The organism is Novosphingobium tardum, from assembly GCF_042652045.1.
Classification (GTDB): Bacteria; Pseudomonadota; Alphaproteobacteria; order Sphingomonadales; family Sphingomonadaceae; genus Novosphingobium; species Novosphingobium tardum.
Genome location: NZ_JBHSDR010000008.1, coordinates 170,232 through 285,574 on the forward strand (window position 1 = coordinate 170,232; position 115,343 = coordinate 285,574).

Below are 115,343 nucleotides of genomic sequence, written 5' to 3' on the forward strand. Positions count from 1 at the left end.
CGCCGATCTCTACGCCCAGCTCAGCGCATGTTTCACTGACGGCCAGATCATCGAGCTCGGCACGGTCGGCGGCGTGCTTGGCGGCATGAACAAGCTGTCGTTTGTCTTCAATCTGGTCGAACGCGAGCCTTACTGCCCATTTCACCGCGCCGCGTGATCGTGGGCGCTGAAGGCGCATTCTTTCTCTGACACATCCCTATCGTACGATGCAACGGAAGCCGATGTGGCTTGTGGAAGTGTCGATCATTTCCGGGTGTCGGGCTGCCGGCCGATAGCGGCGGCAGTAGTTTTCAGCACACAGGTGCGAGCCCCCCTTGATGACCTTGCGGCCGATCCTGATCTCCGGCTGGGAGGGATCGTAACTGCTGCGCATCGATCCGCCGCGCGGATTGTCGACGGTGCAGCAGGCTCCACGCCGGCTCTTCCTCTTTGCGACGGGTTCCGCATACCAGTCGGCAGTCCACTCCCAGGTGTTGCCGATCATGTCGTGAATTCCGTAGCCATTGGGGGGGAACGAGCGGACTGGAGACGTCCGCTCCCATCCATCCAGACATTGGTTCGCGAACGGGAAAAGACCCTGCCAGTAATTGGCCAGCATCGCGCCGGCCGGAGCCAGTTCGTTGCCCCAGGCATAATCCGCATCTTCCAAGCCGCCTCGGGCTGCGAATTCCCACTCCGCCTCGGTGGGCAAAGCCTTACCGGCCCATTGGGCATAGGCGGCTGCGTCGGCCCAGGCGATGTGGACCACCGGATGATCGTCAAGCCCGTCCAAATCACTGTCAGGGCCAAGGGGATGGCGCCAGTCCGCGCCGAATTCGAACCGCCACCAATGATGGACTTGGTCGAGCGGCACTGGCCCCGATGTCTTGTGAAAGACCAGCGATCCGGCATGCGCCATTGCGGGCGCCATTCCCGGATAGTCATCGGGATTGGGCGCAATCTCGGCAATCGTGACATGGCCTGTCGAGCGGGCAAATTCCGCGAATTGCGCATTCGTGACCGGAACCACGTCGATCATGAACGGGTCAACCTTGACCCTGCGCCTCGGTGTTTCTTCGGGATAAAAGCGATCGGACCCCATGAGGAACGTGCCGCCTGGCACGGCGATCATTTCCCCCCGCCCTACGCCGTGTGCGGTAACCGTGGGCCTCACAACGCCACGCGGCATTCTTCCACGCCCCGGGTCGAGGTGCGGAAGAAGAAAACGCCCCCTGCGTCGGTCTCCCGCGAACGTGCGGTTTGCGGAAGCCCGTCATGCGCACTCGTGATTGCCAGCACGTCGAGGTCCTGCCCTCCGAGCGCGACGCAAGTCGGCTGCGAAACCGGCACCGGAATATTATCGAGCAGCAAGCCATCCGGGGAATACGTCGCGACGCAGCCTCCGCCCCATAGTGCGACCCAGATGCGCCCCTCGGCATCGACCGTGGCTCCGTCGGGCACTCCGGGCGGCATTATCCTTGCGACCTCGCGTCGCCGCTCCAGCTGAGCGCCGTAGTCATAAGCATTGACCACGCCAACCGTGCTGTCAGCATGGTACATGGTCAAACCATCGGGCGACCAGCACAGCGAATTGGTTATTCCGATCCCATCGAGCAGCTCGGTCACCTCACCCGAGGACTCAAGCCGATAAAGCATGCCGGCAGTCGGACTGCCCGCAGCTCGCGCGTCCTCGACCATCGTTCCGGCGACAAATCTCCCCTTCCGGTCTACCCGCCCGTCGTTGAAGCGAACGCCGCGCGGCAACGCCGGCCTGCAGATCCAGTCGCATGACCCACTTTCCAAATCGTACCATGCAAAGCCGATTTCGAATGCCGCCAGGATGCGGGACGGGTCGCGCGTCAGCGCGAAGGAGCCAAGCCGAAGCGGAAGGGAGAACTGCTCAAGTCGCATCGAGGGCCAGTGGAGCCGAAAAAGCAGCCGCTCGTGAATGTCGGTCCAGACAAACGCTTCCGACAGGCTATCCCAGACGATCCCCTCACCAAGCCGATTGCTGACCGCAACGCGACCGGCAGGTTCCAGGCAGAATGACGCGGTAGCCACGGGTGACGTCAACCCCGCCGTTCAGATTACCGGCTGAGATTTCATATCGGAAGTTCCGATCAGGTTCAGCACATCAGAGATGAGATGGCGCATTGCCGCGCGCGCACGGTCAGGATCGCCCTCGCAGATCGCTTCCAACACTGCGGCGTGATCAGGAACGCTAGCGGTGCGACCTACGACACGGTTGGTGAACCGGATCGACGTGCGCAGCGCCGCCCCCACGACGTCGCGAAACTGAGCAAAGAACGCATTGTTTGAAGCTTCGAGGATCGCGACATGAAAGGCGATATCGCTTTCCAGAGGATCATCATCGCCTGCTTCGGCCGCCTTCATTCGGTCCAACCCTGCGCGGATCCTTGCCTTGTCCGGTTCGCCTGCGACCGTGGCGGCAAGCGCGGCGGCCTCCGGCTCGATCGCAATCCTGAGCTGATTAAATTCACGCAGGAGATCGATCGAGAACCTGCGATCGAGCAGCCAGCTCAGCACGTCGGGATCGAAAAGGTTCCACGAGCTTATCGGCTGCACGATCGTGCCTTGGCGTGGGCGGGCGCTCAACAACCCTTTCGCGGTGAGCATCTTGACCGCCTCACGGGTGACAGACCGGCTGACCCCTTGTTGCTTGGCCAGCTCTGCCTCTGTGGGAAAGGGCGTTTCATCATAGGCCCCGGTCACGATGGCACGACCCAGCGCGTCGAGCATTCCATATGTGAGATTGCGACCCAGTTGGTGCCGCGGCTCGCCAGCGCCGGTCATGAAAATGCTCTGAGATCCTCGATTACTTCGACGGTTATCCTGATGATCCTGCGAAAACAATCAACTCATTTATCTTAGAAATAGAATGCGTCGACCGTTCGGCGCGTCCCCACGAGCAGTGCGTCAGCCACCAACGCAAGCGGACGGACGTCCACATCGCTCCGCCTTGACTGGATCAACTGCGCGAACCGGACATAGAGTCGGTCATATTCCTGGCTGTCGCCGGACTCGACCTCTTTGCCGTCGATGCAAAGACGCGCGCCGCCCTGATCCATCCGCAACGCGCCTTCCGCCGTGACGACATCGATCGACCAATGCGGATCCCCTTTGTACAGAAAGTCGAATTCTGCAGCGATCCTTGCGTCTCCCTGATGGAGCATCGTCACCCGGGCGCGGATCGGCGCTTGACGGTTCTCGGGCGTTTCCAGTTCCGCTTCTAGCACGCTTACGTTGCCGGGCAGGATCGCAGTCAAGATTGACAGCGCGTTGATGCCGGGGTCGAAAACCCCCAACCCGCCGGGCGCAAAGATCCAATCCTGGCCTGGGTGCCAGACACGGACGTCCTCACACCAGGCTATCGCTCCCGATTGAATATGCTTGTCGGCTAGCCATGCCCGCGCAGCTTCCACTCCGGCGGCTTCGCGCGAGTGCCACGTAGCGAAAAGCGTGAGCGACTTCTCTTTTGCGAGATCTTCTAGCCCGCGCACTTCGCCGAGCGTTGCGCAGGGTGGCTTCTCGAGCATAATGTGCTTGCCCGCCAGCAACGCCTCGCGCGCCAGTTCGGCCCGGCCGACCGGCGGGGACGCAAGGGAGATCGCGGCTAGGATGGGCGTGGCATCAAGCATTTGCTTGAGCGAGGTAAAGCGCACGTCAGACAGACCAGCTGCATCGCGACTGGCCATCGCGATCAGATCGAATGCCTCGCCCCGGGCGATCGCCGGGAGATGTTGGTCACGGGCAATCTTGCCGACGCCGACCAAGCCCAACGCAATCGGCATGGTGGGTTCCTGCACACTCGCGCGCTCACCAGAAAGTGGCATACAGCACCACAAGGATCAGGATAACGGCGATGCCACCGGCATTGAACGCGGGCCTTGTCGCGAAGCTTACACCTGTGGCCTCGATCGTGTCCTTCTGGGCAGAAGGGGCAGTCACCAGCGAAGCGACGACCGCGAGGGCCAACGAGACGAGGAACACGATCCCCATCCTGTCGAGAAAGGGCACGGCCGGCAGCAGCGCCTTGAAGAGCCACGACAGCGCCACCGAGGTGACCGCCCCTGCGATCGCGCCCGCTTCGTTTGCCCGCTTCCAGAACAGGCCCAGCAGGAAGATCACGGTGATTCCGGGTGTAAAGAAGCCCGTGAATTCCTGGATGAACTGGAAAGCCTGTTCGCTTGAGCCGAGAAGCGGTCGGGCGGTCAGGATCGCAATGACTATCGCGCTGGTCGCGGCAAGCCGTCCCACCAAGACCAGGTGCCTTTCGTTCGAGCCATGCCCACCGACGCTATCTTCTGCGTCTGTCTTCAGCTTGCGCGCCTTCGCATAGACGTCGAGCGTGAAGATCGTGGCGATCGAATTGATCTTAGATGCCGTGGAAGCGATGATCGCGGCGATAAGCGCGGCGAAGACGAGGCCGAGCAAGCCTGGCGGAAGCAGTCTCATCATTGTCGGATAGGCTTCGTCGGGTTTGGCCAGGTCCGGCGCCAGGACGACCGCCGCGATCCCCGGCAGCACGATGATGATCGGCATGAGGAGCTTCAGGAACGCGGCGAACAATATCCCTCGCTGCGCTTCGTCGAGCGACTTCGCCGCGAGCGCGCGCTGGATGATGTACTGATTGAAGCCCCAGTAGCTCAGGTTCGCGATCCACATTCCCCCGATCAGTACCGAAAGTCCGGGCAGATCGGCATAGTGAGGATTGCCCGGCGAAAGGATCATGTGAAAATGATCCGGAGCAGCGGCGGTCAGGCGGCTCCAGCCCGCTGCGATGCCGGCGCCCTGACCCAGTTCGGACAGGGTCAGGCCGGCAATGATCAGCCCGCCCATGACGAGCAGGGTAACCTGGACGATATCGGTCAGCGCGACAGCCTTCAGCCCGCCGCGCAACTGATACAGGAGAGCGAATGCCCCAAGGATGACAAGGGCGAGATCCTGGTTGACCCCAGCCACTTTGGTTACCGCGATCGAGCCTAGCCAGATGATCGAGGTCAGATTCACGAACACGTAGAGCGCCAGCCAGAACACCGCCATCAACGTCCTGATCGAAGGGCCATAGCGGCGTTCGAGAAACTGCGGCATCGTGTAGATCTCGTTGCGCAGAAAGATCGGCAGAAAGAACTTGCCGACGATCAAAAGCGTCGCCGCTGCCATCCATTCGTACGAAGCTATCGCCAGGCCGATCGCGTAGCCCGAACCCGACATTCCCACGATCTGTTCGGCGGAAATGTTCGCAGCGATCAGCGATGCTCCGATCGCCCACCACGGCAGATTGCGCGAGGCGAGAAAATAGTCGGTCGTGTTTTTCGGACCGGCTCCCGGCTTGTCCCGGCTAACCCACTGCGCAAGGCCGAAAATGAAGATCGCGTAGGCTGCGATCACCGCGATATCAATGGGCTGAAGTGGCATCCCTGGACCTCCCCTGCCGATCATGAGCGCCGGCTATTCACCTCTTGAAGCATATTTATATTATTATTAGAAGTGAAAAAGGGTAAAAGCTCGTCGACAGTGATTCGACGCGCTGAACACTTGCACGGGGGGCCAGCCGAATGATCGTGGGCGATTGGGGAACGACACGCCTGCGACTTTTCCGGTCGACCGCGCCCGGCGCCGAAAAGCTCGTCGGTCCGGGCATCGGCCAACTTCGCGCCTCGCCGGCTCAGACGTTGACCGCCATGCTCGAACCATGGGCCGAAGAGGCTTCGAAGCGGGGAGTCCTGCTTTGCGGGATGGCCGGTTCTCGCAACGGGCTTGCCGACGTGGGTTACGCCGAATGTCCCGTCAGCTTCGACGAATGGAGCGCGCGGGTCGTGCCGGTCAGAGAATTCGCCTACCCGGTGCGCGTGGCCATCGGCCTCAAGACGTCCAATTTTGCCGACTTGCCCGACGTGATGCGCGGCGAAGAAACGCAGGTCTTCGGGGCGCTCGGTCTCGACCCGCGCCTTGCGAGTGGCGCGCATGTGATGGTCCTGCCGGGTACCCACAGCAAGTGGGTAACGACGCTCAACGGACACGTGGCGGGATTTCACACATTTCCGACCGGTGAGCTGTTCGCGCTGCTGCGCGACCATTCCACTCTCGTTCGAGCAGGCGCGGACCCGGGCGATGTCGACGCCGGTTTCGACGCCGGAGTGGCCCAAGGGCTGCGTTTTTCTCTCGCGGGCTTGTTCGCCGCCCGCGCGGCCCAGCTTGTCGATGGTCGCACGCACGGATGGGGCCTGGGGTTCCTTTCGGGATTGCTGATCGGCGGCGAACTTCGTGAGGCTCGGACGCTGATCGGGGATTCCGCAGCGACCCTCACAGTGATCGGCGACCCGTCCCTTTCCGCCCTGTACTCTCAGGCAGGCCGGCAGCTTGGTCTCGACATGACGTTGCTCGATGGCGACGCGTGCGTGATCGCGGGGCTCAACCGGCTTGCCAATATCTGCGAGGTTTCAGCCCGATGACGATCAGCGAACTCCTCGACGGGGGCGCGCCGCCGCTCGTCGCCATCCTGCGTGGCGTAACCCCGACAACGGTCGCATCGGTGGGCGAGGCGCTGGTAGAAGCCGGTATCAGGATCATCGAGGTCCCGCTGAATTCCCCCGACCCTTTTGCTTCGATCGCGCGATTGGTGAGCGCGGTGGGCGACAGGGCCGTGTGCGGTGCCGGAACCGTGCTGGACGTGGCGGGAGTCGAACGCGTCGCGGCGGCCGGTGGCCAGCTAATCGTCTCGCCCAACACCGACCCGGCGGTGATCGCCCGTGCGATGCAGATCGGCATTGAGGCAATGCCCGGTATCGTCACACCCACCGACGCTTTCAACGCGGTGGCAGCGGGGGCCAAACGCCTCAAGCTTTTCCCCGCCGCACCGCTGGGGACCGGCTATCTCAAGGCCCTACGCGACGTGCTTCCACTCGACACGCGCATCTGGGCAGTAGGAGGAACCGACGCAGCCTCGCTTCGCGAATGGCTCGATGCCGGTGCCGAGGGGATCGGTGTCGGCGGGGCGCTGTTTCGCCCGGGAATGGCAATCGGTGAAATTCGGAAAAACAGCGCTGCCCTGGTCGGTGCGTGGAAGCAAGTGAGTGCGATCGGGACCGCAGCGAACGAGGCGATGGCGCGATGAGCACGAACGACAAGACTTCCGAGCCCGGCGAACCGTCCGGATTGCGATCGCGCGCTTGGTTCGACAATCCATCCAATCCCGACATGACCGCGCTCTACCTTGAGCGGTACCTGAATTTCGGGCTAAGCCGCGATGAGCTGCAATCGGCTCGGCCCATCATCGGCATCGCCCAGACTGGCAGCGACCTCAGCCCGTGCAATCGCCACCATCTCGTTCTCGCTGAGCGCATCCGCGAGGGCATTCGGGAAGCTGGCGGAATAGCGATCGAATTTCCGGTCCATCCGATCCAGGAAACTGGAAAGAGGCCCACGGCGGGGCTGGATCGCAATCTTGCCTACCTCGGCCTTGTCGAGCTGCTCTACGGTTATCCGCTCGACGGAGTGGTTCTCACGATCGGCTGCGACAAGACCACCCCCGCCTTGCTGATGGCGGCAGCCACGGTCGACATTCCCGCGATCGCCCTGTCCGTCGGTCCCATGCTCAATGGCCGCCAAGGCAACCGGCGCGTTGGATCGGGTACCATCGTCTGGGAGGCCCGCCAGAAGCTGGCCGCGGGCGAGATCGATTACGAAGGGTTCGTCGACATGGTGGCCGCATCGGCGCCTTCGACCGGCTATTGCAACACGATGGGCACGGCCACGACGATGAATTCGTTGTGCGAGGTGCTGGGAATGCAGTTGCCCGGTTCCGCCGCCATTCCCGCGCCATACCGGCAAAGGCAGGAAATGGCCTACAGGACCGGAAAGCGTATCGTAGACATGGTCCGCGAGGACTTGAGGCCTTCAGCGATCCTCACGCGCGATGCATTCCTCAACGCAATCGTCGTGAACTCGGCAATAGGCGGATCGACTAACGCTCCGATCCACTTGGCCGCAATCGCCAGGCACGCAGGCGTCGAGCTCGATCTGGATGATTGGCAGCGCGTTGGCCATGATGTGCCCTTGCTGGTCAATCTCCAGCCTGCCGGAGAGTACCTTGGCGAGGACTACTATCATGCGGGCGGCGTGCCCGCGGTGGTCGGCCAGCTGATCGACGCGGGAATGATCCGGGAAGATGCCCTGACCGTCACCGGTCGGAGCATCGGCGCCAACTGTCGCGGTGCATCGACTGCCCTGCCCGAAGTTATCCGCCCTCTCAGCGAACCCTTGCGCGAGCAGGCAGGCTTCATCGTGCTGGGCGGAAATTTCTTCTCGAGCGCGATCATGAAGACCAGCGTCATTTCGGACGAATTCCGCTTGCGGTATCTGTCCGACCCCGAGGATCCGGACGCCTTCGAGGGACGAGCAATCGTGTTCGATGGAAGCGAAGACTATCATCGTCGGATAGACAACCCGGCGCTGGCGATCGAACCATCCGACATTCTCGTCATCCGCGGGTGCGGGCCCGTTGGCTTTCCCGGCGCCGCGGAAGTCGTCAACATGAGGCCGCCCGACTATCTGATCCGGGCAGGCGTCATGCAGATGGCCTGCCTGGGAGACGGCAGGCAGTCCGGAACGAGCGCGTCCCCGTCGATTCTCCATGTCAGCCCCGAGGCGGCCAGCGGCGGCGACATCGCGCTGATCGAAACTTACGACCGGTTGAGGGTCGACCTGCGAAAGCGACGCATCGACGCGCTTGTCGGCGAGGCCGAACTTGACCGCCGACGCGACGAGCTGACCGAACGCGGGGGATACCGGTACCCGGCTTCTCAAACGCCTTGGCAGGAACTTCAACGGCAACAGGTCGGCAGTCTCGCCACTGGCGCGGTGCTCGAAGGTGCCGACCGTTATCAGCGTATCGACAAAGCCTTCGGGATACCGCGCGACAGTCACTGAACTTCACCGGTTCTAGGGATCGGAGAGCCCCATCGACTAAGTTGACAGCCTGTCTAAATTGCGTCATATCTTATTTATCGTATCATTAAGATATGAGTCGGGTGGGGAGAGGATGATGCGGCAGGTTCTGGGGCAAACTACGTGCACTTGGGTTCTTGCGATCGCGTGCTGTACCGTTGCGAGCGGGACAGCTCGGGCGCAGCAGAACGAACTGCCGGCATCGGCTCCCGACGAGCAGAAGCCCGATGAAAAGATAATCATCGTATCGGGCGTCCGCCAAAGCATCGAAAGCGCCATCGACGACAAACGCCGCGCGACCGAAATCAAAGATTCGATCACCGCGGAAGACATTGGACAACTCGCCAACGACAACATTTCCGAAGCCCTTCAGCGCATCTCGGGTGTCCAGGTCAGTCGCAGCGATGACGGGGAAGGCCGCGGAGTTCAAATCCGCGGCCTTTCCGACAACAATGTCCAACTCAATGGCGAAACGATTTCGGGAACCGCCGCAGAGCGGGGGGTGAATTTTCAGGACCTGGGTGCCGAGCTATTCTCCGGCGTCGAAATTCTGAAATCGCCGACCGCGGATTCGATCGAAGGCTCGCTGGGCGGCACCATAAATCTGAAGACCAGAGCACCTCTGGACGGCAAGAAGGACTTCATCTTCAACGCCACCGCTACCCAGAAGCACACCGAGGTCGGAAGGCTCTGGAACCAGGACGCTTCCGTCCTGGCGATCAAGCAGTTTCGCGACACGCCGATTGGTGACATCGGCGTACTCGTCAATTTCGGGTACAAGGAAACCGCGAGCGTCGCCGAAGTGTACGGCGGCGGCGATTTCGAAGAAGCGCCCGCGATCTGGATCCGCAAGAGTGGTGCGGATATTCCCCAGAACAATGCCAACGCCACCAACGCGAATTTCAATTACTTCTTCCAAAATACGATTTCCGGGCAGGCCAACCTGTATCGCTACGATCTGGCCGAAGATCCGAATGGCGACGGCGTCAGCGATTCCAAGGACGTCTATTACATCCCGGGTCAGTTCGGCTTTTTCGAGCGGGTCCGCGACGACAAGAAGAAATCGTTCAACGGGTCGCTGGAATGGAAGCCGGCCGACAACCTCAAGCTTCGCTTCGATACGGTTCTGACCGACATCGAAGAAAACCTGACCGGGGCGAATTATTCGATCAACTTCAACGTTCCGCGCGCGGGACCGCTCATCGGTGGTCCGGGCAACGTCTATTCCAAGCTGGAAGACACGCCGACGCTCGGCTCTGTCTATATGCTGGAATCCGGGCGTCTCGCCTCGGCAACCAACCGTGTCGGCGCCGCTCCGTCCGTCAACACGGTCGATCGCAAATCACAGCAATATTCGCTGGAAGCTGACTGGGATATCGCCCCCTCGCTTAACTTCTACGTCAAGGGCTCGACCTCGCGCGGCAAGGCGAACACTGTTGTGCAGGCGCAGCTCAGCACGGGCATCGAGCAGCAGGGCGGCGCCAATACGACCTTCAATGCTCAGGACTTCTACAACTTCGTCGATTTCGACCAGTCGCAGGGCAAGATCCCGAACGTCACGTTCTATGAAGACCCATTCCCGTCGCCTGCCTACGGGGTCAATGGCGTGGTTGCTCCCGCCAATATCAAGGCTCTGAACCCGGGCGACATCAATTACGCGCGCCAACGCTACTTCCAGTATCAGCGCAACGCGTCGGACACCAAAAACAAAGACGACTCCGTGCGCTTCGACCTTACCTGGGAGCCCGGTGAGGGGTTCTTCAAGGCCTTCAAACTAGGCGGACGCTGGGCAGAGCGCAGCTTCCAGCGCGCAGTCTATCAGAACCCGAACCAGAACGCCGGCGTCTATACCGCCTTTGATGGCGTGCGCCCCCCCGCCCAGCTGGTCAACATCCAGCGCATTCCGGTGAGCCCCGGCTCGACCACCGACGCAGGCGCAGCCGCAACGGCCGCATTCCTGCAGCCATGCATTACTTCTGCCGGGCGCGAGGGCTTGCTGGCCCAGTTTGACAGTAACTTGCCGCGGGTCTGGGGATCGACTGCCGGTTGCGACCTGAAAGCAGTCGAATCGTACTTCAACATGATCGACATCCGGGCAGTGAACCCGGCAACTGGCGCCGGCTATTACGAGCAGGTCGCGCAGCGGTTTGACGTGAATGAGGAAACCCTGGCCGCATATCTGAGGGCCGACTTCAGCACCGCGCTTGGTAGCGTCGACTTCTTCGGCAACGTCGGCGTCCGCTACGTCAAGACCAAGACCACATCGGGCGGCTTCATCCCCAGCGCCACCGTCACGGGCGCTTACGACACGGTCAAGCTGCCGGGAAAATACGATGACTGGCTTCCTTCGGCCAACCTGAACTTCTCGCTGACCCGGAACCTGATCCTTCGCGCGGCCTACACCCGTTCGCTGGGCCGGCCCGGCCTGTCGCAAATCTCGCCGGGGCTTTCGATCATCCGCAGCGACGTCGACCCCAACTTCGATGGGTTCGGCACCGCCGGCAATCCCGATCTGGAGCCCGTGCACTCGGACAACTTCGATGCTTCCGTCGAATGGTACTACGCCAAGGGCAGTTTCCTGTCGGTCGCGGCGTTCATGAAGAACATCGATTCGACCATCTTTCTCGGTTCCAGCCAGGTCCCGCTTCAGATCGGCGACGAGGTCTTCGCGGTCCGCACATACGACAATTTTGGCGGAACCAAGATCAAGGGCATCGAGCTCGGCATGGCCCATGCGTTCACCTACCTGCCCGGGCTGCTGTCGCACTTCGGCGTGACGGCGAACTACACGATCATCGACGAGTCCAGCGATCTGGTCGATCAGGAAGGCGATCCGATCAGCCGCCGCGATCTGTCGACCAAGGCCGCGAACCTGGGCGCATACTATGACGACGGAACCTTCAGCGCCCGCCTGGCCTACAACTGGCGTAGCGACTTCACCCGCCGCGAGAACGTCACGCTTGGTTTCGCGCGGCCTGAGACTCTGCCGGAAATCGAAGCTGCGCGCGATCAGCTCGACCTCGCGCTGCGCTACAAGGTGAACAAGAACATCCGTTTCACCTTCAATGCCATCAATCTGACCAACACCGGGACGTACCGCTACATCAAGTATCCGCAACTGGTGAACTATCTCGCGTACGCCGGGCGCAAGTACAACTTCGGGGTATCGGTAAGCTTTTGAGCGGCTGACCGAGGCGTGATCATCCCTCCCTCGCCCCGCCAGCAAACACAGGAGCGCAAGTTGCGATACCCGGGTTCCTTAATGTTATTGGCGATGGTGGGATGCAATGCCGCGAGCGTGTCAGCGGAGCCCGGTCCGGTGACAGTGCCGCCAGGATACGAACTCGTGTGGTCGGACGAGTTCGACCGCGACGGTGCGCTGGACCCGGCGAAGTGGACGTTCGAACAAGGCTACGTCCGAAACGGCGAGATGCAGTGGTATCAATCCGAAAACGCCCAAGTGTCGGGAGGACGCCTGATCATCGAGGGGCGGCGCGAACACAAACCCAACCCCCTGTTCGGCTCGCCAGCGCTCAAGCCGCAGTTTCGCGCGCGCAGGACGATCAACTTCACCTCGGCAAGCGTATCCACCAAAGGGCGCCAGAGCTGGACCTACGGACACTTCGAGATCCGCGCAAAGATCAGAGCCGAACAGGGGCTGTGGCCCGCCTTGTGGTTCGTCGGCACCGAGGGCCGCTGGCCGGCAGGCGGCGAGATCGACCTGATGGAATATTACCAGGGTCGCATCCTGGCCAATTTCGGATGGGCCTCCAAAGTGCCGGGCAAACCGACATGGAACAGCGTGAAGGTCCCTGTGTCGGAGCTTGGCGACAATCCTGGCTGGGATGAAAGTTTTCACGTCTGGACGATGGATTGGGACGCAAAGCAAATCAGTCTGCACGTCGATGGACGGCTTATAAACCAACTCGACCTTTCCAAGGTGGACAGCGCTAACCCGACGGGCATCGCCAACCCGTTTCGCCGGCCGCAATACCTGATCATGAACCTGGCCCTTGGCGGCGAGAACGGCGGACCTCTGCAGGACACGCGGCTGCCCACGCGCTTCGAGATCGATTACGTCCGCGTCTATCAGCGCACAGGTGGTTTGCGATGAACCTGCCCTACAAAGCATCCCTGCGAATCGTCATGGCACTGTTGTCCACCAGCCTGTCCTCGGCGGCATGGGCTCAGGCGCAGTCCGCACCAAAGCCTCATGCAGAACTCCCCGAATGGGAAAACCCCGAAGTCAACGCGATCAACCGCCTGCCGATGCATACAAGCTTCTTCGCCTTCGAAAGCGAGGAGCTTGCGCGGCAGGACGATCCGGCAAAGTCCACTCGGTTTCTATCGCTTGACGGGGAATGGTCGTTCCTTTGGGCCAAGAATCCATCCGAGCGTGCCCGCGGCTTCGAGAAGCCGAAATTCGATGTGTCCTCGTGGCCGAAAATCGCGGTCCCCGGCAATTGGGAGCTGCAGGGCTTCGACATTCCGCATTACATAAATCAGGAATACATATTCCCGGCGAACCAGCCCTACCTTCCCGACGATTACAATCCTGTCGGATCTTACCGCCGCGACATCGAGATACCGAGCGACTGGGACGGAAAGACCCTGACCCTGCAATTCGGGGCGGTGCAATCGGCGTTCTATGTCTGGGTCAACGGCAAGCTGGCCGGCTACAGCGAGGACTCGCGCCTGCCCGCCGAATTCGACGTGACCCGGCTTGCGCGCCCTGGCCACAACACAGTGGCGGTCGAAGTCTATCGGTTTGCCGACGGCAGCTATCTCGAAAAGCAGGACATGTGGAACATGAGCGGGATGTTCGGCGATGTGTTCTTGGCAGCGCGCCCGCCTGCGCACATTGCCGACATCGTCGTCGGCCAGGGCCTCGGCGAGGACCTGACCACCGGCCAGTTGCGCGTAACAACCGCACTGTCACCGGCAGCGGAAAGATCGCACGCCGCGGTCGAACTGACGCTGAGTGACGGCGATACCGTGCTTTACCGCGAGACCCGGCCAGCGACACGCCGCGCCGCGACATTTGCCCGCGACCTGCCGAGCATCACGCCCTGGAGCGCCGAATCTCCGAAGCTCTACGCGCTCGAGGTCCGATTGGCAGACCGCAAGGGCGAGACGATCGAAGCGGTGCGCCGAAGGGTCGGGTTCCGCAACGTCGCGCTGCGCAACGGCCTGGTTACCGTCAATGGCAAGCCGATCACCATTCGCGGGGTCAATCGCCACGAGCACGACCCAGTGACCGGACACGTCATCAGCCGCGCGCTGATGGAGCAGGACGTTCGGATCATGAAGCAGCTCAACATCAATGCGCTGCGCATGTCCCACTACCCGAACGACCCCTACATGTACGAGCTCGCCGACCGTTACGGCCTCTACGTCATGGACGAGGCGAACATCGAGTCCCACGAATACATGAGGATGGGCGACGAGGCTAAGCCGCCCAAGGCACGCGCCGACTATCAGCTTGGATTCAAGCCCGAGTGGGAAAAGTCCCATCTCGAACGGGTCCAGCGCATGATCGAACGCGATCGCAATCACCCGTCGGTCATCTTCTGGTCGCTGGGCAACGAAGCCGGAATCGGTCCCAGCTTTGAAAAGGCAGCCGCACTGTCCCGGCAACTCGATCCTCAGCGCCTCGTCAGCTATGGCGGGTATGGCACGGTCGATGGCCCGGCAGTGCTTCCTTACGTCGACTTCTACTCGCCCATGTATGATCCGCCTGCGGAACTGCTGGAATATGCCGCATCGAACAACTCTCAGCCTGAAATCATGGCTGAGTACGAGCATGCCATGGGCAACAGCCTGGGCGGGTTTCGCGAATATTGGGACACCATCTACGCTCACCCGGACCGGCTTCAGGGCGGCTTCGTCTGGGACTTCGTCGACCAGACGCTTTACAAGAAACTGCCCGACGGGCGCACGATTCTGGCATATGGCGGCGACTTCGGCCCCAGCCCCCGGCCGGACTCCGACAACTTCCTCGCCAACGGGCTGCTCCAGCCCGACCGGACCTTCAATCCTCATGCCTGGGAGTTGAAGAAGGTCTATCAGCCGGTGGACTTCCGGCTCGACCGCCAGCGCGGGCTTGAGATCATCAACCGCCTCGATTTCCTGGATCTTTCGGGCTTTACCTTTCGCTGGCGGCGGGAGCAGGACGGCAACGCAGTAGCCAGCGGTCCGCTGCCCACTCCTGCCGCCCCGCCTCACGGCAGCGCAACCTTGGCCCTTCCCCCCGAGGCAACACATCGTGACGGCAACGGCGAAGCCATGTTGACCGTGGAAGCGATTGCGCGTCCGGGTTCCATTCCGCTGGTCGATGCCGGCGCGGTGGTAGCGTGGGAACAGTTTGCTCTGGGATCGGCACCGCCCAGCATCGCACCCGCATCGAAGGGAAGGCCCCAACTAACCGACGCCGCCACAAAGGTCGTGGTGGCAACGAGCAGCGGCGCGCAATTCACGTTCGACAGGACGACCGGCGAACTTGCTTCCTGGCGAAACAAGGGCCGCGAGATGCTGACCGCTGGCCTGGTCCCCAACCTCTGGCGTGCGCCGACCGACAACGATTCCGGAGCATCGTGGATGCTCAAGACGTCGGGAATCTGGAAGTCGGCGGTGGCGGGACGCAAGCTTTCCGTTTTCACCGCTGCCCGCAAGGGTGCGGACATCCAAATCCGCACCGTCTATCGCCTGGAGGGCGACGTCGCCGATTTTTCTCTCGATTATACGATCGCGAATGATGGCTCGGTCCAGGTCTCGGCCCGGTTCGACCCCCTCAAGCCCAAGCTGCCGATCATTCCGCGGGTTGGGACCAACATTCAGTTCGAGGGCGCATTCTCCAACCTCGAATGGTTTGGACGGGGGCCCCACGAAAATTACTGGGATCGCAAGAGTGGTGCAGCCATCGGACGGTATTCCGCACCAGTCGCAAGCCAGTACCACGACTATTCGCGGCCGCAGGAAACCGGCAACAAGTCAGACGTTCGCTGGTTTGCACTCCGCGATGCTCAGGGCAACGGCGTGCTGGTGACTGGGGATGCCCTGCTCAACTTTTCGGCTCTGCCGGTATTGCAGAGCGACCTCGATCACGATCGGCGGCGCGGTGCGCCGCATCGGCACGGCGGCGACGTGACATTCCGCAACCTTGTCAGCGTCAATATCGATCATCTCCAGATGGGCGTGGGCGGGATCAATAGCTGGGGTGCGTTGCCGTTGCCCCAGTACCGGATTCCAGCTGCAAACTATGCCTGGAGCTTCCGGCTCGCCCCCCTTGCGCCGGGCCAGGATGCGCAAGCCATCGCGCGCCATAACGCCTCTTCCAGCCCAGCCGCAGGAATTCACGAATGACCCCATCACGCTCGCTGCAGAATATGTCGCGCCGCCTTGGCATCATGACGGGTACGCTCGCCATGTGCCTGGGCGCGCCGCAGCCGTTGCTGGCGCGCGCCGATGCGGCTGCACGACCAAATGTCATCGTGATCGTTACTGATGACCAGGGTTATCGCGACGTTGGCTTCAATGGCAGCCCGGACATTCCCACTCCCAACATCGACCGGATCGCGCACGAAGGCGTGCGCTTCACCCGCGGATACGTCGCCTTTCCGGTCTGCGCGCCGAGCCGGGCGGGGCTTTTGACCGGCCGCTATCCTGCCCGGTTCGGGTTCGACCGCAATCCGAATGGCAATCCCGCCGATCCGAAAGGCGGAGTTCCGCGAAGTGAACTGATGCTTTCGGAATCGCTCAAGGCTGCGGGTTATGCCACCAAGGCGATCGGCAAATGGCATCTCGGAACCCATCCAACCCTTCGGCCGCGAGTAAGGGGATTTGACGAATTCTACGGCTTCATCGAGGGCGGCCACGGCTATCTGCCGGGTCAGACCAAGATGGACGACATCAGCCAGTCAAAGGTCATCTATGACTGGTACTACACGAAGCTCATCGACAACGGCGCCCGGGTCGATTTCAAGAAATACCTGACGGAAGAATTTTCTGATCGCGCGGTCGATTTCGTTGATCGAATGGCGACGGCGGACAAGCCGTTCTTCCTTTACCTGGCCTACAACGCACCGCACGCCCCGCTTCAGGCGACCGAGAAATATCTCAGCCGCTTCCCGCAGGTGAAGGACCCCAAGCGCCGCGCCTACATGGCGATGATCAGCGCTGTCGACGACGGCGTCGGCCAGGTACTGCAGGAACTCGATCGGCGCGGGATCGCGAAGGATACGGTGGTCTTCTTCCTGTCGGACAACGGCGGCGTGACCAACCACGATACGGGCGAACAGCCGGTGGCCGACAATGCACCGCTGCGCGGCGGCAAGAGCCAGCTCTTCGAAGGCGGTGTGCGCGTTCCCTTCGCCGTGCGCTGGCCCGCGAAGATTGCCGGCGGACGCGATTATGCCCGGCCGGTAAGCTCGCTCGACATTTTCGGCACGCTGGCGTCCGAAGTTGGCTTGCGGACTTTGCCAAAGCAGCCGCTCGATGGGGTCGATCTCGTTCCTTATCTCACCGGCAAGGTCACTGGCGATCCGCACCCCGCCCTGTTCTGGCGAAAGTACGACCAGCATCAGGGAGCAATGGTCGTGGGTGACATCAAGTATCTCGTCACGCCTGAAAGTGCCGCGGCGTTCAACCTTCGCACCGATATCGGCGAGACCAGAAATCTGGCCGAGCAAAACGCCGAGACCATGGCAAAGTTCGACCAGCTCTATTCCGCGTGGTCCCGACAGATGGCCCCCAAGCCAGCGTTCCCGCCTCTCGGCACCTGGCCGACCAAGGCAGCCGGGCGCGAAAAGGGCAAGGCGGCCCCGCAACAGGGCCCGGGCGGCGGTGACCGGTGAAAAACATGGCCCGACGACGCCGGCTGTTGGCGGCAACGCTCTCGCTGGCCGCCGCGCTGACGGACATTGCCCCCGCAAGCGCGGAAGGAACTTCGCCGCGCGGCGCCCCGCACCAATCTCGCGCGCCCAACATCGTCATCCTGTACGCCGACGACCTCGGCTATGGCGATCTTGGCGTCTACGGGGCGAAGCGGGTCGCGACACCGCACACCGACGCTCTCGCAAGGGCCGGGCTCCGCTTCACCAACGCCTATGCCCCGGCGGCAACCTGCACGCCATCGCGCTACGCACTTCTGACTGGCGAATACGGCTTTCGCAGCAACGCAGAGATACTGCCAGGGGATGCGCCCGCGCTGATACCTGCGGGCAAGACAACGATCGCCTCACTGCTGAAGCAGCGGGGCTACGCGACTGGCGTCGTCGGCAAGTGGCATCTCGGGCTCGGCGATGGAAAGGTCGACTGGAACAAGCGGGTCGCCCCAGGACCGCTCGAAATCGGCTTTGACTATTCGTTTCTGCTGCCTGCGACGTTGGACCGTGTGCCGACTGTTTACCTGGAGAACCATCAGGTACTGGGTGTCGACCCGGCCGATCCGATTGCGGTGAGCTATTCGGCACCGCTGGCGGGGCGCCCGGTTGGCCGCGACCACCCTGAGTTGCTCCGCTACAAGGCGGACGACCAGCATTCCGACAGCATTGTAAACGGGGTTTCGCGCATCGGCTACATGCAAGGTGGCAAGGCCGCAGAGTGGGTCGACGAGGATATCCACGCGGTGCTGACCGGAAAGGCACGCCGCTTCATCCGCGAGAATCGCAAGCGCCCTTTCCTGCTCTACTTCGCCATTCCCGATCCTCACGTTCCGCGACTGCCGGGCAAGGAATTCCAGGGCAAAACCTCGATGGGGCCGCGCGGCGATGCGATCGTCGAGATGGACTGGATTGTCGGCCAGGTCATGGACGAGCTGCGCGAGCAAGGGCTCGAACGCGATACGCTGGTCATCTTCTCGAGTGACAATGGCCCCGTCCTTAACGACGGGTATGAGGACGGTGCGGTCGAAAGGCTCGGCGATCATACTCCGGGCGGGGTTTTCCGGGGAGGCAAGTACAGCGCCTTCGAGGCCGGGACGCGCGTGCCTCTCATCGCCTACTGGCCGGGACACATCAGGCCAGGCACGAGCCCGGCCCTGTTCTCACAAATCGATTTGCTCGCCACATTTGCGAAGCTGGCCAAGGTCGCGCTGGCGCCAACCGACGCGATCGACAGCAAGGACATGTTGGGCGCGCTCACCGGAGCGGATCGGCGCGGACGCAGCTACCTGTTCACGGAGTCCGTTCCGAGCGTCGCGATCCGCGCAGGAAACTACAAGTATATCGCACCTGCGCGGCACCCGGCCACCGCCAGCTTCATTTCCGGCAAGGGAATTGAAAGCGGAGCGAGCCCCAAACCTCAGCTTTACGACCTGTCTCGCGATCCCGGTGAGCGGCTCAATCTGGCGGCTGCCAAACCGGCAATTGCGGCGCGGCTCGCCGCTGAATTGCAGGTGATCGAGAAACGCCGAACCGCCGAACGTGGGCGATCGGGAGCGTTACCGTGAGTGTGCCAGTGGAGACTGCGCCGCGCCGGACCCGCTCGCCCTTGTTCAAACGGGCCATCACACTTCTGGCAGCTACTAGCGTGCTGGCAGGCCCGGCGCTGGCTGCTCCTGCAAAGTCGACGCATACCCAGCCAAATATTGTCGTGATCCTGGCGGACGATGCCGGCTTTCACGACTTCGGGTTTCAGGGCAGCCGCGAATTCCGCACGCCTAATATCGATGCCTTGGCTCGTCAGGGAACCGTCTATTCCGCGGCATACGCGTCGACGCCCTTTTGCAGTCCGTCGCGGGCGGGCCTGCTGACCGGTCGGTACACCCAGCGGTTCGGATACGAATTCAACCTGACCCAAGCTCCGCCCAAGGGTGTAGACCCACAGTTCATGGGTCTGGACACGGGCGAAAAGACTGCGGCCGACCTGTTCCGCGCCGCGGGCTACACGACGTATGCGGTGGGCAAGTGGCATCTCGGGGAGCAGGCGCAGTTCGATCCCCGGCGGCGTGGATTCGATCACTTCTATGGCTTTGCCGGAGGCGGCAGCACGTACTTTCCAGAGAAGATCAGCCCCAAAATCATCCAGCGCGACGGCGTTGCCGAACGGCCGGCGCAGTATCTGACCGACCAGTTCGGGGACGAAGCCGTGCGCGACATCGAGCAGAGCCGAGATCGCCCATTCTTCCTTTATCTGGCTTTCAACGCCGTCCACGCTCCGATGAATGCCCGTCCGGAAGACGAGGCCCTCTTCGCAGCCATCACCGACCCGCAGCGCAGGCGACTGGCGGCGATGACCTGGGCGCTCGACCGGGCGGTCGGCAACGTGATTTCCGCCCTGAAGCGGACCGGTGTTGCCGACAATACGTTGATCGTCTTCACCAACGACAACGGAGGCGATTGCATCGATATCGGAGCCAGCAACGCGCCGCTGCGGGGCACGAAAGGCACTCTCCTCGAAGGTGGGGTCAGGGTGCCTATGATCCTTAAGCTCCCGCAAGGCGCCAGGCCGGACGCCAGAGTCGAGGCTCCCGTCTCGCTGCTCGACGTGCTGCCTACGGTGCTGGATGCCGCCGCCATTCCTGCACCACCCACGCTTGATGGACGTTCTCTGCTTTCGACGCCGGCGGCTTTTGACAAGCGCCCGCTGTTCTGGCGCTACGACAACATGGCGGCGATGCGCCTGGGCCGGTGGAAGCTGCTGCGCTATCCCGATCGCCCGCCCGAACTCTATGATATCGCAGCGGATATCGGCGAAACCCACAACCTTGCGGATGCCCACCCGGATCAAACCCGGTCGATGTTGAAACAGATCTTTGCCTGGGAAGGCACAGTCGAGCATCCGCGCTGGCACACAGGTTCCTTCTGGTCGCAGGAAGACGTCCGCCGCTACTCAGCCGATCACGTGAAGGCAGAAAACGACAAGGCCAAGGGGGCGCTGTTCGGAAAATGAGGGTCATGAGAAAGAAGCTTCTTACGGCCTGCGCGGCGTCAGTTGCCGGACTGACAATCGCGGCGCCGATCAGCAACGCTCAAACGCAAACGCTGACGCTCGACGCACCATTTTCCGACGGCGCCGTTATCCAGCGCGGGTTGCCGGTTACGCTTCACGGCCGAGCCGCACCGGACGCGAAAATCTCGATCATGTTCGTCGGTTCAACGCAGACCGTGCGCGCCGATGCGACGGGAGGCTGGCAAGCGACCTTTCCGGCGCAGCCAGCCGCCACTGATCTCTCGATCACTGCCCGTTCGGGCGAAGATTCGATGATCGTGAGAAACGTCGCGATCGGAGACGTGTTCCTTTGCTCGGGCCAATCGAACATGGAGTTTCCCATGTCGGAGGCGGCCCTGCGCCCGGAAGACCGGCAACGGCCTGTCGATGCGTCGCTTCACCTTCTGACCGTCGCGCAGGATCTGGCCCGCACGCCGCGCAAGACATTTGCGAAGCCCCCTGCCTGGCAAGATGCAAAGGAAGCACGCCCAGACTTCTCGGCGGTTTGCCTGCTCGCGGGACGGGAACTCGCGCTCAAGAGCAAGGTCGAGATCGGCCTGATCGACTCCTCGTGGGGCGCTACCGCGATTGAATCATGGTTGTCACCGGCAGGTCTTCGCGCGGCAGGCGCCCCACGCGACGAACTTGATATCGTCGATGCCTTTGAGCGCGACCCGGCAGCAGCCGAGACCCGCTACGGAGCGATGCTCGACGCGCGGTGGAAAAAGCCGGCGGAAAAAGGCGGAAGGATCGGCTATTCCAACATTTACAACGCGATGATATCTCCGCTGAAGAACTTTGGGCTGGCGGGCGCCATCTGGTATCAGGGTGAAGCGAATGCCGGTCGCGGTGATGCGACCGCCGTTTATCGGGCCAAGCTCGCCGCGCTGCTGCAGAGCTGGAGGTATCAATTCCGCCCCGATCTGCCCTTCATAATCATCCAGCTGGCGAACTTTGGCGCTTTGACGAACAAGCCGGGCGAAAGCCCGTGGGCACAGATCCGCGAGGCGCAGCGCCAAGCCGTGTCGAGCGATCCGCGCGCCGCCTTGGTGGTAACGGTGGATGTCGGGGAGCGGCTCTACATACACCCACCAATGAAGCTGCCGGTCGCGCAACGGGCGGCGCGGGCACTGGCGAACCTCGCTTGGGGTGAAGCGGCTGCAACCGGGCCGCGGATCGAGTCAGCGCGGTCAGATAGTCGCTGGGTAAAAATTGCGGCCGAAGGCGGCACAGGCAGCCTGATGGCTGCTTCCTGGGGTCGGCCCGGTCCTTTCATCGTGTGCGGCACAAAAGGCGCCGAGGAGACCTGCACGTTTGCCGATGCCGAGTTCACTGACGGCGGCATTCGCGTGGCGGTTCCCGATGGGACGACGCCGGACCGGGTCCGCTATTGCTACGCAAACGCGCCGATCTGCAACGTGTTCGACGAGGCCGGCATGCCCTTGGGCCCGTTCGATGTGCCGGTTAAATAGGGTGGACGGGCAGCGCCTTCATTCGCCGCCTCCGCCGTAAGCACCGATGTTGGGCGCACTGTCCTGGCGTAGCGCGTTCCCGAAGAAATCGGTCTGCGCGTCTGCACTGACCTTTGCAAAGACTCCCTTGCCCGCAGCCGGAAACGACGGCGCGGGAACGGGGGCACCGGCACCGATCGCCGCGCTGCTGCCTGCCAGACGATAACCGAGAGGCGCCGTCATGCCCGGCGTCAGGAACTGAGGATTGCCCTTGCGGTTGCCGGTGCCCATTGCGGCGAAGGCGGCGTTGACGGGGCCGAAAAACAGGTTGTTGCGCACGTCTAAAGGTCCGTCCCGAAGATCGAGCTTCATTTGCTCCCCGATCATGGCATCGTGCGAAACCGCGAAGATGTTGTTCCACACGCTTGCGTGAGACACCGTAAAAGACAGGTCCGGATACAAACCCGGCCGAACGAAGACCGTGTTGTTGTAGATGAACACGCCGGTCGAAGGCGTTCGCTTTGGCGACCAGGAGCTCAGCCAAAGGGTGTTACCGTCCTTTTCGCGCAAGCCATCGTTGACGCTGATATTGTAGCGCCAGATCACGTTCCGATTGTTCCCAAGGATTTCAACGAAACCGCCTTCGCTGTCTTCGGAATAATTGTATTGATAGAGCACGTTAAGGTTGCCGAAATCGACGTGCATCCCATACGAATCCTTGTACCCCCGAACGTGGCGCGACCGGTTCCGCTGGGCAACGATGTCGCGCGAATTGACCACCCAAGCGCCGCTGCCGCGTCCGACCATCCGATCCGGCCTGACGCTCGATCCGCAGAAGTTGAAATCGTTGTTCTCGATCAGCGCATTCCGCGCGCCTGCCAGCTGCACCGCAGACCCTCCCAGCTCGAAAAAGATGTTGTCTGCGATCACGATGTCGCGGTTGAAGCCGCTTTCGGGGTTTCGGCTGTGCGCATCCGAGTTGCCAGAACCCCGCGGCCCGGCGTTGCCGATCTGCACGCCAAAGCGCCCGGTGTGCGCGATCCGGTTGTCTACGATCCGCACGTCGCGGAAGAACGATGGTGCGGCAATCGTCTGGTTGGCGGTCGTGACGAACCGGATGCCGCTCACCGTCACCCGATTGAACTCATCTTCGGTGCCGTGCACGATGGCCTTTGCGAAGACGTCATGGATCGAAAGATCGGTAAGAAAGATGCGCTCCAGAACCCCTCCACCATCGTTCACGAAAAGAATTCCCGCCGCGGTCTCGTCGGCCTCACCCGGTCGCAGGTCGTCGATGGCATTGGTAATCTCGAGACCGCGGATTTCGATATCGTGCTGATTGCGGACGAGTACTGCCGCGCTAAACGCCCCGCCCGCCCCTGCGGCTCCGTCGATAATCGGCTTTGCCCCCTCACCGTAGCGCGAGACGATCAGCGGCCGGCCCGGGCTTCCCGACGACCGCAGCTGGAGTTGGCCCGCAAAGCGATCGCCAGCCTTCAAAAGGATTTGATCGCCCGGATTGAACGTCTGGCGGTTTATTCGTCCCAGCGAGCGCCACGGGTGCGCGGGTGTAGTTCCCGGCCCTTCGTCGCTTCCCTCCGAACTGCTCACGTAAAAGGCCCGTGACGTGGGCTGGCTTGGCGCGTCCGCAGCGAGGGACGAGGACGTGGCAGACACGAAGAATACGCCGATCGGGAGCCCGACAAGCCCCATTCGCTTATGAAGCGAACTGAATATGTTCAGCACGGTTGCGCGGATTGGCATTTGAGCTCCAAACAATTTTCGGCACAGGCCCCTGTTTAGCGGACACCGAGAACTCATCCTTACTGGGCTGCCGAGCGCTCTCAGTCTATCGCGGATTGTCTCAAATTGGCGGGTCTCGTTCCAAACTTTGGCGGCACTTTGCTTCCGAGTTGGGCGAAGTTGAAGAGCTTGGGCTGCCGGGCGTTCGACGCCGCTAGCCCAAGGGACCGCGTTCCACCCAAATGCCTCGAAGCGGACCAGTCGTAACGAACCTATCGCGGCCCGTTTCGGAACGATTACATTTCGGACCACCGATAGAGGCTCTGCCCGGTGTCGCGAGCCACGCCGGCAACTCGGGCAATGTCCCTAGCCACCGTGGCTGCTCGCTCAGGTTCGATGCCCCAGAGCTCCGCTGCCCAAGCTTCCGCAACCTGCTGTGTGACCTCTGTCGCGGCGAGGCTGCAGCAGCCTTGAAGGCCGGCCTCCCGTGTGGCCAGCGATCGAAGAAGGAGGCGCAGGAGAGTGCGCTATTGGGAACGACGCTGCCTGGATAAGGATCATATAGCGTCAACGGAGATCCCTCGCGCGCGTAATCGACCTCGCGACGCGACAACAGCAACAGCTCGACTGGATCGCGCATAACCCCGCAGTGCGCGGCGCACGACGCCTCGGCACGATCGCCGCGTTTGAAGTGGACAGCGATGCGGGCGGTTACCTGTCGACGATCGCGCCCCGGCTCATGGCGTTTTGCCAACAGCGCGGCGTGCTGATCCGGCCGCTGGCCGACACGGTTTATGTGATGCCGCCCTATTGCATATCCGATGCCGATCTTGGCGCGGTCTATGACGCGGTGGCCGAGTTCATCGAGTGATCCTGCGCTGGACCAGGAGAGGAATCCGCGCATGAAGTTGCTGCACCGGCCGCACGTTATCGATCTCGACGGTGGCCTCTGCCTCCAGTCCCCGCTCCGACTGCTCGTTGAACACCGCGGTCTCGGCACATCCGAAGAACAGGCTCTGATAGCGTCGCCTGAGCGGGACCTGACAGGCACTGCAAGAAACACAGCGATCCCTTGCACAGCTCCCCTGTAATGTTCACGAAGGTGTGATGGTCGCTGCAGGTTTGCTGCTTTGATCATCGCTTGATCGGAGAAACGCCTGCGCCCTAGGCGCATGAAGATCGCCGTGGTGAGCGCAGGCCGACCATCGTGACCGGGGGCGTTCCGGAATATCGAGAGCTGCCGCAGTTCGCGCCATGATCCGCGCTGAGGTCGTCTTCGCCCTCTTGGCGTTGATGGCCTCGGCATTTCATCTAGGTTCCGCGCGTTGCGCCTGACCAACGCAACCTCTTCGCTTAAGCTCCCTCTGCCGTTATGATGACTGCGGGTTGCGCGGTTGGGAGGGGCTTTCCTATGGGAGTTGGCTTTAAGGCTGTCGCGGCGCTCACTGGCTCGGCGGCGATTGCCATGGCAGCAGTGCCCGCTCTATCAAAGGGGGACTCCCCTCCCGTCGCGCGCTACACAATCGACGCGGGCACCTCGTCGGGCATGGCTGGAATGTCGGGGGGCGGCCTGGGCGCCGCAATGAGCATTATGCGTGGGGGAAGTGGGCAGGTTGTCCACGAACTCGCCTTGCGCTTGGGATCAAGCCGTGCGCCTGCGGGCGCGCCCAAGGCTGACCATTTCATGCCCGCCGCTGCACAGCTTGGCGCATCGGTTCCTCTGCGGAGCCCTGAACGGGAGCAAGGCGGAAGCTATGCCCCGGGCTCGTTCCCGCAAGGGCAGACTCCAAAGGGTCGACTGCAGCTGTTTTGGGGCTGCGGCGAACATGCTCCGGCGGGCCAGCCCGTGGTGATCGACTTCGCAAAGATGGCCAAAGGTCAAGTACCGGCCGGCTTGTTCGCTCAAGGCGTGAACTTGCCTGACGATTGGCAGATCATGGCCTCCAACAGCACGACTTACGGCGAATGGCCGAACGGGCGTGACAGCAAGGCGGTAAGAGCCAACGCTTCTCTGCTCGGCGCGCATCGCGTCGTCAGCACTTATGCGCCAGAAATCAGCTTCACTCTCGCCGACGATTTCATGCCCGCGCTGCAGGCACGCTCGGCGAGCCTGCCGAGCGGAGCCTCGCGACTTATCTGGAATGCGCTTCCCAAGGGCACGGGGTATTATGCCTGGGCGATCGGCGCAAAGAACGGCGCGGGCGGCGATGCCGACATGGTTTGGTGGAGCTCGGCGAGCACGAGGCAGTTCGGGGGCGCACTCGCGGGGTGGCTGTCGCCCGCGGCGGTCGCGAAGCTAGTCGCGGCAAACACGGTTATGCCTCCGACGCAAACGAGCTGCACGATCCCTGTCGAAGTGAGAAAGGCGGGCGGCGAGGTACTGATGACTCAGTTGTTCGGCTACGGCCCGCAGGCTGACTTCGCCTATCCCCCACGGCCGGTGAACGCCCAGTCGGCATGGAAGCCTGAGTGGATCGCGCGGGTGCGGTTTCGGTCGAACACATCACTGATTCTGGGCATTGGGGACATGGGCGCTTCAGAACCATCCGAGGGTACGCAGCCCGCAGCCAAGCCGAAGTGCAAGGGTCTCAAGGGAATTGCCATGCGGGCGGCCGGGTTGTGTGAGTAAGACAATGGCCAGCGATCACGTGTAAGCGGACTAGCAGCAAACGACCCATTGCGGCCATTCCGAGTGTTCTCTGGCTGCGGGCACGTGATTGTGAACTGCAGGCCATTGTTATCATGGTTGCGCGTGGACGTCCGCTCGTCTGTAACGCCCCGGACAGACCGCATGAGGACGCGACCCCGCGGTCTTTCGTTAATTTGTTGATACGGGCCGCATCAAGACTTCACACACACGATCTTTTGCTCGCGTTTGACCGAGGTCAGGCCGGCCTTACACAATTACGCATCCGTTCCGAAGCGCAGCAGCCATCCAATTGCATCCGAATTTGAAGATCACTCGGCGAGCGATCAGATCTCGCCGACCGGCTTGAGCCGCGGGCTGAGGATATGGACGATCAGCAGGGCTACGAGGTAGGCGCTGGCGCAGATGGCGAACAGCAGATCGTAGCTGTGGGTCTTGTCGAGAATGTAGCCCGTGAACAGCGCCATGCCCATTCCGCCAAGCGCGCCGACCGTCCCGCCGATCCCCACCACCGAGCCGACTGCGCCGCGCGGGAAGAGGTCGGACGGAATGGTGTAGAGGTTGGCGGAAAACGCCTGGTGTGCGGCGGTCGCGAGGCCAATGACGAGGACCGCGGCCCATACGCTGTCCAAGCTTTGCGCAAACCACACCGGCAGCACGCACAGCGCGCAGAGGAGCATCGCCAGCTTACGCGCGCGGTTCACCGTGAAGCCCCGCTTGATGAGCGACGAAGACAACCAGCCTCCGGCGATGCTCCCGAGGTCCGAAATGATGTAGATCGCCGCCAGCGGGAGCCCGAACGACTTGAGGTCGAGGTTGTATCGTTCGAACAGGTAGCCCGGCAGCCAGAACAGGAAAAACCACCAGATCGGGTCGATCATGAACTTGCCGAGGGCATAGGCCCAGGTTTCGCGCACGGTAAGCAGGCGGCCCCAGCCAATTGCCTCGACCGGATCGGCGGGGTCCTGGCGGATATACGCAAGCTCCTCGGCCGAAACGCGGGGATGGTCTTCCGGCCGGCGATAGATGAACCACCATGCCGCCAGCCAGGCAAAGCCGAGCAGGCCGGTGAGGTAGAACGCAACCCGCCAGTCGAACCAAAGCACGAGCAGCGGCACGAGCAGCGGGGTGATGATCGCCCCGACGTTGGCTCCGGCATTGAACAGCCCGATGGCGAAGGCGCGCTCCTTTTGCGGGAACCAGTCGGTCACCGCGCGGATCGCGGCCGGAAAATTGCCGGATTCACCGATCCCGAGGCCGAACCGGGCGGCGGCGAACGAGGCGACGCCGGTCGCCAGGCCATGCGCCATGTGGCTGATCGTCCATATTATGATCGCGATGGTGTATCCAAGGCGCGCGCCGAGCGCGTCGACGATCCGGCCAAAGCCGATGTAGCCGATCGCGTATGCGAGTTGGAACCAGAACACGATGTTGGCGAAATCGGTCTCGGTCCAGCCGAATTCGGCCACGAGCGTCGGCTTGAGCACGCCGATCATCTGCCGATCGACGTAGTTGATCGCCGTCGCGGCAAAAAGAATACCGACGATTACCCAGCGGTATCGACCCGCAGTGGTTGCTCCGCCCGCAATTGCAGCTTCGCTCGCGACACCGACCTGCATTCCCACTCTCCCGATCGCCCGCGCTGATGCGCGTAGCCTTGCCGGCTCAGGCCGGTTTTGCCGCAACCGCGCGGCAGCTTACTTTTCCAAGCTCACCGAACGTCGCCACCGCTGTCTGGCCGGGTGCAATCGGGTGGACCCCGGTTATCGCCCCGGTCGACACCCAGATGCCGCCGCTGCGGTCGATCCCGCGCGCAGCCAGGTTGTTCACCAGGAACCGCACCGCTCCGAACGGCCCGTCGAGCATCGTCGCCGCAGTCGCCTCGCCCACGACCACCCCGTCGATCTCGGTCCGCACCTGAATTGCGCACAAGTCGATGTCGCGCCATTCCGCGAGTTCGGGGCCGATGACGAGGCCGGCGTTGTTGCCGAAATCCGACGCCGTGACGAGAGGCCCATCAGCGTTGATCCGGGCATAGGGCGAGCTTGCGATCTCGATACCGATGCGCACCGCATCCACGATATCGCGCACCTCCTCGTTGGTTTGCGGCAGTGGTCCGGTGAACGAGCCGGGAACGTGAAGCAGCAATTCCGCCTCGGCCGCGGCGAAGCCGCCGACGAACACCGGCATGTCGACCGGCTCGGCGGCCGATGTGGCGATCACCGCGGGTGCGAAGACCGGTCCGGCAAGCCGATCCGAACCAAGCTGCGCATCGTAGGGATGGTTGATGCGGCCGACCTTCCACGCAGCAACGGCACGACCGTCAAGCCCGATGGCAAGCCCCTGAATGCGATAGGATTCCGCCAAGTCCAGAGGGAGCGGACCGGGATAAGCGTCGAGCGCGCGTGCTTCCCGCCTTGCCGACACGAACGCCTGTGCGATGACTTCCTGATCGTCGTTGGTCTGCGCCTGCCTGTTCAACATCCGTCCCTTTACGGTCACTCGCCGCGTAACCCGCTTCGGTATAGGAAACCGGTGTCATTGACAACGGTGCATCGTTTTAATTCCTGGCTCGGTCAATGTTCCTACAGGGTTACTCCGCGTTTCCAGATGGCGATCGCACGCTGGCCGGCGCGTTCGGCTGCGCACGGTTCGCCGCTCGCGATCGCAAGGACCCGATCCAGAAAGCTCTCGTCGATCGAGGCCAGGTCGCCGTTCAGCGCCGCGCCTGCATCGAAATCGATCCAGTGCGGCTTGGCAGTGGCCAGCGCGCTGTTCGACGCGATCTTCAGCGTTGGAATCGGGAAGCCCAACGGGGTGCCACGACCGGTGGTGAACAGCGAGACGGTCGCTCCCGCCGCCGCCAGCGCGGTTGCAGAAACGGCATCGTTACCCGGCGCTTCGAGCAGGGTGACCCCAGCCGCTAGTGCCTGTTCGCCATAATTCGCGACCCCGGCCAGAGGGGCGCTCCCCGCCTTCTGGACTGCGCCGAGCGACTTTTCCTCCAGTGTCGTGATCCCGCCGGCAATGTTGCCGGGAGAGGGATTTTCGGAAACCGGCTGGCCTGCATCGATGAAGTATCGCTTGAAGCGGTTGATCACCTCGACCGCGGCGCGGAACGTCGCTTCATCCACCGCGCGGTCGAGCAATGCCTGTTCGGCCCCGAATATCTCGGGAATTTCGGTCAGCACCACCCGCCCCCCGGCTCGCGCGAGGTGATCGCTGAAACGGCCCAGCAAGGGGTTGGCGGTCAATCCGCTGAAGGCATCGGAGCCTCCGCACTTCAGCCCGACGGTAAGCGCTGACAGCGGCAGCTCGACCCGGCGTTGCGCTCCCGATTCCTCGACCAGTTCGTCGATCAGCCGGGCCGCTGCCGCCATCTCGTCGCCCTCGCCCTGAGCCGACAGGAGACGCAGCTTGCCGCGTGCGTGCTCGGGCACGGTCTCGGCCAGCGCTGCGAGCTGGTTCGACTCGCAGCCCAGGCCCAGAAGCAGGACTCCGGCGGCATTCGGATTCGCGGCCAATCCTGCCAGGACTGCCCGGGTGCCCGCCAGATCGTCGCCCAGTTGTGAACATCCGTGCGGATGGGCGAAGGCATGAACGCCGTCGATCCTTCCCGCATGTCGCGCGTTTGCCTCGCGTGCCGCCTGCTCGGCCGTAAAGCCCACGCAGCCGACGGTGGGCAATATCCAAATTTCATTGCGTGTAGCGGCGCGCCCATCGACGCGCAGGTAGCCGTTCCAGGTCCGCCCCCCTTTCGCGTCAAATGGTGCGGGCTCCCGCAACTCCCTGCGCACGTAGTCGAGCTCGCCGCCCAAGGCCGTGGCCAGGTTATGTGTGTGGACCCAGTCGCCGGGCGCAACCGCCGCGGTGGCTCGACCGATGGGATGGCCGTACTTGATCACCGCTTCACCCGGCCGGTGCGCAGCGAGCGCGAACTTGTGCCCCTTCGGCAAGTCTTGACGGAGGACAACCTCTAACCCGCCGACATGTACACGCGTGCCGGCATCCAGCGCTTCGAGGGCTACCGCAACGGTATCGCAGTCGGTAATGGCGCAGGCGATAGCGGACATTTGAAGCACTCGGTCGAGTCGGGTAGGAAACCGGTGTCAAATAGGCTTGCAGGCGGTCGTCATGCAAGGCACACAACGCTTGGCGACCGACGCCGACACTGCGGGGGGCCGATGGCGCGCAATTCCGAAGCCAAGCCGACGATCAACGATGTTGCCCGGATTGCTGGAGTTTCTAAGAAGACGGTGAGCCGGGTCATCAACCGCTCGCCGATGCTGAACCAGGCAACGCGCGAGAAGATCGAGTCGGTGATCGCCGATATCGGCTATGTCCCCAATCCGCAGGCGCGCGCGCTGGCCTTGCGGCGCAATTTCCTGATCGGCCTGATCCACGACAATCCCAATGCGCAGATGGTCCTCAATTTCCAGGAAGGCGTGCTCGAAGGGCTTGCGGGCACCGAGTTTGCCCTCGTTGTCCGCCCAGTCGACCGGCACGCTCCCGACCTCTTCGATTCAATCCGGTCCTTCATCGAGCAGCAGCGCCTCTACGGCGTCCTGATCCTTCCCCCGCTGTCCGAGAACGACGAGCTTGGCGCGCTCGTGCGCGAACAGGGATGTCGTTACGTACGCATGGGTTCGGCGCGGCTGGACGATGCCGAACACCTGGTTGAATCCAACGACCGCGAAGCGGTCCGCGCCGCAGTCGAACATCTCATCGGGCTTGGACACACGCGAATCGGCCTAGTACAGGGACCGGACGGCTTCCGCTCGGCGCGCGAACGGGCCCAGGGATTTCGCGACGCCATGGGCGTCCATGGCCTCGCACTCGATCCCGCGCACGTTGCCAAGGGTAACTACACGTTCGATACGGGCAAGGCGGCGGCCGGCGCGATTCTCGATTCACCCCACCCACCCACCGCGATCTTCGCCAGCAACGATGAGATGGCGGCAGGCGTGCTGGTCGCGGCGCGCGAACGCGGTATCGATGTGCCGGAACGCCTCTCGATCATGGGCTTCGACGACACCGCGATCGCCGCGCACATCTGGCCTCCGCTGACGACCGTGCGCTGGCCGATCGTGGCCATGGCGCGCGCCGCCGCGCGCAAGCTGGTGCGTCCCGAAACGGCGAGCGAGGAACAGTCGCTCTTTCTCTCCGACCTTATCGTCCGCGCATCTACCGTTGCCCCGGCCGCAAAAAGGTAACGCGCACGGCTTGCGATGACACCGGTTACCGCGCTATAGGCCGCCGACCGGAGAGGAGACCGACAACAATGTTCGCCAAGACCTATCACGCCACCCATCCCGATATGATGGAGAGCGTGAGCAACGACGATCTCCGCGACCGTTACCTCGTGACGGGGCTGTTCCAGGATGGGCAAGTCACCCTGAACTATTCGCACAACGAGCGCTTCGTGATCGGCGGTGCCGTGCCCGGAACGGCCGCGTTGCGCCTGCCCGATCAGACCGAGCCAGCCAGCGCCGCCGGTCACCCGTTCCTTGAGCGGCGCGAGCTTGCCGCGGTGAACATCGGCAGTTCCGGCGCGATCACCGTCGATGGCCAGCGTTTCGCGATGGGCAGCAAGGAATGCCTCTACATCCCGATGGGATCGCGCGAAGTCACGTTCGAGGGGGCCGGGTCGCGTTTCTACCTTGCCTCGTTGCCCGCTCACAAGATGCTGCCGATCAAGCACATAACGCTCGATCAGGCCAATCCGCTGGCCCGGGGCGACCTTGCCAATTCGAACCAGCGCACGATCTACCAGCTCGTCATTCCCGGCGTGTGCGACAGCGCGCAGCTTCTCCTTGGCCTGACCGTTCTTGAGGAAGGCAGCGTATGGAACACGATGCCGCCGCACCTCCATGACCGGCGCAGCGAGATCTACCTCTATTTCGACCTTCCCGAAGAGAATGACCGGGTGTTCCACTACATGGGCGAGCCCGACAGCATGCGCCATCTCGTCATCGCGAACGAGGAAGCGGTGATCAGCCCACCATGGTCGATCCACATGGGTTCGGGAACGAAGAAATACGCGTTCATCTGGGCGATGGGCGGGGAAAACCTCGATTATACCGACATGAACGTGCTCGATATCTGCCAGCTCAAGTAAGCGGCGATGGCGATCTCCTTTTCGCTCGCCGGTCGCGCGGCGCTGGTTACCGGGGCCAACACCGGCATCGGCCAAGCCATTGCGGTCGCGCTTGCCGAAGCCGGCGCGGACGTGGCGGTTGCCGGCCGTTCACGACCGACCGACACCCTGGCGCAGATCGAGGCGGCGGGCCGCAAGGCCATCGACATCAGCGCCGATTTCGCCTCAATCGAACCCGTAGGGCGGGTGATCGACGAGGCGCTCTCCAGGCTCGGGCGGATCGACATTCTCGTCAACAACGCCGGGATAATCCGCCGGGAGGATCTTCTGGATTTTTCCGAGGACGATTGGGACGCGGTGATCGACACAAACCTAAAGTCGCTGTTCTTCCTCAGCCAGGCCGCAGCCCGTCACATGGCGGCGCGCAGATCGGGAAAGATCGTCAACATCGCCTCGCTGCTCTCGTTCCAGGGGGGCATCCGCGTGCCCAGCTACGCAGCGGCAAAGTCCGGCGTGGCAGGCCTCACCAAGGCGATGGCGAACGAGCTTGCGCCCAGCGGTGTCCAGGTCAACGCAATCGCACCGGGCTACATCGCGACGAACAACACTACCGCCCTTCGCGAGGACGAAATCCGAAGCCGCCAAATTCTGGAGCGCATTCCCTCCGGTCGTTGGGGACGCGCCGAAGACATCGCCGGTGCTGCGGTGTTTCTGGCATCGTCGGCTTCTGACTACGTTACCGGGCACATCCTGGCGGTGGACGGAGGCTGGCTAGCCCGATGAAGTCACCCGGCCACGTCGTCTGCTTCGGCGAACCGCTGATCCGGCTCACTCCGCCCGGCGCGCGGCTCATGGTCCAGGCCGAAGCGCTCGAGCTCACCGTGGGCGGCGCCGAAGCTAACGTGGCGGCAGGCCTTGCGACGCTTGGTCGCGCTGCCAGCTACCTCAGCCGCGTACCCGACAACCCTTTGGGCGAAAAAGTCCGCGCCGCACTTTCCGCCGCAGGTGTGGACACGCAGTTCCTCTCGCGCGGCCCCGGCAGGCTGGGCCTCTATTTCCTCGAACAGGGCGCGGGCTTGCGCCCGGCGGCAATCACTTACGACCGCGCTGGAAGTGCATTTGCCGAGTGCGACCCTGCCGACATCGGGTTTGCCGCCGCGCTCGAGGGCGCGGCGCTGCTGCATCTTTCCGGGATCACCCCGGCGCTGGGGCCAAAGGGCGTCGCGCTTGCGAAGGATGCCGTCGCGGCGGCGCAGGCAGCGGGAATCCCGGTTTGTTTCGATGGCAATTACCGCGCCGCCCTGTGGGAAAGCTGGGATAGCGATCCGCCCGCAATCCTGCGTGAACTGGTGTCCGCCGCAACGATCCTTATCGGCAATCACCGCGACATCTCGCTGCTTCTCGGCCACAGCTTCTCGGGCGACGGACCCGAGCGACGTCGCGAGGCGGCGGAGGCAATCTTTGCCGCCATGCCCCGCCTGCAGGTCGTGGCCTCGACAGCGCGACACCTGGTTACCGCCAGCCATCATCGCCTGTCCGCGCGCGTCGATCTGCGCGACAATGCTGTGCAGACCACTCAAATCGACGTGACCGGCATCGTCGACCGGATCGGAACCGGCGACGCCTTCGCCGTAGGTGTGCTGCATCGCTGGCTCGAACGGGGCGGGGCGGCGGCGATGGCCGAAACCGGGCTGGCCCTCGCCGCCCTCAAGCATGCACTCCCCGGGGACCTTTGCCTTGTTCGAGGATCTGACCTCGATGCCTTCAGCGCGGTTTCGGGCGATGTCAGGCGCTGATCTCACGCGCCGCATGGTGCTGAAGAGCAGCGCGGCGGCGGCCCTGCTGGTGCCCGCGCCAAGTTGGGGCCGAAACACCTCCGCACCGCGCGTGGGCCGCTACACCGGCATTCGAGAAGACGGTGTTCTTGCCTTCAAGGGCGTACGATACGGCCGTGCGGCCCGCTTTGCGCGCCCCGTGGCCGAACCGTGGACCGGTCCCCCGGTCCGTGCCGACCGATTTGGCCCGATTGCGCCGCAACGCTCGGGCGCGAACGAACCGATGAGCGAGGATTGCCTCTCCCTGAACGTCTGGACGCCCGATGCCAACGTGACGGCGCGGCGCCCGGTCATGGTCTATTTCCACGGCGGAGCCTACAGCAACGGAACCGTCACCGATCCACTCACGCATGGGGCGAAGCTGGCGGCCCAGGCGGATGTCGTCGTCGTCACCGTCAACCACAGGCTGAACGCGCTGGGCTATTCCTGGCTCAAGCCGCTCGGGTCAGCCTTTGCCGACAGTGGCAATCTTGGTCAGCTTGACCTGATCCTCGCGCTGCACTGGGTGCGTGACCGAATCGTGGCTTTTGGCGGAGATCCTTCGCGAGTGATGGTCTTCGGCCAGTCCGGAGGCGGGGCCAAGATCGCCACACTGATGGCAATGCCCTCGGCACGGGGCCTGTTCCATGCCGCCGCGACGATGAGCGGCCAGCAGGTCGTCGCCAGCGGCCCCAACAACGCATGGCGAAGAACGGAGGCTCTGCTCGCTGCGCTGAAGCTCTCCAGGGGAGATGTCGAGGGCCTGCGAACGATGCCGCTCGAGCGGCTGATCGAGGGTCTTGGCGCCACGGATCCAGTCATGGGCGGCTCGCTATACTTCGGTCCCGTGCTCGACATGACGAACCTGCCGCGCCATCCGTTCTGGCCCGATGCGGCGCCCCAGTCGCTTGGCGTGCCTATGATTCTCGGAAATACTCGCGACGAGACACGCGCTTTCCTCGATCCGCGAGGACCCAAGCTGCAGGGCCTGAACTGGGACAACCTTGCCGAGCGGATCGCGCCCGAAATCAAGATCGACCTCGATGCCTGGTGGGTTGTGGAACGCTACCGCCAACAACACCCCGAATGGACCGCCGAGCGGGTGTTTTATGCCGCGACAACCGCCGGCCGCAGCTGGCCGGGTCAGGTGATCGAAGCCGATGCACGCGCCCGGGCGGGTGCGGATCGGACCTGGGTGTACCAACTCGACCGCCCCTCCCCGCTCGATCCGTTGCGGGGCGCGGCGCATACCGACGATATTCCCTATGTCTTCGGCACGCTCGGCGCGCCGGGCAGCAAGTCGGGTACCGACGCCGCCGCCCTCGCCACGCGCGACGCGTTGCAGGGGGCCTTCGCCGGGCTTGCGCGAACCGGGCGGCCGGGCCTTGAGTCCTGGACCCCTTATGGCCTGCCCGATCGGGCGACGCTGGTGGTGGGCGAGACGATCCGGGTCGAGAACGATCCGCGCCGCTGGGAACGCGAACTGTGGTCGATCGCGCCTTACGTCCAGCCCGGGAGCTGAAGGTCCGCAGCTAAGGCTTCTCGACCGGATAGGCGATAATCAGCGACAACGGCTTTTTGCCCTTCTGCCAGATGCCGACCGAAGCGCCGCGGTAAAGGTAGGCGGTCATTCCTTTGACAAGCTTGGCGCGCTTCCCGTCGGAAAGAACCTCGCCTTCTCCTTCAAGCACGTAATAGACCTCGTCGTGCGCGATAGGATGTTCCCCGATCGCCGCGCCGCGGTCGAGGATGCGGCGACGAAATTCCATCATCCGCGGCTGGGGCACCGAGTCGCTGATCCGATAGGCGGTGCTCATCCCGATCTTGCCGTGCGGCGTAGGTTCGCGGCGCATCGTGTCGCGTTCGTCTATCACCGCCATCGGCGGCGCGGCGGCGAGGAGGAACAGGGCAGCGGCCGACAGGCTCATTTGGGCGGCTCCCGCATTGCGGCGTCACGCGGGCTGAGCTTTTCCTGTGCGACGTCCTTCTGCCCCGGGTAGCGGCCCGACCTGGGCGTCATCGCCGCCAGGTTCCAGTCGGCCTCGACGAATTTCGCGCGCGTCGGCGCTGGCGAAGGATAGCCCGGCCCGACTTCGTGCTCATCGTCGATGATGTCGCCCCGACCTTCGGCGACGAAGAACAGTATGCGGATATCGTCGGGCGCCCGGTCCCAAGGCCTCGCCCCGACGCTTGCGAGAAGGCTCGTCTCGACTTCGCCGGATGGCATCACTGTGTAGCCCACCAGACTGGCCAGCGGCTTTTTCGCTTCGACCAGCTTGGCGCCGGTTTCCCCGTAGCGGCCGAACTGCGGCAACGCGTTGCCGTGGCGGTCTACTGCACGGTTGTCGCGCCCGTAGTAAGCGAGGTCCCCATCGCCGCCAAGCATGAGGAACGGCAGCCCCTCGTCGGTGTCGTTGCCGCCGCGAAGGACATTGCCGACCGCCGTGATCTCGCCGGTCACGTAGTCGTGCCCGGTCCATTCGAGGTTCATCAGGTTGTAGTGAACCGCGCGATGGCCGGGGTTGTAGACGAGGTTGTTGATCATCAACGCCTGGGCACCGCCCTTGATCAGCGGCGCGCGCTCGACGTTGTGGGCCCAGACATTACGATAGAAGACAATTCCGGTCGTGTTGTCGTGGATGAGCGAGCCCTTGGAGTGTTCCCCTTTGGGGTGGCTGGAATTGGCCAGCCCTTCGGCAGCAAGGTTCTCGCGGAAAACGACATTATGGCTGGTGTTGGCCCGCCATTCGGCAAGGTTGCGCCCCTCGAAGCGCGGGCCGGACGCGGACATGTTCTCGTCTATTCCCCACAGGAAGCTGCAATGCTCAACGACCACGTCGCGTGCGGCGACGGTCGAGAATGCATCGGCCTCCCAGCCGCTCAGCTTGGCTTGGCCGTCCGCGCCGGTCATCACGCGCAAGTGGCTGAGGATCACGTCGTGACCCTTCAGGTCGATCCCGCCGCGCACGATGGTGATACCTGGCGAAGGCGCGGTCTGCCCGGCGACGGTCAGGAACGGCTCCGAAATGGTAAGGGTGCTGCGGCCCAGGTCGATCACACCGCCGACCTCGAAAACTACGATTCGGGGTCCCTTGGCATCGATCGCAGCCTTCAGCGAACCCGGTCCCTCCTTCGCCAGAGTCGTTACCCGGATGATACGGCCACCGGCGCCGCCCGCTGTTGGATCAGCGGGGTGATTCTGTGCCGTAGCACCGGATGATATGCCAGCCAGGATAAAGGCCGCGGCCGCGCCAAACGACCGGATAAATGAGCTTTTTGCAGACATTTTATCGTTCTCCCGCCGCAGTTCTTGACAGAGTGACGCGCGGCGGGCAATAGAAAATGACACCGGTTACCCTAGCAACCGGCCTATTGGTCGAGGGATCGGCCCCAGCCGCGAAGCGTTGCGGTCGCCGAATCCCCTTCTCCTTGCAGGCCCCTGAGAGACACCGGTGTCAGAAGGCGCAGACATAGCGTTCAAGGGAGAGACAGAGATGAACCTGCATTGCCGCCGCGCATCGTTCTTCAAGCTGGCGTTGGTCGCCGGTAGCGCCCTCAGCTTCCCGTCGTTTGCGCTGGCGCAGACTGACCCCGCCGCTGCCGCGCCGCAGGCTGCCGCGACCGTCGACGACCCAACCGAGGTCGCGGACGAGATCGTCGTCACCGGTTTTCGTCAGTCCCTACAGGCGGCGCTGAACGTCAAGAAGCAGTCGGTTTCCGCGGTCGACGCCATCGTCGCCGAGGATATCGCCAAGTTCCCCGACCAGAACCTGGCGGAATCGCTCCAGCGCATTCCCGGCATCTCGATCCAGCGCGATGCGGGCGAAGGCCGCGCGATCACCGTCCGCGGGCTTGGCGCACAGTTCACCCGTGTTCGCCTGAATGGGCTCGAGACGGTCGCGACATCAACCGATGGTGCTTCGTCCAATCGCGATCGTGCCTTCGACTTCAACGTCTTCGCTTCCGAGCTGTTCAGCAGCCTGGTGGTTCACAAGACTGCAGAAGCCTCACTCGACGAAGGTTCGCTTGGCGCGGTTGTCGATCTCAACACCGGCAACCCCATAGCCGGCAAGGCGGGCCTGCACGGCGCGCTGTCGCTGATCGGTTCGTACAACGACCTGTCCGAGAACGTCGGCCCGCGCGTCGCCGGTCTGCTGAGCTGGAAGAACGATGCCGGCACGTTCGGCGCCGCAGTCTCCGCCGCCTATTCGAACATCAAGACGCTGGAACTGGGCAACAACAGCGTGCGCTGGGCGCAATCGAGGTTCGATTCAGTCAGCGGCACGCCGTGCTTCTACACCACCGCGACGAGCACGACGCCCGCGACTAATTCCGGCGGGGTCTATCGCTCCAGCGCCGCGTGCGACAAGGCCGCGCTCGCCTTCCATCCCCGCATCCCGCGCTACGGCGAGATCGGCCATGACCGTGAGCGTCTGGGCGTGACCGGGTCGATTCAGTTCGAACCGACCGACCGCACCAAGCTCTCGCTCGACGCGCTGTTCTCCCGCTTCAAGGAGGCGCGCGAGGAGCAGTGGGCCGAAGTCCTGCTGCGCTCGAACGAGCGGTCGATCGATGTTCTCAACCCGACCTACGACGCCGACAACAACCTGGTTTCGGCAACACTCAATGACGCTTACGTGCGCACCGAGCATTACCTGCGCAAGTCGAAGACCGACTTCTACCAGATCGGCGGAACCCTCGATCAGGACATCACGGACAATTTCCGCGCGACCCTGCTGGGCGGCTTCTCCAAGTCCGACGCCGATATCCCGGTCGAAACGACGATCCTGTTCGACGACAAGGACGCGCAGGGATATTTCTACGACTATTCCGACATGCATAACCCGGTGCTGACTTTCGGCACCAGCGTCACCGATCCTTCGGTCTTCCAGCTTTCCGAAATCCGGGACCGTCCCTCGAACGTCACCAACAGGTTCAAGACGGGGCAGCTTCGCACCGAATGGGACGTGACAGACGGGTTCACCGTGAAGGCCGGTGCCGTGTGGCGTCGCTTCAACTACGATATCGTGGCGTTCACCCGCGACACTGCGGTCTGCGGCAACGGCGGCACGAGCATCGTCACCAGCACTTCGGGCACCATCGCCTGCTCACCCAGTTCGCTGTTCGGGCCGACCGCGATCTACGGCTTCCCGGTGACCAGCGCGCTGTCGCAGACGTTCAACCTCGGCAATGCCGGCCAACCTTCGGGTACTACCGACCAGTGGCTGGTAGCCAACCTGCCCGCAACCACCGCGTTCACGCAGCTTTACAGCCGTCCGCTGGTGCTCGACGCCGGCAACAATCGGGGAGTTCAGGAAACCACCAAGGGTGCCTACCTGCAATTCGATGCCAAGGGCGATATCTTGGGCCTCGAATACGCGCTCAACGCCGGCATCCGCTACGTCAAGACCGACCAGTCGTCGTACGGCCTGGTCAGCGGCAACAAGGCGACCGTCAAGCGTAGTTACGAGGACTGGCTGCCCGCGTTCAACTTGGCGCTGTTCCCGACGCCGGACATCATCGTCCGCGCCGCGGTTGCCGACGTGATGACCCGGCCGACGCTGGGCAACCTGACGCCCGGCGGCTCCGCTGACGGGTTCAACTTCCGGGTGACGAACGGCAACCCGTTCCTCGAGCCCTTCCGCGCGACCAATTACGACCTGGGCGTCGAATGGTACTTCGCGCCGCAAGCGATCCTCTCGGTCGCCTTGTTCAAGAAGGACGTGCAAAGCTTCCCGGTTTCCTCGGTCATCACCAACGCGACCTTCACCCAGACGGGCCTGCCGGTATCGGTGCTCGTCCCTTCCTCGCCCGCCGCGCTAAACCCGGCTCTGTTGAGCCAGCCGATCTGGACCATTTCGACCACGGTCAACGGGACCGGCGCGACGCTGAAGGGCGTGGAACTTGCCGCGCAGATCCCGTTCAAGGCGTTCATCGACAACGGTATCCTCAGCAACTTCGGCATCCTGGCGAATGCCACGTTCATCAAGAGCAACGCCGATTACGCGGTGCAGGGACCGGCGGTCACCCCAGGCGGCCCGCTGGTGAACTCGATCCGCCGGGCAACGCTGTTCGGCGTGTCCAAGCGCGCCTACAACGGCACGCTGTACTACGACGACGGCCGCTTCAGCGCCCGCGTCTCGGCCAGCTATCGCGGCCGTTACATCGACGCCAACAGCGGGACCGGCAATATCTTCGAAGGCTACGGCCCGACGACCAACATCGACGCATCGGTCCGCTACAAGCTGACGGAGTGGCTCGAGGTTTCGGTTGAGGGCAACAACCTGACAGACGAGTATCGCTACCGCTTCACCGACTTCGATGCGGATCGCAACTACGAGAACAACCACTTCGGCCGCACCATCCTGTTCGGTGCCCGGCTGAAGATGTAACGAACCTGCGCCCCGGCGCACTGAAGGATTGAGGGCCGCGCAATGGGAATCGACCGACGATCGCTCATCGTCTCGAGCCTTGTTGCCGGCCTCGCGGTCCGGGCGGAGGCGCAGACTCCGCCTCCCCTCGCCGCCAAGGCCCTGCCGCCCGGCTTGCCCCAACCGTTCGAGACGATCGACCTGTGGCCGCAAGGCGCGCCCGGGGCGCCTTCACATGCGCTCACCGAGACGGTCGACGAGCGATCGACCGATCCACTGGTAAGCGACCGCGCCGTCTACGGGATTTCCCGCTCGCGGATGGCGGTATTCCGGCCCGACCGCCCCAACGGCGGCGCGGTGCTGCTCATGCCCGGCGGGGGATATCGCTGGGTCGTGGTCGACAAGGAAGGCTACGAAATGGCGCGCTGGCTGGCAGGGCGCGGCTTCACTGCCTTCGTCCTGTTTTATCGCCTCCCCGGAGAGGGCTGGGCGAGCGGACCCGACACGCCCCTCGCTGACGCGCAACGCGCGATGCGCCTGATCCGACACCGCGCTCGCGATCTGGCGATCGATCCCGAGCGTGTCGCCGCGATGGGCTTTTCGGCCGGGGGACATGTCTGCTCCGATCTTGCCGCGCGGTTCGCCGCCCCAGTCTACAAGCCGGTCGATGCTGCGGATCGACTTTCGGCAAAGCCCTGCTCCGCCGCGCCGATCTACCCGGTGGTCAGCATGGACTCTGCCATCGCGCATTCCGGCTCACGCCGCCTCCTGCTTGGCAGTGCACCCACTCCGGCGTTGGAAATCGCCCATTCACCCGAACGAAACATCCCGGCCGACGCGCCGCCCCACTTTCTCCTCCACGCCGAGGACGACGACGTCGTTCCGGTCGAGAATAGCCTGCGCCTTCGCGCCGCGCTGAAGGCGCGCGGGATTCCGGTCGAAACCCACCTATTCCTTAGCGGTGGGCACGGGTTCGGCCTGCGCAAGGCAGTCGGCAAGCCCGTGGAGGTGTGGCCCGATTTGTGGCGCGCCTGGGCGCGAACCACGGTGCTGGGATGAAGGCCGACCGGCGGGACACGCTGAAGGCAGGCGCGCTTTCGGCGCTCGCGGCCATTCTGCCGCAGAGCGCGGCAGGCGCAGCACCCGCTGCGAAGTCCAAAGCGACCACATTGCGGCGAGGGTTCGACAACCAGCGCATCGCCGACCTTGGCGACGGACGCTTCCTCAATCCGGTTTTGTCCGGAGACCGGCCCGACCCCGCGATCCTCAAGGACGGGCGGGACTACTACCTGACTTTTTCGAGCTTCGTATCTTACCCCGGGCTGACGATCTGGCATTCGCGCGACCTGGTGAACTGGCAGCCGCGCGGGGCCGCGCTCACCCGCAACATCGGCTCGGTATGGGCGGTCAGTCTGGAAAAGCACGGTGGTCGCTACTTCCTGTACATACCGGTCAAGGCCGAGCCGAACGACATCTTCGTGTGCTGGGCCGACGGGATCGACGGTCCGTGGTCCGACCCGGTGCCATTGGGCCTGCACGAGCACATCGACCCCTGCCATGCGGTGGGCGAGGACGGTTCGCGGTGGCTGTTCCTGTCGGGCGGCGACCGGGTGCGGCTGGCGGACGACGGCCTGTCGCTCGCTGGCAAGGTCGAGCATGTCTACGATCCGTGGCATTATCCCGAGGAGTGGGACGTAGAAGGCTTCTCCCCGGAAGGACCGAAGATACATCGCCACGGGGGGTGGTTCTACATGCTAACCGCCGTGGGCGGCACGGCCGGTCCACCGACGGGCCACATGGTGATAGCCGCGCGATCCCGGTCGATCCACGGGCCGTGGGAGCAGCATCCGGGGAACCCCCTCGTCCGTACCCGCAGCAACGCCGAAGCCTGGTGGTCGCGCGGCCACGCTTCGCTGGTCGAAGGGCCGGACGGATCGTGGTGGTCGCTCTATCATGGCTACGAAAAGGATTTCTGGACGCTGGGCCGGCAATGCCTGCTCGATCCGGTCGAGTGGACCGCTGACGGCTGGTTTCGCATGAAGGGCGGTGATCTTGCGGCCCCGCTGGGCAAGCCCCGCGGCGGCACGGCGGTGCCGCATGGAATCGCGCTATCCGACGATTTCGCGACACTCGACCTGGGCCGCAAATGGTCGTTCTTCCGGCCCGCCAGCAACGAGGCCACGCGTGCTCGCGTCGCGCAGAACACGCTGCACCTTGCAGGCAAGGGTCTTGCCCCATCGAGCGGATCGCCGCTGCTGTTGATTGCCGGCGACACCAGCTACCAGTTCGAATGCGACATCGAACTTGCGCCCGGCGGGACCGCCGGAATGGTGCTGTTCTATGACGACAAGCTCTATTGCGGGCTGGGGTTCGACGCCGCCCGCTTCGTCACGCACCAATACGGCATGGAGCGCGGCCGCCCGGTCAACCCGCACGGCGCGCGAATGCGGATGCGCGTGACGAACCGTCGTCACATCGTCTCCTTCCACACCAGCGCCGACGGCGGAAGGACCTGGCGCAGGTTCGACCGCGGAATGGAAGTGTCGGGCTACCACCACAACGTTCGCGGCGGCTTCCTGATGCTTAGGCCGGGCCTCTACGCCGCCGGTCCCCGCGAGGCGAAGTTTCGCGATTTCCGCTTCACCGCCCTGTCCGATTGAGAAGGATTTCCATGTCTCGCCCGCTTGTCCTCCACCCGGACCGGCTGCTGCCGGTCGAGCCCAAGGCGCAAGCAATCGCGCGCGAGCTGTACGCCAGCGTCATGAACCTGCCGATCGTCAGCCCCCACGGTCACACCGATCCGTCGTGGTTTGCGACCAATACTTCCTTTGGCAATGCCACCGACCTGCTTCTGGTGCCCGATCACTACGTATTCCGGATGCTCTATTCGCAAGGCGTTTCGCTGGAATCGCTGGGAGTGGGCAATCCGACCGTCGATGCCCGCGCAGCATGGCGGCTGTTTGCGGAGCGCTATCACCTGTTCCGTGCAACGCCGTCGCGCGTCTGGCTGGACTGGGTTTTCGCAGAAGCGTTCGGGATCGAGGTTCGGCTCGATGCCGAAACCAGCGATCTGTACTTCGATATGATCACCGAAGCGCTTGCCACCGATGCGTTCCGCCCGCGCGCCTTGTTCGAGCGCTTAGGGATCGAGGTCATCGCCACCACCGAGAGCCCGATCGACACCCTGGAACATCATGCTGCGATCGGTGCCAGCGGATGGTCCGGCAAGGTCGTCACCGCCTATCGCCCCGACCCCGTGGTCGATCCCGAGTTCGAGGGCTTCTCGGCCAACCTCGACCGGTTTTCGCAACTCGCGGGCGAGGATTGCCGTTCATGGTCCGGTTACCTTGCGGCACACCGCAAGCGGCGCGCCTTTTTCGCCGCCCATGGCGCGACCAGCACGGATCACGGCCATCCCACGGCCCAGACCGCAAACCTTTCGCCACATGAGGCCGCAGCACTTTTCGACAAGATCGTCGGCGGCAAGGCCGGCGCCGCAGAGGCCGAACTGTTCCGCGCTCAGATGCTGACCGAAATGGCCGCGATGAGTGTCGATGACGGGCTGGTCATGCAGATCCACCCCGGCAGTTTCCGCAATCACAATGCCGGCGTCTTCGCCCGCTTCGGCCGCGACAAAGGCGCCGATATCCCGACCCGGACGGATTATGTCCACGCGCTCAAGCCGCTGCTCGACCGGTTCGGCAACGCACGTGACCTCTCGATCATCCTCTTCACTCTCGACGAGAGCGCCTATGCACGCGAACTTGCGCCACTTGCCGGGCATTATCCCTGTCTCAAGCTCGGCCCCGCCTGGTGGTTTCACGACAGCCCCGAAGGCATGCGCCGATTTCGCCGGATGACGACCGAAACCGCCGGACTCTACAACACCGTGGGCTTCAACGATGACACTCGCGCCTTCCTTTCGATCCCCGCGCGCCATGACCTCGCCCGGCGGATTGATTGCGGATTTCTCGGCGAACTGGTCGCCGAACACAGGCTCGAAGATTGGGAGGCTGCGGAACTCGCGCAGGATCTCGCCTACAACTTCGTCAAGCAGGCATATCGCCTGTGAGGCTCAGCGCGGCCACGGTTGGCAGACTGGCTCCCGAAGTCGAGCGCTTCGCGTATGACCGACAGCTTCAAAAGCCAGGCATCGTCCACTTCGGGATCGGCGCATTTCACCGCGCGCACCAGGCCTGGTACACCGACCGTGCGATGGATTGCGGAGATCGCGATTGGGCGATCTTCGGCGTTTCGCTGCGTTCGCCGGAAGTCGCCCGGCAGATGAATCCCCAGGACGGGCTCTATACCCTGACCGAGCGTTCGGCGGCAGGCGACGCGACGCGTTTGATCGGCGCGGTTGCAAAGGTGATCGTCGCCAGCGAGCAGACTGAGGCGGTGATTGCCGCCCTTGCCGCCCCAACGACAAGCATCGCCAGCCTCACCATCACCGAAAAAGGATACTGCCGCGCCGCCGATGGCTCGCTCGACCCCGCGCTTGCCAGTGAAAGCAGCGTCTATCGCTATCTGGCCGCAGGCCTGCGCCGCCGCCGCGAGGCTAGCCTTCGCGGATTGACGCTGCTCAGCTGCGACAACCTTGCCGACAACGGAACGCAGACAGCGCGGCTGATGGGCGAATATCTCGAACGTCACGATCCAACGCTCGCCACCTGGTTCGCCGACGAGTGCACATGCCCGGCAACGATGGTCGATCGCATCGTTCCGGCGACAACCGCTGCCGACCGCGATCGCCTGGCTGACCGTATCGGACTTCGCGACGATGCCGCCGTGATCACCGAGCCTTTCACCCAATGGGTGATGGAGGATCGCTTCGCCGGACCCCGGCCGCGCTGGGAGGCCGTGGGAGCCGAACTGGTCGGCGACGTGGCCGCATATGAAAACGCAAAGCTGCGGCTGCTGAACGGCGCGCATTCCGCGCTCGCCTACCTCGGGCTCGAACGCGGACACACGTTCGTCCATGAAGCTGTAGCGGACCCTGGGCTGCGTATACTGATCGAGCGGCTGATGCGCGAGGAAGCGCTGCCAACGCTATCCGCCGCACCCGGCCAGGATCTCTCGGCGTATATCGATGCGCTGCTTGCGCGTTTCGCCAACCCTGCCCTCGAACACCGCCTCATCCAGATCGCTATGGATGGCAGCCAGAAGATCCCTCAACGCTGGCTTGCGACGCTGGCCGATAACCAGCGACGCGGCCGCGCATGCCCGGCGCTGCTCGCAGCGCTTGCCGCATGGCTGCGCCACGTGCGAGGCGACAACGTGGCCAGGTGGGGTCTTGTGGACGATCCTCTCGCGCCTGCCTTGGCTACGGCTTGGCAGGGCGGCGATCCAGCAGCAGCGCTGTTCAGCGCGCAAGGCCAGTTCGCCGATATCTGGACGATGTCCGACGACGCCCACGCCGTGCTTGCTGCCGATCAAGGCGACCGACAGCCAAGCTAGCCAATCCGCGCATCAATCCATCGCGGCTTTGGTTTGGACCCTCCTGCCGCTTGTCCGTACCGCAGACACACAAGTCGGCGGCTGCGGCCAGCGATGGCGAGAGGAGTTTTGCGATGGATCCCGTGACAATGGCGCAGAGCCTGGGCGAAGGTCTTCTGTCCTTCCCTGTCACTCATTTCGATGACTCCGGGCAGTTCAGCGAAGTCCCCTATCGCGCGCATTGCGCATGGATGCTGGAGCATGAGCTGAGCGGGCTCTTCGCCGCGGGCGGAACCGGCGAGTTCTTCTCGCTGACACCGGTCGAAGTCGGCGCGGTCGTTCGCGCGGCGGTTTCCGAGGCGGCGGGCAAGGTACCGGTCATCGCGGGCTGCGGTTACGGCACGGCGATCGCGGCCAGCTTGGCGCGCGATGCGGAAGCGGCCGGCGCCGATGGCGTGCTGCTGCTTCCGCCCTATCTCGTCAACTCGACGCAGGAAGGACTAGCCGCTCACATCGAGGCCGTGTGCAGGGCGACCGGCAAGGGCGTGATCGTCTATAACCGCGACAACGCCGTCGTCGAGGAAGAGACACTGGCTAGGCTGTGCGACCGCAACCCCAATCTCGTCGGTTACAAGGATGGGGTCGGCGACATCGAACTGATGACCCGCATCTTTGCCCGTATGGGCAACCGCCTGACCTATATCGGCGGACTGCCGACCGCAGAAACCTTCGCGGTGCCCTACCTCACCATGGGCGTTACGACTTATTCGTCGGCGATCTTCAACTTCATGCCCGAATGGGCGCTGGCTTTCTACAAGGCGGTGCGCGCCGACGACCGGGCCGAGGTTCTCAAACAGCTGAAGGATTTCGTCCTGCCCTATATTGCCCTGCGTAATCGCGGGAGGGGTTACGCCGTATCGATCGTGAAGGCCGGATGCCGGATCGTCGGCCGCGATGCGGGCGCGGTACGCTCTCCGCTTACGGACTTGAGCGAGGCCGAGCATGCCGAACTGCGGGCGCTGATCGAGCGGGTCGCGCCCAAGAGCCTCGCGGCAGCGGCCTGACCCGGTTAGGGTCGGGCGATGTTCGAACTCAGCCAGCTCCGCTGCTTCGTCGCCGCCGCCGAAGAACTCCACTTCGGCCGCGCAGCCCAGCGTCTGAACATGACGCAATCGCCGCTAAGCCGGCAGATCCAGCTGCTCGAGCGAATACTCGACGTGACCCTGCTCGAACGAAGCAGTCGCAACGTCTCCCTGACTCCGGCCGGGCGGGTATTCCTGATCGAAGCGCGGCGGATCGTGCGCCTGGCCGAAAGTGCCGCCCTGTCGGCGCGAAGGGTGGCAAAAGGCGATGCCGGCAAGGTCGCGATCGGCTTCACCGCCGTATCGGGTTACTCGCTCATCCCGCAGATCGTCACCCAGTCGCGCGCCATGCTCCCGAACATCGAGCTGGAACTGCGCGAGATGGTGACTGGCGAGCAGGTCGATGCCCTGCTTACCGGGCTTATCGATATCGGCTTCGTCCGACCGCCGATCTCGCGCCAGGAATTTGATACCGCGCTGATGCTGACCGAGCCCCTGGTCGTCGCGCTGCCGCCCGGCGACGCGTTGCAGGCCAAGGCGGTGCTTGAGCCGGCAGACCTCCAGGACCGGCCCCTGATCATGTATTCGCGGCAGGGCGCGGGGTATTTCCACGACATGTTGGTGCGGCTTCTCGATGAAGCCGGTGTTTCGCCGCACTTCGTCCAGCATGTGACGCAGATACATTCGATGCTGGGCCTGGTCAGGGCGGGCCTTGCCGCCGCGGTGGTGCCGCTATCCGCCACGGGACTGCACCTGGACGATGTTCAGTTCCGCCAGCTCGTGACCTCGCCCGAACGGCCGGTAGAGCTGCACGTTGCCTGGCGCCGCGACAACGCCAACCCTGCGCTGGATGCCATGCGCAAACTATGCCTGGAAGCCGTCGCTGCATGACGACGCGGCGCGATGTCCTTGGCGGGATCGTCGCGGCGCCGCTTATCCTGCCTAAGCACGTTCGCGCGCGTAATGCGGACCCGATCGCGACCACGCAATACGGGCGCGTCCGCGGCGTAAATGAAGCCGGGCTCTTGGTCTTTCGGGGCGTTCGTTACGGCGCGGATACGAGTACGCGACGCTTTGCCCGCGCGCTGCGACCCTCGCCCTGGACTGAATTAGTCGAGGCGGACCGCTTCGGCCTCGCCGCCCCGCAGACAAAGTCGGCCGAGCCGACCAGCGAGGATTGCCTGTTTCTCAATATCTGGACTCCGGGCGTGGATCACGGGCGGCGTCCGGTAATGGTCTATCTCCACGGCGGTGCACACAGCCACGGATCCGGGTCCGATCCGGTGACGGACGGCGGCAATCTGGCCCGGCGGGGCGATGTCGTGGTGGTGACATTGAACCACCGTCTTGCGGCCTTGGGCTATGCCTATCTGGCGCGGCTGGGCGGGCCTGCGGAGTCGGGCAATGTCGGCAACCTCGACATTGTCCTCGCGCTACAATGGGTGCGCGACAACATCGCGGGCTTCGGAGGGGATCCGTCGCGAGTGATGATCTTCGGCCAATCGGGCGGCGGGGCAAAGGCCGTCACCTTGATGGCAATGCCTGAAGCACGCCCGCTGTTTCATTCCGCCGCTACGATGAGCGGCCAGCACGTGACCGCCGCCGGGCCGAACCACGCGACCGAGCGGGCGCGTGCATGGATGGCGCGCGCAGGCGCGAGTGATGTCGCCGCGCTCCGTTCGTTGGCGGTCGAGCGGCTGGTCGAAGCGATGGCGATGACCGACCCGATCGAGGGCAAGGGAGAAATCAGCTTCACATCGACGCTCGACCATCACATTCTGCCGCGCCATCCGTTCTATCCCGACGCTCCGCAAGGGGCCGCGCGAATCCCGCTCATTGTCGGCAATACTCACGACGAGACGGGCTACTGGCTCGCCGGTACGCTCAAGCGAGGCGACACGAATTGGGACAACCTTGCGGAGCGACTAAAGCGCGAGGTCGTCAAGGACGTCGACGCCGCCTGGCTCGTCGACAGCTACCGGGCGCTGTATCCGCAGCGTTCGCCAGGACAGATCCTCCTTGCCGCCTCCACCGCGGCTCGGTCATGGCCAGGCCATCTCATTCAGGCCGAGGAACGCGCGAAGATCGGCGCACCGACCTGGATGTACCAGCTCGACCTGCCATCGCCCGACGCGGGAGGCGTACTCGGAGCGTTTCATACGCTCGATATCGGGCTGGTTTTCTCCAACACTCACCTGTCCGCGGCGCGCACCGGCGACGGACCAGCAGCGCGCTCAGCGGCAAATGCGATGTCAGACGCCTTCATCCGCCTCGCGCGAACGGGAAATCCGAATGGGGGCGACTTGCCCGATTGGCCGGTCTTCGATCTTCGGACCCGGGCGACGATGATCTTCGACCGGGCGATCCGGGTTGAGAACGACCCGCGCGGCGCCGAACGACGGCTGCTTGCGGTCGCGCCCTACATCAAGCCGGGCGGCTAGATCTTAGCGATCCCAGGGAAACGACAAGGTCGGCCGGTTGGCGTATCGATTCATCGCCAGCTTCAGGCGCGCTCCAGACCGGGGCGCGAGGTGAACGGTGAAGTCGCGGCCCCCAACTGGCTGCGCCCTCCCATTAACTTCAACGCTGTCGATGCGATGCTCGGCATAGGATCCGCCCTGGACGATGACCGTGCGCGGGGCTGCGCCGATGTTCACGAGGGTCACCTCGGTAGCGCGGTCGCCTAATCCGTGAACGAGTGCCGCGACTTCGTCGGGCACGCCAGCACGGCGCTTGGCCGGGTCGAAATAGCGCAAGCGGCAGTGCAGCGGCACACCGCCCTGCGGCGGACTCGTCTTCGACCAGGGCGGCCGGGCAATATGGAGACCGCCGGTCATCGTCTGCACTAGCGCGGTAGCGCTGGCCGGATTGATATCGAGCGTCCAGTCGGCCAGCCGCGTCGCCGGCGTCGTGGGGTCGGCGCGTTGCCTCGACTCGCGATCCGCAACGTTGGCGAGGTCGGCCTCCAATGCGGTCTCGGGGAATGCCGGATTCGTGCCCTCGAGGAATGCGATCCACGGATCCTCGCCGGCAAGCGCCCGGTCGGCGGGATCCTGCGTCGCATACCAGATCTCGAACCCGTTGGCGCGGTATGTTCCCGGTTTCCAGTCATACCAGCCGTCGGGGCCGTACATCGTCGGAGCCGAAAACCGGCCGTCAATCATCTTCGCCCGGGCGTTGATCTCCGCGTTCTGCCGACGCCAGAGGTGAAGGTAATCGAGGTCTCCCGTCAGCAGCAGCGCATTGAAGAACGCGGTGATCGATCGGGGCACGCGGTTGCGACTTTCGCGCTGGCCGGTTTGCGGGACGACCGGCGCGAAGTTCCAGCCGTAGACTCCGCCCCACCAGTCCGGTGCCGTCCGGCCGTCGAGCCCGACCTTGCTGGGCAAGATCCCCCCGTTGGCGTGCGCGCGTTCAGCCCAGGCGTCGATGTAGTCGAGCGCCCAGCTGCGGAACCGTTCGCCCGCGCCCAGCGCATATGCGTTGAGCCCAAGCGTGGTGGCCTGAAGGTTGAGCGGATTGTCGCCGACGACATCGGTATATTCCGCATAATGCGCAAGGAACTGGCTATAGCCGTCCTCGCCGTGTTCGAGATGGAAAGGTCGCGCGTCGAACGGGTCGCCCGCCCAGTCGAGCGGCGTCGCGGCGCGCAGCATCGGTCCCCTGCTGCCGTTGAGCAGACTTCTGACAATCCGCCGCTGGGGATCATAGTTCGAGGCCGAAGGGTCACGGCCGGTATAAAGATCGGCATACCGCCGCGTGCGCCCGATCAGGCGTGGGTCACGCGGTGCAGAAAGCCCCATGACATTGAACGTCGTCAGCCCCTCGGCATTGTGCTGCCAATCCATCTGAACCGGAAATTCGCGGTGGTACATGCCCTGTCGTGCGATCGGGACGGCACGCGTCCGCACCCGGGTATATTGCCGCAAGTGTCCTTCCCAAAAGCGCTGCGCCAGCGTCAGCAGGCGGTCGCTCCCGCCAAGCGCGTGGAGGATCACCCAGTCGTTGGTGAACTCGGCGGCATCGTCCGGCCCGTCGTTGGCCCCCCAGCGCGGGAATGCCAGCAGCTCGTCGTCATTGCCGACATACTTTGCGAAGAACGCTTCGCATGCCCCGGCGTTGGCCGCGAGCAGTCGGCGCTGGAGGAGTGCCCAGCGCGGCGGGACGAGCGGCGTCGAGATCGCGATTGGCGCGGGACGGGGCCGCGCCAGCGCCGGTGCCGCCGCAAGCGCCGCGCCACCTGCAAGAACGGTTCGCCTGTTGAACCTCACGCCGGGAGTTCCAGGCGCCTTATCGGCCCGACTATCACGGTCATTGCGATGATCGTGATCACGCAGTGAAGCGCAACATATGCCAGCGCCAGATCGAAGCTTCCCGTGGTTCCCACGATGTACCCCACCACGATCGGCGTCACGATCCCTGCAGTGTTGCCGAACATGTTGAAGACGCCTGCGGACAGGCCGGCGAGCCGCTTGGGCGCTACGTCGGCCATGATCGCCCAGCCCAGCGAGGCGACGCCCTTGCCAAAGAACGCGAGCGACATTGCCGCGATCACTAGCCATTCCGCCTCGAGCCAGACGCATGTGACGATCATCGTCGCCAGGACCATGCCCGCGACGAAGGGGATTTTGCGCGCCCGGTCGAGGCTGCCGCTTCGCTTCAGGATCAGGTCGGACGCGAAGCCTCCCGCCAACCCGCCGACGAAACCGCACGCTGCGGGCGCGGCGGCCGCGATCCCCGCCTCAAGTATGTTCAGCCCCCGCTCCTTCACCAAGTAGATCGGGAACCACGTGACGAAGAAATAAGTCAGGACGTTGATGCAGTATTGGGCAAGGTAGATGCCCAGCATCATCCTGCTGGTCAGCAGCGGACGCACGTTGGCCCAGGTGAAGCGCGGCCCCTCATGCGAATTTGCCTCCATGGTGACGAGTCCGCCTCCGTCGCGAATCACGGCGCGCTCCCCCTCGTTTATCGAGGGATGGCGGTCGGGGCCGTGAATGTAGAGAAGGAACATCGCTGCCGCGACGACACCGATGCCGCCCATCACCCAGAAGACCGAGCGCCAGCCGTAATCATGCGCCAGCCAGCCCATCAGCGGCGCGAACACGACAAGCGAAAAGTACTGCGCGCTGTTGAAGATCGCCGTCGCCGTTCCGCGCTCGGGCCCCGGAAACCAGGCGGCGACCAACCGCGAATTGCCCGGGAACGACGGCGCCTCGGCAAGGCCCACAAGGAAGCGCAGGGCAAACAGCGTAGCGGCGGCGGACAGGCCCGTTATCAGCCCGACAAATCCTTGGCTGAAAGTGAATACCGACCACAGCGCGATGGCGGCCGCATAAACCCGCTTGGTTCCGAAGCGATCGAGCAGCAATCCTCCGGGAACCTGCGCCAGCACATAGGCCCAGGCAAATGCCGACAGGATGAAGCCGGTCTGGATCGCCGACAGTCCGAGTTCGCCGCTCGCCGCCTCGCCCGCGATCGAGAAGGTCGCCCGGTCGGCGTAATTAAGCGTTGTGATCAGGAAGATCAGGGCGATGATCCGGTAACGGATCCGGGTCGGCCTTACGCCGGCGTTCATGGGCATCCTCGGTTCTTTTCCGCTCGTCACGAGCGCGCGCGGTTGCGGTCGGTGCTACCCCAACCCGCTGGGGCGGTCCAAGGCGAAGAATGGGATGATCCAGCCAATAGCGGACTAGATGAAGCTCGCGGAGCACGCTTCGCGGCGCGATCGGTGCGCGTAATGCATCGGTCCATGCCGTATTCGGATTGGCCTTGCCTGCGGCCCACGGACTAAGGACCCGCTGACACCGGTGGCACGAATAATCAGCCGGCGATCCAATGGGGAGAGGAAATTGGCAATGGCTGGACTTGCAATTGCGCGGCTGAAGGCTTCGCTGGAAATTGGCGTTGCGTCGCTGGCAATGATCGCCGCTCCTGCGCTGGCGCAGGAGCAGTCCGCTGCCGCCGCACCTTCGGCCGATGCCGAAGCCGCCGCCGACGCTGAAACGCCAATCGTCGTCACCGGCTTTCGCGAAAGCCTGTCGAGCGCGCTCAACATCAAGCGCAACGAGACATCGGCGGTCGACGCGATCAAGGCCGAGGACATTGCGGAATTTCCGGACCTTAACCTGGCGGAATCGCTGCAGCGTATCCCGGGCGTCGCCATCAGCCGCGTGAACGGCGAAGGGCGCAATATCTCTGTTCGCGGACTTGGCCCCGAATACACCCGCGTCCGCATCAACGGGATGGAGGCCATCGGCACCACCGGCGGCACCGACAACTCGGGCGGCGTCAACCGAGGTCGCGGCTTCGACTTCAACATCTTCTCGTCGGACCTCTTCAACAGCCTCGCTGTGCGCAAGACCGCCACGGCCGACGTCGAGGAAGGGTCGCTGGGTGCAACCGTCGACCTCACGATCTCGCGCCCGTTCGATTTCAAGAAGCCGACCGCGACGGTCTCCGTCCAAGGCAGCTACAACGATCTCGCGCGCAAGGTCACGCCGCGCATTTCAGGGCTCGTCACCAAGTCGAACGACGACGAGACCTTCGGCGTGTTGCTGTCAATGGCCTACGAGGAACGCCGCCTGGTCGAGGAAGGAGCGAACATCACGCGCTGGACCTACGGCGGGTTCAACGGCGGGTTCAACGCCGCCTCTACCCTGCCCGGCTATACCATCGCGCAGATCAACAACACCAACACGGCCACGGCGCTGTTCCACCCGCGCATCCCCGGTCTGGTCAGCTACGATATCCGCCAGAAGCGGCTAGGTGCCGCGGCGTCGATCCAGTTCCGTCCCACAGACAGCACGCTGATTTCGCTCGACGGACTCTATTCGCGGCTCGACGGGACGCGCGCCGAGGCACAGTTCCAGGCCATCAGCTTCAGCCGCTCGGGAAGCGGCAAGCCGCAGACGATCATCCGCAACGGCACCGTCGACTCCGACAACAACATCATCAGCGGCACGTTCGACAACGTCGACCTGCGCGTCCAGTCGCGCTTTGACAAGCTCGTCACCGACTTCTACGAACTGACCGCGAACCTCGAGCAAAAGTTCGGCGATCGGCTGAAACTCGTGGCGCTCACCGGCTATTCCAATTCGGCGTTCAAGAACCCGATCCAGACCACTGTCACGCTCGACGCGGCCAACACTCCCAATTTCCAGTACGATTTTTCCAGCCGCTTCCCGGCCCTGCGCCCTGGCGTCGACATCACCAATCCGGCATCGTTCGCATTCACCAACGGAACGTCGGAAGTCCGCATCCGTCCGCAGACGGTCGACAACGCGTTCACGACTGCCAAGGCGTTCCTCGAGTTCGAGGCGACCGACGCGCTCAAGCTGAAGGCAGGAGTCGACTGGCGCAAATTTACCTATGAGTCGACCGAAATGCGCCGTCTCCAGGGAGAGACCGTCGTCCAGACGCTCACTGCCGCGCAGATCGCGGCAGCAGTGAAGCAGTTCGACGGCTTCGGCCGCGGGCTCAACTTGCCGGCGGGTACGCCCACCGGCTGGGTCGTCCCCGACCTTGCCAAGTTCGCCGACCTTTACGGCATCTACAGCAGCCCGCTCTACGCGATTGGGGGCATCGCGAACGCCACTGCGCGCGGATCGTTCATCACGGTCGAGGAAAAGGACCTCGGCGCATGGGGCATGGCCGAATTCGACCTCAAGGACATGGGCTTGCCGGTCCGCGGCGACGCCGGCTTGCGCTGGGTCCGCACGATGCAGGATTCGACCGGCTTTGCGAGCCAGGGTTCGACGATCAACCTCGTCGAAGCAAAGCGCAAATACGACAACTTCCTGCCCTCGGCGAACGTTGTCATCGACGTGACCGACGAGTTGCTTGTTCGCCTTGCCGCGGCCAAAACGCTGGCCCGTGCCGGAATCGCCTCGCTGACGCCGGGCGGCAACCTCAACGTGTCGGGCGGCAACCGGACGTTCAGCTCGGGCAACCCTGACCTCAAGCCGACCAAGTCGAACAATCTCGATGCGTCGATCGAATGGTATCCCAGCCGCGGCGCGATCTATGCCGTCGCCGGCTTCTACAAGGATATCGGCACTTTCGTGCAGAGCCTCAGCGTTTCGGTCCCCTTCTCCGACCTGGGCCTGCCCGCATCGCTTCTCACCGGCACAACGGCCTCGCCGACCGATGTGTTCATCGTCAGCCAGCCGGTCAATTCGAGCGGCGGCAAGCTCAAGGGCTTCGAGATCAACGTCCAGCAGCCCTTCAGCTTCCTGCCGGGCGTGCTCTCCAACTTCGGCGTGCTGGCGAACTACACTTACGTGAAGTCCGACATCAAATACCTGACCGCCGCCAACGGCAGCTCGTTCGTTACCGCGCCGCTCGTCGGGCTGTCGAAGCACGCCGCCAACGGCACGCTCTACTATGAGGACGAGAAGTTCTCGATCCGGGGTTCGGTTGCTTACCGGTCAAAGTACCTAACCGCGGTGCCGGGCACCGAGGGCAATGCCTACAATGGCACCAACAGCACGATCAATATCGACGCCCAGGTCTCTTACACGGTTAACGACCACCTCAAGCTTAGCCTCGAGGGAATCAACCTGACCGACGAGAAGAACGACCAGTTCGTGGATGAGACCAACCGCCTGAACGTGCTTACTCACAGCGGGCGGCAGATCAACTTCGGAGCCAAGTTCACCTTCTGAGGCGGAGCCCCGAATTGGCCAGGGCAGGAAGATCCTCTCCCTGGCCAGGAATACGGAGATTACATGATCGACGGCATAATCCTCGTCGGTGGCGTGGAACGAAGGTCCGAAACGACTTTCCGGGGGTTCAATCCCGCCACCGGCACCGCCGTCGGTCCGGCGTTTTCCGAGGCATCCGCCCAGGATGTCGCCGACGCGTGCGCGTGTGCTGCAGAGTGTGCCGAGGCATTCGCCAACTCCACACCCGCGCAGAGGAGCGCATTCCTCGATGCCGTGGGCGAAGATATCCAGGCGTTGGGCGACGTGCTCATCGAGACCGCGATGGCTGAATCCGGACTTCCCCGGGCTCGCCTGGAGGGAGAGCGGATCCGAACGGTGAACCAGCTTGGAATGTTCGCCGCCGAGATCCGCGAGGGCGTCTGGCTCGACATCGCGATCGACCGCGCCCTTCCGGAGCGGGCGCCGCCGCGCCCCGATCTTCGCCGCCTTAACGTCCCGCTCGGACCTGTCGCGGTCTTCGGCGCGTCGAATTTCCCGCTCGCCTTCTCGGTTGCGGGGGGCGACACGGCATCTGCGCTGGCCGCCGGCTGTCCTGTGGTTGTGAAGGGACATCCTGCGCATCCCGGCACGGGCGAGCTGGTGGCGCGTGCTGTTGCGGCCGCGGTCGCGCGCTGCCAGCTGCCCAAGGGCGTCTTCTCCTATCTCCCCGGACGGTCCAATGAGCTGGGGGCGGCGCTGGTCGCCGATCCCCGGATCAAGGCCGTCGGCTTCACCGGATCGCGCGGAGGCGGCCTTGCCCTCGTCGCCATCGCGCAACAGCGGGCGGAGCCGATCCCCGTCTATGCCGAGATGTCCAGCGTCAATCCGGTTGTCCTCATGCCGCAGGCGCTGGAGGATGACGCGGAAGCGCTCGGCAGGGGCTTCGCGGGATCGCTTACGCTTGGCGCGGGCCAGTTTTGCACGAATCCCGGGCTGGTCTTCGCAGTCGAAGCACCAGGCCTCGACCGCTTTATCAGCAAGGCCTCTTCCGCGATTTCAGAGACGCCGCCGGCTGTCATGCTGAGCGCGGGCATCCACGAGGCTTACCGGACCGGCGTTGCTACGCGCGAGCAGTGCGGTGCGGCGCGCAAGTTGGCGAGCGGCACCGCGGGCGAAGGAGTTCGCGGGAGCGCCGCGCTGTTCGAAACGAGCGCGTCCGAATTTCTCGCCAACCCGCAACTGGCGCATGAATTGTTCGGGGCCGCTTCGCTTGTCGTCCGCTGCGACGACCTTGGCGAATTGGCCGCCGCGCTCCAGTCTCTCGAAGGGCAGCTTACCGCGACGATCCACCTGCGCGCAGGGGACGAGCAACTCGCCCAGCCGATCGTCGCGGCCCTTCGCAACAAGGCTGGGCGGCTACTGGCGAACGGCTGGCCAACCGGGGTCGAGGTAAGCCGCGCGATGGTCCACGGCGGGCCTTTCCCGGCGACTTCCGACAGCCGCACGACTTCGGTAGGAACCTTGGCGATGGCTCGCTTCCTGCGTCCGATCTGCCTTCAGGATATGCCCGCAGCACTGCTGCCCCCTCCGGTGCGTGATGATAACCCGTGGTCGGTGCCGCAGCGTATCTCGTGAATGCTACGGCCCAACTAGGAAGCTGGGCGACCTGTGCGCGACGGGAGTCGCGACATGCGGTGTACGACTTCAACACCTCGCATCCGCCCGATCGCTCCCTCGCGCTTTTCATCGAGGACGCCCTTGAGCTCGGATTTGAACTCGAGACTTCCGTCCAAACGCATCAAACCACTGTGTAAGGTTGCGTGGAAGACGGATCGATTACTGACAGCTCAGGCGCACCCGAACCGCCATCTGATTAATGATTATTTGACGTCAGCTCCGCGCTCGAGCCTCGTGTCCGTTTTCCACCGCGTCCTGGACGCTTGGGCATCCGGTAGCGAGGCCTAAGAGCGGACCGGCCGCAAGCGCCCGGTGCCCATCGACGTCAGGGAATAAGCACCGCGGCACCCTGCAATTTTCCCTCACGAAGGTCGCGCAACGCCTGGTTTGCCTCTTCAAGCGGGTATTGGGTCGTGTGCGTCCTGATGCAACTGATGTGCTCGGCTGTCATAAAACCTCTTCCATCTTCACGCGTGAGGTTTGCAATGGACTTGATGCTTCGCTCACCCCATAGATCAGCATAGGGAAAAGACGGAATGTCGCTCATGTGAATCCCGGCACAGATGATGCAACCCCCTTTGCGGACGGCTCTTAGCGCTGCGGGCACAAGAGCGCCCACAGGGGCAAAAACGATCGCGGCATCGAGCTCTACCGGTGGTTTCGCAAGGCTTGAATCGGCCCATTCGCAGCCGAGCTTGAGAGCAAATTCCTGAGAGGCTCTGTCGTCTTCGCGCGTGAATGCAAAAACGCGGCAGCCATCGGCCAATGCCACTTGAGCAAGGATGTGTGCCGCTGCACCGAAACCATAAAGTCCAAGCCGCTTCGCATTCCCCGTCATGCGGTATGCACGCCATCCGATCAGTCCGGCGCAAAGCAGGGGAGCGGCTTCTGGATCGCCAATTGTGCCTGGCAAAGGAAAACAGAACTGCGCGTCAGCAATCATGTGCGTGGCATAGCCGCCGTCACGGGTCGCGCCGGTAAAGATCGGCGTATCGCATAGGTTCTCGCGCCCGGCCCGGCAGTAGGGACACGTCCCGCACGTGCGGCCCAGCCAGGGCACGCCGATCCGCTCACCAACGGAAAGCTCTTGAACCCCCTTGCCGACGTCGATGACTTCCCCAACGATCTCGTGGCCTGGCACGATTGGGTATCTGGCAGGGATCTCGCCATCGACCACGTGAAGGTCGGTTCGGCATACGCCGCAGGCGCGCACCTTAACGAGCACTTCGCCCCGGCCTGGTCGAGGAATGCGTTGCTGTTCGCGGCGCAGATCACCGCCAGGCAGATCGCAGACCATCGCCCAGCATGCTTCGCTATCGTCAATGGGCAAGGGTTGTTTCTCCTCTCGCACTAACGAGCGCATCATAACACGATCCGCGTGTCGGTGGTTCGGATTGCTCCGCCACCACAGCCTGCCTCCCAAGGTGCCCGCCCTTGCATCGACGGATCATGTTGTGAGTAGCACGTAACATTTCTGCCTGGCCGGAATGGCCTAGACGGAAACGGACCTTTCGGCCGTTTTGGGCCGTGTGAAGAATGTCGGCTTCTGGTCGTCGAGATGTTCAATGCAGACATCGGTCGATCAACGATCGAGAGGTTAGAGCTCGAGTATGAGTGTTTGAGCGGGAACGTGAATTCTTGGGGCACAGCGGCCGCGCTGTGAGGAAGGGCATTGCACCGCAATTAAGGTCACACAATCCGAACCCTGATCAATAGTTCGACATAGGCTCAAACATCAAATTGCCGCTGCACGGACAAGATCAGGTCGGCGTCGTTCTGTCGAGCAAGGAGCCATTCGGGAATTCCGTGACAGAATGGTTCCGCAGTGCCACCGCATCGCCGACCAAGATGAGCGTGGGCAGTCCGCGCGCGAATACAGCCGTGGCCAGCGACAGGAGATCGAGCCGCGTGTGGAGGAATTGTTCGTCGGCAAGGCTGACGTTGCACGCGATCAATACCGGTGTAGCACCTGACAGTCCTGCTTCACAAAGCCGCGCGCCGATTTCGCCTGCGGCTTCGCGCCCCATGTAGAACGCCAGCGTCGAACGCCCATCGGCGAGTGCCTTCCAGTCGAGATCAAGAGGGTCACCCTGACGGCTTTGAGCGGTGACGAATTGAACACGCCGGGCAACGCAGCGCAGCGACAGTGAGATACCCGCTGATGCCGCTGCCGCGCTCGCAGCAGTGATCCCGGGGCAGATGCAGGCGGCAATGCCGGCCTCGTGCAGAGCTTCCATCTCTTCCATCGCCCGGCCAAACATTGCCGGGTCGCCGCCCTTCAGCCGAACGACATTGCGGCCCGCGCGGGCCGCTTCAACGATCAGAACGTTGATCTGCTGCTGGTTCATGGAATGGCGACCCGCGCGTTTGCCAACGCAGACCAACTCGGCCTGGGGGGCGAGGTCAAGAATCCTGGGACCAACCAACGCATCGTAAAACACGATATCAGCGCTGGTTAGCAGCCGCTCGGCTTTGCGGGTGAGGAGATCGGGATCTCCGGGTCCTGCTCCGACCAGCCAGACCGGCGCAGCCGTGCGTGATTCAGGCATGTGTCACCTCCTTGGCCGCGCTTGCCAGCAACCCAGCCAGCGCGGGTCGGCATGAGCCGCAATTAGTACCGGCGCCCAGCACCGCACCGATGGAGGCGACGTCCACAAGTCCGTGATCGGCGATTGCCGAGACGATGGTGTTGATCCCGATGTTGAAGCAGGCACAGACAATTGCCCCGCGATCGACCTGATGGCCCGAGGGACGGCCGGCGAGCACGGCGGCGCCAGTATCTAGGCCAAGCTGTTCGATCAGCCAGTCGCGGGTGGGCAGCGCTACAGACTTCGAGAGGAACAGCGCAGCGACCAGACGGCCATCGCGAAGCACTGCGATGCGGCGCGTTCCCCGCGCGTCGTCGCTAGCCTCTATACGCTCGCCCTTGGGCAGGCAGCGTTCGAGACGGGCGAAGTCCCCCGATCCCGCTAGCTCCCATAGGGCCCCATTCGGCACCGCGATCCGCGTTGACCATTCGCACCGCGGTCGGGCGGCAGGCTCGCCTTGAGTGATCAAGAAGCCACGCCACTCGAGGGCAACCCGCTTGATCCGCGCGGGTGTCGACTTGAAGCCTGGCTGGCCCGAATAGGGATCGGTCAGTGCTCTCGCCAGCAGACCGGTGCGCCCGCCGGTCGATTGCTGGTCCGTCCAGTGGATCGGGGTGAACAGGTCACCGACGCGCTGGTTGTCGCTGATCGCCACGCGGAACATGCTGGCGCCTTGCGGCGTGACCACCTCGGCAATGTCGCCGTCAATCAGTTCAAGATTCATAGCGTCGCGCGGGTTCATCTCAACCAACGGTTCCTCGCGGTGCCGAGCCAGCTTAGGGCTGATCCCGGATCTCGTCATCGTGTGCCACTGGTCACGGTAGCGCCCAGTATTGAGGTTCATTGGCCAATCGCGCAGCTTCTCCCCCAACTCCATCTGCGCGACAGCGACGATCCGCGCCCTACCGTCGGGCGTCGAAAAGCAAAGGTCGACGAATGGCGCCGGGTCCCACTGGAATGGCTCCATTGCATCGTAAGCAGCATCACTCATCGCCGCGTGCGCTCGCAAATCGAACCGCCGCGCGCCTTCGTTCTGGTAAGTCGAGAGACGGACATGCTCGCGCCAGATGTCCGCTGGGCGTTCGTAGGCAAAGGCTTGGCGCCAACCCATCCGCCGCGCCACTTCGGTGACAATCCACCAGTCCGGGCGAACCTGGCCGGGGAGCGGCAGGACCGCGCGCTGGCGGCTTACGCGACGTTCCGAATTGGTGACGGTGCCGTCTTTTTCGCCCCAGGCGGCAGCGGGCAGGCGGACGTGGGCATGGACGCTGGTGTCGGTTGTTTCCATGACGTCGGAGACGACGACGAACGGACAGGCGGCGAGCGCTTCCCGGACGCGGCCTGCGTCCGGCAAGGACACTGCCGGGTTGGTGGCCATGATCCACAGCGCCTTGATCCGGCCTTCGCCGACAGCGCGAAACAGATCGACCGCCTTGAGGCCCGGCTTCGTCGCAATCCGCTCTGCAGCCCAGAACCGGCTGACCCGGGCGACGTTTTCCGGCGAAAAGTCCATGTGCGAAGCCAGCGTCGAGGCCAGCCCGCCGACTTCGCGTCCGCCCATCGCGTTGGGTTGTCCCGTGATCGAGAACGGCGCCGCACCGGGCTTGCCGATCCGCCCCGAGGCAAGATGGACGTTGATGATCGCGTTGACCTGGTCAGTGCCCCGGATCGACTGGTTCACCCCTTGGCTGAACATCGTGACCGTGCGGGGATGCGCGACGAACATATCGTAGAAGCGGGCCAGATCGGCGGGTGCGAGGTCGCAGGCCCGCGCTACGCTCCACAGGTCCTGATCGTGTTCGAGCGATGTCCAGAAGTCATCGGGAACACTCACGCGATCCCGCAGGAACCCTTCGTCGAGAGCGCCTTGGCGCCGACAGTGCGCCAGCAGACCGTTCATCAGCGCCACATCGCTGCCAGGACGCAAGGCAAGATGGAGGTCGGCTTGCGCGCAAGTTTCGGTGCGGCGCGGATCGATCACCACGATTTTCGTCCCGCGCGCAGCGCGAGCCGCCAGCATCCGCTGGTAGAGGACGGGATGACACCAGGCGGTGTTGGAGCCGACAAGGACAATCAGGTCGGCGGCGTCGAGATCGGCATAGTTCGCCGGGACGACATCCTCGCCGAATGCGCGCAAGTGTCCAGATACCGCGCTTGACATGCATAGCCGCGAATTGGTGTCGATGTTGGCAGAGCCGATAAAGCCCTTCATCAGCTTGTTGGCGACATAGTAGTCTTCGGTCAGCAATTGGCCCGAGACATAGAACGCCACGCTTTCCGGACCATGGTTCGCCACGGCGTCGCGGAACCGGCGCGCGACGAGGTCGAGCGCCTTGTTCCAGCTGGCCTGCCGGTTGCCGATCATCGGGAGTAACAGCCGACCCTCAAGTCCAACCGTCTCGCCGAGGTGCGTGCCTTTCGAGCAAAGACGGCCCGCGTTGGCCGGATGCTCGGGATCGCCAGCGATCGCCAGGCCGCGCTCACCCTCGCGCGTTGCCAGGATGCCGCAGCCCACGCCGCAATAGGCACAGGTCGTGCGGACTGCTTGCGCCACTAGGCCGCTTTCGCTTCGGGACCGGACCCTCCGCGCGGTGCGATGGCGGCCGACCGCTGCAGGTAGATGCGCCCCGCATCGACCTTCAGTGGAATGGTGGGCACGCAGCCCTTGTCCTCACCCAACGCCTCGCCAGTTTTGAGCGAGATATTCCAGTTGTGCAGCGGGCAGGTCACGACGTTGCCGTGGACTATCCCTTGGCTAAGCGGACCGCTCTTGTGCGGGCAGGCGTTGACCAGCGCGTAGAAACGGTTGTCGAGCGTCCGGAAGATCGCGATCTCCTCGCCGCCCCGCACCGGCAAAGTGCGGGCATTTCCCGGCGGAATCTGACCCACCGGGCCGATATCGAGCCAATCGCCGATCACGACACAAGCTCCAGTCCAAGGGGACGGACTTCGCCCAGGTGCTGGTGCAACTCGCGCTCCTCGCCCGCCGCGCGTTTCGCCCAGGGATCGTCCTGCATGAATTGCTGTGAAAAGCGGAATGAAGCGGCATACCGGCGCATTGCTTCGGGATCGTCGAGCAGCCTGGCCTTGATGTGTTCAAGCCCGACGCGCTCGATCCACGGCGCGGTCCGCTCGAGGTAGCGGGCTTCCTCGCGGTAGAGCTGGATGAAGGCGGCGCAGGCGTCCAGAGCCTCGTCCTCGGTAGCGACTTTGCACAGCAGGTCGGTAGCGCGAACCTTTATCCCTCCGTTGCCGCCCACGTGCAGTTCGTAGCCGCTGTCCACGCAGACGATGCCGAAGTCCTTGATCGTCGCTTCCGCGCAGTTTCGCGGGCATCCGGAGACGGCGATCTTGAACTTGTGCGGCATCCAGCTTCCCCAGGTCATTTGTTCGATCTTCACGCCGAGCCCGGTCGAATCCTGGGTGCCGAAGCGACACCATTCAGATCCCACGCAGGTCTTCACCGTCCGTAGCGACTTGCCGTAGGCATGGCCGGAAACCATGCCCGCGGCACTGAGGTCGGCCCACACCGCCGGCAGGTCCTCCTTTCTGATACCGAAGATATCGAGACGCTGGCCCCCGGTTACCTTGACCATCGGCGCGTTGAATTTCTCCACCACATCCGCAATCGCCCTCAGTTCGCGCGGGTTGGTCAGGCCGCCCCACATCCGCGGGACGACCGAATAGGTCCCGTCCTTCTGAATGTTTGCGTGCATGCGTTCGTTGACAAAGCGGCTCTGCTGGTCGTCGACGTATTCGCCGGGCAGCGCGCACAGCAGGTAATAGTTGAGTGCCGGCCTGCAGCTTGAACAACCGTCGGGCGTGGACCAGTGAAGCTTCTGCATCACCTCGGGGATGGACTTCATCTCCTGGGCCACGATCTCGCGGCGCACGTCGTCGTGGCCGAAGGTGGTGCACTTGCAGATCGCGCGGGGGCCAGCCTGCACCTCGTCGCCGAGCGTCAGCGTGAGCAGGTTCTCGACCAGCCCGGTGCACGACCCGCAGCTTGCCGAAGCCTTGCACCCTGACCGGACTGCATCGAGGCTGTGCGCGCCTTTGGCGATGCACGAGACGACCTGGCCCTTGGAAACGCCGTTGCAACCGCAGATCTCGGCATCGTCCGAGAGCGCCGCAACGGCCGCCTTAGGGTCCGGCTGCCCCCCTCCCGAGGCATAGGCCTTGCCGAAGATCAGGGAATCGCGGACCTCGGCGATGCTGCCCCCTTTCCTCAGCAGGTCGTAATACCAGCTGCCGTCCGCCGTATCGCCATAGAGCACGGCGCCCACTACCCGGTCGTCGCGGATGACCACCCGCTTGTATATGCCGCGGCTTGCGTCGCGCAGGATGATATCCTCGGCCCCCTCGCCGCCCGAGAAGTCGCCGGCCGAGAAGACGTCGATGCCCGAGACCTTTAGCTTGGTCGAGGTGACGGAGCCGCGGTAAGCGGATGGCCGGTCGACGAGACCATCGGCAAGCGCGCGGCACATTTCCCAGAGCGGCGCGACAAGGCCGTAGACGTTGCCGTCGTGCTCCACGCATTCGCCAACGGCAAGAATTGCCGGATCGGACGTGACCAGGTGATCGTCGACCCTGATCCCGCGCCCGACATCGAGCCCGGCATCGCGAGCGAGCGCGACCGAGGGCCGGATGCCGGCGGCCATGACAACGAGGTCGGCGGGGATTTCTGTTCCATCCTTCAGCCTGACCGCCTCTACCCGCTCGCCGCCGACGATCTCTGACGTGTCCGCCCCGGTGAGGATGGTCTGGCCCCGCGCCTCGAGCGCCTGACGCAGCAGCCATGCGGCCGCTTCGTCGAGCTGCCGCTCCATCAATGTCGGCATGATGTGGAGCACGGTCACCTTCATTCCGCGAAGGCTCAGCCCATGCGCGGCCTCCAGGCCGAGCAGTCCGCCGCCGATAACGACGGCGGAACCCCCGCGTTGCGCCGCGTCGAGCATCTGTTCGACGTCGTTCATGTCTCGAAAGCCGATGACACCCGGCAGGTCCCTACCGGGTACCGGAATTATGAAGGGGTCCGAGCCGGTTGCGATCAGCAAGCGATCGTATTGCGTCACCAGTCCGCTGCGCGCGGTCACAGTTCGGGCCGCGCGGTCGATGGAAATTGCGGGATCGCCGCTCACCAGTGAAATGCCGTTGGCGGCATACCAGTCCTCGTCGTTGATGATGATTTCAGCAAAGCTCTTTTCGCCCGCCAGAACCGGCGAAAGCATGATCCGGTTGTAGTTCACCCGCGGCTCGGCGCCGAAGATGGTGATGCGGTAGCGCGCGGGATCGCGGGCGAGTAGTTCCTCGACCGCGCGGCATCCGGCCATGCCGTTGCCGATCACGACGAGGTGTTCGCGCGTGTCGTCGCGCCCAGGCACAATAGGCTGGTGTTCCATCAGATCGCCCAATCCAGTTGAAGCCACAGTTTCTGGGTGTCGGCGCCGAATGCCTTCGCGCGGTAATCGGCGTAGCGAAGGGAAACGAGGGTGCGGCGCACCTTCGCACTCGCCAACAGGTCGATCTCGTCGCCATATCGGCGCACGACCCGGTCGCTGTCGAAGCGGTGGTAGGCGGCCTGGACATTCACGGCCGACAAGGGGCCGAGCGTCTTCAGCGAGTAGCCCGCGCTGCCATACAGATCGCGGACGCCATCGGGGGGCGTCGTCAGGAACTTGTCCGCCCAGCCCTGAAACTTGAAGCCGGTAGCGAAAGGGGTCTGGAATGACGTGAGGGCGGTGCCGCCATCGGCGCCGAGAACTTCGTATCCCGCGCCGACCTTCGCCCGGCGCAGTTCGATCCCCAGATCAACGAGATAATAGTCGGCAGAGTAGCGGTTGGGGTTGCGGTGAAAGTCCGACTGGCGAGCGAAGCTCAGGGCGTATGACAATCGTGCCTTGCCCGCGGGATGGGCGCCTGCCAGGCGCAGGCCGTAGGTCTGGCTGGAGAGCCGGAAGCCCTGCACTTGCGCTTCGTCTTCGTCGACCAGGTACCCGAAGGTCGTGATCGTGCCGAGCGGGGTCGCATAGGCGACATTGCCGAACAGGTCGTCCCCATCGATCGCCTGGGGGCGCGCGCCGGTCCCGTCGACGCCCCAGATCGTGCGGACGCTGCGGGCGTAGGCCGCGTCGATCTTCAGTTTGGCGACTGGACTAATCTCGGCGCGGACCGCATCGAACGTCTGGCCGTTCTGGCGAAAGCCGACGCCGCCGACGAAGCGTTCATCGTCGAGCGCTATCCGTTGCCGCCCGGCGGTAACCACTATCGCCTCGGTGCGGTACTGGATCTGCGCCCGGTAAAGCGCCGCGTTTTGTGGATCGGCGACCAGAGGATAACCGGCCTTATAGTTGAGACCGTCGAAATAGTCGTCGGAGAGCGCCAAATTCCCCTGTCCCTCGACCAGCATCGACCACTTGCCGGACGTGGCGGAGACCCCCGCGCGGACCCTGACCGTCGCCGCGTCGGCATTGGCGGCCACGCCGTCCTGATCTACGAATTCGTAACGCATCCGGGCTTCGGCGAGAGGTTTCAGGGTAATCGTCTGGGCCGCGGCGGGACTGACCGCCGCGAGCCCGACGAACGATGCAAGGGCAAGGCGCACGGTCAGATCCGAACCGTGGCGGCAGCCGCCCAGAGGGAGCGCCACTTGCCCTTGACGAGCGTGAGGCCGCCCAAGGCCACGACAGTGAGCGCCGCGAAGATCAGGAAGCCGGGAGCGAAGCTGCCTGTCACCTGCTTTGCCAGGCCGAGCGAAAAGGCGAGGTAGAATCCGCCGACCCCGCCGGCCATCCCTACGAGCCCGGTCATCACCCCGATCTCCGCCGCAAAACGCTGAGGAACGAGCTGGAAAACCGCACCGTTACCGACTCCGAGCGCCAACATCGCGAGCATAAAGAACATGAGCGCTGCGCCGACGGACCCGGCCATGCTGACACCCGCCAAGACGATTGCGGCGACCGCGAAGACGCCGGTCAACGTCTTCACTCCACCGATCCGGTCGGCCAGCGCCCCGCCCATGGGGCGCACCAGCGATCCGGCGAAAACGCAGGCGGCGGTGCAATAGCCCGCCTGGATGGTGGTCAGGCCGAAACGGTCGGTGAAGTAGATCGGCAGCGACGCAGCCAGGCCGACGAAACCGCCGAACGTGACCGCGTAGAAACCCATCAGCCACCACGCGTCAGCAACCTTCAGCGGCTCGAAATATTGGGCGAGCGATTTTGCCGCCGGCGCGCCGGGGGGATCCTTGGCCATCGCCATGTAGGTTATGAAGACCAGCGTCAGCGGAACGCAGGCAAGGCCGAGTACCGCGTTCCAGCCGAACATTCGGGCCAGGGCGGGCGCAAAGAGCGCGGCAAGTACGGTTCCCGAATTGCCCATCCCGGCCAGTCCCATCGCCTTGCCCTGATGCTCGGGCGGGTACCACCGGCTGGCAAGCGGCAGCGCGATGGCAAAGCTGGCCCCCGCAAAACCAAGGATCACGCCAAGGACCAGCGTGCCGCCGAAGGTGTTCACGCCCAGTGTCCACGCTGAGAGCAAGCCGCCGATTACGATGAGCTGGCTGATCGCGCCCGACCGCTTGGGTCCGATGCGGTCCACCAACAGCCCGTTCACGACCCGCAGGATCGCGCCTGCCAGGGTCGGCGTCGCGACCATCAGCCCCTTTTCGGCGGGGCTGAGCGCGAGCGTCTTCGCGATCTCTGGCGCCAGCGGACCCAAAATGACCCAGACCATGAATGCCAAGTCGAAATAGAGAAACGCGGCGATCAGGGTCGGCGTATGGCCGCTTGCCCAGAAACTGCTCCGCGCCTCGGTTTTCTCTTCATTCCAGAATGCCGTCGCCATGTTGCCCTCCACGGGAAATGGACAAAGAAAAAGCCGCCAGGATGGCGGCCCTTCGGCTGCATCCTGGCGGCTTCGTTGCCTGTTGACGGCAAAGGCCATGACCGCTGCCGCACTCGCGGATGCCCCCCACGCTGGAGGCAGTTCGCGACTATTTCGTGTCCGGCATCCTTGCCAGACGAATCAAACTTGCATGATTCGCTGCATCTGCGCAACCCATCATTTCGCAGATGCAGCAAATTTTACGGAAGCGCCGCGAGGTATCCCGGAATGTCGCCCGGATCGAACTGGCGACCGTCGAAAAAGCGATCAGCGCCCAGGATCAGCCTGCCCTGCGCAGCGCCCACGCCGACCTGGCCCGAGATCGTCCCCTCGAGCTTCGAGCTTGCGCCGGGCAGGGTGGCAGACGAACCGGCAAGTGCCGAGCGGTAGATGTCGGGCCGAAAGACGCTTTCAGCCCGTTCGGCATCCTGCGCCGAAAAAGGCGTTCCGTCCCACCGCGTCATCTGGGAATAGAGCCAGGCCGCCTGGCTTCGCCAAGGGAAATTCGCCGCCTCGCGGTACTGGAACATGAAATCGGGATAAACCAGCGGCCCGGCGCCCTGCGCGACCCGAATGCGATCAGTGATTGCGCGCAGGATCGTCGCCGCCGGCGCGTGGAGGTACTCCGGCCGCGCGAGGATCGCTGCGTTCTCTTCAGCGGCGCCGGGCTCGACGAAGTGCGCCGCAGCGTCGTGCAGCGCGCGAACCAGCGCGAATACTTCGTCCGTTCGCTCTTCGAGCGCGGGTTGGCGCATCGCGAGAACTTTCTCGACACCGCGACGCCAGATCTGCGCGGTGGCCAGCGCAATTCGGCCCACCCCGCGATCAACCGCGATACTGTTCCACGGCTCGCCGACGCATATGCCGTCGACATCGCCCGCCGCCAGGGCATCGGCCGCAAAGGGGGGACTGGTGACGACAATCTCCACGTCCCGATCCGGACGGATGCCTACCGCGGCCAGCCAGTAGCGCAGCATGTAGTTGTGGCTCGAATAGCGGTGCACCACCCCGAACCGAAGCGGTTTGCCCGCCGCTGCACGGTCCGCCGCAACGCGCCGCAGCCGCTCGCCCAGCTCGGCAGGGTCGGCGAGCCTTTTGTCCAGTGCCGTCGCTTGGGCCAGCGCGATGGAAAAAGTCACTGCATTGCCGTTGAGGCCGAGCACGAAAGGTACTGCTAGGGGCGCGGCCGGCCGGCCCCGCCCCAGAGTCGTGGCAATCGCCAAAGGCGCGATCATGTGCGCGGCGTCGGTATGGCCGTAAAGCAGCCGGTCGAGCACGGTCGCCCAAGTCATGTCGCGCACCAGATCAAGCGTCAGCCCCTGTGCGGCTGCAAAACCCTGCTCGTGCGCGAGGATCGGGAGCGCGGCATCGACCAGCGGCAGGAAACCGATGCGCAGGCGGGTCATGGCAGGTCCCCCATCAGGGCATCGCTCGTGATAATGGCCTCCGCGATCTCGGCGATCCGCCGGTTTGACTGCATGGCATGGTTGCGGAGCAGGGCGTACGCTCCCGGTTCGTCGAGGCCGCGGCGTTTCATCAAGATCGCCTTGGCCCTGTCAACCGTCGTGCGTTCAGCCAGCGCGCTGCGCGCCTCGCGCAGTTCGTCCTGCAGTCGTGCGAATGCCTGAAACCGCCGAACGGCCAGATCCAGCACCGGCTTTATCCTGCCCTTGGCCAGCCCATCGACGATGTAGGCGGACACGCCCGCATCGACCGCCGCGGCCGTCGAATCGGCGTCGCTCTGGTCGACGAACATCGCGATGGGGCGCGAGAGCGCCCGGCTCATGGCGAAGAAGTCCTCGAGCACGTCTCGGCTCGGATTTTCGAGATTGACCAGCACCACTTCCGGCCGGGCCTGTTCAAGCTGTTCCAGCAGTGGCCCCGCCGCATCGATCACCGCGATGTCGGTTAGACCTGCGTCACGCAGTCCTTCCGAAATGATTGCCGCACGCGAGGTGCTGGTATCGATGATCGCGATCCGCATGGACCGACGATCTATGCTGCTTTGCAGCATGGCGCCAGAGGCAACGAGAGGTGGTCATTTTAATCGATTCTTGATAGCATCGTTGCTTGGCCGTGTGCCTGGTACTTAGCCAAACGACGTCGGCACCAATCGACCGCTCACCCAGAAGCGGATTTGGGCGATCCGCTTCCACCTCGATCGCGAGGGGCGTCTGCGGGACATGGCGCTTTTGGATCACGCGATCGACAGCAAGCTGCGTGGCTGTGATCTAGTCAAGATCAAGATCGGCGATGTCGTCGCTGGCCCGAACATTCGCAACCGCGCAATCGTTATCCATCAAAAGACCAACCGGCCCGTCCAATTCGAGCTGACAGCCGATGTCCGCGGGACTCTGGTCGCCTGGCTGGAGCGGCGTGGCGGCTCGGCAACTGAATATCTATTCCCGAGCAGCGTCGATCATCATGGTCATATTACCACTCGCCAGTATGCCCGCTTGGTCGATGAATGGGTGACAGCCATTGCCACACTGGTGACCATCTCCGCCTTCCAAGCCGGCACCCGAACTTTCGCCCACTGCGGAAGCTCCTTCAGCCCAGACCCGATCACTATTGGAAACGGGGAAGTGGGAGCAGAAGGCGCCTGAGCAGTATTGCTATACGTCCGACGAGCCCGAGGCGAAGCAGAAGTGCAACGTCGAGCGGGTCGACGAAAAGGGCGTATGGACGACCAGGGATCCCGACGGAAAGATCGCGACCGTTGAGCGGGTGAGGGGCCGATTGACTTATCTAGCATGCTAGCGATCGCGTCAGATAGCGGCCCGGCTGGTCGTTCGGACGCCGGCTTTGGGTTTGCGGCTTCGGCGGCTTGCTGAACGAAGGTCCGCTCTTTCATCTTGCCGCCCAGCCTCTAAGAGCTGGTAGACGGTAATCGACTCATTGCGGACACTACGGCTCCGTCCGATCAGCGCTCATTTTCGACTGTGCCGAGGGGCACCTGATAAGCCCGTGATCGCAGATTCATCTAGCTAATCGGCTAATGGCAGCCCTTGACTGAGTGGCCCGCGACCCGGGCTTGGGCGATCGCTCGCTCGATCTCGCCAAGGTTATAAGGCTTGGCAATCGTTGGCACCTCAGCGAATTCCGCAGGGTGAGTGGCCGCGCCATACCCGGTCGCGAACACGAAAGGGACTGCGCGCTCACGCAAGTTCGCGGCCAATTCGTAGCTTGTCTGGCCGTGCACGTTGACGTCCAGAATAGCGGCGTCGGGCGTGTGCGTTTCGAGAAGGTCTGCGGCTTGACCAAGTGTCGACGCGTAAGTGGGTAGAGCTCCGCCGTCGATCAGCAGGTCTTCTAGCGCGAGCGCAATGACCGGCTCGTCCTCCACCACAAGGATGTCGAGGCCGGTGATGCTCATGTGTCCGTCCGCGGAACCCGAGCGGTGACGGTGCACCGCAGGCCGTCTGGCTGGAACTCCATGCGCACATCGCCCCGGAGCTCGCTCGACATGCCGCGCTCGATCAAGCGCGTTCCAAAGCCGCGCCGTGACGGCGCTTCGACATGGGGCCCGTCGCTTTCCACCCAGGTCAGGCTCAAAAGCCTGTGCTCGGGCGTGTCAGCAACGGTCCAGCTGACCGTCACTCGGCCCTCGGAGACGGACAGCGCGCCGTACTTGATGGCGTTTGTGCTCAGCTCGTGAGTCATCATGGCCAAGGAGACGGCAGTCTGCGGCTGCAGCATGAGGGTGGGCCCACGGATGTCGACCCGATCCGCATCCACCCCGGCCGTCGCATCGACCGAGCGCCGCAGGACATCGCTCAACTCGGCTTGATCCCACTCATGTTCGGTGAGCAACGTATGCGCCGCCGCAAGCGCAATCAGCCGGGAATCAAACACCGCCTGCGCAGCTTCGGATTCCGGGACCCGCCGAAAGGTCTGCATCGCGAGACCCTGCACGATCGAGAGGGTGTTCTTTACCCTGTGATTGAGCTCGTTGATGAGCAGCTTTTGCCGATCTTCCGCGCGAACTTGCTCAGTGACGTCTTGCCCCTGGACAAAGACACCACTGACCACGCCATCGCTCGAGACGATGGGCTGGTAAATGAAGTCGAGATAATAGGGTTCGCCGGTTGCCTCCATCTTGCCGCTGTGGAGATAGACCAACGCACGGCGGCCGACGTAAGGCTTGCCGCTCGCCCGCACCTCGTCGAGCAGATCGATGAACCCTTGTTCGACGATTTCCGGCAGTGCCTCAGCGACACTCTTGCCGATTAGGTCCCGCTTGCCGACGAGCGTCCGGTACGCCTCGTTGGCGATCACGAAACGATGCTCAGAGCCGGTCAGAATAGCCACGAACCCAGGCGCTTGCTCGAACAGGGTTTTCAGCCGGTCCGATTCTTCCGCGAGGTCGCGATTGCGCGCCTGGATGGCGTTGGCCCGCTCGACCACGCCCATTTCATCACGCAACCGGCGCAAATTGTGCAGTTCGGTTACGTCGACCGTATGTTGCAGGATATGCGACGCCGCGCCGCCCTCTTGATGGAAGGGAGTATGCGTCGCGCTCCAGTACCGCTCGTCCATGCGCCCACCGGGCATCGCGATATCGTACCGGATGAGCGCGATTTCGTCCCGTTTCCCTGTGCTCAGGACTCTGTTCAAGGACTTTTGCAGCAACTTGTAGCTGTCGGATTCCGGCGGGCTTGGAAAAGCCTCGAAAATGCCTCGGCCGAGCAGGTCGTCCCGCTCTCGTGACGTCGCCCGGAGGTAGGCATCGTTCATCCATACGATGGCCAGGTTCGAATCCAGAAGCACATAGGGGTTGGGCGAGGCGGAAAATAATGCCTCGAAATCGGGCAGGGACGGCGAGGACCCTTTGGGTGCGAACGCGAGGGTCACGCAGCCCTAATGAAGAACGCGCCTTCGGGTGTCAAACCACCAACCGCAGATCCTTCCGGTCCACTGAGACGTCTCGTGCAGCGGGTAGTTAGGCGATTGGCTCGAGCGCGTTCGACAAGCGTCGCGAGCTCATGACTGCGTGGGCGTCTTTCTGCGCGAGCGGATGGGTCGATCAGCGATCTGCTGACCCTACTCCCAACCCTACTGCCTTCGCTTGATTGCCACGAACGCAGCCGTACCCTGCCGGGCACAACAATCAGCGTCTCCCCAGATTTCCGCCATTTAGGCTGCCCAAACCCGCGGTTTTCCGTGGCCAGTGGCGGAGCGGGAGGGATTCGAACCCTCGATACGCTTTTGGCGTATACTCACTTTCCAGGCGAGCGCCTTCGACCACTCGGCCACCGCTCCGCATGCCTGACAGGAGCCGCGCCCTAGCCGTACGGCGGGGGTTCCGCAAGGCGCGTGGCTCTGTAAGGTTGGGAGAATGATCAGAGCCCTCGCGACTGTCGCCGCGCTATGTGCGCTTGTTCCGATTTGCGCCTTCGCGACCGAGCCGGCCCCGCAGCTAGCACCCGGCGAGATCGTCTCAGCCGCGTCGCAATCCGAATGGACGAGGATCGCGCCCGAGGACCTTCTCGTCATGGAACTTGCGGCCGATGCCGCCGGCAAACCGCGCCGCGTCGTCATTCAGCTAATGCCAGCGCCGTTCAGTCAGGGCTGGATCGGCAACATACGCAAGCTTGCGCGGGCCCATTGGTGGGACGGACTCAGCGTGAACCGCGTGCAGGATAATTACGTTGCCCAGTGGGGCGACGCGGATGGCGAGGACAAGGCAAAGGCCCGTGCCCTGCCGAGGGGCCTCGCGGTGATGACAGAAGATCAGTACACGGTTGGTGGAGATGCGCCGGGCTGGCAGCGGTTCAAGGACCTGACCTGGCCGCGCGGCACGATATCGAGCTACGTCGCTTTCGATCGCGGATGGCCGGTCGCCGCGGAAGGTACGCCTGATCGAGTGCAGCGCTGGCCCGTCCACTGCTATGGCATGGTGGGCGTGGGCCGCAATCTCGCACCCGACACCGGCACGGGCGCCGAGCTTTATGCAGTGATCGGGCACGCACCGCGCCATCTGGATCGCAATATCGCCTTGGTCGGGCGAGTGATCGAGGGGATCGAGAACCTGTCGTCGCTGCCGCGCGGGACGGGAGCGTTGGGGTTCTACGAGACGCCAGGCGAGAGGGCGCAAATCCTGTCCGTTCGCCTCGGCAACGAGCTGACCGCACCGTCCGCCTACGAATACCTGTCCACCGACAGCGCCTCGTTCCTGCGCTACGCGCAAGCACGCGCCAACCGCCGCGACGCGTTCTTCGTGCGGCCTGCCGGTGGGGCCGACATCTGCAATATTCCGGTCCCGGTGCGCCGCGTTCCGGCCGCGAACTGATCGCAGTCCTGCACAATGGGAGACTGACATGCGCCTTAACAGCCCGCGACTTGCACCGCTGACGGATGCCGAACTGGATACCGAGGCGGAAGCGCTGGTGGCGCCGATGCGTGCGCAGGGACGCGACTACAACGTATTCCGCACGCTTGCCCGCCATCCCGCCGCGATGAAGGCGTTCATGGGCTTCGCTTCCTACATCTTGTCCCATGAGAACTCGCTTGCGGCGCGTGAACGCGAGATACTGATCCTGAGGACGGGATTCACGTGTGGGTCTGGCTACGAATGGTCGCGCCACGTACGGATCGGCCAACACGCTGGTCTGACCGACGCCGAGATCGACGCGATAAAGCGCGGCCCGGGCGATCCATGGTCGGATGCGGACAATTCACTTCTGCGGGCGGCAGATTCGATGGTGGCCGAACACTTTATCGACGAGAGCGCGTGGCAAGCGCTGTCACGGCACTTCTCGGAGCATCAATGCATCGATGCGATCCTGACTGTCGGCCAGTATGCGATGGTCTCGACGTTCCTGAACAGCGCCGGTGTGCCGCTCGATGGCGACGTCACGCTCGATGCCGAAATGGACCGGCGCTGAGCGGTCAGATCCGCTCGGCCTGAGCAACCGCGTCGCTGGCGCGCAGCGCACTGACGATGCGCGTCAGATGGGCAAGATCGCGCACCTCAAGGTCCACTTCATATGTGTGAAACGGGTCGTCGCGCTGAGTCATCTGCAGGTTGACGACGTTTGCCTTGTTCGTGGCGAAGATCGCCGCCATCTCGGCCAGCGTGCCGGGGCGATTGTAAAGCACGGCGCGCAGGCGCCCGGTCGCGCCGTCGGTGCGCGCATCCCACGACAGGTCGAGCCAATCGGCGTCGATCCCGTTGGCCAGGGCGAGACAGTCGATCGCGTGGACTTCGACGCCCTTGCCGGGTTGGCGCAGGCCGACAATCCGATCGCCGGGCACGGGGTGGCAGCAATCGGCCAGACCGAATGCGACCCCCGGCGTCAGCCCGCGTATCGCTATGGCCCGCTGCTGTTGCGGCCAGCGATCCGGGTCCGGCAGATCTGCCGCGCTGCCGGGAACGAGCGCCTCCATTACGGCGCGGTCGTCGACCTTGGCCGAACCGATGGCAAACATCAGTTCCTCCTCGGTCCGCAGGTCGAGGCGCTTGATCGCAGCCGCAAGCGCCTTCTTGCCAATTTTTGCGGGCAGCCGTTCCACGATCTCATCGAACAGCTTCTGCCCGATCGCGGCGACTTCCTGCCGCTCCTTCTGACGCACGAACCGGCGGATCGCGGCACGCGCCTTGCCCGTGACGACGAAGCCGAGCCAAGACAATTGCGGCTCCGCATTCCGGCTCTTGATGATCTCGACGACGTCCCCATTCACAAGCTGCGTGCGCAGAGGCACGTGCCGACCGTTGATCTTGGCCCCCACGGCCGCGCTGCCGAGGTCGGTATGCACGCCAAAGGCAAAATCGATGGGAGTTGCCCCCTTGGGCAACTGGTGCAGCGCCCCTTTGGGCGTGAATGCGAAGATCCGGTCTTGGTAGATGGCGAGTTTCGTATGCTCGAGAAGCTCCTCGGCATCGTGGCTCGTGTCGAGGATCTCGATGAGGTCGCGCAGCCAGCCGACCTGCCCGTCTGGCTGGTCCCCACCCTGTTTGTAGGCCCAGTGCGCAGCCAAGCCGAATTCGTTGGTGCGATGCATCTCGGCGGTCTTGATCTGCACTTCGACGCGCATCGAGTTGCGGTAGATCAGCGACGTATGCAGGCTGCGATAGCCGTTGATCTTGGGGGTCGAGAGGTAGTCCTTGAAGCGACCCGGGATCATTTGCCACGCCTGATGGATCACCCCAAGGGCCGTGTAACAGTCCGCCGCAGTTTCGGTGATGACGCGAAACGCCATGATATCGGTAATCTGCTCGAAGCTGACGTGGCGTTCCGCCATCTTTCTCCAGATCGAATAGGGATGCTTTTCGCGGCCGGTCACTTCGACCTTGAGCCCCGCCTCGGCCAGCGCTTGCTTGAGTGAAAGCGCGATGGCGTCGACCTGGCCGCCTTCCTGGCTGCGGATCTGGGCCAACCGGCCCGTTATCGTGGCGTAGGCCTCCGGCTCGAGCTGCTCGAACGCGAGGAGTTGCATCTCGCGCATGTATTCGTACATGCCCACCCGCTCGGCCAGCGGGGCATAGATATCCATCGTCTCGCGCGCGATGCGCTGGCGCTTCTCGGCGCTCTTGATGAAGTGCAAGGTGCGCATGTTGTGAAGTCGATCGGCCAGCTTCACGAGGAGGACGCGCAAATCCTCGCTCATCGCCAGGAGGAATTTGCGCAGGTTCTCGGCTGCCCGCTCGTTTTCCGTCAGTGTCTCGATCTTCGAGAGCTTGGTGACCCCATCGACGAGGCGCGCAACTTCGGGGCCGAAAAGACGTTCGACCTCGTCGATCGTGGCTAGAGTATCTTCAACTGTGTCGTGCAGCAGCGCAGTAATAATCGTTTCCTGATCGAGCTTGAGCTCGGTCATCAGGCCCGCAACCTCGACGGGATGGCTGAAATACGGGTCCCCGCTCGCCCGCTTCTGGGTGCCATGCTTCTGGACAGTGTAAACGTACGCGCGGTTCAGCATCGCCTCGTCGGCGTCTGGATCATACGCTTTGACGCGTTCGACGAGTTCGTACTGGCGCAGCATCTAGTCCTAGATGGAGTGAACGGGGGTGAAAGGGCAAGCTGCTTCGTCGGACAATTGCCGCGGCTGCGAAGAATTTCGGCGATTGGATGGCCGGCGCTTGACGCAGGGGCTGGCGGTGCGCAACTCATGGCATTCCGGGGCAAGGCAGTCTCCCGGTCAGGCGTCCCCGCCCAAGCATTGCCGCATTGCAACCCGGCCGGCGTCTTGGTGCCGTGCGGGCATGGGGACGGTATGAATACGACACCAACTTTTACGGAAATGGTTCGCGCCTTCGCGCGGATCGGTTGTCTCAGCTTCGGCGGGCCGGCTGGCCAGATCGCGCTCATGCACCAGGATATCGTCGACCGCCACTGCTGGGTCGAGGAAGACCAGTTCCTTCGCGCACTCAATTTCTGTCACCTTCTGCCCGGGCCGGAAGCACAGCAACTGGCGACCTGGATCGGTTGGAAGTTGCACGGGCTGCGCGGGGGACTTGCTGCAGGTCTGCTGTTCGTGGTCCCCGGCGCGCTGGTCATCCTGGCCCTTTCGCTTCTCTACGTGCAGGCCGCTGGGCTTTCGTGGTTCGGTGCCCTGTTCGTAGGGATCAAGGCGGCAGTCTTGGCGCTCGTCGTGCAGGCGCTGCTGCGTGTCGCGGGCCGGGCGCTCAACACCGGTTTCAAGCGCTGGCTTGCAGTGGCCGCATTCGTTGCGCTGTTTGCGCTCGACCTGCCCTTCCCGCTGGTCGTGCTGGGTGCAGGGGTCGTTGGCATCGTGGTGGCCGGGCGCAACCCTGCCCTTCTAGCATTGAAGCCTGTTTCCCCTTCGGCGGAGCAACCGGGCATCCATGCACTCGCCGTCCGCACGGTTGGGGTCGTCGCGATCTGGCTGGCGATCTGGCTCGCCCCACTGGCAGCAATTGCCGTAGCCCTTGGGCCGCAACACGTCCTGGTCTCGATCGGCACGTTCTTCGCCAAGCTGGCGGTCGTCACCTTCGGCGGCGCCTATGCGGTTCTTGCCTACATGGCGCAGGAGGCAGTCAACACGCACCATTGGCTGACGACCGGCGAGATGGCCGACGGCCTCGGCCTCGCTGAATCGACTCCCGGCCCGCTCATCATGGTCACTCAGTTCGTCGGCTTTATAGGGGCGTGGCGGTCACCAGCGCCGTTCACCCCACTAGGTGCGGGCCTGATCGGCGCAGCACTGACGACCTGGATGACATTTGCGCCGTGCTTCCTGTGGATCCTCGCCGCCGCACCGTGGATGGAGCGGCTCGAGCACGCCCGCCGTCTTCAGGGCGGGCTGTCGGCGCTGACCGCAGCGGTGGTTGGCGTCATCGCCAGCCTGGCTGCCTGGTTCGGGCTGCACGTCCTGTTCGTCGAGCATCGCACCGTCGACCTTGGCTTCAGGATCATCGACGCGCCCGTCTTGTCCAGCCTCGATCCCGTGGCCGCCAGTCTCACCGTCCTCGCCTTCGTCCTGCTGTTCGCGAGCAAGCGCGGGGTGGCAATGACCCTGGCGCTATGCGGTGTCGCGGGCGTTGTGGCCGGGGCGATGCTGGGCTCGGCCTAGTTCCATTCAGCCTGAGGCGGCAGGCTCATAAGGATTGCATCGACATTCCCGCCGGTCTTGAGGCCGAACAGGGTGCCGCGGTCGTAAACAAGGTTGAACTCGGCGTAGCGACCGCGCCACTCAAGCTGCTGGCGCTTCTCTTCCGGCGTGAAACCGAGCCCCATCCGGCGGCGCACGATCCGTGGAAACACCTCGAGGAAGGCCTCGCCAACGTCGCGGGTGAACGCGAAGTTCTGTTCGAAGGCCCCCGCGCTGTCACATTCCAGATGATCGTAGAATATTCCTCCGACCCCGCGGTGCACCTTGCGATGGGGGATGTAAAAATACTCGTCGGCCCAGGCCTTAAACCGATCGTAATAATCGCTCCCGTGCCGGTCGCAGGCCGCCTTGAACGCAGCATGGAATTCGGCCGTGTCTTCTTCATACGGTAGCGGCGGATTGAGGTCGGCGCCGCCGCCGAACCAGGCCTTGCTCGTAGTGAGGAACCGCGTGTTCATGTGCACTGCCGGCACGTGCGGGTTGGCCATGTGCGCGACAAGGCTGATGCCCGTGGCGGTGAACGATGTGTTGTCTTCGCCCGCGCCATGAATGGTTTTTGCGAAATCGGGAGCGAAGGCTCCTCCGACGGTGGAGACGTTTACCCCCACTTTCTCGAACACCTGGCCTTTCATCACGCCGCGCACCCCGCCGCCGCCATCTTCGCCCGGTACTTCCGAATCCCGGCGCCAGGGAGTGTATTCGAATGCGGCGTCGCTTCCGGCTTCACGCTCGATCGCCTCGAACGCGGTGCAGATGCGGTCGCGAAGGCTCTCGAACCAGATGCGGGCGTTATCGGTTTCTGCCGCCCAAGCGGCTGTGGTGCGGTTGGTCATGCGCGCGCCTTTGCCGATCCCGTCGCCGAGCGCAATATTCTGCTTGCCTGAGATGACGCCGCCCATAGACTTCCGGCCCATGTGGCTCCTCGACAAGATGCTCAGCCGACTGATCCGCAAGGGCCAGCTCATCGTCACCGATCACGACGGAAAGGTTTACACATACGGCCCCGGGGGTGATGGCGAGCCGATCCGGATCGCGCTGACCGACAAGCGTGCCGCCAATCACATCGCAAGATATCCCCAGGTCGGCGCGGGCGAAGCCTATATGAATGGCTGGCTGGTGATCGAGCCGCCGCACGACATCCGCGACATGGTCCTTTTCGTCACTTCGAACGGAAGGGGCGACGACCCGACCTTCAAACCGCAAGGCGCACTGCGCAAGGCGGCGGCCTACCTTGCCGCGCGGGCGGACAGCTTCAATCCGAAGGGCAAGGCGCGCCGAAACGCGGAGCATACCTACAATCTCACTCGCCGGCTCTACGAACTGTTCCTCGACGAGGACCGGCAATACACGATGGCCTACTACCGCGATCCGGCAGTCAGCCTGGAACAGGCGCAGCTCGACAAGAAGGCGCATATCGCGGCGAAGCTGGCGCTCGACCCGGCGACAAGTTCAGGCAAGCGAGTGCTCGACATCGGCTGCGGCTGGGGCGGCCTAGCGCTCTATCTGCACAAGCACTACGACGTCGATGTGCTGGGAGTGGCGTTGGCGCCGGACCAGATCGAATTCTGCCGCGAGCGCGCCGCCGAACTGGGCGTATCAAACCGCGTGAAGTTCGAGCTGATGGATTATCGCGACGTCACCGGCACATTCGACCGGATCACCAGCGTCGGGCTGCTGGAGCACGTGGGCACGCCGCAATATCCCGGCTTCTTCGAGCATACCCATCGGCTGCTTGCCAACGATGGCGTCATGTTCAGTCACTGCTGCGGGCGCACGGGCCCGCCCGGCACGACGGATGCCTGGACGCGCAAGTACATATTCCCCGGCGGCTACATCCCCGCGTTGTCCGAACTCGTCACGGAAAGCGAAAAGGCCGGGTGGCAGGTAATGGACGTGGAAGCGATGCGCTTCCACTACTCGCATACGCTGGAGGAATGGTACCGGCGTACGGTGCAGCACAAGGACGAGATCGTATCGCTTTATGACGAGAAGTTCTTCCGCATGTGGGAGTTCTATCTCGTCGGCGCCGAACAGTCTTTCCGCCACGGCAACATGGTCAACTGGCAGATCCAGTACGTGAAGCAGCGGGATGCGATCCCGATGACGCGCGACTACATGGTCGAGGAAAGCGCCCGCCTTCGCGCGAGCGACGTGGCGCCAGCCTGGCACTTGGCTGCTGAAATGCGCGACGCGGCGGAATAAATCGCGATGAGCAAGAGCCTGTTCGACCGGCTGCTCGGCCGGGTGGTCACGCGCGGCCGTCTCGAGGTGGTCGATGCGGCCGGCGCACTCCATGCCTTCGGCGTTCCCGAGCCCGGCTTTCCCGAGGTGCGCATCCGGCTGACCGACGCGAAGGTCGCGCGGGACATCCTGCTCGACCCGCGGCTCGGCGCCGGCGAGGCTTTCATGGATGGGCGCCTCGTCATCGAGCAGGGCGACGTGATGGCGCTGGTGCAACTCCTGCGCGCCAATCGGCCATGGGAGGTCGGGGCCAAGCTGCACAAGCCAGGTCCAGTGCGTGGCGCGATCCGGCGCGCGAAGGCCTTTGCCGATGGCTTCAACGAAGCGCGGCGATCGAAGGACAACGTCGCGCATCACTATGACATCGGCAACGACCTTTACCGGCTGATGCTCGATGCCGGGTACATGCAGTACTCCTGCGCCTACTGGCCGCACGACGGAATGACCCTGGACGAGGCGCAGGAGGCCAAGCTTGCCCACATCGCCGCCAAGCTCGCGCTTGAGCCAGGCCAGCAGGTTCTCGACATCGGCTGCGGCTGGGGAGGCATGGCGATCTACCTTGCCCGCCATGCCGATGTCCGCGTGCTCGGCGTGACCCTAAGCCAAGAGCAACTTGCGCTGGCCCGCACCCGCGCCGCCGAGGCGGGAGTGGCCGACCGCGTTCGCTTCGAACTGACCGACTACCGCGCCCTGCCCGCCACCGGCGCCCGCTTCGACAGGATCGTCTCGGTCGGGATGTTCGAGCATGTCGGGCGTCCGCAGTTCGGGGAATTCTTCCGCACCGCTGCCCGGCTGCTGACCGACGACGGGGTGATGCTGCTCCACACGATCGGGCGGATGGGAAGCCCCGGAAGCACAGACGCCTTTACCCGCAAGTACATCTTCCCTGGCGGCTACATCCCCGCGCTGTCCGAGACCGTCGCGGCGAGCGAGAAGGTCCGCCTGATCGCAACCGACGTCGAGACACTGCGCCTCCACTACGCCCTCACCCTCAGGGCCTGGTACGACCGCTGCATGGCCAACCGGGCGGCGATCGAGGCGATGTACGATGCCCGCTTCTTCCGGATGTGGACCTTCTACCTCGCCGGGGCGACCGCCGCTTTCGAGAGCGGGGGAATGTGCAACTACCAGATCCAGTACGCCCGGGATCGCCACGCCCTACCCTTGGCGCGAGACTACATCGCCGCCGGCGAGCAGCGCCTGCTGGCCGACTGACCGCCCGCCCCGCCGCCGAATCCGTTGCGATGGGCTGCCGCGGCTGTTAGGCGGCGCGCCTTTCCCAGCCCTTTCGCGGAGACTGCCCCGTGGCCTCGCATCCCGACATCAAGCGCGTCGTTCTTGCCTATTCGGGCGGGCTCGACACCAGCGTCATCCTCAAGTGGCTGCAGGTCACCTACAACTGCGAGGTGGTGACCTTCACCGCCGATCTCGGCCAGGGCGAGGAGCTGGCCCCCGCCCGGGCCAAGGCCGAGCTCATGGGCGTGCGCCCGGAACACATCTACATCGACGACCTGCGCGAGGAGTTCGTCCGCGACTTCGTGTTCCCGATGATGCGCGCCAATGCGCGGTACGAGGGCGACTACCTGCTCGGCACCTCCATCGCCCGCCCGCTCATTTCGAAGCGGCTGGTCGAGATCGCGCACGAAACCGGGGCCGACGCGGTCGCCCATGGCGCCACCGGCAAGGGCAACGACCAGGTCCGCTTCGAGCTGTCGGCATACGCGCTCGATCCGGGCATCAAGGTCATCGCTCCGTGGCGCGAATGGGACCTCACCAGCCGCACCGCGCTGATCGCCTGGGCCGAGGCGCACCAGATCCCGGTGCCCAAGGACAAGCGCGGCGAAAGCCCGTTCTCGACCGACGCCAACCTCCTCCACACCAGCAGCGAGGGCAAGGTGCTGGAAGACCCGTGGGAGGAAGTGCCCGACTACGTCTATTCACGCACCGCGAACCCCGAGGATGCGCCGGACACCCCTGAATACATCACGATCGACTTCGCCGCGGGCGACGGCGTGGCGCTGAACGGCGAGGCGATGAGCCCCGCCACCCTGCTCGCCGCGCTGAACGAGCTTGGCCGCAAGCACGGCATCGGCCGGCTCGACCTGGTCGAGAACCGCTTCGTCGGGATGAAGAGCCGCGGCATGTACGAGACCCCGGGCGGCGAGATCTACGCCGTGGCGCACCGCGGGATCGAACAGATCACGCTCGATCGCGGCGCGGCCCACCTCAAGGACGAGCTGATGCCCAAGTACGCCGAGCTCATCTACAACGGCTTCTGGTTCTCGCCGGAGCGCGAGATGCTCCAGGCGGCGATCGATCACAGCCAGGCCAAGGTCAACGGCACCGTCCGGCTCAAGCTCTACAAGGGCCTGGCCCAGGTCGTCGGCCGCAGATCGCCCGACAGCCTCTATTCGGAAGCGCACGTCACGTTCGAGGACGACGCCGGGGCCTACGACCAGAAGGACGCGGCGGGCTTCATCAAGCTCAACGCGCTCCGGTTGCGCCTCCTTGCCCAAAGGGATCGCTGAACCCTTCGCCGCAGTTTTCCACCGCCAAGTCGCGGCCTGTGGATAAGTGCGCATTTTTCTGCTTGCGCGACTCGGAGACGAGGCGCAGCATCCATTCATCGAGACGGAAGAAAGCCACTGCAGATCACGGCGCAAGCCGCTGAAAAACAGGAACTTTCCAACGCGACGGTTACTGGTCTGAGCAGGAAGCTGCGGGACGAATTCCAAGCCTTCGGGCAAACGAAAACGTTCAACGCGCCGAACGCGAAAGACCGGGTAAGGACCGCTGCCGGCGGGTGAAAATGCAGACGACGAAGCACGGCTTTCGGGCCATGCCGAAATCGAAAGCGGATGCACCTGCGGCAGGGGTCCCGATCCTTCCCGCGGGGATACCGGCTCTTCAACGATCCGGCGTGTCCACGGAAACGATCGACGCCGGCCATGCCAGCGGATCGATGGTTGCCGACCCTTTTGGGTTGCTGGAACGGTTGCGACGGATAGCAGCGGGGAATGCCTTGGCACGAACCGCAGCGGCCAAGGAGTTTCGTACTCCAAAGGCGATCCGTTTCCTCCCAACCAGAGTGGCAGCCGAAAATCGGTGCAAGGCCAGCAGGCGAGAGTGGGGCCCGGAAGCAATTCCGGGCCCCATTTGCGTTCGCCGCCCGCGTCGCGCCCCCTTCCCCGCCGCGCGCTGCCAACACCTTGGCCCGCACCCCGGCCAGGGTGACAGAAGTTACACCTGTCACCCTCGCCGTCACCGCGCGCGAGCCCGCGGAACCGTGTGGTAAATCGCCCCGCGGGTGACGGTTCGCGCGCGGGGAGAAAAAGAAATCCCGTTGCGCGGGTGCGACACGATCTTGCGCGAGCGGGCGCGCGGCGGCGAGACCCGGGCGAGGCATGGCCTTCAGCGCCGCTCGTCCGCGGGCAGCGCCTCGGCGGCGTTGGCGGCGTACCAGCTTCGCTGGGCGACGAAGCGGTCCTGGTCGCGGATCCCCTCGCCCACATCGCTGCCCAGGGCGAAGTTCGCGCCGGGCAGCGTCTCGTCGTCCTCCCAGTCGAGGCTGGCGCACTCGATCCGTTCGAGCAGGCGGTCGAAATGCTCGCCGCTGTACTCGCGCGCGATCGGGTGGCGGCCGATCTTCCACGGGTTGTCGAGGATCCAGGTGGAAAGCCGCTCGTCATAGTGGCGCGAGGTGCCGACCTGCTCGCCGTGGTAGAAGTGCGGCACCTCCACCCCGTTGACCGCGCGGTCGAGCACGGCGTGGGCAAGCTGCTGCAGCCCCGCCTCCAGCGCGACCTCCCAGCCGAGCGAAAAGGGCGTGTTGGCAAGGCGGTTGCGCAGGCGATAGGCCGACTGCCGGCTCATCCCCACCGAGCGCGCCGCCTGCGACACCGACTGGCACGCGGCCAGCTCGCGCAGGAAGGCTACCATCTTGGGGCGCGTCCACTCGTCATGGCGCGGCTTGCGGCGGGGGGAAGGAAGGGTCTGGACCATCGGTTCTGGCTCACGTGGCTGCGGGAGGGAGAACCGGGTTCCTTATGCTTGGTGCGGGGCTGTAGGACAGGGGGAAATGATTCGCCCTTTAGGATCTACGAGGTTGCGAACGACATTCTCTACCTGTGATGAGATCGCAGAAAAATCTCAGAGCATTTACACAGCCGGCTTCCGCTGGGCCTTGACGCGCCTCTCCCCATCAAATGCAGCATTTATCCTGCGCCGCGTAACATCAATAGCGACCGCGACTCCCAAAGAGCCTTCACTGCCCTCTCGGCGAGGCCAAAGTTTTGGTCGATTGGGATGCTGATCATCCAATATCGAATCTAGGGTCAGCGGCTTATCGTACATCCGCACCTCCTTCTGGCCGATCTTGGCCGGACGTACGCTCTAGGAATCGACGATTCAACTCTGGAGGAAAATAATGCTTTCTCTTGACCCACACGAATCCTTCCGCCTTCGAAAGAACCGCAACGTCGATTGGCCCACCTACCGTTTCAAATCCACGGGTTACGCGACGCTTTATCGATGTTAAGTCAACCAGCGCCTCCGCCATTCTAGCCAACTCTGGCTTCGGCATGAATTCCACCATCTCATCGATCTCCGCCTCGGATTCTCGACGAATTGAGTCGAAACTCTCCGAGACAAGCCCATCCAAGAACGCCTTCTCAGCAGCCTTTGCCTGGCCCTCAAGGGCGTCCTTATCGATCGGATCAATCACCAACTGGTCCAAAAGATTCTCTCTAATCGAGGGGAGAGATTTCTCGCAAAAACGAGCAATATCGCTGCGAATTCCTTGATCAAGCCCGTAAAGAAAACGCTCAACCATTTCTTTCTGTGCAAACGGCAACACTTTTGCCCTTACACCAACTCGATCAATATCAATTACATCGTGAGTAGCATATTTGAGCTTATTTCCAACTATTCCGAAAATGGTATAATGGACAAGAGTAGGAAATATTTCTTCCGACCCAAATCCAGCAACCACTACCCCCGTTTCTGATGGCCCGAACTGCTTCACCAATGCCAAATTAGCAATCGAACTTAAGACAGAAACTTGCTCCCCATCAAGATCTGGCAGAACCTCTTCTTTCAAATCATCAAATACTGCGTCAAAAATCTGTTGATCGAGGTCATCACCTATTTCAATCACTTCAGCATCCGCGAGCCTACCAAGAGCATACTCCATAACCCTCAACTGAAGATTAGTTGCAGCCTCCTTCTCGTCCTCCCATTTTGGTAAAGGCTCTTCTTTATTTCTGTCCGGGTCCATTATCCTTTCCAAGACCGCATCACGGACACGCTCTTGGAGTCGAACGAAAAGTGGGCGAAGCAGGCGCTCCAGATAATCTGCCTTAACTTACTGAGGTGAGCTCACCCCAAATTTTGTTAAGAATGACAGAAATTCCTTTGAGGCTTCTACAACTGTCCGAAAATCACCTGCGATCTTACCTCTAAAATCCTTAATTAGAACCGGCAGAGGGGCTTGTGAAAAGTTCATATCGCCGTTAACCATGACAGCCACGGGCACCGACGTCGATAATTCAAACAACTTATCTGCGGAGTCGAAAATCTTCTGTTGACTACTGCCCGAAGAGATTGTCACTGCGCTATCAGCGGCTAGAGCTACAGCAGCTTTATTTAATATTGCCACTTCTGCCGTCATCTTGGGCACCTCCCGATTTGAACGGCATCTTTCAGGAGTTCCTGCGCAATTTCAAGTGCTTCATCCTGTTATGCACCGTAGCGATAGTGGGGGGATTGGACGGACCGACTAAGGTCAACTTCCGTCACCCCTAAGCCGCCGCCCGCTTCCGCCGCGTCTTGACCGGGGCTTCCTCCACCACCGGCGCGGGTTGGCGGGCGAGGAGTGGGCCGAGGTATTCGCCGGTCACGCTGCGCGGTTCCTTCACCACCTGTTCGGGGGTGCCTTCGGCAACCACCTCGCCGCCGCGCACGCCGCCGCCGGGGCCGAGGTCAATGATCCAGTCGGCGGTCTTGATCACGTCCAGGTTATGCTCGATCACCACGACCGAGTTGCCCTGGTTGACCAGGCGGTGGAGCACTTCGAGGAGCTTGCGCACGTCCTCGAAGTGGAGGCCGGTCGTCGGCTCGTCGAGGATGTACAGCGTCTGCCCGGTGGAGCGGCGGCTGAGTTCCTTGGCCAGCTTCACCCGCTGCGCCTCGCCGCCTGAAAGCGTGGTCGCCTGCTGGCCCACCTTGACGTATCCCAGCCCCACTTCGTTGAGCATGTGCATCTTGTCGCGGATCGAGGGGACGGCCTTGAAGAAGACTTCGGCATCCTCGATCGTCATGTCGAGCACGTCGGCGATCGAGTGGCCCTTGAACTTCACCTCCAGCGTCTCGCGGTTGTAGCGCTTGCCGCCGCATTCCTCGCAGGTGACGTAAACGTCGGGGAGGAAGTGCATCTCGATCTTGATCAGCCCGTCGCCCTGGCACACCTCGCAGCGGCCGCCCTTCACGTTGAAGCTGAACCGGCCCGGCTTGTACCCGCGCTCCGCGCTTTCGGGCAGGCCGGCGAACCAGTCGCGGATCTGGGTGAAGGCGCCGGTGTAGGTCGCCGGGTTGGAGCGCGGGGTGCGGCCGATCGGCGACTGGTCGATCTCGATCACCTTGTCGCAGTATTCGAGGCCGGTGATCCTGTCGTGCGCGCCGGCGATCACTCGCGCGCCGTTCAATGCGCGCGCCGCCCCGGCGTGGAGCGTGTCGATGGTAAGCGAGGACTTGCCGCTGCCCGATACCCCGGTGATGCAGGTGAAGGTGCCGAGCGGGATGCTCGTCGTCACGTTGCGCAGGTTGTTGGCGCGTGCGCCGTGGATCGTCAGCTTGTGGCCGTTGCCCTTGCGGCGCCTGGCCGGCACCGCGATCGTGCGGCGGCCGGACAGGTACTGGCCGGTGAGCGAGTGTTCGGCGCCGAGGATGTCGGCGAGCGCCCCTTGCGCCACGATCTCGCCCCCGTGGACCCCGGCGCCGGGGCCGAGATCGACGATGTGGTCGGCGGTGCGGATCGCGTCCTCGTCATGCTCGACCACGATCACCGTGTTGCCGAGGTCGCGCAGCCGGCGCAGCGTGGCGAGCAGCATGTCGTTGTCGCGCTGGTGGAGGCCGATGCTCGGCTCGTCGAGGACGTAGAGCACGCCCGACAGCCCGCTGCCGATCTGGCTGGCGAGGCGGATGCGCTGGCTTTCGCCCCCCGAGAGCGTACCTGAAGTGCGGTCGAGGTTCAGGTAATCGAGCCCGACATTGTCGAGAAACCCCAGCCGCGCGTTGATTTCCTTGAGGATGGCGTGGGCGATCTGCTGCTGCTGCGGGCCGAGCTGGGCCTCGAGCCCGGCGAACCAGGCCTTCGCGTCGCTGACCGAGTAGCGCACCGGCACCGAGATGTCGGCGCCAGCGACCTTCACGCTCAACGCCTCGGGCTTGAGCCGGGCGCCGTGGCAGGTCTCGCACGGCTGCGCGGTCTGGTACTTGCCCAGCTCCTCGCGCATCCACGCGCTCTCGGTCTGAAGCATGCGGCGGTTGAGGTTGCCGATCACCCCTTCGAAGCTCTTGCGGACGGTGTAGGACTTGCGCCCGTCCTTGAAGGTGAGCGGGATGGCGCGGCCCTTGGTCCCGAACAAGATCGCCTCGTGCACGCTTTCGGGCAGATCCTGCCACGGGGTGTCGAGGCTGAAGCCGAACTCCGCGCCCAGGCTGGCGAGGACCTGCATGTAGTAGGGCGACGGCGGGTTGGACTTGGCCCAGGGCACGACCGCGCCCTTCTTCAGCGACAGCGCCTCGTTGGGCACGACGAGCTGGGGATCGAACAGCAGCTTCTCGCCCAGCCCGTCGCACGCCGGGCAGGCGCCCTGCGGCGCGTTGAACGAGAACAGCCGGGGCTCGATCGCCTCGAGCGTGAAGCCCGAGACGGGGCAGGCGAACTTTTCGGAGAAGACGATGCGGTTGGCGGGCAGCCCGGTGCCCTTCATCGCCCCGCCGGCCGCGTTCGGGCCGCTCTCCCCCTCGTCGCGCCCCGGCACGTTGCCGTCGGCAAGGTCGATGTAGGCCAGCCCCTCGGCCAGCTTGAGCGCCTGCTCGAAACTGTCGGCAAGGCGGGTCTCGATCCCTTCGCGCACCGCGATCCGGTCGACCACCACCTCGATGTCGTGCTTGTACTTCTTGTCGAGCGCGGGGGCGTCCTCGATCGCGTAGAATTCTCCGTCGATGCGCACCCGGGTGAAGCCGGCCTTCTGCCATTCGGCCAGCTCCTTGCGGTATTCGCCCTTGCGCCCGCGCACCACCGGGGCGAGCAGGTAGGCGCGCGTGCCCTCGGGCAGGGCCATCACCCGGTCGACCATGTTGGACACGGTCTGCGCCTCGATCGGCAGGCCGGTGGCGGGGGAATAGGGCACCCCCACCCGCGCCCACAGCAGGCGCATGTAGTCGTAGATCTCGGTCACCGTGGCGACGGTCGAGCGCGGGTTGCGGCTGGTGGTCTTCTGCTCGATCGAGATCGCGGGAGAGAGCCCGTCGATATGCTCGACGTCGGGCTTCTGCATCATCTCGAGGAACTGGCGGGCATAGGCCGACAGGCTCTCGACATAGCGACGCTGCCCCTCGGCATAGATCGTGTCGAACGCGAGGCTCGACTTGCCGCTGCCGGACAGGCCGGTAATCACGATCAGGCTGTCGCGGGGGAGATCGATGTCGATCCCCTTGAGATTGTGCTCGCGCGCGCCGCGCACGGAGATTTGGCTCAGCATAAGCGCGTTTGTTCCAGATTTGTTCGCGGAAGACAAGGGACGCGGGAAGCGCGCCCCACAGATGGGTGCCGATGCCCGATCCACAAGGCCCCCTGCCCCGCGCGCGAGCGCCCGGACGAGGCCGGCCCGCGACGAGCCGCATGGCTGGCGACCCTCCTGTTTATCCCGCCTTAACCAGCCGAGCCCGAGATTGCGGCGAGGAAAAAGGGGGGTCACGCCATCATGATCAGGTCAATGTTTGCCTGCGCGTTCGCGCTGGGCGCCATCACCGTATCGGGCACCGCCATGGCCGACGATCCGCGCGACCCGACGATGCGCAGCGCCGAGGCGCGGGCGCGCGACAAGGCGATCATCAAGCGCCTCAACCAGCAGGAGCTCGCCCGCGTCCGCGCCCGCGACGCCCGCTATGCCCAGGGCTGGGCAGAATATCGCAAAAACGGCGGGCGCGCGCAGGTGGCCGAGGCCGACGAGGCCCGCTACCAGCGCCAGATGGCCGAATGGCGCCGCGCGGTCGCGGCGTGCAACGCCGGTCACTACGAGTATTGCGCGCGGTAGCGAACCGCCGCGCCGGGCGCCCCCTTGAACGGGATATACGGATCGTCTATCGACCGTATATGGATCACCTGTTTCGAGGACAAGCATGGGCATCGTGAAGATCGACGGAGAGCTTCATGAGGAGGCCCGTCGGGCGAGTTCGGTCATGTGCCGCTCGATCAATGCCCAGGCCGAATTCTGGATGAAGATCGGGATGCTGGCCGAGGCCAACCCGACGCTGTCGTTCAACGAGATCGTCCGGCAGCAGTTCGGCGCCGCACAGGTCTGCACGAACCGCGTCGCGGCAGCCTGAAATGGTCAAGACTCCTGACGAACTCTCCCTGATGCGGGCATCGGGCAAGCTGCTTGCCCGGGTGTTCGAGATGCTTGACACGCAGGATTTGGCCGGCATGTCGACGATGGAGGTCAACGACCTCGTCGACCGGTTCATCACCGTCGATCTCGCCGCCCGCCCCGCCAGCAAGGGGCAGTACGGCTTCAAGTACGTGCTCAACTGCTCGATAAATCATGTCGTCTGCCACGGCGTGCCCGACGCGGAGGAAATCATCCGCGACGGCGACATCATCAACCTTGACATCACGCTGGAGAAGAACGGCTTCATCGCGGATTCGAGCAAGACCTACGTGGTCGGCAACGCCCCGCCCGCGGCGCGGCGGCTGGTCCGCGTGGCCCAGGAAGCGATGTGGCAGGGAATCCGCCAGGTCCGCCCCGGCGCGACGCTGGGCGACGTGGGCTTTGCCATCGAGCGCCACGCGAAGAAGCACGGCTACTCCGTCGTGCGTGAATATTGCGGCCACGGCATCGGGCGCGAGATGCACGAGGAGCCGCAGGTCCTCAATTTCGGCCGCAGCGGCACGGGCATGCGCCTGCGTGAAGGGATGGTCTTCACCATCGAGCCGATGATCAACCAGGGCACCCGGATGGTCGCGACCGAGGCCGACGGCTGGACCGTCGTCACCCGCGACCGCAAGCTTTCCGCCCAGTTCGAACATACGGTGGCGGTGACGCGGAGCGGGGTCGAGGTCCTGACCCTGCGCAGCGACGGAACCTGACGGACGTCGCCATGCGCCGGTGCCGATCCACCTTGCTTGCCTTCGCCCGCGTTTCGCGCGAACCTGCGTTGCGGCGCCGTCTCGGGATGAGGGCGCGGCGGGTCGATGGCAGGGGCTTCCTTGTGGAAGGGATCGGCGATGCGCTGGTTGGGTAACAGGGGATTTGCATCACGCTTCGGCGCGGTGGCGGCTGGCGGCGCGCTTGCCCTGGCGCTCGGCGCCGCGCGGCCGGCCCCGCCGCCTCCGCCCGGACCGTCCGGACCGCTTTCGGCGGCCGAGCAGGCCGCGGCGTTTCGCGCCGCTGGGTTCCGCAAGGTGGGATCGCAGTGGAAGGCATGCGGCGACCCCGGCCGGCCGGGCTACGAACCCGGCGTGATCGAGAGCGTGGCCGACCGTAACGGCGACGGGCTGCCCGAGGCGGTGATCACCGAGGGCAGCAACTACTGTTATGGCAACGTCGCCACGGGGTTCGCGCTTGTCAGCCGCCAGCCGGGCGGCGGGTGGAAGCTGATCTTCAGCAGCCCGGGCGTGCCCACGTTCCTGCCCAGTCACGGGGTGGGCAACTGGCCCGACATTTCCATCGGCGGCCCCTATTTCTGCTTCCCGGTGCGGCGGTGGGACGGCACGACCTGGGTGCCGCACGGCTTCCAGTATGCGGGCAAGCCCTGCACGAAATAGGTTTTGTCGGCCCCGATCAAAAACCTGCGCGAAGGCCGGTTTGTCACCTTGCGTTCAACTTGGTTTCTCCAGTAACCGCATTTCAGGCTCCCCCCGTCGCGGGATTGCGGAGCATCGATAAGGCGCCGGCAACGTCCGCAAGCGCCGGGTTGCAGGAGATCATTAATGCAGGCGAAGTTTCTCGTGAACGCGGCGCTTGCCGCGATGGCTGCCGGCGCGCTTGCCGGATGTGCCGGGATGGCCGAAAAGGGAGCCATGGCCACTGCTCCCGCCGATGCGGCCCCTGCCGCATATAATCCCGTGATCCCCGTCGGCACCGGCGTATTCGCGCAGGAATCCACGCTGCCGTTCCACGCGCCCGATTTCACCAAGATCAAGGACAGCGACTTCCAGCCCGCGATCGAGCAGGGCATCGCGATCAAGCGCGCCGAGATCGAGGCCATCGCCAACGACCCCGCCGCGCCGACGTTCGAGAACACGATCGTGGCGATGGAAAAGTCGGGCCAGATGCTCGACCGCGCCAACGCGGTGTTCAGCGCCGTCGTGGGCGCCAATACCAACGACTCGCTCGACGCGATCGATACGGCCACCTCGCCGCAGCTCGCCGCGCTCAACGATTCGATCTATCTCAACGATAAGCTGTTCGCCCGCGTGAAGGCGCTGCACGATGCCCAGGCGACGCTGGGCCTGACCCCCGATCAGGCTATGGTCCTGGGCAACGCCTATGACCGTTTCGTCCATTCGGGCGCGAACCTCGATCCTGCCGCCAAGGAGCAGGTGAAGGCGATCAACACCCGCCTTTCCTCGCTCTCGACAGAGTTCTCGCAGAAGCTGACCGCGGGGACCAAGGACGGCGCGCTGGTGGTCAAGGACAAGGCGGCGCTGGCGGGCCTTTCCGCCGCCGAGATCGCCGCCGCGGCCAAGGGCGGCACCGACCGCGGGCTTGCCGGCCAGTATGTTCTGCCGCTGCAGAACACCACGCAGCAGCCCGCGCTGGCGAGCCTTTCGAACCGGGCCACCCGCCAGGCGCTGTTCGAGAAGAGCTGGAACCGCTCCGAGCGCGGCGACGCAAACGACACCCGCGCCCTGATCCAGGAAATGGCGCAGCTGCGCGCGCAGAAGGCCAGGCTCCTCGGCTACCCCGACTATGCCAGCTATACGATGTACGACCAGATGGCGAAGGACCCGGCCACCGCGCTGTCGTTCATGAACGGCATGGTCCCCGCGCTCGCCGCCGCGCAAACCCGCGAGGCAGCCGAGTTGAACAAGGCCATCCGCGCGAGCGGCGGCAAGTTCGACGTCGAGCCCTATGACTGGGATTTCTATTCCGAGAAGGTCCGCAAGGCCAAGTACGACCTCGATGAAAGCCAGATCAAGCCGTACTTCGAGATCACCCGCGTGCTGGAGGACGGCGTGTTCTATGCCGCCAACCAGCTTTACGGCCTGACCTTCAAGAAGCGCACCGACATCCCGACCTACCACCCCGACGTGTCGGTCTATACCGTCTACGACCAGGATGGTTCGGAGCTGGCGCTGTTCTACTTCGATCCTTGGAAGCGCGACAACAAGCAGGGCGGCGCATGGATGTCTAACTTCGTCGAGCAGTCCAAGCTGCTCGGCATGAAGCCGGTCATCTACAATGTCGAGAACTTCACCAAGCCCGCCGCCGGCCAGCCCGCTCTGGTCAGCTTCGACGACGTGACGACGATGTTCCACGAGTTCGGCCACGCGCTGCACGGCATGCTGTCGAACCAGACCTACCCGTCTATCGCGGGGACCAACACCGCGCGCGACTTCGTGGAGTTCCCGAGTCAGTTCAACGAGAATTGGGCGACCGATCCCAAGGTTTTCGCCAGTTATGCCAAGCACTACCAGACCGGCAAGGTGATGCCCGCGGCGCTGATGGCCAAGATCGAGAAGGCGCGGACCTTCAACCAGGGCTATGCGCTGGGCGAGACGGTCACCGCCGCGCTGCTCGACATGAAGTGGCACGCGCTGCCCGCCGATGCGCCCAAGCAGGACGTCGATGCCTTCGAGAAGGCCGCCCTGGCGGCGACCGGACTGAAGGTCGACGACGTTCCGCCGCGCTATCGCACGAGCTACTTCCGCCACATCTGGGCCAACGGCTATTCCGCCGCGTACTATGCCTACCTGTGGACCGAGATGCTCGATCACGACGCGTTCCAGTGGTTCACCGACCACGGCGGCCTGACCCGCGCCAACGGCCAGCGCTTCCGCGACATGGTCCTCTCGCAGGGCCACAGCCAGGACTACGCCGTGATGTACCGCAACTTCACCGGGCGCGATCCCTCGGTCGCGCCGATGCTGAAGGCGCGCGGCCTCACCGCCCCCACGACCGACTGAGCCGACAACATGGCGCGCTGTGCGGCGTGCCACAAAAGCGTCTCACGAAAACGCTAAAGGGGTCTCCGACCGAACGTTGGAGACCCCCGTTGCGCCGCCTGCCCCTCCCGCCCGCCCACGACGAACGCCGGGCCCTGCGCCTGTGGGTCGAGGCGGTGTTCGGGCCGCTGCTGCCGCGCCGCACGGGGGCGCGCGAAGCGGCGATCGCCGCGCTCGTCGCGGAACCGCGGGTCGCCACGCTGCTCGCCGGCCGCCGCCCCTTGCGCGAAAGCGAGGAGGCGATCGCGCGGCTTGCCGCCGAAGCCTGCGCCACAAGCGCCATCGCGGCCTGAACGCACCGCCTGAACGCGCCAACTTAGAGCCCTGGCTGTGCGCTCGATCACAGCGCGTATCGCCCGCGCCCGCTAGATTGCGACCGTTCCGACGTTGGTGCGCCCCCGGCGCGCCGCGGCCCCGCGCCTGTACGCGGCAGGCCATTTTGTCGGATTCCTACAATTTAGGGCACCGCGCCTGTGGCATAAGATGGGCAACGCCGCGGCGGTGCCGACCTGTCAGAAGATCGCGCATCGCCGGACCCGGCCAAGTCCGTATCCGAAGGTTTCCTGCGATGAGCGTGTCCACCACCAACGACCACCGGCCCCCCGCCGCGGGACTGTTCGGTGGCTACCCTGCCGAGGTTCCCCCCGCCGATGCCGCGGGTGCAGAGGGCAAGGCCGGCGAGGCGAAGGCCGCCCCGCTCGCCAGCCGCGCGGCAAGCTTCAGCGAACTGTTCCTCGTCACCGGTCCGCGCCGCCACGCCTGAGGGCGAGGCTAGCCGACCGCCAGCGCCCGGGCGCCGGGTTCGCCCAGCCAGCGGGCCGACACGCCCCAGACCCGCTTCAGCACGCCCTCGTCCAGCGCAACCTCCGGCGCGCCGTCGGCGACGATCCGCCCGGCGTCGAGCACGAGCACCCGGTCGGCATGGTTCATCGCCTGCGCCAGGTCGTGCAGTACCAGGATCACGCCGATCCCGTCGCTGCGCGCGGCGTGGCGAAAGTGCGCGACCAGCGTCGCGGCATGGGCAAGGTCGAGGCTGGCGAGCGGCTCGTCGGCCAGGATCCACGCCGGGGTGCCTGCCAGCACCCGCGCCAGCAGCGCGCGCGCCCGTTCCCCGCCCGACAGGCGGCTGACCCGGCGCGCGGCAAAGGCTTCGAGATCGAGCGCGGCGAGCGCCGCCGCGACGGCCGCCTCGTTCTCGGCCGGGGAAGCCCGCCACGGCAGGCGACCCAGCCCGGCCAGCGTCGCCACGTCGATATCCCACGCGATCTCGCCGGCTTGCGGCAGGTAGCCGAGCGTTCGTGCCCGAAGGTCGCGGTCGAGCGAGGCCAGCGGCTGATCGTTTAGGGTGACCGTGCCGCTGTCGGGCGTCCGTAGACCCGCCAGCGCGGCGAGCAGGGTCGACTTGCCCGCGCCGTTCGGGCCGCAGATCGCGGTGACCTCCCGCGCGCGCAGGACCGCGTCGACGCCCGCCAGGACTGAGCGCCCGCTGAGCGAGACGGCGAGCCCCACGCTGGCGAGCGCGGTCATGCCAGCCCCCGGCGCAGGCGCAGTAGCAAAGCGAGGAAGAACGGGGCGCCGAGCAGCGACAGCGCGATGCCTAGCCGCAACTCGCTGTCCAGCGGCGCGACCCGGCACAGTGCATCGGCGACGAGGACGAGCAGCGCCCCCGCCAGCGCGCTCGGCAGCAGCAGCGAGGACGGGCGGCGGTCGGTGAACGGACGGACGAGGTGCGGCACGATCAGCCCGACGAAGCCGATGATCCCGGCAACCGCTACGCCCGCCCCCACCGCGAGACCCACCCCGGCGACGATCGTCCACTGCAGCCGCGCCGGGTCGAGGCCGAGCGAGCGGGCCGCGTCATCGCCCAGGCTTAGCGCGTCGAGCCCGCGTCCTGCGCGCGACAGAAGGGCGAGTCCCACAAGGGTCGGCGGCGCGGCGAGCCACAGGTCGCTCCACGACCGGTCGGTCAGCGCGCCCATCAGCCAGCTCACGATCTCACCCAGCGCCCAGGGGTTGGGAGCGAGGCTGATCGCCAGGCTGGTGAGCGATCCAGCAAGACTGGCGATCATCATCCCGGCGAGGGTAAACAGCGCCACGCCGCCGCTGCGCCCGGCGATCAGCGCCAGCGCAGCCATCGCCGCCGCGGCGCCGGCAAAGGCGAAGGCGGGGAGCAGGAACGGCACCGCGCCAAGCCCGAAGAACAGCGCGAGCACCGCGCCCAGCGCGGCGCCAGGCGCAATCCCGAACAGGCCGGGGTCGGCGAGCGGATTGCGCAGGTAGCCCTGCATCGCCGCGCCCGACCCGCCCAGCCCCGCGCCGATCGCCAGTGCCAGCAGCGCGCGCGGCAGGCGAAGCTGCGCAAGGATCGGCACCGCGTTCGCCACGTTCGGGTGGAACGGGTCGATCCACACGCGCCCGGCGAGCAGCGTCAACGGAAACGCGACTGCCAGCGCGGCGCACAGGAAGGCGACCGACCGGTTCATCGCGGCAGTTCCCGCCGGATGGCAGCCAGCCGCGCCGCTGCCCGAACGATGGTCGGCCCGCCGCAATAAAGCAGGACCGGGTCGAGGTTGCGCCGCGCCGCGCCAAGCGTGGCGAGCGCGGGATGGGCCAGCATCCGCTCCTCGCGCGCCGCGGTATCGCCGGCGACCAGCAGCACCGCCGGCGGTCCGGCAAGCAGATCTTCCAAGGCAAGGCGCTGGCCCTGCCCCAGCCCGCGCGCCGGCGCGGCGTTGACGAAACCCGCGTGGGCTAGCAGCGCCGCGATCAGGCTGTCGTCGCCCGCGACAAGCCCACCGGCCTGCCAGACAACGGCGGAAACGGGGCGCGTTCCGGGCGGCGGCGCGGCAGCGGCAAGCGCCGTCTCGATCCGCCCGACCAGGGCCTCACCCCGCTCGGGATGCCCGGCCAGGCGGGCGAGGACGCGGACCTGCGCCTCGCTTGTCGCCACGTCGGTCGCGATGGGCAGCCGCGCAACGTGCAGGCCGAGCCGCGCGAACGAGGCAGCGCTGGCGGGCGGGAGGAAGCTGCTGGCGACCACGAGATCGGGATCGAGCGCGACGACTTCCTCCACCGTGCCGCCGGTCGCGGCGAAGCGGCGCGCGACCGCCGGGTCCATCGAACTGGCGCGCGGGTCGTGACTATAGGCCGAGATGGCAAGGATCTGGCCGGGGTCCGCCACTTCGGCCAGGATCGCATCGCTGCACGGATTGAGGCTGACTATCGTCGGCCTATTGCCATGCGACGCGCGCGGCGCCTCGTTCCGAGGCTGGGCGCAGCCGGCGAGGCACGCGGCCAGCGCCAGCGAGGCTACCACCCGCACGGGGACGAGGCGCCGCGCGTTCAGAACCGCGCCCTTACCCCGCCGAACGCGCTGCGCCCCGCGGTGCCGTATCCTGCGGCGGTCTGGTAGGTGACGTCGAACAGGTTCTCTACCCGCCCGAACAGTTCGAACCGCTGCCCCAGCGGCAGTGCAGCGCGCACCGTGGTCAGTGCATAGCCGTCGAGCCGGGTAAAATTGCCCGCATCGTCGTAACTGTCGCTCACCAGACGCAGGTCCGCGCCCAGCGCCAGCCCGCCGAGCGGCGTTGCCCAGTCTCCGGCCAATGTCAAAGCGTGGCGGGGGCGGCGGGCAAGGTCGTTGCCGGTGGCGCGGTTGGTTGCGTGGACATAGCTGTAGGCGGCGCTGGCGGAGAAATGCTCGCCCAGCCGCGCGCCCAGTTCAGCCTCGATCCCTTCAGCGCGGGCGCGGCTGACGTTGTCGTACGTGCCGAACGGCCGATTGGCGCAAAGCGGCGCGCTGCTGCCGAAGCACGACACGAAATCGATCAGATCGCGGCTGTCGCGCCGAAACGCGGTGAGGCTGAAATGCAGCGGACCGCCGCGCTCCCCGCGCTCCACCCCCAGGTCAAAGCTGCGGCTGCGTTCGGGATCGAGCGCGGCGTTGCCGTAGTCGGAGAGAAGCTGAAACAGTGTCGGCGCCTTGAATCCTTCGCCGTAGCTGGCCCGCACCCGCCATGCTTCGTTCAAGGCAAGATTGGCGTTGGCGCCCAGCGTTACCGCGCTGCCGAAACGGCTGTGATCGTCGATCCGCGCGCCCGCCGCCACCGTCAGGCGCGAACCGTACCAGCCGAGCAGCGCATGCCCGCTCGACAGCCGGGCACGGGCCCGGGCATCGTAGGTCGTGGAGAAGCGCGTCCACTCGCTGTCCGCCCCGAAATCGAGCGCGAACGCGGAAGGAAGCGCGGCCCTGCCGAACAATTCGGCGCGCGTGCTCCGCCCGCGCGTGGTGTAGTAGCTGTCGGGCCCGATGGCAGGATCGAACAGTTGGCGGCGGGTATCCGAGCGGGCGAGCCCGGCGTTGAGCGACAGCCCGCCCGCATCGTAAAGCGCGCCGACCCGGCCCGAAGCCTCGCGCGTCTTCTGGTACTCGGCGGTATCGTCGAAAACGAAATAGGTCGGCGGGGGATAGCCGTCGATCTCGAGCCGGCCGCGCGCATAGCGGCCGGTTGCAGTCAACGCGAAACCGGGGGCAAGCTCGGCGCGGAGCCGCCCGGTTCCCTGATACTGGCGGAAGCCGTCGGGCTCGGTGCCGATCGTGGCGGCGGAAAAGCCGTCGGTGCGGAAATAGCTGCCGGCCAGCGCGCCCGACAGCGCGCCCGCGCTGCCTCCTGCGCTGGCGGTCGCGTAGCGGCTGTCGTTCGCGCCATACTCGGCAGAGGCCGTCACGCCCTCGGGCGCGGCGGTCGTGATCGCCATGACCCCGCCGATCGCCTGGCTTCCCCAGACGACGCTGTTGGACCCGCGCAAAAGCTCGATCTTGCCGATGCTTCCTGCGGTCAGGTTGCCGAAGTCGAACCCGCCGCCCGGCGCGGCGACTTCGGCAACGCGCACCCCGTCGACGAGGACGAGGAGCTGTTCCGCATCGGCGCCGCGCACGCGCACGCCGGTGAAGCCGCCGGCCCCGCCATTGCGGGTGATCGTGACGCCGGGTGCGCGTTCGAGCACGCGGGCAAGGTCCGGACCCTGGATGGCGGCGATCTCGTCCGCCCCGATCACGGTTACCGGCTGGCCGCTTTCATCGTTCGGCAGCGCGGTGCCGGTGGCGGTGACGGTGATGAGATCGTCGCGCGACGGACCGGCGATGGTAGCGTCGGCAGAGGCCTGCGCCTGCGCCGGCATTGCGGCGGCGAGGGCGATGGTCAGTCCGAACGCCGGCAATGGCGCAGCGCCGCGCAGGATCGCGCGGTGGCGCGCGAGGCTGCGACATTCGCCAGAACTCACGGATTTTTGGTAACGGGACAAGTACTTCATGGGCAGACCTCCAGCCTCGAACGAAGTCGTTCGTGGCGGATGGCGCGCGGAATTGCGGCCGCCCTGCTGCCTCCGGTGCACCCCGCCCGGCGGCTGAACGACCGTTACGGGCAGGTCTCCTGGCTCCCGGGTCGTCATCCCCCGTCCGCCTTCCCACCTGCGCGGTTGGCCCGCGCGGGCAGTGGCCTAGTGGACAGGACACTCGCCGGTCACAGTTGCGGGGGCAGCGCAGGCTTTCATCCTGCTTCCCTCTTAGGTCCGGCCTTGCCCCGCCGAAGCGGCACGCGGTCGGACAACCTGTAACGTCGGCGTCCCCCTATGGCGCGCGCACCGCTCGCGCAAGCGCTCCTTAACCGGTGCACGATAGGATCGCGCGCTGTGCCGCTGCGGGACGGCGGCCACGCTCCGGGTGCGCCGCCGCCGCCGGCGCGCTAGCGACGCCCCGCAATTCAAGGACTTGACCGCCTGACTATGACCGCCGCCGCCTGCCCCGCTGCCGATCCGCCGCCCGCGGATTTCGCGCTGCGCCTGGCGCGCGGGGGTCCGAGCCTGCGGGCCCGGCTGCGCCGCCGCGAGGCTCCGCGCCGCGCCCGCGTGGCGGGGCTGCTGGCGCTACTCGTCGCGATACTCGCCTGGGGGCCGCTGGGCCTGGCAGGCGCGGTGGTCGAGCCTGCGACCGCGCGCGCCGCGGGTTCGAGGCTCCTGCCGTTCGAGCAGCCGGGCCAGAGCTTTCCCGGCTCGGCGTTCTACTATCTCGCGCCCGATAGCGGCGTGGTGTCCGCCACGCCTGCCTCGGCCGCGCTGGTCGCTCCGCCGGCCGGGGCGCAGCCGCTCGACGCGGCTCTGGGCGACGCGGTGGCGCGGCCGGTCACGCTGGCGGGCACCGCCACCGACCGTTTGCGCGCGCTTCAGTGCCTGACCGCCGCGGTCTATTACGAGGCGGCGACCGAACCCGATGCCGGGCAGCGCGCGGTGGCGCAGGTCGTCCTCAACCGCGTCGCCCACCCGGCTTATCCCAAGAGCGTGTGCGGGGTGGTCTATCAAGGGTCGGAGCGGCCGGGGTGTCAGTTCACTTTCGCCTGCGACGGCTCGATGGCGCGGCTCCCGGCGCGGGCATGGTGGCTGCGTGCCCGGTCCGTGGCCGAGGACGCGCTGTCGGGCGCGGTCTATGCCCCGGTCGGCCTCGCGCTCAACTATCACACCAGCGCGGTCCACCCCGTCTGGGCCGACCGGCTCGCTTTCATCGGCACGATCGGCGCGCACCGGTTCTATCGCTGGTCGGGCGCCGCCGGGCAGCGCGCGGCTTTCAGCGGCGCCTACCTGGGCGGCGAGCCCGTCCCCGGCCCGCATCCGCGCGTGTGGACCCCGGCCGATCCTGCCGCCAGCGACCCGCTCGCGCTCGCCGCGGCGTTCGAGGCAGCGCGCGTCGAGGCTGTGCGGCAGGCTAGTGCGTTCGCTCCCGCACCGGCCGCGGCGAGTGCCGCCGCAACAGCCGCCCCGGCCGCTCCCGACAGGCTTCCGGCAGCGTCCGCGATCCGCGAGGAATACCGCGACAGCGGCAAGTGGATCGCCCAGCCGGGCGGTTGAGCAAGGCTCAAGTCCAACCATCGCTGACAGGCCACGACCCGTCGCTTCGGGGCATGGTTAACGCACCGCAACCATATCGGCCTACCGAAAATTCAGCACTTCGGAGGCAAGGATACGGACCCCTCAAGACCCCAGCCCCCGGAGTCTAACAATGTCGCATAATTCCGCTCCCGCCCCCGTCGGGCGGCGTCCCTCGCTGTCGCTCTGCGCAATTGCCAGCCTACGCGACAAGCCGCCGCCGGCCAATGACAACCGCCCCACTCTCAGGCACACCCAATCGCCCGCCAACGACGCCCTTGCCGGCGACATGTTCCTGGGCGACGCCCTGCGCCTATTCGCCGCGCGCGGACTTGGGGCCGCGCGCCACGCCGCCGAGTGCGCGATGCACGCCATCGCCGAAGGCGACCGCAACGGTTTCGTCGAATGGCTCGGCATATGCAGGACGCTCGATCGCCGTCTCGCGGCGACGCTCGTCGCCCGTTACGGCATCGACGGCCGGCGCGAGGCACGCCGCTAGCCCGCGCGCGGCTTTTCGCTACTGCGAACCATTATCACAGGCGCATTGCAGCCCCCACTTTTCGGGGGTTGCAATGCCCTTGCCCCAAGCCTAGGGCAGCCCGGTTCGCCGGGCGTCATCCCTCTCGCGGGTAGGCATGGCATGGCCCAAACAGCCCCGGAATTTCCCGGGATGCAGACCCGCCGTCACGGGAAGGCCCAGGCTCAATGGCACGCAAGAAGATCGCGCTGATCGGCGCCGGCAACATCGGCGGCACGCTCGCCCATCTCGCCGCGCAGAAGGAACTGGGCGACATCGTCCTGTTCGACGTGGTCGAGGGCGTGCCCCAGGGCAAGGCGCTGGACCTGTCGCAGTGCGGCCCGGTCGAGGGTTTCGACGCCAGGATCACCGGCTCGAACGATTACGCCGACATCGCTGGGGCCGACGTCATCATCGTCACCGCCGGTGTCGCCCGCAAGCCGGGGATGAGCCGCGACGACCTGCTCGGCATCAACCTCAAGGTGATGAAGGCCGTGGGCGAAGGCATCAAGGCCAACGCGCCCGGCGCCTTCGTCATCTGCATCACCAACCCGCTCGACGCGATGGTCTGGGCGCTGCGCGAATTCTCGGGCCTGCCGCACAACATGGTCGTCGGCATGGCCGGCGTGCTCGACAGCGCGCGCTTCAGCCACTTCATCGCCGACGAGTTCGACGTGTCGGTGCGTGACGTGAACACGTTCGTCCTCGGCGGCCACGGCGATACGATGGTCCCGGTGGTGCGCTACTCCACCGTCAACGGCATCCCCGTTCCCGACCTCGTCAAGATGGGCCTGTCGAGCCAGGACAAGATCGACGCGATCGTCAAGCGCACGCGCGGCGGCGGCGGCGAGATCGTCGCCCTGCTCGGCACCGGCTCGGCGTTCTATGCGCCCGCGGCCAGCGGCATCGCAATGGCCGAAGCCTATCTCGGCGACCAGAAGCGGATCCTGCCCTGCGCCGCTTACGTCAACGGCCAGTACGGCGTCGACGACCTCTATGTCGGGGTGCCGGTGATGATCGGCGCCGGCGGGGTCGAGAAGATCGTCGAGATCGAGCTGGACGACGCCGACAAGGCGGGCCTCCAGGTCAGCGTCGACGCGGTCAAGGAACTTCTCGTCGCCTGCAAGGGCATCGAGCCCAGCCTCAACTAAGCGCATGCGTCCCCGCTTCGGCGGGGACTTCTCTTCCCCCAATGGGCTGGCGGCAAGCGGCCCGAGGTTCCCGTCCACGCGGGGACACGCATGGAGAACCGAATGTCCATTCTCGTCGACAAGAACACCAAGGTCATTACCCAGGGGATGACCGGCGCGACCGGCACCTTCCACACCGAGCAGGCGCTGGCCTATGGCACCCAGATGGTCGCCGGCGTGACCCCGGGCAAGGGCGGCGAGACGCACATCGGCCTGCCGGTCTATGACACCGTGGCCGAAGCGAAGGCCAAGACCGGCGCGACCGCGAGCTGCATCTACGTGCCGCCGCCGTTCGCCGCGGATTCGATCCTCGAAGCGATCGACGCCGGGATCGAGCTGATCGTGACGATCACCGAAGGCATTCCCGTGCTCGACATGGTGCGCGTCAAGCGCGCGCTTTCGGGCAGCAAGAGCCGCCTGATCGGCCCCAACTGCCCCGGCGTACTGACCCCGGGCGAATGCAAGATCGGCATCATGCCGGGCTCGATCTTCTCCAAGGGCAACGTCGGCGTCGTCAGCCGCTCGGGCACGCTGACCTACGAGGCCGTTCACCAGACCACGATGGCGGGCCTGGGCCAGACCACTGCGGTCGGGATCGGCGGCGACCCGGTCAACGGCACCAACTTCATCGACGTGCTCGAGCTGTTCCTGGCCGACGACGCGACCCAGTCGATCATCATGATCGGCGAAATCGGCGGCTCGGCCGAGGAAGAGGCGGCGCAGTTCCTGAAGGACGAGGCCCGTCGCGGCCGCCGCAAGCCGATGGTCGGCTTCATCGCCGGACGCACCGCGCCTCCGGGCCGCCGCATGGGCCACGCCGGGGCGATCGTCTCGGGCGGCCAGGGCGGCGCCGAGGACAAGATCGCGGCGATGGAAGCCGCCGGCATCCGCGTTTCGCCCTCGCCCAGCGAACTGGGCACGACACTCGCGGCGATGCTGAAGGAAATGGCATAAGCAGCGCCAGTCCCCGCGCAGGCGGGGACTGGCGTTTGCAGACGACCTGACCCGGTGCGTCGAGCGACAGCGGGGTGGAGTGTCCGGGTTCGAAAGTTTCGAGAACATTCGCGGCGCCCGGGCGTTCGAATGCGAATGAAGAAATTGAACGATTGACCGCACGCTGCGTCGTGCCTTGACGAGAAAGGTCTCCGCCCCGGCGGCGACACACGGGTATGGACATGGGCCAAGAGCCGCAACCGCACGAATTTGAAGCCTTGCCGGGTCTTGGAATGGACGAGCCCCAGCAGGGCCCGTCATGGCAGCGCGCGAGCTGGCCCGCGACCGATCCGGCGGCAGACGACGACCTGACCGCCGCGCTCGATCCCCTGGCGATGAGCGTTGCGATCAAGGCCGCGGCGGCCAAGGCCGGCGGCGCCATATCCGAGGCCGAGGTCGAGCAGGCGGCCAGCGACAGCATCCGCGCGATGATGCTCATCCGCACCTATCGGGTGCGCGGCCACCTTGCCGCCAACCTCGACCCGCTGGGCCTGACCCAGCGTGAACTGCCCGCCGACCTGACGCCCGAATACCACGGCTTCACCGGCGCGGCGCTGGACAAGAAGGTCTATCTCGGCGGCGCGCTGGGCCTGCAATGGTCGACAGTGCGCGCGCTGGTCGAGACGCTGCGCGCCAATTACTGCGGCCATGTCGGCATGGAATACATGCACATCGCCGACGTGGAGGAGCGCCGCTTCCTCCAGGAGCGGATGGAAGGCGCGGACAAGTCGATCGACTTCACGCCCGAGGGCAAGAAGGCGATCCTGGCCGCGGTGATCCGGGGCGAGCAGTACGAGAAGTTCCTTGGCCGCAAGTATGTCGGCACCAAGCGCTTCGGCCTCGACGGCGGGGAATCGATGATCCCCGCGCTCGAGGCGATCATCAAGTACGGCGGCCAGCTCGGCGTGAAGGAAATCGTCTACGGCATGTCGCACCGCGGCCGGCTGAACGTGCTCGCGAACGTGATGGCCAAGCCCTATCGCGTGATCTTCCACGAATTCTCAGGCGGCTCGGCCAATCCCGACGACGTCGGCGGTTCGGGCGACGTGAAGTACCACCTCGGCACCTCGACCGACCGCGAGTTCGACGGGATCAAGGTCCACATGAGCCTGGTCCCCAACCCCAGCCACCTCGAGGCGGTGGACCCGGTCGTCCTAGGCAAGGTCCGCGCGACGCAGGTCCTGCGCGACGACGTGACGAAGCACGAGCAGGTCCTTCCCGTTCTCATCCACGGCGACGCCGCCTTCGCCGGGCAGGGCATCGTGTGGGAGTGCTTCGGCTTTTCGGGCGTACGCGGCTACAACACCGGCGGCACGATCCACTTCATCGTCAACAACCAGATCGGGTTCACCACCAGCCCGCAGTACGCGCGCTCGTCGCCCTATCCGTCCGACGTGGCGAAGGGCGTCCAGGCGCCCATCCTTCACGTCAACGGCGACGATCCCGAAGCGGTGACCTTTGCCTGCAAGCTGGCGATCGACTTCCGCCAGAAGTTCAAGCGCGACGTGGTGATCGACATGTGGTGCTACCGCCGCTTCGGCCACAACGAAGGCGACGAGCCCAGCTTCACCCAGCCGCTGATGTATGACCGCATCCGCGCCCACCCGCCGATCAGCGCGCTTTATGCCGAGCGGCTGGCCGCAGAGGGCGTGATCGACACCGGCTGGGCGCAGGGCACCGCCGACGCCTTCGTCGGGCACCTGGAAACCGAGTTCGAGGGCGCCAAGACCTACAAGCCGAACGAGGCCGACTGGTTCGCCGGGCGGTGGAGCGGGCTGAACAAGCCGGCCGACCCCGTGGGCGCGCGCCGGAACATCGACACCGGTATCGACCGCAAGCTGTTCGACAGCCTCGGCCGCACCCTGACCACGGTTCCCGACACGATCCAGATCCACAAGACCTTGGCCCGCGTGCTCGACGCCAAGCGCGAGATGTTCGCCAGCGGCACCGGCTTCGACTGGGCCACGGGCGAGGCGCTGGCGTTCGGTTCGCTCCTGTCCGAAGGCTTCGGCGTTCGCCTCTCGGGCCAGGATTCGGGCCGCGGCACCTTCAGCCAGCGCCACGCGGTGTGGGTGGACCAGACCGACGAGCACAAGTACGTGCCGCTGTGGTCCGTCCCCCACGGGCGGTTCGAGGTGCTCGACAGCCCGCTGTCCGAATTCGGCGTGCTTGGCTTCGAATACGGCTATGCCCTGACCGACCCCAAGACGCTGGTGCTGTGGGAAGCGCAGTTCGGCGATTTCGCCAACGGCGCGCAGACCATCATCGACCAGTTCATCGCCGCGGGCGAGGCCAAGTGGCTTCGCGCCAACGGCCTCGTGCTGCTGCTGCCCCACGGCTACGAAGGCCAGGGGCCGGAGCACAGCTCGGCCCGGCTCGAGCGGTTCCTCCAGCTCTGCGCGCAGGACAACCTGCAGGTCTGCAACATCACCACCCCGGCCAACTATTTCCATGTCCTGCGCCGGCAGATGTTGCGGTCGTTCCGCAAGCCGCTCGTCATCATGAGCCCCAAGTCGCTGCTCCGCCATCCGATGGCCAAGAGCGCGGCGGCGGACTTCGTCGGCGAAGGCCACTTCATGCGGATCCTGTCCGATCCGAACCCGCCCGCCGACGAGGCGGTCAAGCGGCTGGTGCTGTGTTCGGGCAAGGTCGCCTACGACCTGATCGAGGCACGCGACGCGGCCAAGCTTTCCGACACGGCGATCGTGCGGATCGAGCAGATCTATCCCTTCCCCGAGGAAGCGCTGGCCAAGCGCATCGGCCGGATGACCGCGCTCGAGGATGTCGTCTGGTGCCAGGAAGAGCCGCGCAACAACGGCGCCTGGTTCTTCGTCGAAGGCTGCATCGAACAGTCGCTGGCGCATGCCGCCAGCAAGGTCGCACGGCCCCGCTACGCCGGCCGCGCGGCTTCCGCTTCGCCCGCGACCGGCTTCGCCAGCCGCCACCAGAGCGAACAGGGCGCGCTCATCGCAGATGCGCTGGGCCTGTCGGTCCGCAACGAAATCCGCCGCCGCAAGCAGGCCTGAGGAAGAACCATGTCAGCCGAAGTCAAAGTTCCCACGCTGGGTGAAAGCGTTACCGAGGCAACCGTCGGCCAGTGGCTCAAGCAGCCCGGCGATCCGGTCAAGCTCGACGAGCCCATCGCCAGCCTCGAGACCGACAAGGTCGCGGTCGAGGTGCCTTCGCCGGTCAACGGCGTGATGGGCCAGCAGCTCGTCAAGGAGGGCGACACCGTGTCGGTCGGCGCGGTCCTCGCGACGATCGAGGATGGCGTCGCCGCGGCGGGCAACACTCCCGTCACTCCGCGCGAAGAGGCTGCCCAGCCGCCCGCGTCCGACAGCATCGCCCCCAAGACCGTGCCCGCCGCTGCGCCCGAAGCCGCGCCCGCGCCAGCACCGGCACCTACCCCCGCGCAAGCTCCGGCAGCCGCGCCCGCTCCGGCCGCCGCCTTCGACGCCGCCGCGCTTTCGCCCGCCGTGCGCCGCGCGGTTCTCGAACACGGGATCGACCCCGCCACGGTCAAGGGCACCGGCAAGGACGGCCGCCTGACCAAGGAAGACGTGCTGAGCGCGGCGCAGGCCAAGCCCGCCGCGCCCGCCGCCGCTCCCGAGGAAGCCGCACCCGCCCCGGCGGCTGCCCCCGCTCCCGGCCGCGCAGAGGAACGCGTGCGCATGACCCGCCTGCGCCAGACCATCGCCAAGCGGCTGAAGTCGGCGCAGGACACCGCCGCCCTCCTCACCACCTTCAACGACGTCGACATGAGCGCGGTGATCGCGGCGCGCGAGAAGTACCGCGACAGCTTCGAGAAGAAGCACGGCGTGCGCCTCGGCTTCATGGGCTTCTTCGCCAAGGCCGCGTGCCTGGCGCTGAAGGACGTGCCCTCGGTCAACGCGCAGATCGATGGCGAGGAGATCGTCTATCACGATTACGTCGACATCTCGGTGGCGGTCTCGGCCCCCAACGGCCTCGTCGTGCCGGTTGTCCGCGATGCCGACAAGCTGGGCTTCGCGGGTATCGAAAAGGCCATCGGCGCCTTCGGCAAGAAGGCCAAGGACGGCACGCTGACGATGGACGACATGAAGGGCGGCACCTTCACCATTTCGAACGGCGGCGTGTTCGGCAGCCTGATGTCGACCCCGATCATCAACCCGCCGCAGTCCGCGGTGCTCGGCCTCCACCGGATCGAGGACCGCCCGGTCGTCGTCGACGGGCAGATCGTGATCCGCCCGATGATGTATATCGCGCTGTCCTACGACCACCGCCTGATCGACGGGCGCGAGGCGGTGACCGCGCTCAAGATCATCAAGGACGCGATCGAGGATCCGACCCGGATCCTGATCGATTTGTGAGGCGATAATGGCTGACACCTACGACTACGACGTCCTGATCATCGGCGCCGGCCCGGGCGGCTACGTCGCCGCGATCCGCGCCGCGCAGCTTGGCCTGCGCACCGCCTGCGTCGAAAGCCGCGAGACGCTGGGTGGGACCTGCCTCAATGTCGGCTGCATCCCGTCCAAGGCGCTGCTCCACGGCTCCGAACTGTTCGAGGAAGCCCACGGCGGCGCGCTCGCCAAGTTCGGGGTGAAGCTCGGCTCGGTCGAGCTAGACCTGCCGCAGCTCCAGGCCGAAAAGGCGAAGGCGGTCAAGGAACTGACCGGCGGGATCGAGTTCCTGTTCAAGAAGAACAAGGTCACCTGGCTGAAGGGAACCGCAAAGTTCACCGGGGCACACACGGTGGACGTCGGCGGGCAGGCGGTAACGGCGAAGGACATCGTCATCGCCACCGGCTCGTCGGTCACCCCGCTCAAGGGCGTGGACGTGGACAATGCCGGCGGCGTGATCGTCGATTCCACCGGCGGTCTCGCGCTGGAACGCGTACCCGAACACATGGTGGTGATCGGCGGCGGCGTGATCGGCCTCGAGCTCGGCTCCGTCTGGCGCCGGCTTGGCGCAAAGGTCACCGTCGTGGAATTCCTCGACCAGCTCCTGCCCGGCATGGACGGCGAGGTCCGCAAGGAAGCCGCCAAGCTGTTCAAGAAGCAGGGCATGGACCTGATGCTCTCGACCAAGGTCACCGGCGCGAGCGTAAACGGCGGAAAGGCCACGCTGACACTCGAACCCGCAGCGGGCGGCGAGGCCACCACGCTCGAGGCCGATTGCGTGCTCGTCTCGATCGGGCGGCGGCCCAATGTCGATGGTCTCGCCATCGAAACCATCGGGCTGGAGCTGAACAAGCGCGGACAGATCGACACCGACCACGAATTCCGCACCAGCGTCGACGGCGTGTGGGCCATCGGCGACGTGATTCCCGGCCCGATGCTGGCGCACAAGGCCGAGGACGAAGGCATCGCCGTCGCCGAGAACATCGCCGGGCAAACGGGTATCGTGAACCACGCTGTGATTCCTTCGGTCGTCTACACGATGCCCGAAATCGCCGGCGTCGGCCTGACCGAGGAAGACGCCAAGGCGGCAGGCGAGATCAAGGTCGGCAAGTTCCCGATGCTCGCCAACAGCCGGGCCAAGACCAACCGCGACACCGACGGTTTCGTGAAGGTGATCGCCGACGCAATGACCGACCGGGTGGTGGGCGTCTGGATCGTCGCCAGCGTTGCCGGGACGATGATCGCCGAAGCCGCGCTGGCCATGGAGTTCGGCGCGACGAGCGAGGACATCGCCTATACCTGCCACGCTCACCCCACGCACCCCGAAGCGCTCAAGGAAGCGGCGATGGCGGTGACCGGCAAGCCGATCCACATCTGATGGCGGGCGGGGGCCAAGCGAGCGGGGCGGCGGACGAGCGGCCCTTGCGCCCCTTCCACCTCGCCTTTCCGGTTCACGACATCGCCGCCGCCCGTGCATTCTGGGGCGGAACGATCGGCTGCCCCGAAGGGCGCAGCGCGGACGACTGGGTGGATTTCGACTTCTACGGCCATCAGATCGTTGCCCATCTCGCGCCTGAGCGCGCCGCCGAGGCCTCGAATCCGGTCGATGGCCACGAAGTACCGGTTCCGCATTTCGGGATCGTCCTGGCGATGGATGAATGGCGGGCGCTTGCCGACCGCCTGACCGCCGCCGAAACCGCGTTCGTAATCGAGCCCCACGTTCGCTTTCCCGGCGAAGTGGGCGAGCAGGCGACGATGTTCTTTCGCGATCAGTCGGGCAACGCCATCGAGATGAAGGCGATGGCCGACCCCGCCCGGCTCTTCGCAAGGGACTAGCGCCCCATGGCACGCCGCCTGTGGATGCAGCGCTTTGCGCGGTGGCACATCTGGCTCGGCTGGCTGGTTGCCGTACCGATGCTCCTGTGGGTGGCCAGCGGCCTGTTCATGGTCATCAAGCCGATCGACGAGGTTCGCGGCGAAAACGTCCGTGCCCGCGCCGCATCGATGGAGGCGACCGGTCTCGTCCTGCCGCGCCTGTCCGGACCGGTCGATGCGGTCGCGCTGGTCAGCGAACCCGCCGGACCAACCTGGATCGTGCGCAGCGGAACGGCCGAGCCACACCGCTATTCGGCCCGCGACGGGCGGGATCTGGGCACGGTCAGCGCGGCCGAGGCGCGGACAATCGCGGCGGCAGCCTACGCCGGCCCGGGCCGGATCGAGGCATTGCGCCGGTTCACGGCGGACACGTCCCCGCTCGACCTGCGCAAGGCACGGCCAAGCTGGCAGGCCAAGTTCTCGGACGGCACTCACGTCTATGTCGACGCGGGAACGGGCGAAGTGCTGGCGTTTCGCACCCGGTTCTGGCGCGCCTACGATCTCATGTGGGGCCTGCACATCATGGACCTGCAGACGCGCGAGGACCCGCATCACCCGATCCTGATCCTGTTCGCGGCGCTCGCGCTGGCGGGTAGCGTGATCGGCACGGTCCTTCTGTTTCGCCGTCGCCGCTCCCCCGTCAGAGCTGCGAGATGATTTCCGCGCACGCCCTTCCCACGCTTCCCCCGGCGGCCGACCTTGCCGGCATCGCGGTCTTCGCGCTTTCAGGGGCACTGCTCGCCGCGCAATTGCGCCAGACGTTCGTGACGATGGTGTTCTTCGCGCTCGTCACCGGGGTTGGCGGCGGCACGGTGCGCGATCTACTGATCGGCGCTCCGGTGTTCTGGGTCCGCGATCCCTGGGTCGCGCCGGTCTGCCTGACCACGGCGCTCGTCGCTTGGTTCACACCGACCCGCTGGTGGGAAGGCCGCTTTCTGGAGTGGGCGGACGCGGTCGGCCTTGCCGCCTATGCCGTCATCGGCAGCGCCAAGGCGCTGGCCTGGGGGGTCGAGCCTGTCCCGGCATGGATGATGGGGGTGATAACGGGCTGCGTCGGCGGGATCATCCGCGACGTGCTGGCGGGCCGCCCTTCGATCCTGATGCGGCCCGAACTCTACGTGACCGCCGCCGCGCTTTCCGCGGCGGTCTGCATTGGCGGGACTGTCGCGGGATTGCCCGGCGCCCTCGTCTGGCCGCTCGCCGCCTTCGCCGGCTTCGCCCTGCGCGGCGCGGCGCTGGCCCGCGGCATCGCGCTTCCCGGCTATCGCGGCTGACCGTGCGCGAGGAGCGTCTGCGCTTTCGCACCGTGGTCTTCGACCTCGACGGCACGCTGGCGGACTCTTCGCCCGATCTCGCCGCCGCGCTGAACGTGGCGCTGGCCAGGCTCGGCCGCGCCCCGCAGCCGCTTGCCGAAGTGCGCACGATGATCGGTTACGGCGCGCGCGCGATGTTGCGACGCGGGCTCGAGGTGACCGGCGGCGCGGACGATGCGCTGATGGCAGCGGGCTTTCGGGTGCTGATCGACCATTACACCGCCCACATCTGCGATGCGACGCAGCCCTATGCCGGGGTGGACGATGCGCTGACCGCACTGGCGGACCAGGGCATCGCGCTGGCCGTCTGCACCAACAAGCCCCGCGGCCTGGCAGTGCAGCTGATCGGCGCACTGGGCTGGGCAAAGCGTTTCGCTGCCGTGATCGGCGGCGATTCACTGCCAGTCGCCAAGCCCGATCCCGCGCCGCTCCACCTCGCGATCGAACGCGCGGGTGGCGGCCCGGCGGCAATGGTCGGGGATTCGATTATCGACATACGAACCGCGATTGCGGCCGGCGTGCACAGCGTGGCGGTCAGCTTCGGCTTCGCCGACCGTCCCGCCGACGAACTTGGTGCCGACCGGGTGATCGACAGCTTTGCCGGGCTGATCCCCGCTCTCGCGGAACTCTAGTTCGCCGCTTCACGGGTGCTCCAGCGCGTGACCCGCCTAGCGGCTGCGCTTGTTGCGCCGCGAGCGGTAGATCCGGTCGGGGTTGCGCTCCAGCCATTCGGAACGAAGCTTGAAGATGCAAAGCCCGAGCAGCCCGAGGCAGGCGAAGAGCAGGACGAAGTTCAGGACGGACGACATAGAGAGCTTTCGGATTTGCTTTCGCGCATAACGCCCGAATTGCCATTCCGTGCCGACAAACGCGGATTATGCGAAAACGCCTATCCAGCGTTCGATCCGCGAGGGACTAATGCGTCCCCATATCAAAGTCCGCGTAGCGCCTAAGCCATTGATATCTGGTGCGCCATGTAGTCCTCAGCGAACTAGTCTCTGACTCGAAATTCCCATTAAACGCGATTTTTACGGGAATTTTCCGCATACTCAGCCGTCGAGCGCCGTCAGGGCCTTGCAAACCCCGCCTGTTCTGCCGTGCGAGGCTCAGCGCGCCTGCGTTAACGCTTGTGGGAATTGGCTCTTCGCGTTGCGGGAATTCGAATTTGCGAAGAAGCATGGCACGAGGCCCCCTCTACCCCGTGCCAACCCGACGCGGCTGGGCAATCCCACAATGCCAGCCCGGTCGATCGCCCAACGCCGCGCGCGCGCAGCCAGCAAGATCTTGAGGTCGCGCGGGCGGCGGGACAATGAATCGCTGGCACGACCGCTTTCGCGCTGGAGGGAACCATCACCCCGCGCAATTCGGGGGCCGCCATGGGGTTGCACCGAGCCAAGCCCCGTGCGCCGCGCGGATCTGCAAAATGTTCGCCAGCCCTTGGCCCTCCGTCGCTGCGATATTTTCATTCCTGCAACTATGGGGAACCCAGGTCGGGTGGATAAGCTGGGGGTCCGGCGCCGAAGGCACTGCCCACCCGGTGAGGACGAGCACGTTAACCGTCTACCCGGAGGCCACCATGTCAGTTCCCGACCATGTCCAGATCAACGGCATCGAAGTCCGCTACCTGCCCGCCGCGTCGCTGACGCCGCACCCCCAAAACGCCAATACTCACAGCGCCAAGCAGATCGGGCTGATTGCGCGCAGCATCGAGAGCTTCGGCTGGACCAACCCGATCATCGTCGACGAGACCGGCCTCGTCCTGGCCGGGCACGGCCGCCTGCGCGCGGCGGCCAAGCTCGGCATCGCCGAGGTTCCGACGATCACGCTCGCGCACATGACCCCTGCGCAGAAGCGCGCCTATATCATCGCCGACAACCGCCTGTCAGAAGTCGGCGGGACCTGGGATCGCAAGCTGCTCGCGCGCGAGCACGAGGCGATCCGCCTCCTCGATCCGGAGTTCGACCTCACCACCACGGGGTTCGAGATGGAGGACATCGAGATCATGTTTGATGGCCTGGCAGGCGCGGGGCCAGACACGGTCGTCGAGGTCGACCGGTCGCAGCCGGCCGTGTCGCGCCTTGGCGACCTGTGGCTGCTCGGCGAGCACCGGTTCTACTGCGGCAACGCGCTGGAAGCGAAGAGCTACGAGGCGCTGCTCGGCGGCGAGAAGGCCCAGATGGTGATCACAGATCCGCCCTACAACGTGAAGATTGGCGGGCACTGCGTTGGCAAGGGCAAGCACCGCGAGTTCGTCATGGCCGCGGGCGAGTTGTCCCGCACCGAGTTCGCCACGTTCCTCACGACAGCATTCGGGCACCTCGTTGCTCACAGTGCCGACGGCTCGATGCACTTCCTCTTCATGGACTGGCGCCACATGGCCGAGATGGTTCTCGCGACGAGCCAGTACGCCGAGCAGAAGAACCTCATCGCTTGGGACAAGATCGCGGCCGGCATGGGCTCGTGTTACCGCTCGCAGCACGAGCTCGTCTGGGTGATGAAGAGCGGCACCGCCCGGCACATCAATAACTTTGGCCTGGGCGAGCGCGGCCGCCACCGCACCAACGTGTGGTCGTACCAGGGGATGAGCGGGGCGTCCGCCGGCCGCGCCGAGCTGCTCGCACTGCACCCGACGGTGAAGCCGCTCGCGCTCATAGTTGATGCGCTTCACGATTGCTCGAGAAAGGGCGGGCTCGTACTCGACTGCTTTGCCGGCTCGGGCACCATTCTACTGGCGGCCGAACGGACCGGGCGGCGGGCAGCTGCAATGGAGCTAGACCCGCTTTATGTCGACGTCGCGATCCGCCGCTGGGAAGCTGACACTGGCAAGAAAGCAGTCCTCGCGAAAATCGGGCTCACGTTCGCGCAAGTCGAGAAGGAGCGCCAGGTATGACCCGCAAGTCCACCGCCAAGGCGGCAGGCAAGCCCAACCTCGGCCAGTTCAGGAAGGGACGGCGCCCGCACAACAAGATCTCCGAGCCCCTGACCAACTCGTTGTCCGAACTGATCCAGGTCGTTGGCAATGAGCGGCGCAAGGTCAGGAAGGACGGGATCGAGGTCGAGATGAGTCTCCAGGAAGCGACCTTGCGCCGGCTGGTCGAGGAAGCGGTCAACGGCAAGCCACAGGCCGTCAAGGAAGTGGTCAGGTTGATGCAGAAGTACCCTGCGATGACACGGACCACCACGGAGCGCGTGATTATCACCATCCGCGGAGCCCTCGCTAATGTCTGATAGCCCAGTCCAGCCGCGCAGCTCTGACGCTGCCAACGTCGAGCTGCGCGTTGGCTACAAGCGGCCGCCGCGCCAGCACCAGTTCAAGAAGGGGCACCGGCCGAAGCCGCGCAAGCCAAAGCCAGTGACGATGCCGGAGACACCGGGTGAATGCCTGATGCGTATTTTGGACAAGGAGCGCCGGACTGTGATCGGTCGCAAGGTCCGTTGGATTTCCAACGCGCAGCTCGTCATCGAGCGGGCATTTCAACTCGCAAACAAGGGCAGCGCCACATTGCGGACGCTCCTGCTGGCATTGGTCTTTGCTGACGAACCCACGACGGCAGATGCAGGCGAGCGCCCCGTA

At 64.7% G+C, this 115,343-nt stretch carries 89 protein-coding genes, 1 tRNA gene, 2 pseudogenes and 1 riboswitch (2 of these 93 cut by a window edge); of the genes and pseudogenes, 56 read left to right on the plus strand and 36 right to left on the minus strand.

The features are described from left to right. A protein-coding gene (locus tag ACFO0A_RS14795; protein WP_379539884.1) for a carboxymuconolactone decarboxylase family protein crosses the window boundary here: on the plus strand, positions 1-157 show its final stretch. Its footprint begins 431 nt before the window's first position; 157 of the gene's 588 nt are visible here — the last part of the coding sequence; its start codon lies off the left edge, out of view; it ends in the stop codon at positions 155-157. A 39-nt stretch (positions 158-196) separates the two neighbouring features. On the opposite strand, the gene ACFO0A_RS14800 is transcribed toward ACFO0A_RS14795, so the two are convergent. From ACFO0A_RS14800 to ACFO0A_RS14820, 5 genes are all read right to left on the minus strand, one after another. After that, positions 197-1,111 (minus strand): formylglycine-generating enzyme family protein, encoded by a 915-nt coding sequence (locus ACFO0A_RS14800; RefSeq protein ID WP_379539885.1) that lies wholly within the window; start codon positions 1,109-1,111, stop codon positions 197-199. A gap of 38 nt (positions 1,112-1,149) precedes the next feature. Then, the gene (locus ACFO0A_RS14805; RefSeq protein WP_379539887.1) at positions 1,150-2,040 is read right to left on the minus strand and encodes an SMP-30/gluconolactonase/LRE family protein; all 891 of its coding nucleotides are present in this window, start codon (positions 2,038-2,040) and stop codon (positions 1,150-1,152) included. A 21-nt stretch (positions 2,041-2,061) separates the two neighbouring features. Then, entirely contained in the window at positions 2,062-2,739 is a 678-nt protein-coding gene (locus tag ACFO0A_RS14810) for a FadR/GntR family transcriptional regulator (RefSeq protein WP_379539889.1), read from the minus strand. A gap of 128 nt (positions 2,740-2,867) precedes the next feature. Then, the gene (locus ACFO0A_RS14815) at positions 2,868-3,791 is read right to left on the minus strand and encodes a Gfo/Idh/MocA family protein (RefSeq protein WP_379539891.1); all 924 of its coding nucleotides are present in this window, start codon (positions 3,789-3,791) and stop codon (positions 2,868-2,870) included. Positions 3,792-3,816: 25 nt separating this feature from the next. Continuing rightward, positions 3,817-5,418 (minus strand): sodium/sugar symporter, encoded by a 1,602-nt coding sequence (locus ACFO0A_RS14820; protein ID WP_379539892.1) that lies wholly within the window; start codon positions 5,416-5,418, stop codon positions 3,817-3,819. Between the two features lie 140 nt (positions 5,419-5,558). Between ACFO0A_RS14820 and ACFO0A_RS14825 the strand changes: the two genes are divergently transcribed. The 10 genes from ACFO0A_RS14825 to ACFO0A_RS14870 all read left to right on the plus strand — a co-directional run bounded on the left by ACFO0A_RS14825 (position 5,559) and on the right by ACFO0A_RS14870 (position 22,349). Further along, the gene (locus tag ACFO0A_RS14825; protein ID WP_379539894.1) at positions 5,559-6,455 is read left to right on the plus strand and encodes a 2-dehydro-3-deoxygalactonokinase; all 897 of its coding nucleotides are present in this window, start codon (positions 5,559-5,561) and stop codon (positions 6,453-6,455) included. Next, on the plus strand, positions 6,452-7,117 hold the full coding sequence (locus tag ACFO0A_RS14830; protein WP_379539896.1) for a 2-dehydro-3-deoxy-6-phosphogalactonate aldolase: 666 nt from the start codon (positions 6,452-6,454) through the stop codon (positions 7,115-7,117). Before ACFO0A_RS14825 ends, ACFO0A_RS14830 begins: the two co-directional genes overlap by 4 nt. Beyond that, complete coding sequence (locus tag ACFO0A_RS14835) at positions 7,114-8,931, plus strand: IlvD/Edd family dehydratase (protein WP_379539898.1); 1,818 nt, start codon at positions 7,114-7,116, stop codon at positions 8,929-8,931. The genes ACFO0A_RS14830 and ACFO0A_RS14835 overlap by 4 nt, the downstream gene beginning before the upstream one ends. A gap of 112 nt (positions 8,932-9,043) precedes the next feature. Beyond that, positions 9,044-12,130, plus strand: a complete 3,087-nt coding sequence (locus ACFO0A_RS14840) for a TonB-dependent receptor (RefSeq protein WP_379539899.1) — start codon at positions 9,044-9,046, stop codon at positions 12,128-12,130. Between the two features lie 15 nt (positions 12,131-12,145). Further along, positions 12,146-13,063, plus strand: coding sequence for a glycoside hydrolase family 16 protein (locus ACFO0A_RS14845; RefSeq protein WP_379539901.1), 918 nt, complete (start codon positions 12,146-12,148; stop codon positions 13,061-13,063). Then, entirely contained in the window at positions 13,060-16,311 is a 3,252-nt protein-coding gene (locus ACFO0A_RS14850; protein WP_379539903.1) for a glycoside hydrolase family 2 TIM barrel-domain containing protein, read from the plus strand. The genes ACFO0A_RS14845 and ACFO0A_RS14850 overlap by 4 nt, the downstream gene beginning before the upstream one ends. After that, the gene (locus ACFO0A_RS14855; protein WP_379539905.1) at positions 16,308-17,801 is read left to right on the plus strand and encodes a sulfatase-like hydrolase/transferase; all 1,494 of its coding nucleotides are present in this window, start codon (positions 16,308-16,310) and stop codon (positions 17,799-17,801) included. Before ACFO0A_RS14850 ends, ACFO0A_RS14855 begins: the two co-directional genes overlap by 4 nt. Before the next feature lie 5 nt (positions 17,802-17,806). Further along, positions 17,807-19,396 carry a sulfatase family protein gene (locus tag ACFO0A_RS14860; protein ID WP_379539906.1) on the plus strand — a complete coding sequence of 530 codons (1,590 nt, stop codon included), beginning with the start codon at positions 17,807-17,809 and terminating at the stop codon, positions 19,394-19,396. A gap of 80 nt (positions 19,397-19,476) precedes the next feature. Further along, positions 19,477-20,838, plus strand: a complete 1,362-nt coding sequence (locus ACFO0A_RS14865; RefSeq protein ID WP_379539907.1) for a sulfatase-like hydrolase/transferase — start codon at positions 19,477-19,479, stop codon at positions 20,836-20,838. A 215-nt stretch (positions 20,839-21,053) separates the two neighbouring features. Continuing rightward, positions 21,054-22,349: a sialate O-acetylesterase gene (locus ACFO0A_RS14870; RefSeq protein WP_379539909.1), complete on the plus strand. Its 1,296-nt coding sequence runs from the start codon at positions 21,054-21,056 to the stop codon at positions 22,347-22,349. An 18-nt stretch (positions 22,350-22,367) separates the two neighbouring features. On the opposite strand, the gene ACFO0A_RS14875 is transcribed toward ACFO0A_RS14870, so the two are convergent. Further along, on the minus strand, positions 22,368-23,939 hold the full coding sequence (locus tag ACFO0A_RS14875) for a right-handed parallel beta-helix repeat-containing protein (protein ID WP_379539910.1): 1,572 nt from the start codon (positions 23,937-23,939) through the stop codon (positions 22,368-22,370). A gap of 781 nt (positions 23,940-24,720) precedes the next feature. Between ACFO0A_RS14875 and ACFO0A_RS14880 the strand changes: the two genes are divergently transcribed. Continuing rightward, positions 24,721-24,942: a hypothetical protein gene (locus ACFO0A_RS14880; protein WP_379539911.1), complete on the plus strand. Its 222-nt coding sequence runs from the start codon at positions 24,721-24,723 to the stop codon at positions 24,940-24,942. Positions 24,943-25,482: 540 nt separating this feature from the next. Beyond that, positions 25,483-26,700: a hypothetical protein gene (locus ACFO0A_RS14885; protein ID WP_379539913.1), complete on the plus strand. Its 1,218-nt coding sequence runs from the start codon at positions 25,483-25,485 to the stop codon at positions 26,698-26,700. 344 nt (positions 26,701-27,044) lie between these two features. Here the strand turns inward: ACFO0A_RS14885 and ACFO0A_RS14890 are convergent, their stop codons facing one another. The 3 genes from ACFO0A_RS14890 to ACFO0A_RS14900 all read right to left on the minus strand — a co-directional run bounded on the left by ACFO0A_RS14890 (position 27,045) and on the right by ACFO0A_RS14900 (position 30,791). Next, complete coding sequence (locus tag ACFO0A_RS14890) at positions 27,045-28,337, minus strand: MFS transporter (RefSeq protein ID WP_379539915.1); 1,293 nt, start codon at positions 28,335-28,337, stop codon at positions 27,045-27,047. Between the two features lie 46 nt (positions 28,338-28,383). Beyond that, positions 28,384-29,202 (minus strand): 2-keto-4-pentenoate hydratase, encoded by an 819-nt coding sequence (locus ACFO0A_RS14895; RefSeq protein ID WP_379539916.1) that lies wholly within the window; start codon positions 29,200-29,202, stop codon positions 28,384-28,386. Positions 29,203-29,303: 101 nt separating this feature from the next. Further along, entirely contained in the window at positions 29,304-30,791 is a 1,488-nt protein-coding gene (locus tag ACFO0A_RS14900; RefSeq protein WP_379539918.1) for a UxaA family hydrolase, read from the minus strand. A 111-nt stretch (positions 30,792-30,902) separates the two neighbouring features. Between ACFO0A_RS14900 and ACFO0A_RS14905 the strand changes: the two genes are divergently transcribed. The 5 genes from ACFO0A_RS14905 (at position 30,903) to ACFO0A_RS14925 (ending at position 36,151) form a co-directional block, all read left to right on the plus strand. Then, positions 30,903-31,931 carry a LacI family DNA-binding transcriptional regulator gene (locus ACFO0A_RS14905; RefSeq protein ID WP_379539920.1) on the plus strand — a complete coding sequence of 343 codons (1,029 nt, stop codon included), beginning with the start codon at positions 30,903-30,905 and terminating at the stop codon, positions 31,929-31,931. A 68-nt stretch (positions 31,932-31,999) separates the two neighbouring features. Further along, a complete protein-coding gene (kduI, locus tag ACFO0A_RS14910) occupies positions 32,000-32,836 on the plus strand; it encodes a 5-dehydro-4-deoxy-D-glucuronate isomerase (RefSeq protein ID WP_379539922.1) in 837 nt (278 codons plus the stop codon). Between the two features lie 6 nt (positions 32,837-32,842). Further along, complete coding sequence (gene kduD, locus ACFO0A_RS14915) at positions 32,843-33,598, plus strand: 2-dehydro-3-deoxy-D-gluconate 5-dehydrogenase KduD (RefSeq protein ID WP_379539924.1); 756 nt, start codon at positions 32,843-32,845, stop codon at positions 33,596-33,598. Continuing rightward, positions 33,595-34,611, plus strand: a complete 1,017-nt coding sequence (locus ACFO0A_RS14920) for a sugar kinase (RefSeq protein ID WP_379539925.1) — start codon at positions 33,595-33,597, stop codon at positions 34,609-34,611. The genes kduD and ACFO0A_RS14920 overlap by 4 nt, the downstream gene beginning before the upstream one ends. Continuing rightward, entirely contained in the window at positions 34,598-36,151 is a 1,554-nt protein-coding gene (locus ACFO0A_RS14925) for a carboxylesterase/lipase family protein (RefSeq protein WP_379539926.1), read from the plus strand. Before ACFO0A_RS14920 ends, ACFO0A_RS14925 begins: the two co-directional genes overlap by 14 nt. Positions 36,152-36,161: 10 nt before the next feature. On the opposite strand, the gene ACFO0A_RS14930 is transcribed toward ACFO0A_RS14925, so the two are convergent. Beyond that, the gene (locus ACFO0A_RS14930; RefSeq protein ID WP_379539928.1) at positions 36,162-36,557 is read right to left on the minus strand and encodes a cupin domain-containing protein; all 396 of its coding nucleotides are present in this window, start codon (positions 36,555-36,557) and stop codon (positions 36,162-36,164) included. Further along, positions 36,554-37,822, minus strand: a pseudogene (locus ACFO0A_RS14935) (pectate lyase family protein); the annotation flags it as partial. The pseudogene ACFO0A_RS14935 and the gene ACFO0A_RS14930, both read right to left, overlap by 4 nt. A 301-nt stretch (positions 37,823-38,123) precedes the next feature. On the opposite strand from ACFO0A_RS14935, the gene ACFO0A_RS14940 reads away from it, so the two are divergent. The 8 genes from ACFO0A_RS14940 to ACFO0A_RS14975 all read left to right on the plus strand — a co-directional run bounded on the left by ACFO0A_RS14940 (position 38,124) and on the right by ACFO0A_RS14975 (position 49,959). Further along, positions 38,124-41,021 (plus strand): TonB-dependent receptor, encoded by a 2,898-nt coding sequence (locus tag ACFO0A_RS14940; protein ID WP_379539930.1) that lies wholly within the window; start codon positions 38,124-38,126, stop codon positions 41,019-41,021. Positions 41,022-41,063: 42 nt separating this feature from the next. Then, positions 41,064-42,059, plus strand: a complete 996-nt coding sequence (locus ACFO0A_RS14945; protein WP_379539931.1) for an alpha/beta hydrolase — start codon at positions 41,064-41,066, stop codon at positions 42,057-42,059. Next, entirely contained in the window at positions 42,056-43,660 is a 1,605-nt protein-coding gene (locus ACFO0A_RS14950) for a family 43 glycosylhydrolase (protein WP_379539933.1), read from the plus strand. The genes ACFO0A_RS14945 and ACFO0A_RS14950 overlap by 4 nt, the downstream gene beginning before the upstream one ends. A gap of 11 nt (positions 43,661-43,671) precedes the next feature. Then, the gene (gene uxaC, locus ACFO0A_RS14955; RefSeq protein WP_379539935.1) at positions 43,672-45,072 is read left to right on the plus strand and encodes a glucuronate isomerase; all 1,401 of its coding nucleotides are present in this window, start codon (positions 43,672-43,674) and stop codon (positions 45,070-45,072) included. Then, positions 45,069-46,457 (plus strand): mannitol dehydrogenase family protein, encoded by a 1,389-nt coding sequence (locus ACFO0A_RS14960; protein WP_379539937.1) that lies wholly within the window; start codon positions 45,069-45,071, stop codon positions 46,455-46,457. Before uxaC ends, ACFO0A_RS14960 begins: the two co-directional genes overlap by 4 nt. A 113-nt stretch (positions 46,458-46,570) precedes the next feature. Beyond that, positions 46,571-47,500 (plus strand): 5-dehydro-4-deoxyglucarate dehydratase, encoded by a 930-nt coding sequence (kdgD, locus tag ACFO0A_RS14965; protein ID WP_379539938.1) that lies wholly within the window; start codon positions 46,571-46,573, stop codon positions 47,498-47,500. 18 nt (positions 47,501-47,518) lie between these two features. Continuing rightward, entirely contained in the window at positions 47,519-48,409 is an 891-nt protein-coding gene (locus ACFO0A_RS14970; RefSeq protein WP_379539940.1) for a LysR family transcriptional regulator, read from the plus strand. Further along, positions 48,406-49,959 (plus strand): carboxylesterase/lipase family protein, encoded by a 1,554-nt coding sequence (locus tag ACFO0A_RS14975; protein ID WP_379539942.1) that lies wholly within the window; start codon positions 48,406-48,408, stop codon positions 49,957-49,959. Before ACFO0A_RS14970 ends, ACFO0A_RS14975 begins: the two co-directional genes overlap by 4 nt. Positions 49,960-49,962: 3 nt before the next feature. Here ACFO0A_RS14975 and ACFO0A_RS14980 read toward each other — a convergent pair whose 3' ends face one another. Further along, the gene (locus ACFO0A_RS14980) at positions 49,963-51,789 is read right to left on the minus strand and encodes a DUF8034 domain-containing protein (RefSeq protein WP_379539944.1); all 1,827 of its coding nucleotides are present in this window, start codon (positions 51,787-51,789) and stop codon (positions 49,963-49,965) included. Next, a complete protein-coding gene (locus ACFO0A_RS14985) occupies positions 51,786-53,102 on the minus strand; it encodes an MFS transporter (RefSeq protein WP_379539945.1) in 1,317 nt (438 codons plus the stop codon). The genes ACFO0A_RS14980 and ACFO0A_RS14985 overlap by 4 nt, the downstream gene beginning before the upstream one ends. Positions 53,103-53,376: 274 nt before the next feature. Between ACFO0A_RS14985 and ACFO0A_RS14990 the strand changes: the two genes are divergently transcribed. Continuing rightward, positions 53,377-56,184 carry a TonB-dependent receptor gene (locus ACFO0A_RS14990; RefSeq protein WP_379539947.1) on the plus strand — a complete coding sequence of 936 codons (2,808 nt, stop codon included), beginning with the start codon at positions 53,377-53,379 and terminating at the stop codon, positions 56,182-56,184. A 63-nt stretch (positions 56,185-56,247) separates the two neighbouring features. After that, positions 56,248-57,798 carry an aldehyde dehydrogenase (NADP(+)) gene (locus tag ACFO0A_RS14995; protein WP_379539949.1) on the plus strand — a complete coding sequence of 517 codons (1,551 nt, stop codon included), beginning with the start codon at positions 56,248-56,250 and terminating at the stop codon, positions 57,796-57,798. 367 nt (positions 57,799-58,165) lie between these two features. On the opposite strand, the gene ACFO0A_RS15000 is transcribed toward ACFO0A_RS14995, so the two are convergent. The 9 genes from ACFO0A_RS15000 to ACFO0A_RS15040 form a co-directional block, all read right to left on the minus strand. Further along, entirely contained in the window at positions 58,166-59,170 is a 1,005-nt protein-coding gene (locus ACFO0A_RS15000; RefSeq protein ID WP_379539951.1) for a zinc-dependent alcohol dehydrogenase family protein, read from the minus strand. 430 nt (positions 59,171-59,600) lie between these two features. Further along, a complete protein-coding gene (cobA, locus tag ACFO0A_RS15005; RefSeq protein WP_379539953.1) occupies positions 59,601-60,389 on the minus strand; it encodes a uroporphyrinogen-III C-methyltransferase in 789 nt (262 codons plus the stop codon). After that, positions 60,382-62,982 carry a molybdopterin-dependent oxidoreductase gene (locus ACFO0A_RS15010; RefSeq protein ID WP_379539954.1) on the minus strand — a complete coding sequence of 867 codons (2,601 nt, stop codon included), beginning with the start codon at positions 62,980-62,982 and terminating at the stop codon, positions 60,382-60,384. The genes cobA and ACFO0A_RS15010 overlap by 8 nt, the downstream gene beginning before the upstream one ends. Next, positions 62,982-63,347, minus strand: coding sequence for a nitrite reductase small subunit NirD (nirD, locus tag ACFO0A_RS15015; RefSeq protein WP_379539955.1), 366 nt, complete (start codon positions 63,345-63,347; stop codon positions 62,982-62,984). Before nirD ends, ACFO0A_RS15010 begins: the two co-directional genes overlap by 1 nt. Then, a complete protein-coding gene (gene nirB, locus ACFO0A_RS15020) occupies positions 63,344-65,830 on the minus strand; it encodes a nitrite reductase large subunit NirB (protein ID WP_379539956.1) in 2,487 nt (828 codons plus the stop codon). The genes nirD and nirB overlap by 4 nt, the downstream gene beginning before the upstream one ends. After that, entirely contained in the window at positions 65,830-67,032 is a 1,203-nt protein-coding gene (locus ACFO0A_RS15025) for an alginate export family protein (protein ID WP_379540024.1), read from the minus strand. Before ACFO0A_RS15025 ends, nirB begins: the two co-directional genes overlap by 1 nt. 2 nt (positions 67,033-67,034) lie before the next feature. Next, on the minus strand, positions 67,035-68,273 hold the full coding sequence (locus ACFO0A_RS15030; RefSeq protein WP_379539957.1) for a nitrate/nitrite transporter: 1,239 nt from the start codon (positions 68,271-68,273) through the stop codon (positions 67,035-67,037). A gap of 239 nt (positions 68,274-68,512) precedes the next feature. Continuing rightward, the gene (locus ACFO0A_RS15035) at positions 68,513-69,718 is read right to left on the minus strand and encodes an ABC transporter substrate-binding protein (protein ID WP_379539958.1); all 1,206 of its coding nucleotides are present in this window, start codon (positions 69,716-69,718) and stop codon (positions 68,513-68,515) included. Next, positions 69,715-70,296, minus strand: coding sequence for an ANTAR domain-containing response regulator (locus tag ACFO0A_RS15040; RefSeq protein ID WP_379540026.1), 582 nt, complete (start codon positions 70,294-70,296; stop codon positions 69,715-69,717). The genes ACFO0A_RS15035 and ACFO0A_RS15040 overlap by 4 nt, the downstream gene beginning before the upstream one ends. Positions 70,297-70,414: 118 nt before the next feature. On the opposite strand from ACFO0A_RS15040, the pseudogene ACFO0A_RS15045 reads away from it, so the two are divergent. Then, a pseudogene (locus ACFO0A_RS15045) lies at positions 70,415-70,804 on the plus strand (site-specific integrase); the annotation flags it as partial. 503 nt (positions 70,805-71,307) lie between these two features. Here the strand turns inward: ACFO0A_RS15045 and ACFO0A_RS15050 are convergent. The 3 genes from ACFO0A_RS15050 to ACFO0A_RS15060 all read right to left on the minus strand — a co-directional run bounded on the left by ACFO0A_RS15050 (position 71,308) and on the right by ACFO0A_RS15060 (position 73,574). Continuing rightward, complete coding sequence (locus ACFO0A_RS15050; RefSeq protein WP_379539960.1) at positions 71,308-71,688, minus strand: response regulator; 381 nt, start codon at positions 71,686-71,688, stop codon at positions 71,308-71,310. Next, on the minus strand, positions 71,685-73,166 hold the full coding sequence (locus ACFO0A_RS15055) for a sensor histidine kinase (protein ID WP_379539961.1): 1,482 nt from the start codon (positions 73,164-73,166) through the stop codon (positions 71,685-71,687). The genes ACFO0A_RS15050 and ACFO0A_RS15055 overlap by 4 nt, the downstream gene beginning before the upstream one ends. Before the next feature lie 317 nt (positions 73,167-73,483). Next, positions 73,484-73,574, minus strand: a tRNA-Ser gene (locus ACFO0A_RS15060). Between the two features lie 76 nt (positions 73,575-73,650). Between ACFO0A_RS15060 and ACFO0A_RS15065 the strand changes: the two genes are divergently transcribed. Beyond that, a complete protein-coding gene (locus ACFO0A_RS15065; RefSeq protein WP_379539963.1) occupies positions 73,651-74,604 on the plus strand; it encodes a peptidylprolyl isomerase in 954 nt (317 codons plus the stop codon). A 28-nt stretch (positions 74,605-74,632) separates the two neighbouring features. Continuing rightward, complete coding sequence (locus tag ACFO0A_RS15070) at positions 74,633-75,199, plus strand: carboxymuconolactone decarboxylase family protein (protein WP_379539964.1); 567 nt, start codon at positions 74,633-74,635, stop codon at positions 75,197-75,199. Positions 75,200-75,203: 4 nt separating this feature from the next. On the opposite strand, the gene ACFO0A_RS15075 is transcribed toward ACFO0A_RS15070, so the two are convergent. After that, complete coding sequence (locus ACFO0A_RS15075; protein ID WP_379539966.1) at positions 75,204-77,297, minus strand: RelA/SpoT family protein; 2,094 nt, start codon at positions 77,295-77,297, stop codon at positions 75,204-75,206. Positions 77,298-77,555: 258 nt separating this feature from the next. Here ACFO0A_RS15075 and chrA point away from each other — a divergent pair, with 258 nt between their 5' ends. Next, positions 77,556-78,848 (plus strand): chromate efflux transporter, encoded by a 1,293-nt coding sequence (gene chrA / locus ACFO0A_RS15080; protein ID WP_379539968.1) that lies wholly within the window; start codon positions 77,556-77,558, stop codon positions 78,846-78,848. Here chrA and hemF read toward each other — a convergent pair. Beyond that, on the minus strand, positions 78,845-79,720 hold the full coding sequence (gene hemF, locus ACFO0A_RS15085) for an oxygen-dependent coproporphyrinogen oxidase (RefSeq protein WP_379540028.1): 876 nt from the start codon (positions 79,718-79,720) through the stop codon (positions 78,845-78,847). The two genes, chrA and hemF, sit on opposite strands and share 4 nt — an antisense overlap. A gap of 79 nt (positions 79,721-79,799) precedes the next feature. Here hemF and ACFO0A_RS15090 point away from each other — a divergent pair, with 79 nt between their 5' ends. The 3 genes from ACFO0A_RS15090 (at position 79,800) to ACFO0A_RS15100 (ending at position 83,656) form a co-directional block, all read left to right on the plus strand. Further along, positions 79,800-81,089: a class I SAM-dependent methyltransferase gene (locus ACFO0A_RS15090; protein WP_379539969.1), complete on the plus strand. Its 1,290-nt coding sequence runs from the start codon at positions 79,800-79,802 to the stop codon at positions 81,087-81,089. A 6-nt stretch (positions 81,090-81,095) separates the two neighbouring features. Further along, positions 81,096-82,343, plus strand: a complete 1,248-nt coding sequence (locus ACFO0A_RS15095) for a class I SAM-dependent methyltransferase (protein ID WP_379539971.1) — start codon at positions 81,096-81,098, stop codon at positions 82,341-82,343. An 89-nt stretch (positions 82,344-82,432) separates the two neighbouring features. Next, complete coding sequence (locus tag ACFO0A_RS15100) at positions 82,433-83,656, plus strand: argininosuccinate synthase (RefSeq protein WP_379539973.1); 1,224 nt, start codon at positions 82,433-82,435, stop codon at positions 83,654-83,656. Positions 83,657-84,539: 883 nt separating this feature from the next. Here ACFO0A_RS15100 and ACFO0A_RS15105 read toward each other — a convergent pair. The 4 genes from ACFO0A_RS15105 to uvrA all read right to left on the minus strand — a co-directional run bounded on the left by ACFO0A_RS15105 (position 84,540) and on the right by uvrA (position 89,893). Further along, positions 84,540-85,130, minus strand: a complete 591-nt coding sequence (locus ACFO0A_RS15105) for a hypothetical protein (protein WP_379539974.1) — start codon at positions 85,128-85,130, stop codon at positions 84,540-84,542. A gap of 340 nt (positions 85,131-85,470) precedes the next feature. After that, positions 85,471-86,403 carry a hypothetical protein gene (locus ACFO0A_RS15110; protein ID WP_379539976.1) on the minus strand — a complete coding sequence of 311 codons (933 nt, stop codon included), beginning with the start codon at positions 86,401-86,403 and terminating at the stop codon, positions 85,471-85,473. An 87-nt stretch (positions 86,404-86,490) separates the two neighbouring features. After that, positions 86,491-86,805, minus strand: coding sequence for a hypothetical protein (locus tag ACFO0A_RS15115; protein WP_379539978.1), 315 nt, complete (start codon positions 86,803-86,805; stop codon positions 86,491-86,493). 121 nt (positions 86,806-86,926) lie between these two features. Next, positions 86,927-89,893 (minus strand): excinuclease ABC subunit UvrA, encoded by a 2,967-nt coding sequence (gene uvrA, locus ACFO0A_RS15120; RefSeq protein ID WP_379539980.1) that lies wholly within the window; start codon positions 89,891-89,893, stop codon positions 86,927-86,929. A 222-nt stretch (positions 89,894-90,115) separates the two neighbouring features. Between uvrA and ACFO0A_RS15125 the strand changes: the two genes are divergently transcribed. The 7 genes from ACFO0A_RS15125 (at position 90,116) to ACFO0A_RS15155 (ending at position 95,344) form a co-directional block, all read left to right on the plus strand. Continuing rightward, complete coding sequence (locus tag ACFO0A_RS15125) at positions 90,116-90,448, plus strand: hypothetical protein (protein WP_379539981.1); 333 nt, start codon at positions 90,116-90,118, stop codon at positions 90,446-90,448. An 85-nt stretch (positions 90,449-90,533) separates the two neighbouring features. Then, on the plus strand, positions 90,534-90,740 hold the full coding sequence (locus tag ACFO0A_RS15130) for a ParD-like family protein (protein WP_379539983.1): 207 nt from the start codon (positions 90,534-90,536) through the stop codon (positions 90,738-90,740). Between the two features lies 1 nt (position 90,741). Further along, entirely contained in the window at positions 90,742-91,500 is a 759-nt protein-coding gene (gene map / locus ACFO0A_RS15135; RefSeq protein WP_379539985.1) for a type I methionyl aminopeptidase, read from the plus strand. Positions 91,501-91,605: 105 nt separating this feature from the next. Continuing rightward, entirely contained in the window at positions 91,606-92,178 is a 573-nt protein-coding gene (locus ACFO0A_RS15140) for a hypothetical protein (RefSeq protein ID WP_379539987.1), read from the plus strand. A gap of 165 nt (positions 92,179-92,343) precedes the next feature. Further along, complete coding sequence (locus ACFO0A_RS15145; protein ID WP_379539988.1) at positions 92,344-94,542, plus strand: M3 family metallopeptidase; 2,199 nt, start codon at positions 92,344-92,346, stop codon at positions 94,540-94,542. An 89-nt stretch (positions 94,543-94,631) separates the two neighbouring features. Further along, positions 94,632-94,874 (plus strand): hypothetical protein, encoded by a 243-nt coding sequence (locus ACFO0A_RS15150; protein WP_379539990.1) that lies wholly within the window; start codon positions 94,632-94,634, stop codon positions 94,872-94,874. Between the two features lie 275 nt (positions 94,875-95,149). After that, a complete protein-coding gene (locus ACFO0A_RS15155; protein WP_379539992.1) occupies positions 95,150-95,344 on the plus strand; it encodes a hypothetical protein in 195 nt (64 codons plus the stop codon). 8 nt (positions 95,345-95,352) lie between these two features. On the opposite strand, the gene ACFO0A_RS15160 is transcribed toward ACFO0A_RS15155, so the two are convergent. The 4 genes from ACFO0A_RS15160 to ACFO0A_RS15175 are packed head-to-tail and all read right to left on the minus strand — an operon-like array spanning position 95,353 to position 99,864. Continuing rightward, positions 95,353-96,108: an ABC transporter ATP-binding protein gene (locus tag ACFO0A_RS15160; protein ID WP_379539994.1), complete on the minus strand. Its 756-nt coding sequence runs from the start codon at positions 96,106-96,108 to the stop codon at positions 95,353-95,355. Then, positions 96,105-97,064 carry a FecCD family ABC transporter permease gene (locus tag ACFO0A_RS15165; RefSeq protein ID WP_379539996.1) on the minus strand — a complete coding sequence of 320 codons (960 nt, stop codon included), beginning with the start codon at positions 97,062-97,064 and terminating at the stop codon, positions 96,105-96,107. The genes ACFO0A_RS15160 and ACFO0A_RS15165 overlap by 4 nt, the downstream gene beginning before the upstream one ends. Then, complete coding sequence (locus ACFO0A_RS15170) at positions 97,061-97,903, minus strand: ABC transporter substrate-binding protein (protein WP_379539998.1); 843 nt, start codon at positions 97,901-97,903, stop codon at positions 97,061-97,063. The genes ACFO0A_RS15165 and ACFO0A_RS15170 overlap by 4 nt, the downstream gene beginning before the upstream one ends. A 20-nt stretch (positions 97,904-97,923) precedes the next feature. After that, positions 97,924-99,864, minus strand: a complete 1,941-nt coding sequence (locus ACFO0A_RS15175) for a TonB-dependent receptor plug domain-containing protein (protein WP_379540000.1) — start codon at positions 99,862-99,864, stop codon at positions 97,924-97,926. 134 nt (positions 99,865-99,998) lie between these two features. Then, positions 99,999-100,197, minus strand: a riboswitch (cobalamin riboswitch). 168 nt (positions 100,198-100,365) lie between these two features. Here ACFO0A_RS15175 and ACFO0A_RS15180 point away from each other — a divergent pair. From ACFO0A_RS15180 to gph, 11 genes are all read left to right on the plus strand, one after another. Then, positions 100,366-101,481 carry a cell wall hydrolase gene (locus ACFO0A_RS15180; protein ID WP_379540002.1) on the plus strand — a complete coding sequence of 372 codons (1,116 nt, stop codon included), beginning with the start codon at positions 100,366-100,368 and terminating at the stop codon, positions 101,479-101,481. 151 nt (positions 101,482-101,632) lie between these two features. After that, positions 101,633-101,998 carry a hypothetical protein gene (locus ACFO0A_RS15185; protein WP_379540003.1) on the plus strand — a complete coding sequence of 122 codons (366 nt, stop codon included), beginning with the start codon at positions 101,633-101,635 and terminating at the stop codon, positions 101,996-101,998. A gap of 206 nt (positions 101,999-102,204) precedes the next feature. Next, positions 102,205-103,167: a malate dehydrogenase gene (gene mdh, locus ACFO0A_RS15190; protein WP_379540005.1), complete on the plus strand. Its 963-nt coding sequence runs from the start codon at positions 102,205-102,207 to the stop codon at positions 103,165-103,167. Positions 103,168-103,269: 102 nt separating this feature from the next. Next, complete coding sequence (gene sucD / locus ACFO0A_RS15195; RefSeq protein ID WP_379540007.1) at positions 103,270-104,160, plus strand: succinate--CoA ligase subunit alpha; 891 nt, start codon at positions 103,270-103,272, stop codon at positions 104,158-104,160. Positions 104,161-104,381: 221 nt separating this feature from the next. Then, entirely contained in the window at positions 104,382-107,225 is a 2,844-nt protein-coding gene (locus ACFO0A_RS15200) for a 2-oxoglutarate dehydrogenase E1 component (protein ID WP_379540029.1), read from the plus strand. 9 nt (positions 107,226-107,234) lie between these two features. Then, complete coding sequence (gene odhB, locus ACFO0A_RS15205; RefSeq protein WP_379540009.1) at positions 107,235-108,548, plus strand: 2-oxoglutarate dehydrogenase complex dihydrolipoyllysine-residue succinyltransferase; 1,314 nt, start codon at positions 107,235-107,237, stop codon at positions 108,546-108,548. Between the two features lie 7 nt (positions 108,549-108,555). Continuing rightward, complete coding sequence (gene lpdA / locus ACFO0A_RS15210) at positions 108,556-109,959, plus strand: dihydrolipoyl dehydrogenase (protein ID WP_379540010.1); 1,404 nt, start codon at positions 108,556-108,558, stop codon at positions 109,957-109,959. After that, positions 109,959-110,417 (plus strand): VOC family protein, encoded by a 459-nt coding sequence (locus tag ACFO0A_RS15215; protein ID WP_379540011.1) that lies wholly within the window; start codon positions 109,959-109,961, stop codon positions 110,415-110,417. The genes lpdA and ACFO0A_RS15215 overlap by 1 nt, the downstream gene beginning before the upstream one ends. Before the next feature lie 6 nt (positions 110,418-110,423). Next, the gene (locus ACFO0A_RS15220; protein ID WP_379540012.1) at positions 110,424-111,113 is read left to right on the plus strand and encodes a PepSY domain-containing protein; all 690 of its coding nucleotides are present in this window, start codon (positions 110,424-110,426) and stop codon (positions 111,111-111,113) included. Beyond that, positions 111,110-111,730 carry a trimeric intracellular cation channel family protein gene (locus tag ACFO0A_RS15225; protein ID WP_379540013.1) on the plus strand — a complete coding sequence of 207 codons (621 nt, stop codon included), beginning with the start codon at positions 111,110-111,112 and terminating at the stop codon, positions 111,728-111,730. The genes ACFO0A_RS15220 and ACFO0A_RS15225 overlap by 4 nt, the downstream gene beginning before the upstream one ends. A 2-nt stretch (positions 111,731-111,732) precedes the next feature. Further along, positions 111,733-112,401 (plus strand): phosphoglycolate phosphatase, encoded by a 669-nt coding sequence (gene gph / locus ACFO0A_RS15230; protein ID WP_379540014.1) that lies wholly within the window; start codon positions 111,733-111,735, stop codon positions 112,399-112,401. A gap of 36 nt (positions 112,402-112,437) precedes the next feature. On the opposite strand, the gene ACFO0A_RS15235 is transcribed toward gph, so the two are convergent. Next, the gene (locus ACFO0A_RS15235) at positions 112,438-112,578 is read right to left on the minus strand and encodes a hypothetical protein (protein WP_379540015.1); all 141 of its coding nucleotides are present in this window, start codon (positions 112,576-112,578) and stop codon (positions 112,438-112,440) included. 767 nt (positions 112,579-113,345) lie between these two features. On the opposite strand from ACFO0A_RS15235, the gene ACFO0A_RS15240 reads away from it, so the two are divergent. The 3 genes in view from ACFO0A_RS15240 to ACFO0A_RS15250 are tightly spaced (each overlapping or abutting the next) and all read left to right on the plus strand, a layout consistent with a single transcriptional unit that may run on beyond the window. Continuing rightward, complete coding sequence (locus tag ACFO0A_RS15240; protein ID WP_379540016.1) at positions 113,346-114,659, plus strand: site-specific DNA-methyltransferase; 1,314 nt, start codon at positions 113,346-113,348, stop codon at positions 114,657-114,659. Beyond that, on the plus strand, positions 114,656-114,997 hold the full coding sequence (locus tag ACFO0A_RS15245) for a DUF5681 domain-containing protein (RefSeq protein WP_379540017.1): 342 nt from the start codon (positions 114,656-114,658) through the stop codon (positions 114,995-114,997). Before ACFO0A_RS15240 ends, ACFO0A_RS15245 begins: the two co-directional genes overlap by 4 nt. Next, positions 114,990-115,343: the 5' portion of a DUF5681 domain-containing protein gene (locus tag ACFO0A_RS15250; protein WP_379540018.1), read on the plus strand. Its footprint extends 42 nt past the window's final position; the window shows 354 of its 396 coding nt (coding positions 1-354); its start codon is at positions 114,990-114,992; its stop codon lies off the right edge, out of view. Before ACFO0A_RS15245 ends, ACFO0A_RS15250 begins: the two co-directional genes overlap by 8 nt.

What these genes read in the sequence shown, in the direction of transcription:
- ACFO0A_RS14800 (WP_379539885.1), bottom strand. Translation starts at nt 1,111, where the DNA reads ATGATCGCCGTGCCAGGCGGCACGTTCCTCATGGGGTCCGATCGCTTT.
- ACFO0A_RS14810 (WP_379539889.1), bottom strand. Translation starts at nt 2,739, where the DNA reads ATGCTCGACGCGCTGGGTCGTGCCATCGTGACCGGGGCCTATGATGAA.
- ACFO0A_RS14815 (WP_379539891.1), bottom strand. Translation starts at nt 3,791, where the DNA reads ATGCCGATTGCGTTGGGCTTGGTCGGCGTCGGCAAGATTGCCCGTGAC.
- ACFO0A_RS14820 (WP_379539892.1), bottom strand. Translation starts at nt 5,418, where the DNA reads ATGCCACTTCAGCCCATTGATATCGCGGTGATCGCAGCCTACGCGATC.
- ACFO0A_RS14825 (WP_379539894.1), top strand. Translation starts at nt 5,559, where the DNA reads ATGATCGTGGGCGATTGGGGAACGACACGCCTGCGACTTTTCCGGTCG.
- ACFO0A_RS14830 (WP_379539896.1), top strand. Translation starts at nt 6,452, where the DNA reads ATGACGATCAGCGAACTCCTCGACGGGGGCGCGCCGCCGCTCGTCGCC.
- ACFO0A_RS14835 (WP_379539898.1), top strand. Translation starts at nt 7,114, where the DNA reads ATGAGCACGAACGACAAGACTTCCGAGCCCGGCGAACCGTCCGGATTG.
- ACFO0A_RS14840 (WP_379539899.1), top strand. Translation starts at nt 9,044, where the DNA reads ATGATGCGGCAGGTTCTGGGGCAAACTACGTGCACTTGGGTTCTTGCG.
- ACFO0A_RS14850 (WP_379539903.1), top strand. Translation starts at nt 13,060, where the DNA reads ATGAACCTGCCCTACAAAGCATCCCTGCGAATCGTCATGGCACTGTTG.
- ACFO0A_RS14855 (WP_379539905.1), top strand. Translation starts at nt 16,308, where the DNA reads ATGACCCCATCACGCTCGCTGCAGAATATGTCGCGCCGCCTTGGCATC.
- ACFO0A_RS14860 (WP_379539906.1), top strand. Translation starts at nt 17,807, where the DNA reads ATGGCCCGACGACGCCGGCTGTTGGCGGCAACGCTCTCGCTGGCCGCC.
- ACFO0A_RS14885 (WP_379539913.1), top strand. Translation starts at nt 25,483, where the DNA reads ATGGGAGTTGGCTTTAAGGCTGTCGCGGCGCTCACTGGCTCGGCGGCG.
- ACFO0A_RS14890 (WP_379539915.1), bottom strand. Translation starts at nt 28,337, where the DNA reads ATGCAGGTCGGTGTCGCGAGCGAAGCTGCAATTGCGGGCGGAGCAACC.
- ACFO0A_RS14895 (WP_379539916.1), bottom strand. Translation starts at nt 29,202, where the DNA reads ATGTTGAACAGGCAGGCGCAGACCAACGACGATCAGGAAGTCATCGCA.
- ACFO0A_RS14900 (WP_379539918.1), bottom strand. Translation starts at nt 30,791, where the DNA reads ATGTCCGCTATCGCCTGCGCCATTACCGACTGCGATACCGTTGCGGTA.
- ACFO0A_RS14905 (WP_379539920.1), top strand. Translation starts at nt 30,903, where the DNA reads ATGGCGCGCAATTCCGAAGCCAAGCCGACGATCAACGATGTTGCCCGG.
- kduI (WP_379539922.1), top strand. Translation starts at nt 32,000, where the DNA reads ATGTTCGCCAAGACCTATCACGCCACCCATCCCGATATGATGGAGAGC.
- kduD (WP_379539924.1), top strand. Translation starts at nt 32,843, where the DNA reads ATGGCGATCTCCTTTTCGCTCGCCGGTCGCGCGGCGCTGGTTACCGGG.
- ACFO0A_RS14920 (WP_379539925.1), top strand. Translation starts at nt 33,595, where the DNA reads ATGAAGTCACCCGGCCACGTCGTCTGCTTCGGCGAACCGCTGATCCGG.
- ACFO0A_RS14925 (WP_379539926.1), top strand. Translation starts at nt 34,598, where the DNA reads ATGTCAGGCGCTGATCTCACGCGCCGCATGGTGCTGAAGAGCAGCGCG.
- ACFO0A_RS14930 (WP_379539928.1), bottom strand. Translation starts at nt 36,557, where the DNA reads ATGAGCCTGTCGGCCGCTGCCCTGTTCCTCCTCGCCGCCGCGCCGCCG.
- ACFO0A_RS14940 (WP_379539930.1), top strand. Translation starts at nt 38,124, where the DNA reads ATGAACCTGCATTGCCGCCGCGCATCGTTCTTCAAGCTGGCGTTGGTC.
- ACFO0A_RS14945 (WP_379539931.1), top strand. Translation starts at nt 41,064, where the DNA reads ATGGGAATCGACCGACGATCGCTCATCGTCTCGAGCCTTGTTGCCGGC.
- ACFO0A_RS14950 (WP_379539933.1), top strand. Translation starts at nt 42,056, where the DNA reads ATGAAGGCCGACCGGCGGGACACGCTGAAGGCAGGCGCGCTTTCGGCG.
- uxaC (WP_379539935.1), top strand. Translation starts at nt 43,672, where the DNA reads ATGTCTCGCCCGCTTGTCCTCCACCCGGACCGGCTGCTGCCGGTCGAG.
- kdgD (WP_379539938.1), top strand. Translation starts at nt 46,571, where the DNA reads ATGGATCCCGTGACAATGGCGCAGAGCCTGGGCGAAGGTCTTCTGTCC.
- ACFO0A_RS14970 (WP_379539940.1), top strand. Translation starts at nt 47,519, where the DNA reads ATGTTCGAACTCAGCCAGCTCCGCTGCTTCGTCGCCGCCGCCGAAGAA.
- ACFO0A_RS14975 (WP_379539942.1), top strand. Translation starts at nt 48,406, where the DNA reads ATGACGACGCGGCGCGATGTCCTTGGCGGGATCGTCGCGGCGCCGCTT.
- ACFO0A_RS14985 (WP_379539945.1), bottom strand. Translation starts at nt 53,102, where the DNA reads ATGCCCATGAACGCCGGCGTAAGGCCGACCCGGATCCGTTACCGGATC.
- ACFO0A_RS14990 (WP_379539947.1), top strand. Translation starts at nt 53,377, where the DNA reads ATGGCTGGACTTGCAATTGCGCGGCTGAAGGCTTCGCTGGAAATTGGC.
- ACFO0A_RS14995 (WP_379539949.1), top strand. Translation starts at nt 56,248, where the DNA reads ATGATCGACGGCATAATCCTCGTCGGTGGCGTGGAACGAAGGTCCGAA.
- cobA (WP_379539953.1), bottom strand. Translation starts at nt 60,389, where the DNA reads ATGCCTGAATCACGCACGGCTGCGCCGGTCTGGCTGGTCGGAGCAGGA.
- nirB (WP_379539956.1), bottom strand. Translation starts at nt 65,830, where the DNA reads ATGGAACACCAGCCTATTGTGCCTGGGCGCGACGACACGCGCGAACAC.
- ACFO0A_RS15030 (WP_379539957.1), bottom strand. Translation starts at nt 68,273, where the DNA reads ATGGCGACGGCATTCTGGAATGAAGAGAAAACCGAGGCGCGGAGCAGT.
- ACFO0A_RS15035 (WP_379539958.1), bottom strand. Translation starts at nt 69,718, where the DNA reads ATGACCCGCCTGCGCATCGGTTTCCTGCCGCTGGTCGATGCCGCGCTC.
- ACFO0A_RS15040 (WP_379540026.1), bottom strand. Translation starts at nt 70,296, where the DNA reads ATGCGGATCGCGATCATCGATACCAGCACCTCGCGTGCGGCAATCATT.
- ACFO0A_RS15050 (WP_379539960.1), bottom strand. Translation starts at nt 71,688, where the DNA reads ATGAGCATCACCGGCCTCGACATCCTTGTGGTGGAGGACGAGCCGGTC.
- ACFO0A_RS15065 (WP_379539963.1), top strand. Translation starts at nt 73,651, where the DNA reads ATGATCAGAGCCCTCGCGACTGTCGCCGCGCTATGTGCGCTTGTTCCG.
- ACFO0A_RS15070 (WP_379539964.1), top strand. Translation starts at nt 74,633, where the DNA reads ATGCGCCTTAACAGCCCGCGACTTGCACCGCTGACGGATGCCGAACTG.
- ACFO0A_RS15075 (WP_379539966.1), bottom strand. Translation starts at nt 77,297, where the DNA reads ATGCTGCGCCAGTACGAACTCGTCGAACGCGTCAAAGCGTATGATCCA.
- chrA (WP_379539968.1), top strand. Translation starts at nt 77,556, where the DNA reads ATGGTTCGCGCCTTCGCGCGGATCGGTTGTCTCAGCTTCGGCGGGCCG.
- hemF (WP_379540028.1), bottom strand. Translation starts at nt 79,720, where the DNA reads ATGACCAACCGCACCACAGCCGCTTGGGCGGCAGAAACCGATAACGCC.
- ACFO0A_RS15090 (WP_379539969.1), top strand. Translation starts at nt 79,800, where the DNA reads ATGTGGCTCCTCGACAAGATGCTCAGCCGACTGATCCGCAAGGGCCAG.
- ACFO0A_RS15095 (WP_379539971.1), top strand. Translation starts at nt 81,096, where the DNA reads ATGAGCAAGAGCCTGTTCGACCGGCTGCTCGGCCGGGTGGTCACGCGC.
- ACFO0A_RS15105 (WP_379539974.1), bottom strand. Translation starts at nt 85,130, where the DNA reads ATGGTCCAGACCCTTCCTTCCCCCCGCCGCAAGCCGCGCCATGACGAG.
- ACFO0A_RS15110 (WP_379539976.1), bottom strand. Translation starts at nt 86,403, where the DNA reads ATGGACCCGGACAGAAATAAAGAAGAGCCTTTACCAAAATGGGAGGAC.
- uvrA (WP_379539980.1), bottom strand. Translation starts at nt 89,893, where the DNA reads ATGCTGAGCCAAATCTCCGTGCGCGGCGCGCGCGAGCACAATCTCAAG.
- ACFO0A_RS15125 (WP_379539981.1), top strand. Translation starts at nt 90,116, where the DNA reads ATGATCAGGTCAATGTTTGCCTGCGCGTTCGCGCTGGGCGCCATCACC.
- ACFO0A_RS15130 (WP_379539983.1), top strand. Translation starts at nt 90,534, where the DNA reads ATGGGCATCGTGAAGATCGACGGAGAGCTTCATGAGGAGGCCCGTCGG.
- map (WP_379539985.1), top strand. Translation starts at nt 90,742, where the DNA reads ATGGTCAAGACTCCTGACGAACTCTCCCTGATGCGGGCATCGGGCAAG.
- ACFO0A_RS15140 (WP_379539987.1), top strand. Translation starts at nt 91,606, where the DNA reads ATGGCAGGGGCTTCCTTGTGGAAGGGATCGGCGATGCGCTGGTTGGGT.
- ACFO0A_RS15145 (WP_379539988.1), top strand. Translation starts at nt 92,344, where the DNA reads ATGCAGGCGAAGTTTCTCGTGAACGCGGCGCTTGCCGCGATGGCTGCC.
- ACFO0A_RS15155 (WP_379539992.1), top strand. Translation starts at nt 95,150, where the DNA reads ATGAGCGTGTCCACCACCAACGACCACCGGCCCCCCGCCGCGGGACTG.
- ACFO0A_RS15160 (WP_379539994.1), bottom strand. Translation starts at nt 96,108, where the DNA reads ATGACCGCGCTCGCCAGCGTGGGGCTCGCCGTCTCGCTCAGCGGGCGC.
- ACFO0A_RS15165 (WP_379539996.1), bottom strand. Translation starts at nt 97,064, where the DNA reads ATGAACCGGTCGGTCGCCTTCCTGTGCGCCGCGCTGGCAGTCGCGTTT.
- ACFO0A_RS15180 (WP_379540002.1), top strand. Translation starts at nt 100,366, where the DNA reads ATGACCGCCGCCGCCTGCCCCGCTGCCGATCCGCCGCCCGCGGATTTC.
- ACFO0A_RS15185 (WP_379540003.1), top strand. Translation starts at nt 101,633, where the DNA reads ATGTCGCATAATTCCGCTCCCGCCCCCGTCGGGCGGCGTCCCTCGCTG.
- mdh (WP_379540005.1), top strand. Translation starts at nt 102,205, where the DNA reads ATGGCACGCAAGAAGATCGCGCTGATCGGCGCCGGCAACATCGGCGGC.
- sucD (WP_379540007.1), top strand. Translation starts at nt 103,270, where the DNA reads ATGTCCATTCTCGTCGACAAGAACACCAAGGTCATTACCCAGGGGATG.
- ACFO0A_RS15200 (WP_379540029.1), top strand. Translation starts at nt 104,382, where the DNA reads ATGGGCCAAGAGCCGCAACCGCACGAATTTGAAGCCTTGCCGGGTCTT.
- odhB (WP_379540009.1), top strand. Translation starts at nt 107,235, where the DNA reads ATGTCAGCCGAAGTCAAAGTTCCCACGCTGGGTGAAAGCGTTACCGAG.
- lpdA (WP_379540010.1), top strand. Translation starts at nt 108,556, where the DNA reads ATGGCTGACACCTACGACTACGACGTCCTGATCATCGGCGCCGGCCCG.
- ACFO0A_RS15215 (WP_379540011.1), top strand. Translation starts at nt 109,959, where the DNA reads ATGGCGGGCGGGGGCCAAGCGAGCGGGGCGGCGGACGAGCGGCCCTTG.
- ACFO0A_RS15220 (WP_379540012.1), top strand. Translation starts at nt 110,424, where the DNA reads ATGGCACGCCGCCTGTGGATGCAGCGCTTTGCGCGGTGGCACATCTGG.
- ACFO0A_RS15225 (WP_379540013.1), top strand. Translation starts at nt 111,110, where the DNA reads ATGATTTCCGCGCACGCCCTTCCCACGCTTCCCCCGGCGGCCGACCTT.
- ACFO0A_RS15235 (WP_379540015.1), bottom strand. Translation starts at nt 112,578, where the DNA reads ATGTCGTCCGTCCTGAACTTCGTCCTGCTCTTCGCCTGCCTCGGGCTG.
- ACFO0A_RS15240 (WP_379540016.1), top strand. Translation starts at nt 113,346, where the DNA reads ATGTCAGTTCCCGACCATGTCCAGATCAACGGCATCGAAGTCCGCTAC.
- ACFO0A_RS15245 (WP_379540017.1), top strand. Translation starts at nt 114,656, where the DNA reads ATGACCCGCAAGTCCACCGCCAAGGCGGCAGGCAAGCCCAACCTCGGC.